This window comes from Sulfurimonas gotlandica GD1, from assembly GCF_000242915.1.
GTDB lineage: Bacteria > Campylobacterota > Campylobacteria > Campylobacterales > Sulfurimonadaceae > Sulfurimonas > Sulfurimonas gotlandica.
On sequence record NZ_AFRZ01000001.1, the window covers coordinates 1,842,594 to 1,957,936 of the forward strand.

Sequence of the window (115,343 nt, forward strand, 5' to 3'; positions counted from 1 at the left end):
GAAAGAAGCCTTAAAGAGAATCGAAAACTACTTGCACAACAAACGAGAATGGCACAAATGGGTGAAATGATAAGTATGATTGCTCATCAGTGGCGACAACCTCTTGGTGCAATTTCATCAGCTTCTATAGATCTACAGATAAAGATGGAACTGGAATCTTTTGATTTGACAAAAGAAGATGGCAGAGAGAAATATAGAGAGTATTTTTTTCATAAAATAAAAGATATAAATGAGTATGTACAAAATCTAACAGCTACTATAGATGATTTTAGAAATTTTTATAAACCAAATAAAGAATCAGTGTGCGTAAAACTAGACGAGGTGATTTCAAAGTCATTAAATATAATCCAAGCCTCACTCCTAAATGACAATATCCAAATAATCAAGAACTATAATTCAAATATTGATATAGAACTTTACAGTAATGAGATGATTCAGGTTATCCTAAATATCTTGAAAAATGCTCAAGATAACTTTAATGAAAAAGATATAGAAAAAAGATATATTAAAATTAGCACTAAAGATAAAACAATCTCAATATGTGATAATGGCGGAGGTATTGCAGAAGAGCTAATGGATAAAATATTTAACCCTTACTTCTCTACCAAAGACGAAAAAAGTGGAACAGGGTTGGGATTATATATGGCTAAGACGATTATTGAAAAGCATCATGCGGGAAATATAAATGCAACAAATACAGATGATGGAGTCTGTTTTAAAATAGAGTTGGGAGATATTTGTATATAATGCCAGTATGAAAATATGGATATTAGATACAAAAGCTCCAAGCCATCGTCTGGTACGTCTTAACTGTGAAGATCATAGCGATTTTTCATACCTAGGTGACTTAGACGATGATGAATTAACTGCCTTCTTTTTAGAACTTCAAAATGATATGAATGTAGAAAAAAACATTAAACTGCTAAAGTATTACGGATACTTACACCTTTTTATTATTACTAAAAAATAGAAATATGCATATTTTACTTTAGTGCAAAGTTGATTTAAGATGGCACAGGACTAGCTCTTTATATACCTAAAACTATAATTGAAGAACATTGTAGAGATAAACTAGACGTAGTCAATACACAGCGTTGAGCAAAATTCATTATCTCCCTCCCATTTAAATGAATTAAGTAAGGTAGTGATAAAATAACTAAAATTGATACCTTAGGGAGTGAGATGAAAATTATAATTGCAGTTTTAAGTTTTTTTATTTTTACTACTTCTCTCTTTGGACTTGATGCTAAAGTAAAGTACGATAAGGTAATCTCAAGTGTAGAAAAATACTACTATATAGCATTTACTAAAGATCAAATAATAAATAAAGGTATAGCTGAGTTTTTAGCATCTACATCCCTTTTAAATGCAGATGCTAAGAAAAAAATCAATACAAAATTTACTTTTTATGATAATAAATATGGCGCTGATTCTAAAGAATGTGCATATGAAAAAATAAAAACAATCATAGAGTTTTTACTACAACAGATGTTTTCAAACGAAGAAGTCTATGACATATTGATACATTCAACTATGAACTCCTTAGACGCGCATTCTAGCTATTTAGATAAAAAACATATGCAAGAGTTGAAGGTTCAAACAGAAGGTGTATTTGGTGGACTTGGAATCACTGTAAGTAAAAAAGAAAAGAAATTAACTGTTGTATCCCCATTGGATAATACGCCTGCGTTTAGAGCAGGTATAAAAGCAGGTGATATTATTCTTAAAATCAATGAGCTTCCTTGTGAAAATATGTCACTAAATAAAGCCGTAAGTTTGATGCGTGGAAAGGTTGACACCTCTATAAATCTTACTATTAGTAGAAAAGGTGAATTGATTCCTATTACTATTGTTCGGGAACTCATAAAAATAAGATCTGTAGATGCCAGAGAACTTCCTAACGATATACTATATTTGAAGATATCAACGTTTGACAAAAAAGTTATAAATGATTTATCTAAAGCGATTAAAAATTATGAAACGAACGGTATGGGTATTATTTTAGACCTTCGTAACAATCCTGGTGGACTGCTTTCTGAAGCAGTAGACGTGGTTGATATGTTTATGAACAGAGGCAATATAATCACTCAGCAAGGTCGCTCAAGTTTTGATAAAGTGTCATATGACACTTCAAAAGAAAAAACTTTAACAGAGGCACCTTTGGTTGTGTTGATTAATGCAGGAAGTGCTTCTGCATCTGAAATTGTAAGTGGTGCCTTGCAAGTTCATCATCGTGCAACTCTAATGGGTGAGAGAAGTTTTGGAAAAGGCTATGTACAAGCTATTCTTCCTATAGATGAAGAAGAGTCAGTGAAGCTTACTGTTGCTGAGTATCTTTTAGCAGACGGCAAGAGTATTCATAATATCGGTATAAAGCCGGATTATGAAATAGATGCAGATATTGTTGATGGATATGACAGAGTTTTAGAAGCAGCCCAAGATTACTTAAACAATAAAGCTATATTTGATGAAAAATATCTAGCAAAGGCTTATGGAATACAAACATTAAGTAAGAGATTTAGAAATAAAAATATTGCACAAAAAGAAGCTAAAGTATATGAAGCAACTTTAAGAGATAGGTTTAAAAAAATACAAAAAGCTCCTGCAGATTCTACTAAGTGGTTGATTTCAATAGGCATAGAAAACTATGAGTACACAGCAGATGTAAAATACTCGAAAAAAAGTGCAGAACTCTTTAGTGAGTTGTTGCAGAAAAAGTACGGCATTGAAGATCACCATAGTTTAGTCTTAGTAGACGGTGAAGCGACTATGGGAAGAATAAAAAACAAGATGAAAAGACTGCTTCGTCAGGTTAAAGCCGGAGATACGATATATTTTTATTATAATGGACATGGCATACCTGTTCCTAGTCAGAAAAATGAGCCATATCTATTACCAAATGATGTGGAACCTGAGTTCGCAAGTGATGATAAGTTTTTTAAAATGCAAAATATATATAACCTTCTTTCTCAAACAGATGCAGATAAGGTAATAGCAATAATAGACAGTTGTTTTAGTGGCGGTAATGATGGCGCACACCTGATAAAAGGTGTAGCAGCTACGAGACTTGTCCCTAAAGAAGTAAGCTTTAATAAGAAAAAAATGGTAATTTTATTTGCAGGAAGAGGGACTCAATACTCCAACATGTATGAGCAAAAAGGACATAGACTCTTTTCATACTATGTGATGGACTCTATCTTAAAAGGCAGAGATGATGTAGAGATGCTATACAATGAAGTCTATGTAAATGTAAAAGATGAATCATTTAAGATGGGAGATATGCATCTACAAGAGCCTACAGTCGTTGGCAATAAAAAACTAAACTTCAGGTAAATCTATATGTTAAAAAGCCTGTTGATATTTCTGTTTTTATTTGTCTGGTCTTTGATAGTAGGTTTTTCATCATGTATAGTATTTATTTTATATATTTTAGCATTTACTACACTTCTAATGATTGCTCTATCAGAGATGCAAGTTATAAAGAAGTATGCAATAGCAGAGACTCTTTTTCATGAAAACACATCTCTCTTTAGCATCGTTAAAAGTGTATGGCTGACTCTTTTCTTATCACTAATAGTAGGCTTTAGTGTATCTGTCATAATTCTTGTTGGTAGTATATATCTTGATGCAGTGATATTTTTGATTTTAGGTCTTGATGTTCTTTTCATTTGGTTGATATATTCCAAGGTGAAAAAGAAGCTCTCTTTAAAAGTAAAAGAGGGATTTTTAGATGCTATTGCCAGAAGATGGGCTGTATGGATAAACACGCTCTTTTTAATTATTACTTTTGTGTTGTATCAGTTCTTTAGCACACCAACCTATGAGATAAAAGTATTTAGTTGTGAAATACTAAACTTTTTATCTTCCACTCTTAGATACAAAGAACTTCTTGAGTGGAAATTTATGAGTGCATCTGTCGGTAATCTTGAGAGTGCTAATGGCATCTATGTTTGGCTGTTATATCTTTTTGTATCTCAGGGAGTATTTGCCTGGGGTTACTCAAAACTTCTTCTGAGTGTCTCCGTGTCAAAGTCAATTATTTACAAAGAAGAGGGTAAGCATAGAAACTATTTCATCTTTGGTTTTATAGCTACGATACTACTACTTTTCATAATCACTATGAGCATAAATCATCTCTATGAGAGACAGCACATGCAAAATGTACAGACTCAAATAAATAGAGCCTACAAGGAAGTTGACAAGGTCTTAAATACAAAACTAAACTCAAGTGAACAGTTGTTAATAGAGCAAATAAATAGTGTAATAGATGCTGAGGTTGACCTTGCCTTTGAACCTGTATATGGTTCTATCCCTGAGCTTAGTGATTATTACTACTCTGTAAAAGGTGAGTACACAAGAATCATTCTAAAGGGCTATAGTCTCTACTGTGGATACAAAAATGACTATTTGGTTCCATACTATAACCAGTACCTTCCAAATGGCTATAAGCTTAAGCAATGTGACTCTCAGATGCTAGATAGTGAGATTCAATCAAAAATAAACTACTTCTTGTTTGATAAAAATGATTTTTCTGCTAGAGTTGATAATGCTTCTAATGTAATCAATGAGAGTATAAAAGAGTCTATGACTAACTTTCAAGATGAGTTAAATGAGAGCCTAAACTCTTTAGAAGCCCAGCACCAAACTGAACTTGGCTTTTTGGAGTCAAATTTTGATGATATATTTCAAGCCAACTCCAGAGATGTGGCAAAAAAAGGTCTAAGTGCTACTGGGACTTTACTGATAAGTGGTGCGATATCTAAGAGTGTAATGTCTAAAATGCTGCTAAAGTTTGGAGCAAAGGGAGCCGCAAAAGCTTCTTCATTTATAGGTGGTTCAGTTGCAGGACTAACTATATGTGCACCGAGTGGTCCTTGGGCTTTGTTATGTGGAGTGGTAACCGGAACTGCAAGTTGGGTCGGTGTAGATGCTGCTATGACTGAAGTAGATCAAGCCTTTAACGAAGATGACTTTCAACTTAGTGTTAAGATGATGATTGACGCTCAAAAAAAATCTCTTAAAGAACTTATGAAAGATTCATATAGAGAGTGGATTCAAAAGATATTTACCGAGCTTAAAAAAGATGCAGGTTCATTGAAATCACCATATGAACAACTCCAATAATTTATGTTAAAATAGTTAAAACATAAATAGGGAGATTTTATGAAATTAGAATATGTAGGTTCTATGCCTAGGGTTTCAAGCAAAGGTGTGAGTTTTGATGATACAAAGCCCGATAAATATATTTTACTCAGTCCTGCTATTGATCTGCTAGAAGCTTTGAGTTATGGTCCCACTGAAGCTACAAAGCATCTTTACAATACAAAAGGTAAAGAGTATAGCAGTAGTGAACTTATGGAAGCTCTAAAAAAACATATAGGGAATCTTAATGAAGTTATAGCATCTAGAGATGAAAAAGCGCATAATTTAGTACAAGAGCTAATGGATAGAGTAGAGACAAACGAGACGCTTAGTGAAGATGAAAAAAAAGCTTGGTTAGCTAACATAGAGCTAATGCGTAATTACTATCTTCAGTTTGTGACAAACGATAGTGCATATGGATGCGCTCTTCAAGCTCTATCTCAGCAGATTCATGACGCTTTAGTAAAAGAGGTTTCTTTTCCTATGTTTAGAAATTATGGTCTTGTTCTTCACGATCTTATTAATGTCTTAGAAAATAGAAAGTCACCCATAGATGCTACGCTTAGTGTTGAAAATATAGATGGTTCATTATTTGGTAAGTTGACTATAAAGCATCGATAAAAAAAGCTTATTTTAATTAATCTCGTTTTTGATTATTTTAGCTAACTCACCACACTGCTTAATTTTATCAGAGTAGCTAAGAGAGTCTTTTAAAAGTATATCAATGAACGCACTTCCAACAATAACTCCATCCGCACCTTCAACTTTCTCTTTAGCAGTTTTTGCATTTACTCCAAAGCCTACATAAACAGGAGTAGGTGAGTACTTTTTTATAGAGCCTAAAAATGGCTGTAGATTTTCAGCTTGACCAGAACCTGTGATTCCTGTGTACGCTACCATATAGATAAACTTCTGAGCATCATTTACAACTTCTTTGATTCTCTCTTCAGAGTCAGTAGGAGCTACAAAACTAATGTTACTCATTGAGTTGGCTTTAAACAGATCGCTGTACGGCAGAGCTTCTTCATGCGGCAAATCTGGTATGATAAGACCATTTACTCCGAGCTTAGATGCTAAAGGAATTAGTTTGTCCATATTTTGCTGGTAAAAGCTGTTGAAGTAACCCATCCATAGAGTGTCAACTTTTGGTGCGACAATTTCTGAGATCTCTAGTAGATCTTTAAATTTAAAGCCTAATTCTAAGGCTTTATGATTTGCTTTTTCAATTAAAGGACCATCTGCAACAGGATCTGAGAAAGGAACACCAAGTTCAAGTGTATCAACACCGCTATCACCAAGTGCTAAGGCTAGGTCTATTGTAAAAGATTTTTCCGGGTAAGCAGAAGTTATATAAGCTACAAGTTTTTTCAAGTTTTTTCCAGTTTTGTTATTTTTCTAAGTATGGTGTTTTTAATAGAGAATACTTGATATGGCTCAAATTATTATCAAGCTTTAAATCATCTTGCCATTGAGAGTACATATCACTTATCGCAAGTAACCAGGTGACAATATCACCGTTAGGAAGTTCATGAGTCTTTCTCAGTTCTTCAAGTACATCTTCTACAAAAGCAGATAGTTTAGCCATCGGTGCAATTTTTAAGTACCCAGATGCAGACTTAATATTGTGAAATACACGAAAAAGTTCATCGATACTTCTGCTGTACTTATTAGGTTTTTCAAGATCTAAAATCATTACTTCCATACTCTCAACCATCATAGAGTAGTGATCCAAAAATTCATCAACGATCTCAAAATCAAAGTTACTATCTAAGTCACTTCTTATGCCCATAAAGTAATTCTCCTATTTAGTGCAATTGTATCAGTTTTTAGTTAAAATACTTTTATGAATAAAAAAATGACAATAACTTCTATACAAAAAACAAAGGGTGTAAGGCCTCTAGTTATGATTACAGCGTATGATGCACTGTTTGCAAAACTATTTGAACCTAGCTCAGATATGATTTTAGTTGGCGATAGTTTAAACATGAGTTTTGCCGGTAAAAATGATACGCTAAGCGCAACAATGGAGCAAATGCTATATCATACCAATGCCGTGTGTAATGGCGCAAAAAATAGCTTTGTAGTATGTGATATGCCTTTTGGGACTTATACAAATAAAGAAGATGCGCTTCGTAATGCAATAAGAGTTTTTCAGAAAACTTCGGCTGATTGTGTAAAGATAGAAGGTGGAGCAGATAAAGCATATATAGTTGAGCATCTTACATCTAACGGCATTGCAGTTTGTGGTCATATCGGATTACTTCCTCAGTCAGTAAGAAGTGAGGGTGGGTACAAGGTTAAAGGTAAGAGTGAGAAAGAGAAACTGAAGCTGATCGAAGATGCTAAAGCTATTGAAAAAGCTGGAGCATTCTGTATGGTTATAGAAGGTGTTAAAACTGATGTAGCTACTGCAATAGCAAAGTGTGTTGAAGTTCCTGTTATAGGAATCGGCGCCGGAGCTGATGTTGATGGTCAAGTTTTAGTATTTTCGGATATGCTTGGACTATTTGAAGAGTTCACTCCTAAATTTGTTAAAAAATATATGGATGGCGCAACTTTGGTTAAAGAAGCAATAAAAAACTACGCAGATGAAGTTAGTAAAAGAGAATTTCCAAAAGAGGAACACACTTATTAATGGCAAAGTTTAATGGATAGATTAGTAGAAATAGAGACTTTTTCCACTGAAGAAGAGAGTGCAGAAGTTACTCTTCGTCCAGATGCTTGGGGTGAATACATTGGACAAGAACAGATAAAGAAAAACCTTGGTGTTTTTATTGAAGCTAGTAAAAAACGGGATGAAGCACTTGATCATGTCCTTTTTTATGGACCTCCAGGGTTAGGTAAAACTACTCTAGCACTTATTATCGCAAATGAGATGAGTGCAAACATTAAAGTAACAGCTGCTCCAATGATAGAAAAAAGCGGAGATTTGGCTGCAATACTTACAAATCTGGAAGAGGGCGATATACTTTTTATAGATGAGATTCACCGTCTTTCACCAGCGGTGGAAGAGATACTTTATTCTTCAATGGAAGACTTTCGAATAGATATTATTATAGGCAGTGGACCAGCTGCACAAACTGTAAAAATCGACCTGCCTCGTTTTACTCTTATTGGTGCTACAACAAGAGCCGGAATGCTCTCGAATCCTCTTAGAGACAGATTTGGTATGAGTTTTAGAATGCAGTTTTACTCTTCTGATGAACTAGCAAAAATTATAGTTCAGGCTTCTGTTAAACTAGACAAAGAGATAATTCATGAAGCATCTGTAGAGATAGCTAAAAGAAGTCGTGGGACTCCACGTATTGCTCTTCGTCTTCTTCGCCGTGTTAGAGACTTCGCTGAGGTTGCAGAAGAGATGAGTATAAATCACTCTCGTACTCAGTATGCTCTGGATCAGCTTGGAATAAACTCTCACGGTTTTGATGAGATGGACATAAGACTTTTAAACCTTTTAGTTGCTGCAAATGGAAGAGCAATGGGGCTTAGTACAATCGCAGCAGCACTTAGTGAAGATGAAGGTACTGTTGAAGATGTACTAGAACCATACCTTATTGCAAACGGCTATTTAGAAAGAACAGCAAAGGGAAGAAAGGCTACAAGAAGTACTTATGAAGTGTTGAATATTTCAATGACACATGAAGATGGGAGTCTTTTTTAATGAAACCGCAGTACTTTGTAGCAATTCTATTTGCAACTTCACTTTATTGGATGTATCTTCTTTATGCTCCATTTTTACTTACTATAACAATAGCTGCGCTACTAGCAGTATCAACTTCAAATATTCAAGAATTACTATCTAAACTTTTTAAATCAAGATTCTCAGCAGCACTTATTTCTAGTTTTCTTATGGCAATTCTGTTTTTTGCTCCACTTGGTTATTTTCTGGCAACATTGACTATAAAACTAAATAGTATTGACCCTCAAGTTTTTGTTGGAATAGAAGTTTATATTAGAGAATTAATAAAAAATCCACCTGAATATCTTATGTTTATAAAGCCATATGCTGTAGATGCTCTTAAAGATTTAAATGTTAATGCACTAACATCGAAGGCTATATCTTTAACTGGAACAATCGGTTCTTTTAGTGCAGGATTTTTGAAAAATGCATTTTTGATTATTATCTTTTATTTTTTCGCTCAATATAATGGAACTAATATAATAGAATTTTTAAAACGTGTAGTTCAGATGTCTGTTGAAGAGACTACAACACTTGCAAAAGAACTCTCTAGTGTTATGAGTGTAGTCTTTTACTCTATCATTGTGACTGCAATGTTAGAAGGTGTACTTTTTGGTGTTGCCGTCTCATTTATGGGTTATAACGGTCTTCTTTTTGGAATCATGTATGGTTTTGCATCTCTTATACCTGTCGTTGGTGGAGTTCTTATGTGGCTTCCGTTTATGCTTTATGAGTTTTCAATCGGGGATTCTTCAAGTGCGATATTTATAGCTCTTTATTCGGTCATTGTAATTTCAATAATCGCTGATACATTTGTAAAGCCTCTAATCATAAAAGAGATCAACAATAGACTTTTAAAAGAGGATGATACGAGAATAAATGAGCTTGTGATTTTCTTTGCTATTATTGCCGGACTTGCAACATTTGGTTTTTGGGGAATGATTTTAGGACCTGCAATTACTGCATTTTTCCTAACGATTTTAAAACTGTTTGAGGCAAGAACAAAAGAGTGTGAAACAAAACAAATCTAATTAGAGGTTTATTTTTTGTAAACCTCTGGATAGTCATCTTTAAATCTTCTATGTAGCCAAAACCAAGGTTGGGGAGCTTTTAAAATCTCTGCACTTAACCAATCAGTCTGCATCTGAGTAGATACTCTGATATCTTCTTCTTCGTTATCTGTTTTTGGCGGTATAATCTCATCGTAAAATTTTATAGTATATGTTTCATCATCGTTAGCATGTATAAGTGCCGGAATCAAAGCAGCATTAAATTTTCTTGCAAAGTAAGCAGTTGTTTTAATTTGGCTTGTAGGTTTACCTAAAAAATCAACAGTGATGGCTTCTTTTTTATTTACATTTGCATCTATTAAAATCGCTATTGCCCCACCGGAGCGGAGTTGTTTTAGTATACCTCTTGTCGCACCATTTCTCTCTACATACTGCATGCGAGATTTTGAGCGAGAACTTAAAAGATAATCTTCAAAATATTTATTTTTCATTCTTTTGTATACAATCATAATCGGTTCTCTTAGGGCACTTAGCATTGCTCCAGCTAGCTCCCAAGAACCATAATGGGAAGTTACAAAGACAATAGGTCTATTTTGCTCTTGCACTTTTTTTAGCACTTCATCATTCTCAAAAGTAATTTTTTTTGATAACTCTTCGATGGAGTAGTATCTTATTTCCATTGTATGAAGAAAATTTAAAAGCAGTTGTCTAAATGAATTTTTAGCAATCTTTTGAACGAACGCTTCATCAACATTATCCCCATAGATAAATTGAAGGTTTTGTCTTATGACTTTGTTGTACCTTTTTGAAAGTTTATAAGCTAAAAAACCAAGGCTAATAAAAAATGCTCTTCTTACTTTTTTAGGTAGAAGCATTAAGAATTTTTCAAGAATTAAAAAAGCGTAAAAACCGATCATTTTAGTAGCTCCTTTGCTTTAGTAACAACTTTTTGAACTTCTATATCTTTTATAGAAAAGTCATTTTTATTTATATGATATATATCTACTTTTGAACTTGATTTTATACCTATATTTATAGGAGTTTCATAAATCATTCTAGTAGTAGTTGGGCCAAATAGAGTGATAGAAGGAATGTTCTGAGCCCAAGCCATATGAGTAGGGCCGGTGTCATTGCCTATGAGTAGGTCAACACTGGAGATAAGAGAGACCAAATCAATTAAAGATAGTTTAGGCGCTATAGTCGCATAAGCAGAGTTTTCACATATCCAAAGGGCATCTTCTTTTTCAGCATCTGAACCCCATAAGATTATAGAGTTTTCTTTCAACTCATTACAAAGTTCAGCAACTCTCTCTTTTGGGTATTTTTTTGATTCCCAAGATGCACCTATTACAATAGCTATATTCTTCTTATCACTATTGTCTAGTGGATATTCAGTTGTCTCAAATATAGGCTTTTTATTAAGCAGCATTTCATCACTAATATTAAATCCAAGACCATCAGATGCAAGAAATGTATTTCTCTTAACGATATTTTCATCATACTCTATATGTGAAGTAGTCTTATAAAAATATGAAGCGATACCTTCTCTTGCAGAGTTCTTGTCAAAACCATGAGTATTACTTCCGATAAGTCTTGCTACTATCGCAGATTTCAAAAGCCCTTGGATGTCTATGATAATATCAAACTCACCAAGTGAACGTAGCTCTAAAAAAGTTTGTTTTAAAAGAGAGAAGCTTTTAGACTTCTTCAACTGTTTTAGGTTTAGTGTATGAACAATAGAAACAAGGGGATGATTTTCTAGCAGTGGAGCAAAAACTTCTTCAGTTATCCACTCTATCTTTGCATCTGGATATTTGTCATGGATAAACTGCAGTGTTACTGCACTATTTACTATGTCTCCAAGAGCAGAGAGTCTTACTATAGCTATACGTTTTATATCTTTTTTCATTGTCGGAATTATACCTAATTTAGCATAGTTGTTTGTTTTTTTAGCTCAACAATAATCTCTTTTTGTCTGTTATAAACGTATTCCATGAGAATAGCTTCATGAACTTGGTCTTCATCTAAATTTACAACAACTTTGCAAAACTCTTCATCACACATAGTAAAAATCACTTCTGCTATTAGTGATAGTTTCATATAACCTTCTTCACTGCTGCTTACGGGAAGAGTGAAGTTTAGAGTAACCTCATTTTGTTTTAATGCTTCCATCTGTGGATATAGTCTTGTCTTTACAGCTATAGAGTTCATAGATATATCTAATATTTCTCCATTTAAGGTGCCTTTGTTATGAACTATTGATATTGGAGTTCTTTGTGAGCAAGTTACTCGAGAGTACTTTCTTGCATTTGCACTTCCTTGAACAAATCGAAAGTTTTTAAGTAGTGCAAGCTTCTTTTTAGTATCTATATATTTTACATCTGCAACTATATCTTTTATGAAATTTGAAGACTGAATTACCGTCTCTTTTTCAAAATGTAATACAGTACCCTGAAGCTGTTCATATGTAACATATATCTCTTGATCAGTTTTTTTCACAATAGTAGAAGCCGTATTTATACATAGACCTTTGTATATATTTAGAAGTTTTATAGGTATCTTATTAGTAAATGTAGCTTGAAGAAGTATATCTATTGCTCTGACATCATCTAGTTCATTATCTATATTTATAACTCTATATAGTTTTTTAGAATCTATATCTTTTATTGATATATTTTCTCTTGATATGTCTGAAACAGTTGTTAAAATATTGTTTAATTCTAAATCATTTATATCTAAAGCATATAGTCCGATGATTGGCTTAATCTTTTGCTTTGAAGTGTAAGATGATATATGATGTTGTATTGAGTTGGCTTTTTGTTTTGTAGATTCAAAGTCTAGTCCTTCAAAAAGTGTTAAATAAAGGTTATTGTCATATTGAGCAAGTAGTGTGTGGGATTCTATTTCAATTTCTACTTGTAAAAGTAGGTCACGAACTGCCATCTCTATTTCATATTCACTCCAGTACTGCTTTAAGTTAGACATGTTTTCAACTTGAATAGTTATTATTGAAATGAAACCTTGTGATATGCTTTTTTCTAAAATTTTTTCTTTTAAAATTTCTATGAAATATATACGATTTTTTATAAAATCAACGCCCGATATATCTTGCGTTTTATCATTTGAAATATCTTCTATATATATGTATTTATCATTGTTAAAACTAGACGTAATACTTTTGATGCTATATAATTTTGGAAATCCGGTAAAAGAAAAACTATTCTTTTCTACCATATCACTGTTTAAAAAATCATCTAGCTTAAATTGCGAACAAACAAAGGACTTAACCATATCTAAATCTTTACAATTGAAATCATTATATAGCTTTTGACTTGCAAATATGAGAGAGTTGGAATTGAAAATCATAAAGCAATAATCATTGACTTGAGTCTTTGCTATAGCATTTTCTAGTTGAGATGTTTTGTTAAGCAGTAGTTCTGTTTGAATATTTGAGATAACTTTGGAAATATCATGTTTTGGAGTAATAATACTTTTTACATTTAATAAAGAAGCTAATTGAAAAAGCATTAAATTATGAGAATCATTTATAAAAAAGTATACTAGACTTTGCGTTTTACTTTGAAGTAGTTTTTTTATATGCAGTAAAAGAGTTTTTTCAATTTTATCTATTTCTACCAGGTAAACTTCATCATCTTCAATACTTTTAACCATACTGATGTCAACCAGCTTACAAGATTCAAATGCATTCGCAGTCTCAGATATCTGTTTTGAAGTAGAAATTTTATAATAAAGATGAATCAAACAGTACCCTTAAAAATGGTTATTAACAGATTATATCATATATTTTTTAGAAGTTATAACGGTATATTTAGTAATTGTATTGCATAATAGTGTAAATCGTAAAAGGTGTATGTATGGGAAATTTTAAATTTAGTATTGCAGTTTTTTTAGGGGCTATTTTTTTAGCTACTTCTATGGATGCAGATATAAGTGGAGTAGGTTATGCACAAACAAATAAAGAAGCAAAAAAAGAGGCACTTGCTGATTTGAGTCAAGTTATAAAGAGTGAAGTTCGTTCCAACTTTGAGTCTACAACAACAGATGAAAGTTCAAAAGCTAAGTCAAATATCAAGATAAGTTCAAACTTGCCTATACTAGGTGCGGACTTTACATTTATAGATAGAGCTTTAGAGGTTGAAGCAAGTGTAAAACTAACTCCATTAAAAGTAAATAAACTCTATATGAAGAAACTCCAAAATCTAAACGCAGAGATAAACTCACTACTAAAAGAGCTTCAGAGTTCAAAATCTTCATCTTTGAAATTAAAACTATATGAAGATATTTTTTCACTTTTAAATGAGTATGACAGATATGAAAGCGTAGCAATTATTTTAGGTGCAGAGCTTGAGAAAAGACCCGCAATCACAAAAGCAAAAGTAAAAGCAGAGCTTGCAAAACTAAACTCAAACATAGACTCCATAACTATAGCATGTGGAATTTTAGAAAAAAATTTCCAAGAAGAAAAAATCTTTGTGTATCCTCCACTACTTCAAAACAACACAACTGTAGCAGAGTTTGGTTCAGTCTTTCATAAAGAGTTAAAGTCAAAACTAAAAACTGCAAAAACACCAAAAGATGCTTTGTACTTGCTAATCGGAGAATACACACTCACAAAAAATGCGATGGTTTTAAACTATGAACTTTTAAGCACTCAAACAAATGAAGTAGTAAAATCAAAAACGATAAATATACATCCAGAAGCCTACAAAGATTTAATTATAAAGCCAAAAGGCGTAGATTTTGATGCACTTCTAAACGCTGGCGTAATCAATTCAAGTGATTTAAAAGTATCACTAAACTCAAACAGAGGAAGTGAAAACCTACTTTTTAACAAAGGTGAAGAGATAGAACTTTTTGTAAAACTAAATAAAATGGGGTACTTCTATATAATTGGTTATACGCAGACAAGAGAAGCGAAATTTTCATATTTATTAGAGCTTGGCGAAGGAAGCGGAAATAGTAAATTTGTAAAGTTCATTAATGCAGACGATGCCTCAAGATGGATAAGTCTGGGCGCATTTACAGTTGAACCGCCATTTGGAGTTGAGAGTATTCAGGTCATAGCCTCAAACCAAAAAATAAGCTCACTTCCGTCAAGCAAGTATGACGAGCAAAGTGGCTATTACATAATCTCAAAGGACATCAACAAAGCCCTTGCAACAACCAGAGGATTAAAAAAGAAAGTGAGTCAAAAAGTTGAAATGAGTGAAGATGTCATGAGTTTTACTACTATAAAAAAATAGAGGTGAAGATAATGTTTTATTTTAATAAAGTAATTGTCTATCATTAGTCTCCTAACATTTTTTTAACATTTTAATTTCCTAATATAATAGAATAAAAGCTAAAAGGATACAAAATGTTTGGAGATGTATTGATTGTACCAGCAGTGGTAATGATAATTGGCGCAAGTTTTTTCTTTTTAATAGCTTCTTTGGTTGGTTTATTAAGTGATGGGTTTGTGAGTGAAAATAAAATTGGTTAATTTTGCTATAATCATATATATGAAAGAATAAAAGGATTTTTATGGAACTAAGCTACTTAGGTATTTTATTGATTATAGCAAGTGTTGTTGTAGGTTATTTTATAAGTTATATAAAGTCTAGATTTGAGGTGAGTGCTTATAAAAAAGAGTTGAAAGACTATAAAGAGCACTTACATAGACAGATGAGAATTACTGAAGAAGGTAGTAAGAATCTTGAAAAAGATTTAGCTCAACTCAAAAAAGATAATGAAAATCTAAGAATTTCAGTAAAGACTTTAGGACAAAAACCAGGTCGTGCGGAACTTAGACTTTTAAATATCTATGATGGGGCTTTGAGAAAAATGATGTTAAAAGCTCCTGGTTTTTCATCCGCATGGGAAGTTTCGTTACAAGAGGCTGAGAGAGAGTATGAAGATAATGAAAAAGGCTTTAAGTCAATTATTAAAAAAGTATTTGGACCTAGTATAGCTCAACATACAGAAGCATCACATATCGATAAACAAAAAGAAGGTTTTAATTAGGCTAACCTCTTTGTTATTTTGCCTTTGCTATAATCACACTAATTTAAAAAAAGGCAAGTAAAAGATGGTTGCATCTGATATTCAAGATTTTTCTGAAGGTCGTACTAAAGCTAGGGCGTATTTCTGTTATCTTTTTTCTAAAAATATTCCAAATAGACTTCCGTCGTTAACAATAGATATGATTATGCCTCGTCTGTTAAAGATCAAGGCAGATTTAGAAAAGTGTGAGGGCATCTATCTTTTAGATAATAGAGGTATTCAGGTAACCGCTACATACTCTGCTTCTAAACAAATAGATTCTGATATCGGCAAAATCAGAGCAGATCGTGCTTACTACTACCGTGCTGTAAGAGAAGAAAGATGTACGATTACAGATCCTTATCCTTCTCTAATAACACAAGAGTTGACGGTTACAGCTTCTCAACCAATTTTTTGTGAAGATGGAAATCTTAAATATGTAGCTTGTCTAGATATGCCTCTTGATGAAGTTATAAAAATTGCTCATATGAACACATCTGATGCGTTCTTTTCTAAGTTATTTAAATATTCATATGCAATGTTTGCCTTTGCACTTATAGCAGTTGCACTACTTCTTTTCTCACATGGAATCAAGAGTTTCTTTGTTAATGAGATAACTGTTTCTCATCTGGTTATTGATGATATGTTTAAAGCAACTATTTTACTAACCCTTTCTCTTGCCATATTTGATTTAGCTAAAACTCTCATAGAAGAAGAGATACTTGGGCGGCATAAAGAACCAAATATTTCAGGGCCGCATAAAACAATGGTCAAGTTCTTAGGTTCTATTATAATTGCATTATCTATTGAAGCTCTGATGTTAGTTTTTAAATTTGCTATTACAGATCCTCAGATGCTACTATATTCGATGTATATAATCGGTGGTGTAGCAATGTTAATAGTTAGTTTAGCTATATATATAAAATTTACAAAAGTGAAAAATGACTCATGATAGCAATAGTTGATTACAATATGGGAAATCTGGCAAGTGTTCAAAATGCATTTGCTAAATTAGGTAAAGATACAGTAATAGAGAGTGATCCAAGTAAGTTTAAAGATTATGACAAACTTATTCTTCCCGGTGTAGGTGCATTCGGAGATGCTATGGAGCATTTAAGAGATAGAAATATGATAGAAGCATTAAGAGAGTATGCAGCAAGTGGAAAGTATATGCTTGGTATCTGTCTTGGAATGCAACTTCTTTTTGAGAGCAGTGAAGAGTTTGGAGAGCATGAAGGTTTAGGACTTATAAAAGGAAGTGTAAAAGCTTTTGACAGCAGTAGGTTTAGTGAACCTTTAAAAGTTCCACATATGGGTTGGAATAGAATGTTTACTACACAGCATCCGTTGTTTGAAAACTTAGATGAGGAACATTATCTGTACTTTGTGCATACATTTCATGTGAATTGTACAAATGAAGAAGACATTATAGGTCGCACTAATTATGGCTATGATTTTACATCAGCAGTATCTCATAAAAATGTAATGGGCATTCAGCCTCATCCGGAAAAAAGCCATAAAAATGGTTTACATATATTAGAAAATTTCATTAACTTATAAGGAAATAATAGTGACGTTATACCCAGCAATTGATTTAAAAGATGGAAAAGCAGTTCGCCTTACAAAAGGTATTATGGATAGTGCAAAGATTTACTCGGATGAGCCTTGGTCTTTAGTGAAAAAATTTGAAGAGATGGGTGCAGAGTGGGTGCATTTGGTCGATTTAAATGGTGCTTTTGCAGGAGAGCCTAAAAATCTAGAGCAGATTATTAAAATCAGACAAAACTGTAATGTTAAGTTAGAACTTGGCGGTGGTATACGTGATGAGGAGACTATACAAAAAATGCTTGAGATAGGTATAGATAGAATTATACTTGGCTCAATTGCAGTAAAAAATCCTCAATTTGTTAGAGACATGGCAGCAAAGTACCCAATAGCTGTTGGAATAGACGCTATAGACGGATTTGTAGCGGTTGAAGGCTGGGGTGAAGTTAGTAGTATGAAAGCTACAGATCTTGCAAAAGAATTTGCAAATGCTGGTGTTGAAGCGATAATCTGTACTGATGTTGGCAAGGATGGAACACTCTCTGGTGTAAATGTTGAGTTTACGCTAGACATTGCAAGAGCAAGCGGTATTAGTACAATTGCTAGTGGTGGAGTAAAAGACGCTAGTGATATTGAAGCTCTTATCGCTACGAAAGAAGTTGATGGTGTTATCATCGGCAAGGCATATTATGAGGGTACATTAGACTTACCAAAGATGTTTAAACTTCTTGATTAATGGTAAAAAAACGAAAATTTAGATATTATTAGATTATAAATTTTGCAAAATATATTTTTTAAAAAGGATTTCAATTGAAATTACTTGTTGTTGATGATAGTTCTACAATGCGTCGTATTATTAAAAATACTTTAGCGCGCTTAGGTTATAAAGATATTCTAGAAGGCGCTGATGGTCTTGAAGGTTGGGCTCAAATGGATTCTAATCCAGATATTGAGATGCTGATTACTGACTGGAATATGCCAGAGATGAATGGATTAGAATTAGTTAAGAAAGTTCGTGCTGATGCTCGTTTTAAAGATACTCCAATTATTATGGTAACAACAGAGGGTGGTAAAGCAGAGGTTATTACTGCACTTAAAGCAGGGGTAAATAACTATATTGTTAAACCGTTTACACCACAAGTATTGAAAGAAAAACTTGGTGCTGTAATGGGTATTTCCGAATAATGCAGGAATACTACTACGAGCTAGTAGTTAAAGTTTCATCTCACAAGGAGTTATTTGCTGACTTTTTGCACGATACTATACCAGTAGGTTTTGAAGAATCAGAATCTGGTTTTATTGTGAGAAGTGAAGATGAACTTGATACTATTATGTGGGGTTTAGAACAATTTTGTGAAGCCCTGCAAAAAGCAATAGGTGAAGTGATAGAGCTTGAATGTATACAGCAAAAACTTCCAAACAGTGACTGGGTTGAACTTTACCAAAAAAGTATCACTCCACTTGCAATAGACAAATTCTATATTCATCCGACTTGGGATGAAGAAAATCCAGATTTAATCAACATAGCGATAGATCCAGCACTAGCTTTTGGCACTGGACATCATCCAACAACTGCTTCGTCATTAAAAGCAATCTCTAAATATGTTAAAGAAGGCGATTCTGTAATAGATGTAGGTTGTGGCAGTGGAATACTAGGTATAGGAGCGATGAAGCTCAATGCAGTTGTAGAAGCTTGTGATACTGATCCTGTATCTGTTGAAAATAGTATTGTAAATGCTAAATTAAACAATTTGAAATTTACAAAAATATGGGAAGGTTCATGCTCTCTAAGCTCTGCAAAATATGATATAGTCGTGGCTAATATAGTAGCGGATGTACTTACTTTTATAGCAAAAGATTTGAAAAATGCTTTAAAGGATAATGGTATATTGATTTTATCAGGTATTTTGGATAAATACGAGAGTAAAGTTTTAGGTTTTTACAAAGATTGTGAAATCATTGAAAGAATAGCAGTAGATGAGTGGGTAACGCTTATTTTAAAAAGAAAATAAAAAAGAGATAAATAATGTCAGATAAGAATTCAAACAATAATGATAATAAAAATAATAATTTTTTTAATAATAACCCATTAATAACTTTTGCAATATTTTCAGTAGTAATAATTTTACTATTTAAAGTACTTGTTGGTGAAGGTACAGATCTAGACAGTGCTAACAATACAGTTAATAGAAAAACAAAACAAGTTAGTTACTCAGAGCTTAAGAGTTTAGTGGAAAGCAAAACTGTATCAAAAGTAAGTATTGGACAGAGCTATATAAAAGCAGTTTCAACAGATGGTTCAGTTTATACTACTAGAATAGTAAGAGGTGATACAAACCTTGTTGAACTATTGGACAAACAAGGAATTGAATATACAGGATTTAGTGAAACAAATTGGTTTACTGAGATGTTTGGATGGCTATTTCCATTTTTAATAATTATTGCTATTTGGATGTTTTTTGCTGGAAGAATGCAAAAAAGTATGGGTGGTGGTATTCTTGGTATGGGTAATTCTAAGAAAATGGTTAACTCAGAGAAACCAAACACGAAGTTTGATGATGTAGCTGGTGTTGAAGAAGCAAAAGAAGAAGTTCAAGAGATTGTTGATTTCTTAAAGTATCCAGCTCGTTATGTAGAAATTGGTGCAAAAATTCCAAAAGGTGTTTTACTTGTAGGTTCTCCAGGTACTGGTAAAACACTTCTAGCAAAAGCAGTTGCAGGTGAAGCAGATGTTCCTTTTTTCTCTGTAAGTGGCTCTAGTTTTATAGAGATGTTTGTTGGAGTTGGTGCCGCTCGTGTTCGTGACTTGTTTGAGCAAGCTAAAAAAGATGCTCCGAGTATTATATTTATAGACGAGATAGATGCTATTGGTAAGAGTCGTGCAGCAGGTGGAATGATGGGCGGAAATGATGAGAGAGAACAAACTTTAAATCAACTCTTAGCTGAAATGGATGGTTTTGGAACTGATACTCCTATAATTATTTTAGCTGCTACAAATAGACCAGAAGTTCTAGACGCTGCACTACTTCGTCCAGGCCGTTTTGATAGACAAGTTCTAGTAGATAAGCCAGATTTTCAAGGTCGTATTAAGATTCTTAAAGTGCATATGAAAAATGTTAAAATGGATGATGATGTAGAAATTGAAGAAATTGCTAGATTAACAGCAGGTCTTGCTGGTGCAGACTTAGCAAATATTATCAATGAAGCTGCTCTCTTAGCGGGTAGAAAAAGTCAGAAAACTGTTAAGCAAAAAGACTTGTTTGAATCAGTAGAGAGAGCTATTGCTGGACTTGCAAAAAAATCTCGTAGGATTAACCCTAAAGAGAAAAAAATTGTAGCATACCATGAAAGTGGGCATGCTCTTCTTGCTGAGACAACTGAAGGGGCTAAAAAAGTTTCAAAAGTTTCTATAGTTCCACGTGGACTTGCTGCTCTTGGTTACACCTTAAATAAACCAGAAGAAGATAAGTTTATGATGCAAAAGCATGAGTTATGGGCAGAAGTAGATGTATTGCTTGGTGGTCGTGCAGCTGAACAAGTTTTCATTGGTGAAATCTCTACTGGTGCAGGAAATGACCTAGAAAGAGCTACAGATATTATAAAGTCTATGGTTCAAACATATGGTATGAGTGATGTTGCAGGGCTTATGGTTTTAGAAAAAAGCAGACAATCTTTCCTAGGTGGAGGACAACAAGCAACTCGTGAATACAGTGATAAGATGGCTGAAAAGATGGATGAATTTATTAAATCATCTTTAGCTGAGAGATATGAATCTGTTCTTGCTCGTCTTGAAGACTATAAGGGTGCTATAGAAAATATGGTAGCTCTTCTTTACGAAAAAGAAAATATTACGGGTGAAGAAGTTAGAGATATTATTATTAATTTTGAAAAAGATAATAATATGGAATCAAAAGTTGCTGCTTCTGTTGATGATATTGAGGCTGAGCTAAAAGAAGACGCTGCAATGTCTAAAAAAGATAGTAAAATAGAAGAAAGTGAAAGCAAAGATGAACAATAATCTTTTACCAATAGCAAAAGAGGGTTTTAGTCGTATAGGTTTTACTATATTAGCGTTTATAATTTTTGCTATTTTAGATTTAAATCTTTTAGAGTTCTTATCATTTTTAACACTTTTGTTTTTTGTATTTGTTTATAGAAATCCGGAGAGAATGTTACCTAACCTTGAGCAGATGAGTGTTGTAAGTCCGGTTGATGGAATTTTACTTTCTATAGAAGAAGTAGAGGGTGAAGAGTATGCATATAAACTAGAAGTAAACAGTAGCTACCTAAATGTTTCTCTTCTTCGTGCACCACTTAGTAGTGCCATTGAGAATATCAATTTTAAACATGGTGCTAGACTATCCCATGCATCACCATTATCAAGAGAAATAAATGAAAGAGTTGAGCTTATATTTAAAGATACTCATGATAATAAAGTAAAAGTATCTCATATCTTAAAACAGAGTTTTGATGAGATTAAACTAGATGTAATAACTAAACAAAACTTGGTTCAAGGTAGTAGATACGGTCTAATGGTAAACGGTATAACTACTATATATTTACCTCAAAATTTCAGAGTAAATGTAAGCGTAGGGCAAGAATTAAATGCATCTCAATCATTAGTAGGATATTTTTCATAAACTATGACAAAAAAACCTGCTAATCTAATATATATCCTTCCAAATCTTTTTACCGCAGCCTCCATATTTTCTGGTGTATTTAGCATTATAAGTGCAGTAAATGGAAATTTTGAAAAAGCTGCATGGCTTATAATGCTCTCTCTTATATTTGATGGTTTAGATGGAAGAGTTGCAAGACTGACGAATACATGTTCTAAGTTTGGTGTAGAGTTTGACTCTCTTGCAGATATGGTTGCTTTTGGTGTAGCCCCTGCACTTTTAATGTATCTATTTGTTGGTTATGAATTTGGGCGTTTTGGTGTTGTTGCATCTGCAATATTTGTAATTTTTGGAGCTATTAGATTAGCTAGATTTAATGTTATGACTGTAACTACTGAACCATCTGTTTTTATTGGAGTACCTATCCCTACTGCAGCAGTTTTTGTTTCTCTTATGGTTTTACTTTTTCAAAAATATGGTTTCAATAATGATTATGGATTAGTAATTATGCTTCTTTCTATTTTGGTTTCAATACTAATGGTAAGCAATATTAGATATCCAAGTTTCAAAAAAATAGATTTTAGCCCAAAACATGCGATGAAGTTTTTTGTTATTATTATATCAGCATTGTTTGTTGTATTCATGTACCCAATAGAAGGTTTTACCCTGATATTTGTACTTTATATTCTTTATGGCTTAGTTCGTGCTGCGATGCTTATGCCTAAGAGTTTAGGCAAAAAATAAGTTCTTTATTTTACTGCTTGTTCTTTTTCAAACAGTAATTTGTCTAAGTCAATATCAAAGTTGAAATATTCAGAACTAAAACCATTATCTCCGATTCTGGCAAACTGAATTCCAGCACCCTGGTTATTTTTAACTTCAAGGTATAACAGACCTAAAGCATAACGACTCTCCAAGAAACTTCCATCTTTCATCTTAGATAGTTCAAGAAGAGCTATAGCATTGGCATGATGATCTGCAGCGGTTGAAGCTACAGCACCTAAAAAAAGTGTATATGCATCCCTTACTTTTAAATCATCAATTAGATTGTTATAGAGAGTATATGACTCTTCATAAGCTTTGTCGTATAAAGACGCAAGAGCTAATGCACTAGTAATCTCATGCGTATTTCTTTTTGTAGTCTCCAGTACTTCTCTTAGTTGTTTTCTAAGGAAAAAGAGTTTACCTGTTATAAGATTTTGTTGAATGTATAGATATCTAGTTATATATGGTCCATAATATAGATCATTGAAATCAAAATTTTGTAATTTTAAATAGTTTAATACTTCCTTCGCATATTCTTTAGGTTTAAGATCTGAGAAATATGAATCTATGTACATCATGTGTGGAAGTATCTCATTTGGAAGTAAAATTGTCAGTTTGTGAGAAGCTTTCTTCGCAGCATTGATATCATTTAATCCTAGAGCAATAATCGTATCGAGCGCTAAGTAAAGAGGTTTTTGCTTATAATCTTTATCTAGCCAGTCTGCTGTGGAAATAATGTTGTTATCACTAATAAATAGAAGTGTTTTGTATAGATCAATCTTTTCGCTTGGATCTTCTAAAGATATAGAGTCTTTAACAATTGTAGCTAATTTCGTGCTGTCTTTATCAATTAGCTGACTTGTCATAATCGCAAAAATACCAGATAAATAATTTTTTGCATCTAGGTGGTATGAAAGAAGAAAATGCTTTTGCGCTTTAGATATATTGCCCATTTGAGCATATGTAAGAGCAAGATTGTAATGTAGAATAGAGTGTTTTGGTTGAAGTTTTACAAGCTCTTGTAAGTCAGTATTTGACTCTCTTAATTTAAAAGATAAGGCTTTTTGAATTGCTTTTACAATGCCCTGATTTACATTAGAAGTTGAAGCACTTTTTGTTAGATACTCTTTTGCAGATGCAAGGTTGTCAATATAAATATTAGCATTTCCTTTTTGAATAGAGCTAATAGTCTGGTCAGCATTAAATACTTTATATGGAGAAAAATAGAATATTTTTTGATAGTTGAACATTCTAGCATGTATAATTTTGTCTCTATATCTAAGTTGTGCTTTTAACGAATCAAAAAGAGACTCTTTCAGTTCTACTTTAACAGGATATGGTTTATATACCTCTTCAGGAAACATATCTGTAACATTTTTTATCTGTTTGCTTGCAGTAGCCACTCTTCCAGCTTTTAAGTTTATTAGTGCTTGTGCAACAGCAGATTTAACAGGTTCAATGTTCTTTACAATCGCTTGGGCTAAATGCTTTTGTGCGAGTGTTAAGTCGCCAACTCTAGCATAGAGTAGAGCGATGCTAAAAGAGTCCGCAACTTCAAAGTGCTCTTCCATAGCTTCTATAGCTTTATAGTCGTTAGAATATAGAGCATTGATCTTTGCCCTGAGATGTTTTTGAGTTACTGGATATTCTTTACTTGTAGGATTTTCCAATGAACTTAGTGCCTCAAGATAGTTATTATTATAGTAATTAATAAGTGTATAGTAGTATGAGTAAAGAGGTGAATCTTTTTCACGTGCTAAATATGCATATGCTAAATCTATGTAGTATCTAAAGTTCTTTTCATCTTTTAAATGTAAAGAACATACAGCTGCATTAATAGCACTAACACAGCGTTTCTCATCATTAACTATAGCTTTTTTAAATGTCTGCAATGCTAAATCGTAAGTTCCGTCTTTTAGCTGCGCTACACCTAGATTGTAAACTGAAATTGCTTCACTATAAACTGCAATTTTTTCATATAAAAAAAGAGCTTCATCTTTTGATCCAGTAGAGTAAAGATAATTTGCTTTTGCAATCATATTTTCTAATTTGCTAGGTTGTATAGGTTGAGTTGTGTTTTGTTCTAGTTTGGTTTCAATAAAATCTAGTGAGGAAGTGTTTTTAGCATCTGGAGTTTTTAAAATGAAAAACAGCACAATTATAATTATTAAAACCAGTAAAAAAGCCACAAGACCGAAAATAATTATTTTTTTCTTTTTTGAAGAATCATCATCTAAAATAGATTCTGATTCATGAGGTGCATAAGATCCAGCTGCGTCACTCTCTTCAATGATAATTATATCTTCTAGTTCTTCAGCCATTACCCACCCTGTTTAGTCTTTTATAAGCAAAAAAAGTACCAAATTTTGTCTTTTAATGTTTTACAATTTATCAATATTATTTAGCTTATGTATATCCATTAGTTTTAATTCTTGACTTGCCGTAAAAACAATTTTAGCATCAGGTGTTAAATCTATTGCGCGACTTTTTCCATCATATTCAATTTGACTTAAAATTAATTTCATTGTTTCTAATCTAGCTTTATGCTTATCACTTGAACGTATTACATACCATGGTGCTTTTTCATGGTTCGTCTGTTTTAACATATTGTACTTAGTTGTTGTAAATTGCTCCCACATACTTTGTGCTTGCAAGTCTATTTCACTTAACTTCCATTGACGTAGCGGGTCTGTACGGCGTTGTTCAAATCTTAAAGCTTGTTTTTCCTTTTTGACACTAAAATAAAGTTTTACAAGTACCGTTCCATGATCAACCATAGACTCTTCAAAGGGAACTACGTGTTTCATAAATATTTCATGTTCTTCTTCTGAGCAAAAATTAAAAACAGGCTCAACCATAGCTCGATTGTACCAACTTCTATCAAAAAGTACTACTTCTCCTCCATGTGGACAGTGTTTAACATATCTTTGAAAGTACCATTGTGTACGTTCTTCTTCGCTAGGACGACCTAAGGCTACAATTCTGTAATGTTTCGGATTTAGATACCTGCTTACACTGCCTATAACGCTCCCTTTACCTGCAGCATCACGACCTTCAAAAACAATGATAAGCTTGAGCTTATAACGTTCTATATGTTGTTGAAGTTTTACTAATTCTGCTTGATATTGCTCTAAAGCTATATTTTCTGAATAGTTTATCAGAGCCTCTTTTTGTTGCTCATTAGTTAAGTTTTCTATTTGCATATTACAGTCCATTGTAGATAAAAATAAATTATATGTGTTTATAATGAAACTATATCCTTTTTTTTAAATATTGTGAAAATATTTTAAAAATTATTTTTCAATTTCATCTATTTTTCAAAAAATAAACTTCTGAAATATGCTATTTAAGGGCATTGAAAAATTGCAACCGCAAAACTAAAAATTAGATGTATGATTCCATTTATATTTGTATTTATAAAGGAAATTTATGGCTAATTTAACAGTAAAAAAACAGACTCTCAAGCCTTTCACACTTGATTCAAAACCTATAATAGAAAAGTATCTTTCTAAGCTGGATGTAGATCTTAGTGACTATACTTTCGCGGCTAATTTTATATGGCTAGCTAACAGCAGCGGATTTTACGCAGTGATAAATAAATGTTTTTGTCTTTTTGTAATGACTGGTGGTGAGTTAACAATGTTATTGCCTCCTCTGGGAAAGAAAAAATATGTTACAGATGCAATGATACGCTGTTTTGAAATCATGAATGCAAATAACAGCTCTCCATATTATGCTCGTATAGATTATGTACAAGAATCTATGGTAGAAGAGTTTGTTCATTCTACTGATGAAGCAGAGAGTATGTTTGTAATGCTTGAACATTACATCGTAGAAAAAAAACTGGTTGATTATATCTACTCTGTTGACAGTTTGATTGAGCTTCGCGGTAACAGTTATCATACAAAGCGTACGGAGATAAATAAATTTACAAAATCTTATCCTGATCATATAATTGAGCCTCTTGATAGTATTAAGCATAAAGATGAGATTATGCACCTATTTAACAAATGGGTATCTGACAGAGTTAAATATATGCCAAAAGAGGAGGCTGAAGTTTTTTTAGAAGGTATTCACCAAGAGAGACATGCTGTTAAGCAGATGTTGAAAAATTATGAAGCTTTATCCCTTGTAGGCCTAGTAATATATATAAATGATGAGTTAAAAGGCTTCACCGTAGGTGAGCGAATCAATGATGATACTGCTACAGTAATTATTGAAAAGACAGACTTTGAAGTTCTTGGATGTGCGCAGTTTATCTTCCGCGAATTTTCTAAGATGCTTAAAGATCATTATGATGTGAAATATATAAATGTTGGTGACGACATGGGGTTTGAAAATCTTCGCAAGGTTAAAATGTCTTATCGTCCATTTAAACTTGTGCCTAAATATACAATTTATCAAAAATGATAATACGCAAGGCTGAGCCTCGTGATGCAGTAAAGCTTTATAAACTTGAGCAAGAACTTTTTGACATAGAGAATTATCCTCTGTCTAAAAGCTCATTTGCATATCATTTGCGCAATAATCTTCTATATATTGCAGAAGTAGAAGGGAATATCGCAGGTTATGTCTTAGTGCTAATAAAACGTGCTAATGCTAAGCTATATTCTATAGGAGTTAGTGAGGATTACAGAGGAAGAAAAATAGCAGTTAAGTTGATGGCAATAATTTCTAAGGAGTTAGTTTCTTTAGGTTTTAAAGTGATACTTCTGGAAGTTCGTGTAGATAATGAGATAGCGATAGCTTTGTATAAGAGACTAGGGTTTAATGTAAAAAAGAGACTTGAAGCCTTTTATCGTGATGGGTGTGATGCCTATCTTATGGAGTTAGAATATGGCACTGAAAAATTACAAGGCGCTCTTTAAAGAGCTTGGAAATAGTAAACTACTCAAGCTTCAAGTAACTGTACTGTTTTTTACTACTTATATAGATTGGGTTCTTATGCCTTTTATAGCAAAACTGGAAGGTCTGTATCTTCCTGTATTTGCAATAAGTTTTTATATGCTTCTTGGTGCTACTGATGGCTTGATTCAGCCGCTGTTTAAGAAGGTAAAAATTTATCGTATATACCTTTTTGTTATACTATTAGATTTAGTACAGATATGCAGTTATATGCTTGCTGAAGTGGATATATTGATATTCACATATATAATAATAACTATTTTCACTCTGCAAGCAATTACATTTGAGATTTCAAGGGTTCATACTATTGATTTTATGCAAGATGAAATAAATCTAAAAGATTACCTTATGCTACGTTCATTTGTTGTATCTAGTGCAATTATTGGTGGAGCTGTGACAGCTATGATACTTGACTATTTTGATGTAGATTTCAAATATGTACTATTGTCACTTGCAATACTTGGTGTCTTTGCAATATTTGTAGAGTATAAGTTATATGCAAAATTTAAAAAGATTGTTCAAACAGAAGAGACAATTATAGAGAGACAAAAAACATTATTAAATGAAAAAATAAACCTTTAAATCACAGGGAGATAAAATGAAATCATCATTGATAGAACTTATTGAAATACTTGAATATAAAGTTCAAAGATATATAGAGGGTTTTGACACAAATGTGCACCCATATGATATTGCTGAAATATTATTAGAGTTACGTGATTATGATGAAAATATTTATCTACAAGAGTTAGAAAAATTTCCTGAAGATCTTAAAGCATCTGTCCTTATTGAACTTCCAAAGCAGTGCCATGAAGAGTTTGTAGAGCATTTTACAACTAATGAACTTGCAGATATTACTAACACTCTTGATACAGATGATGCAGCTGAATTTATTCGTAATATAGAAGAGGTTGATGAGGATGTTGCTGAAGAAGTTTTACAAAATTTACCAAAAGAAGATCGTGATAATTTAGAAACATTAATATCGTTTGGAGAATATGAAGCTGGCTCATATATGCAAACGGAGCTTTTTTCAGCATTTATAGATGAGCAAGTCGGTGATTCTATAAGAAGGCTTAAAAGTTTAAAAGCTGCAAAAGAGTTAGATAGTGTTTATCAGGTCTATGTAATAAACAGAAAAAAAATATTTCTTGGTTCAATACCATTAGAAGACTTGATTCTACTGGGGCCAAATGTATATTATGAAGAGCTTGTTAAAGATGGTGTAAATACAGTAGCAGTAAATGCGTTAGATGATATTCATGATGTTGTTGAGGTGGCTTCAAACTATGATATGGGTGTTATTGCTGTAGTAGATTCAAAAGGTAAACTACTTGGACGTATTACATCTGATGATATTTATGACATAATTGAAGATCGTGCTACAGGGCAGCTTTATAATCTTGCCGGTGTTAGTGATGAGGCAGAACAGGAAGAGAGTCTGCTTAACATTGGTAAGCATCGTGCATTCTGGCTTGGCATAAATCTTCTGACGGCTATTGCTGCATCTGTTGTTATTGGGCTGTTTGATACAACATTACAATCGTTTGTCGCCTTAGCAGTGTTAATGCCAATTGTTGCATCTATGGGTGGTAATGCTGGAACACAAACACTTACAGTAACAGTAAGACAAATGGCACTTGGAGATATTAGTGATGATGACGCGAAAAAGACAATAAAAAAAGAGGTTTATTTGTCGCTAATGAATGGGAGTATCTTTGCAGTTACTATAGGTCTTATTGCATGGGTGTGGTTTTCTATACCATTGCTTGGTGTTGTTATAGCAATTTCAATGGTCGTAAATCTTATAACCGCAGGTTTTTTTGGAGCATTAATACCTTTGCTTCTTAAAAAAGCAGATATTGATCCAGCTGTCGGATCTTCTGTATTACTGACAACAGTTACAGATATAGTTGGTTTTTTTAGTTTTCTAGGACTTGCAACAATAATTTTGCTTTAACATGATAAGATTTCTCAAAAAGTAGTATAGATGCAAAATAGTTATAAGAGGGTAGATGCTCATCTTTCAAGTTTGGGATATTGCTCAAGAAGTGAAGCTAAAAAATTTCTAAAGATATTTCAAGTTCGCGTCAATGGAGAGAGAGTATTTGATACAAACAAAAAGGTATATCATAATGATATAATCATTGATGAAATAGTTCTTGACCCTGAAACATTAACTGTTTTGATGCATAAACCCAGTGGTATAATCTGCTCTCATGATGATGTTGGAGTCCTTATATACTCTCTTTTACCAGAGCGTTGGCAAAAAAGAAATCCTAAGCTATCAACTATAGGAAGGCTTGACGGTGATACAACAGGGGCAATTTTACTTACAGATGATGGAGCTCTAAATCATCGTCTAACAAGTCCAAAAAGTGATATATCAAAATTATATGAAGTTACACTTGCCCAGCCGTTGAAAGGGAATGAAGCAGAAATATTTACAAGCGGAACGCTTATCTTAAGGGGTGAAAAAAAACCGCTTCTTCCTGCAAAAATGAATGTTATCAGTGAATCTGTTGTTCACTTAGAGATTAGTGAAGGAAAATACCACCAAGTTAAACGTATGTTTGCAGCTGTAGGCAACAAAGTAACCGCACTGCATAGAGTAAGTTTTGGAAAATACAGTATAGAAAATCTTGCAATTGGTGAGTATAAAATCCTTTAAATAATTAAATGGTACAATAATTGAATTTAAGTATCTTTAATTTGGAGAATTTATGATTTACGATTTTTGGAAAGATTATGAGGAGTTGCTTTCCTACGAACAAGCATCCCTTCTTGATTACCGACTAGATAATATAGCAATCAAGCTAAATACGTTTCTTCAGCGATTGATCATACAAAATATAAAAAAAAGAGAGATTAAATTTTTTCTAGCAGGTTCCTGCCTGAAAGCTGACACGTTCAGAGATTTGGATATATTTTTCCCATCTAATGAAGATCGAGAACTTGTTAACAGCGCCATGAATCAAGACTATTTTGAGTATGAGAACAACTCATATACATACAGGTATAAAAGTGAGCTTTACCAGCTTGTTTTTCGAGAAAGATTTAAAGACGCTTCTCTAAAAGAACTTGTGGACGGATTTGATTTTGATTCAACCAAGATAGCCTTTGAATGTAACTATGACACAAAAAAAAGACTCTTTACTATTGTAGGGTGCGATATGAGAATAGAGTTTGTTAACTATATTAATACAAGAGTAAATCATCTCTCAAAAGTAAGTATTAACCCTTTCGTATCACTTCAGCGTGCTATTTACTTTTTAAAACGTGGTGATGATGTTCCCTATGATGTCTTTCTCCAGGTGTGTTCAAAAATTGCAGATTTAAAAGTGGAAAAAAGTGAAGATTTATCAGTTTATTTTAAAAATTTGCAGGGAAATCCGAATAAATTAACTAACATTAAAGAAGCAATTACAAATTATATTGAGGATCAAAAAGATAATCATCAATAAAACTTAAGCTTATAAACTTAATTTTAAACTAATAAAGTTATTAGTATCTTTTTAATAAACTATTTAGATAATTTTAATAATTAATATCAATTGATAGGAGGATGTTATGAATAAGATTTTAAAATATGACAATTTAACAGATAGGTTTCCTCACTTACAGGATGGATTATGCAATGCTATTCAAAATGAATTTTTAGAGATTAAAAAGGTTAATTATACATGCCCCACTTATGCAAAAGCATGTAAGAAGTATCCTAAATTAGAATATGCAGATTGTGTTATATACTCTCCATTTATGGATAAAAAAAACCATGACTATGAGACTTTTATTTTTATTGATAGTCAAGGAGGAATTTTAGAGCATATTTGTGATCGTAATTTGAATTTATATGGAATGCTTGAAAATGTAAATAGATTATTTGTTAATACTGAATATGAAATAGATAGGAAAAATGCAGAAGCATAAATTATATAATAATCTTTTTTTAAATAAAATTAAAAAGTGGCTGAAAATAGACAGCCACTTTGCACAATACCCTCTAAAATATTAAATTACATCCCTAAATAAGGTTTTAAAACTTCAGGAATATCTATAGAACCATCTTCGTTTTGGTAATTTTCCATAATAGCTACAAGTGTACGTCCTACAGCTAGAGAAGAGCCGTTTAGTGTATGGACAATAGAATTTTTATTTCCATCTTTAAAACGGATTTTTGCACGTCTTGCTTGAAAATCTCTAGTGTTTGAGATTGAAGAGATTTCTCTGTATTGGTTTTGTCCTGGCAACCAGACCTCAATATCTGTAGTGTGAGCAGCTGAAAAACCTAAATCTCCTGTACAAAGATTAACAATTCTGTGTGGAAGTTCAAGTGCAGTTAAAATATCAGATGCACACTCTACCATCTCATCAAATATAACTTCACTCTCATCAGGTTTTGACAGAGCAACTAACTCAACTTTATGAAACTGGTGCTGTCTGATCATTCCACGTGTGTCACGACCCGCAGCACCTGCTTCTTTTCTAAAACATGATGTATATGCAGTCATCTTTTTAGGTAACTCGTCTGCTGATAAAATCTCATCTTGATAGAGATTTGTTACTGGAACTTCTGCTGTTGGGATTAAGAAAAGTTCTTGACCATCAATCTTGTAAAGATCATCCTCAAACTTAGGAAGCTGACCTGTTCCTTCTAATGCTGTACGGTTAACAAGTGCAGGAACACTAACTTCTTCAAACCCTCTTTTAGAGTTGAAGTTAAGCATGAAGTTAATTAGTGCACGTTCAAGTTTAGCACCCATTCCAAAAGATACACTAAAACGACTTGTAGCTAGTTTTACACCACGTTCAAAGTCTATCCAACCATTTTCCTCAGCTAACTCCCAGTGCTCTTTAGGTGTAAAGCTGAACTCTTTAGGAGTTAGAACTTTTTTTATCTCTATGTTGTCATTTTCATCTTCACCGTCTGGAACGTTATCATCTGGCATATTTGGAATGGACATAGCTATATTTTCTAATTCTTCTTGGCAAGTTCTTTGAATTTCTAGTGCTTCATTTATTACGATTTTATTAGCATCTACTCTCTGTTTGAGTTCGCTTATATCTTTACCTTCTCTTTTGTAAATACCGAACTCTTTACTCATAGAGTTTTGTAGTGCTTGAAGTGTTTCAAAGCTTGATTTTGCTTTTTTTAACTCTTCATTTTTTGTCTTTAATTTTTCAATTAGTGCAGCACCTACACCTTTACGAATTAGCTTAGCACTAACCGTGTCAAAATCTTTTTGTAGTAACTTTAAATCAATCATATATTTCCTAATAAATTTGGCATAAAATAATAGTGTGATTATATCAAAATATAAACCAAAACCTCATATAACGCTTTCCTGGTAATTGTTGTATAATACAATATGAGGACATCTGATGGGGTATAGGGCACATTTTATAAATAAAGTTGTTTATGCTGTTATTCTGGTGTGGACTATTTTAATGTTAAGTGCAGCAGTTGTTTTAATGTATCAAGATTATGCTTATGCAAATGTTTTAGCAAAACATGAAGCTGTTGTCAGTGTTAACAAAGACTTAGCATATAGATCTTGGGTGGCTTCACACGGTGGAGTATATGTGCCAATAACAGATAAAACCCTTCCAAACACATATCTTTCACACATAAAAAATCGTGATGTAAACACGTCAGCATCTCAGCAATTAACTCTTATGAACCCAGCATATACTCTATCTCAAATGATGAAAGACTACTCAGAACTTTATGGAACTAAAGGACATATCACTAGTAGAATTCTTATGAATCCTAAAAATAAGCCAGACTCTTGGGAAGAAAAAGCATTGGAAGATGTTGAAATAACGAGAGAGGCGGTGTATGAAAAAGCGATTATTGACTCAGAGGAGTATTTTCGTTATTTAAGTCCTCTTGTAACGGAGAAATCATGTCTGAAGTGTCATGCATTTCAAGGTTATAAAATTGGTGATATTCGTGGTGGTGTCTCTGTTTCTATCCCAATGAAAAAGTTTTATGAAGAAGCATTTTCACATTCAGTAGTTAATGCGAGTGTAATTATCATAATATATTTATTGGGCTTAGGTGTGATCTTTTATGGAAGAAGAAAAACAAGAGAAATTTTAGAGGATAAGATTAAAGATTATGAACAACATATATTTTCTTTAGTAAATATCATAGAAACGAGAGATAGTTATACGGCTGGGCATACACAAAGAGTGGCAAAATACTCAGTTCTAATTGCAAAAGAGATGGGCTTTAATGAAGAAAAAGTAGATGATATGTATAGAGCTTGTATGCTCCATGATATAGGAAAAATTTCAACGCCTGATTCTATTCTTTTAAAACCAGGCAAGTTAAATGCTCTAGAATATGAAATTATTAAAGAGCACGTTGTTGTTAGTTATGAGCTTTTAAGTAATGTAGATATATATAAAGAAATTGCTGAAATAGTTCGTCATCATCACGAACACTATGACGGTAGCGGTTATCCACAAGGTCTTAAAGGTGATGAGATTCCAATACTCTCTCAAATCATGACAGTTGCAGATGCTTTTGATGCTATGACTACCAACAGAATATATAAACCTAGAAAAAGTGTAAAAGAAGCTATCAAAGAGTTGAATGCATTGTCATCTAAACAGTTCAGCACACAGATAGTCAATGCGGCTACTATAGCACTAGAAGATATTGAAATTGAGATGTCAATAACACAACGACCAAAAAGTAAAATAGAACGAGAGCGATTTGCATACTTTTATAAAGACCAAGTAACTGGTATATATAATAAAGAGTACTTGGAATTTGTTTTAGCGTACAATCATTCAGATGAGTTTGATATGAAGTATGCAAGCGGAGTCTATTTACATAGTTTTAATCAGTACAATAAAAAATATGGCTGGGCTGAGGGTGATAAACTTCTTAAAAAATTTGCAAAAATACTCGATGGTAGTGGTCGTAATGACTTAGTTTTTAGAATTTATGGCGATGATTTTGTAATTTTAAACAAACAACAAATTGAGATTGAAAGTTACATATCAAATTTAGAAGAAGTTTTAATTGATACAGGTATTACAATAACATACAGACATTTTGATATGCGAGAAAAAGATATCAAAAATATCCATGATTTAGAAGAATTACTTTAAAATATCTTTTGCCAGTGTAAATTGGTTTGCAGTCATTAAATGAATCTTTGGATGGTACGCTTTAAGAGAATCGAATAGATTTTTACTAAGCTCAAATCCAACTTTATACTCTTCTTCTACGCCTTTTTCATTAGCGATCCTTAAAGCTTCTATCCAACTATCAGGAACATTGATTCCTGGAACATGTGCGGATAAAAACTGTGCAGTGCGCAGTTTAGTAATAGGAAAGATTCCTAAAATAAGTTCAGCACTCTTATTTTCACTGCCAAATTCACGATTTGCTGCTTCTTTTAGTTCAAGTAACTGTTTTGCATTTTCTAAATCATAAACAGGCTGAGTAATTATTCCTATTGCTCCGTGTTTGATTTTCTTCTGCATCTTTTTTTGTAATGTTTTTGGATTTTTTGCATAAGAATTTACAACAGCAAATGGATAAATCTCTCTTGGCTTAAAAGCGAGAGGTTTTCCAGCATAGTCCATACCTGAGTTAAAAGCACTTATGATATCAAGTAAAAGAGAGCTGTCTGCTTCAAACACACCTTTGGCATGAGGTTGGTCGGAGATTGTCGCAGGATCGCCAGTAAGTGCTAATATAGCTCTAATATCAACTTCATTTGCTCCAAGAAGATCAGACTGAAGTGCGATCTTGTTCCTATCTCTCATGCTCATAGTTGCAATAACTGGTTTGTTAAATCTATCTTGAAGCATTTTTGCTGCAAAAAGAGAGTTGTATTTTAATTTAGCAAGCGGGTTGTCCGTCGTTGAAAAACCATCTACATAATTTTGTAGTTCTAACTCTTCTATTTTGTCTATGATAGGAGAGAAGACCGGTGAATGTCCAGGTGTAGTCTCAAGTGTAATATATGTGTCGTTTTTTAGTTTATTTATCAGTTTATCAAACAAAAAAAATCCTAAGTGGGTATAATTGCGACATTATAACAAAAGTGAGTGATATAGATGCTAAAACTAGCTGTATTTGATTTTGATTCAACTTTAATGGATGGAGAAACAATTGATTTCTTCGCTGAGGAGTTAGGACTAGGTGAAAAAGTTAGCCGTATAACCGAAGAAGCGATGTCCGGAAGACTTGATTTTTTTGAGTCTCTGCAACAAAGAGTTGGACTTTTAAAGGGACTTGACTATAGTGTTGTTGAGAAAATAAGTCAAAATCTACCATATATGCCAGGTGCTATAGAGACTATCGCAGAGCTTAAAAAAAGAGGCATAAAAGTAGTATGTTTTAGTGGTGGTTTTAGAAGTGCAACAGGCTATGCAAAAGATATCTTAGGCTACGATGCAGACTTCTCAAATGTACTGCACCAAAAAGATGGAAAACTTACTGGACTTGTTGGAGGAGATATGATGTTTAACTTCTCTAAAGGTGATATGTTGCAAAGATTACAAGGCATCTTAGGTGTTAGTAAAGAAGAAACATTAGTATGTGGTGATGGAGCAAATGACCTTAGTATGTTTGCACACGCTGGAACAAGAGTCGCTTTTTGTGCAAGAGAAATCTTAGAAAAAGAAGCAAATATAATAATAAAAGAAAAAAATTTAACACTAATATTGGAGAAAATATAATGCTAGAAAGCTCAGTGTGGAGACAGTACAATAACGAAAATAATTTTAGACAGATGATTGCAAGATTTTGTAAAATGGATATTGAAATACTTATTGAAGATGATAAACTCTTATATGGAGTTTTAAAAGCTAAACTTACAAAAAAAGAGTTGAAACTTTTTGCAATGGATAGCGCACAGATAGAAAATGATGAGCTTAAATCTGAACTTTCTTTAAATGATGAAGAGCTTGAAAAGGCAAAATTTAAATTATATAAGAAACTAAAACAAGATAAAGTTCGTTTGAGTTTTAGAGAATCTGCTTTAACATTTGACGCATAAGCGCTTAATAAATAACTAAACTTTTGTTTACGCGCTTTGCGCGTAAAACTACTTCAAAATAATTTTAAATGAGACTCTTCTAGATTTTTCTCTATTCTCATTCTCACTTCTCATAATCTTTTTAGAGTAACTAAGACCACTCCCTTTTAAAATATTTGTAAGCCAAATTTGTTTTTTCAAATCTTGATTTTTAAATATATGACTAAGTGTAGAGTAAGAACGGTTCATAGATAGCTTTTCATTTTTAAGATATCTGCTTGTGAAATTATCACCATTCCATTCACTAGATGTATGCCCATTTATCTCTAAAGTATTAATATACTCTTGTGTCCTATGTAGAAACGGGATTAGTTTAGTTGAAAACTTATCTAAATAGATTTTTTGTTTATCTGTTAGTTCATACTGAGAAACTTTAAAGTAGAGTGCACTATCCATAAACTCTATGCTTAAATCTTCTTTGATTATCATCTTCCCAGATGCTATCTCATCTTTAAAAAGTTTTACAAGTTCTTCGTATATGTTTACGCTATTTATTGATTTTTGGGCGATGGTTGCATCTCTATTTAATTTAACTACCCACATATTAGATTCTTGTGAGTCCTTATATGTATATATTCCAGCCGCTGCAGCTTGGGAGTTATGAAGTATCGTAACGGCATTAAAAATATCATAGTTTTCTTCACCGTAGTGCTCTTGATGAAGCATATCAAGTCCACTGTCTAGCATCATAACTAATGCATCAGTATTGTATGTATCATTTACATAGCCAACTCCGACAAGAGAGCCATCTGAATACTCTTTAATATCTTTGAGGCCACTTGAATATGCCGTATGAATTTTTTGATCTATAAGTACATTCTTTTGCAAGTCAAATTTAATAAGTCTAATCTGCTCTTTTTTCATCTCATCTTTTTGAGTAAGAGAAACTAAAAAATTGTTATCTCTTAGTTTAATAATTTTATATGGAGTAATAACTTCATCTGCCATATAATGCTTAAGCCAAACCTTATTTCCATTTTCAGTTATACGCATAAGAGTAACATTCTTGTTATTCTCATAACTAGTAGTGCTTAAAACTAATATAGAGCCATCAAATGCCTCCACGGCATCAATTCCTCTATCATCATATTGGGTACCATACTTTTTGCTCCAAAGCTTTCTTCCATCTTTTGAAAAGCGTGTTAAGTAGATGTCATTAAGTCCAAGCCCAGTTTCAAATAAACCGTCATGTGTAGAGCGAGAAGTGATTGAAGAACCGATAGCTAAAACACCACCGTCGCTTAGTTTAACTAGATTGTTCATTCTGTCATAATTTTTTGTTCCAAATGACTTGTTAAAAATAATATTGCCATTAGAATCAAGTTTTAATATTATAAGTGAGCCATCAAGTGTATATCCACCAACGAAATATCCATTTGAGGGTGTTTTAATTACAGCAATAGCTTCGCTAAAACTGGACATCTTTGTTGCTTTATTAAGTGTTAGGTTTGCATATTTATCTATCTTCACTAGCTGCATCTGAGGGCCATGTGCATCAGCTACACTAGATAAATAATCAAAAGCATTTGTGTATGTATTAGATTGGTTATTAGAAGATTGTTTGTACTCTCTGGAAAAACCAACAGCACTTATCTGTCTATCATAGTCTTGAGTGATATCAAGCAGAGCATCATTAAATGGCTTGTTTATCACAACTGAAAAATCAGAACCTTTTGAATAGAGGGAAGTTAGTAGTAAAAATAAAATGATAAAAATGCGCATATAACTACTTTTTTACTAAGTATAAGCAAAAAATATTCCTAGTTTTAGTAGAAGTTAGTGTTGATAGATTATTAAAGGAATTTAATTAAAAGTGGTGCAGAAACTGCACCAAAAAAACCTATCTTAGGTTTTCGAATGGTGCAGTTACAACTGCTTTTCTAGTTACAGTATAAGGAACTAATGCTGCTGCACGAGCTCTTTTAATTACTACTGTAATCATGTCTTGGTGACGTTTACAGTTTCCAGTAAGACGACGAGGCATGATTTTATAACGCTCAGAAAGAGAGAAACGTAGTGCTCCTACTTCTTTGTAGTCCATAAAATCAACTTTTGATTCACAATATTTACAATATCTTTTTTTGTATTTTCTTTTTTCAGCCATGTTATTTCCTTTATTATCTATTTTCTAAAATGGAATTTCATCTTCATCGATGTCGATCACAGGAACAGAATCACTACTTGGCATCTGGCGACTTTGAGCATTCGCTTGTTGTTGTCCATAACCATTTCCACCACTCGGTTGCTTATAGCTTTGCGTTTGTTGACTCTGAGGTTCATTATTACCATAGCTTGGTTGCTGTTGGTAACTTTGTGTTTGCTGACCTTGAGGCTGATTATAGCTCTGCGCATCATTATTTTGTGCAGGAGCTTGGTATCCACCACCTTGATTGTCACCTTTCGAGTCTAGCATCTGCATAGTTTCAACTGTTACAGAGTGTTTAGAGCGTTTTTGTCCATTTTGATCTGCCCATTGTTCAAAGTTAAGTCTTCCTTCAACTAGGATTTTACTCCCTTTACGAAGGTATTGGTTAGCAACTTCTGCGCTTCTAGCAAAGAAAGTGATATCTACAAAACATATTTCCTCTTTCTTTTCACCATTTACAGTGAATTTGCGGCTAGTTGCAATAGCAGTTTTTGCTATTCCCATACCACCTTGAGAGTATCTAAGTTCGATATCTCTAGTTAAGTTTCCAACTAATATTACTTTATTAAACATGAGCTTTCCTTAATTTATTAGGCTTTGCTGATTACTCAGCTGCCGCTTCAACTGCTACTGGAGTTTCTTCAACTGCAGTTACTTCTACTGGAGCTTCTTCAGTTACAGGTGCTTCTTCTACTGGAGTTTCCTCTTTAGCTGGTGCTGCTGCTTTTCTCTGAGCTTTTTCAACTAATTTGTTCCATGCAATTATTTCACGGTTTGTGTCATATTTGATAGTTACAAAACGAAGAAGATCTTCATTAATACGGAAACGTCTTTCGATTTCACTAATTGCAGATGGAGCAATAGAGTAATAGATAACATGGTAGTAACCACGCTCGTTTTTATTTATTGGGTATGCTAATTTTCTCATTCCCATTGAATCTGTAGTAGCTATTTCGCCACCGTTAGAAGTTATTACTTCTTCAATAGCTTTGATGCTACTTTGAATTTCTTCAGCTGTAAATGTTGGTTTAACGATAACTAAGTTTTCGTAGTTTCTCATAGAGTATAATCTCCTTTTGGTATTTGACTTAAAGTCATTGTTTCCCTTTCGGATGTGTATATATCACTAGTTTATTAGTAATACAAAGAGAAAGGAACGCGGGATTATACATAATGTATGCTTAAAAAAAGCTCGTTATATTATAAGTATGGCTAATTGTCATATATATGCTATATTTTTATTTTTTTGGATATAGTTATGAAAATTTTGGAGATTATAGATTTATATGGCAAAAAGAAAAAGACAAAAATCAAGCAGTAATAATTTTTTAACATACGTAGCATGGACATTAGCAGTGATTGCACTGGTATTGAGCTCCATTATTGGAGGCTATTATATTGGCTATAAAGATGCTAAAAACGATATAGAAAATCAAACTGCAATTGATAAGAAAAAAAGACTCTCTATGCTTCAAAAACTTGAAATAGCAACTTCTAAAAAAGATAAGTCAAGTGTTAATACAAGGTTAAAAGATGTTCTAAAAAAAGAGAGTAAAATTGACACTGGAGCTGCTGCGCATGAATATGGTGACGGCACTCTTCCTGAACCTCCAGAAGCACCAAAAAGAGATGTTATTAGAACTTCTTCTAAGCCAAAATTAGCAATTATTATAGATGATGTTAGTGTACGTTCACATGTAAACGCAATTAAGAGTTTGGGCATACCTTTGACTATGTCATTTTTACCTCCTAGTAAACTTCGTCCGAACTCTGCAAAACTTGCTGATAAAGAGAATGTTTATATGGTTCACTTACCAATGGAAGCACAGAACTTTAGTGCAGAAGAGCCTATGACACTTAGAATAAGTGATTCAGACTTTAAAATATCTCAAAGAGTTAAAGATATTAAAAAAGAATTTCCAAGAGTTTCATATATTAACAATCATACAGGAAGTAAATTTACATCAAATGAACTAGCAATGAATAGACTGATTTATGCGCTAAAATCAGAAGATATAAATTTTATAGATAGCAGAACAACAGCTGACACAAAAGCACCAACGGTTATGAAAAATTTAGGTCTTAATTATGTTGCAAGGGATGTCTTTTTAGATCATACAATGGATAAAGTTTCAATAATTATTCAGATAAAAAAAGCCATTCAAGTTGCTAAACTTCATGGAACTGCAATAGCTATAGGGCATCCACATGCAAACACACTTTTAGCTCTTCATGAGTCGAAGAAATTATTTAAAGATGTAGAGTTAGTTTATATAGATAGGCTTTATTAGAATGAAAATAGTTCAAGAACATATTTGCGAACTAGAAACTATGAAAAGCTATCCTAAAGAGCTTTTTTTCAGTGGCAATCTTGAACTATTGAAAAAAACTAAAATTTCTATCGTAGGCAGTAGAAAACCATCAAAATACTCTCGCTCACTTACACATCAACTCTCAGCTAAATTGTCAAAAAATGGCATCTGCGTAGTTAGCGGTGGTGCAATGGGCATCGATGCAATAGCACACAAAGGAGCAGGTGAGTCAAATACAATCTCTGTCCTTCCATGCGGAATAAATATAAAATATCCAACTATAAATAAAAATTTATTAAGCACAATTGAAAATGATGGACTTTTGCTTAGTCAGTTTGAAGAAAATTTCCGTGCTACTCCTTGGAGTTTTGTAGTTAGAAATGAGCTTGTAGTTGCCCTTGGTGATGTTTTGGTTGTAGCGGAAGCTGAGCTAAATAGTGGAAGTATGAGAAGTATAGAATTTGCTCTAAAGATGAATAAAGAGATATATGTATTTGCCCATAGAATAGGGGAGAGTAGTGCGACGAATGAGCTTTTAAAAACAGGTAATGCAAAAGCTATATATGACATAGATGAGTTTGTATCTAAATATGCAAATCATGAAATTAATGCATCAGTAATGATAGATGATTTTAAAAATTATTGTCAAACAAATCCTACCTATGATGATGCTCTTAAAAAGTATCCAAACAAAATATTTGAAGCAGAACTAAGTGGTGAGATAATTATAGAAAACGGAAGAGTTATTTCTAGCTTATAGTATCAACATTGCGTCGCCATAAGAGTAGAATCTATAGTTGTTTTTTATTGCATTTGCATAAAGCTGCTGCGCTTTTTCAACGCCTACAAAAGAAGCCACCAACATTAAAAGAGTTGATTTTGGCAGGTGAAAATTTGTAAGAAGGTAATTAACTCTTATTGGTTTATTGTTTGGATGCAAAAAAAGGTTTGCTTCTCCTCTTTGCATTTCTTTGTGTCTGGCATAAAACTCAACAGTTCTTGTTGATGTTGTACCGATGCTAAGTATTGGTTTGTCAGAATCAAGCAATTCTTTAGCTTTATTAGAGATTTCATAATACTCTGAATGCATTGGATGATCTGTAATTGTTTGGGCCTCAACAGGCTTAAATGTACCACTTCCAACATGAAGAGTTATAAATGCATGATCATGGTTTTTACAGACTCTTTCATGTTGTTCCTCGGTAAAGTGTAGTGATGCTGTTGGTGCTGCTACAGCTCCCTCTTGGCGTGCAAAAACACTTTGGTACTCCGAAGCATCTTCGGCATTATCTTCTCTTTGAATGTATGGAGGAAGTGGTATATGACCGATTCTATCAATGATTGGTAAAATATCTTCAAATCTTAGAAGTTTATTTTTCTGAAAAAAGTTTACAACTCTGCTTCCATCATCGTTTAATTTTAGAACAACAGCTTCTAAATCTTCATCAAACAAGATTTTCGTCTCATCTTTTACTTTGCCTCTTATATATACATTTATATTATTAGCATCTAGGGGTTTGTTAATTAAAAGTTCGATTTTACCACCGCTAAGTTTATGTCCGTAAAGTCTTGCTTTAATAACTTTTGTGTCATTAAAAATAAGTGCACAATCTTTGGGGATATATTTTTCAAAATCGTAAAAATGGCAATGTTTAATTTCATTTGTTCTGCGGTTATAAACTAAAAGTTTTGCATGGTCTCTAGGAGAGGCTGGATGGGTTGCTATGAGTTCATCTGGAAGAATGAAGTCATAGCTAGATGTAAGTAACTCTGGGTTATTCACTCTTTTTCTCTAGTGCAATAACTACTTCATCTTCATCTTCGTCCTCATCTTCGTCCTCATCCTCAAGTGGAGGAGCAGGGTTAACAAGTCTAACAATTATAATTGAAAATCCGTAAAGTATGATTAGCGGTCCTGCCATAAGCATCTGAGTAAGCACATCAGGTGGAGTTAAAAGTGCTGCAACGATAAATATGATAACAACAGCATATTTAAAAAAGTCTCTCATCATTCTGTCATCGATCATGCCAAGTAGTGCCAAGAAATATGCGAATATAGGCAGCTCAAAAGCTAGTCCAAATCCAAACATGATTTTTGTAAAGAATCCTACATAATCTTCTATATTTATAAGCGGTGTAAACTTGAAACTACCAAAGGTGATGAGAAAATCAAACCCAAAAGGTGTAACGATATAATAGGCGAACAAAACACCAATTAAAAACATTACTGTTCCACCAACTATAAAAGGAATGATCATCTTTTTTTCGTTGGCATATAAACCTGGTGCTACAAATAGCCATATCTGAGCTAAAATTATAGGAAGAGCGCCTACAATAGCTGCAAAAAATGAAACTTTTAATGCAACGAAGAACGCTCCACCAACCTGAGAAGTTGTAATCATACCTTCTGCAGCATGAACAGATTTTTTTCCAACTTCTAAAAGTGCAACATTTAGAGGTTCTACCATCCATTCTAAGATTGGTTCGTGAAAGTAAAACATAACAAAAAACATAACTATCAGGCTGCCTGCGGATATCCCTAATCTTTTTCTTAGTTCAACTAAGTGTGGTTTTAAATCATCAAACATCAGCAGCATCTTCTTTTTCTATTTTTGTACTTTTTTTCTCAAAAGTTACTTTTTCAGGTTTAACAGGCTCTTTTTTCTCTTTTTTTGTTTTCGACTCAATCTCATCATCTAAAAAATCATCACTTAAGTTTGTAAGAGAAGCTCCTATCTGAGAAACATCAGTTACACGTTTGAGTTCACCACTTGCACTAAGCAGCTCTTTTTTGTAAGCTAATGCCTCTTCTTTTATATCTGCTACATTTAACTCTTCTTCTAAAGAATCTTTAACTGTAACGATAGTCTTTTTAACGCTTCTAAAAAATTTAGCTACTTCTACCATGGTACTAGGAAGTTTATCTGGACCTAGAAACAAGATGGCAATAACAGCAATAATGAGTATCTCTGTAAACCCCATACCAAACATATTGAACCTTCAAAATTATAATTTAAGAGCATGAGTTTAGCTAAACAATGATTAAATTTTCTTCAAGAAGTCAAGAAAAGTGCAATCTCATCTGCTAAAAGGTAGTCATAGTTGTAAAATGTAGCATTTTCAAAGTAAAGTTTATTTTCATCTACTAGAATATCAGCTCTTTTTTGTTCTTTAGAGTTTAAAATGCTAGTCTCTACACCAATGAATGAGCGAAGACCTAGAAATATTTGCTCTATTTTTTTATCTTCAATAGTTAAATCTTCGACTTTTATGTCAAAAGGATTTTTTATATAATCTTCTACAACGCTAGTTGGATAAAATCTTTGTAGTCCAAGTTTTCCAACTGCTCCACTTCCTAAGCCTATATAGTCTTTATATTCCCAATATCCAGTATTGTGAGTACTTTTGTATGTTCCAAAATTACTTATCTCATATTGTTTAAACCCTGATGTTATTATTGTCTCAAAAATCCAATTTGTAAGTTCTAATGTTTCTTTGGACATATAAGGCTTTGACTCAAACGGTGTGCCTTCTTCTATGGTCAGAGCATAAGCGCTAAGATGGTTTATGGGTAGTGAAAAAGCTGTTTTTAGGTCGTTTTGTAAAAGTTCTTTAGTATCTCCAAGAGTTGCATATATCAAATCTAAGGAAAGATTTTTATAACCTATATTATGTGCGTTTAATATTGCTTTTTTTGCATCTTGGACATTGTGAGCACGATTTAGGAGTTTTAATTTTTTGTCGTTGAAGCTCTGAACTCCAAAACTGATGCGGTTTACACCTAAGTCAAACATCCCCTGCAGCCAAGTTTTTGTCGCACTGTTTGGATTCGCCTCACTTGTTATTTCTATATGATTTTGAAGATATGGTTTTATCAGTTCAAATATAGGTTTATATAGTTGTGGTGAAACTGTTGAGGGGGTACCTCCACCTATAAAGACAGATTCTATTGATTTAGAACTTGCATCAAATCTCTTAAGCTCAAAATCTAATTGAGCTAAGAGAGCATCCATGTATTGCTCTTTAAGATGAAACTTGTCTACATAAGAGTTAAAAGCACAGTATGAACACTTAGAATCACAAAATGGAATATGAATATATAGTAGCATTCTTTATTGTCCTTATTTAGCATGAAAGTATAGCAAAGTTTAATATTACTAAAAGAATAAAGATATATAATTGGTCATTAAATATTATTATAATATAACTAAAAAAGTATGGTTTATGAATCAAGATACAAAATTATTAAAGAACATCAAACTTTTATATGTTGAAGATAACGATGATGTAAGAGAGTCAACTCTAGAAATTTTAGAATATTATTTTAAAGATATCACGATTGCAAGAGATGGAGAAGAGGGGTTTGAGCTTTACGAAAAGTCTTATCAAGCAACAAACTCATACTTTCATATAGTTGTTAGTGATATAGAGATGCCAAAAATGAATGGCGTCGATATGTGTAAAAAAATTAAAGAGATAAATACAGATCAACTGCTAGTGCTACTGACAGCACATGATAGCCAAGAGTACTTGATGGAAGCAATCAATACCGGGATTGATAGGTTTATCACTAAACCTGTAATAAGTGTAGATGACTTAATAAATCCATTGATAGATTTGTCTAAGAAAATCATGCTAGAAGCTGAATTCAATAAACGAGATTTTCTATTAAAGCAAAAAAATAGAATTATTGATGAAAATATTTTTATGACCGTTTCTGATTTAAACGGAAAAATTATAGATATATCTCAGGCATACATGAATTTTACAGGGTACACTAGAGATGAAGTGATTGGAAAAAATCATAGTATCTTTAGGAATGAGGGAGCAAATCCAGATATTATAAAAAATCTTTGGGCAACAATCTTGGCAGATAAAGAGTGGACAGGAAAGCTAAAAAATAATAAATACACAGGTGAAGAGTATTGGATTAGTTCAACAATAAGTCCACTTTATGATATCAACCATAAAAAAATAGGTTATACAGCTATTGTGCAAGATATTACTAACACTAAAAGACTAGAATCTCTGTCAATTACTGACGCTCTGACAGAAATCCATAACAGACGATATTTTGATTACTCTTTAAAAAGAGAATTTAAGAGTGCAATATGGAGAAAAGAGAAGTTTGGACTTCTTATAATAGATGTAGATTTTTTTAAAGATTATAACGATTTTTACGGACATGTAAAAGGCGATAAAGTCTTAAAAATGGTAGCTACAGAAATTAAAAAAAATATAAGTGATTCAGTAGAAGATGTTTTTAGAATTGGTGGGGAAGAGTTTGCTGTTTTTATCTCAGACGCTACAGATAAAGAAGTAGAGAAAATAGCATTAGAACTAATCACAAATGTTGAACTATTAGAAATAGAACATGAAAAGAGCTCAGTCTCAAAATTTATAACTATCTCTATCGGTGCTGTAAATATTGATGGCTCTGAAAATATTATGTCAAATGAAGATTTATATAATTTAGCAGACAACAACCTTTATAAAGCAAAAGAAGGTGGACGAAACAGAGTGGTTTATAATGTAAATACATCTTCAATAAACACACTTAAGAACTTAGATGTTATTACAAAATTACCTAATAGACAATCTCTCATTCATGACCTCTCGCTAATTCAAGAAGAAGCTATGTTAGTTCTTCTTCATATAAATCAGATTAACTCTATTAAAGATTTATATGGAATTGAAGCAGTTGGTGATATGGTCTCTCAAAAGGCAAAACAGTTAAGTCAGATTATCATAGATGATAATGTGACTCTCTATAGTTTAAATATGCAAGAGTTTGCGATCTTAGTAACTTCAAGAATTCTTTTCGATAAATATTTGGCACTTCTTAAGTACTCTATTTTAACAAATAGTGATGAAAATATTTACTATGCAGATGATGAGAATTATTTGGTCCCAGATTTTACAGCCGGTGTATCTTATGGAATGTTGAACATATTTAATCAAGCAGATATAGTCTTGCAAGAAGCTATTATGGCTAAAAAGAATCTAATAATATATAAGAATAACCAGACTACTTTAGAGCTTCAGAAGTCAACATTAAATAGGCTTCGAGTTTACAAAAAAGCACTACATAGCGGAAATATAATCCCTTATTTTCAACCTATTATAGATGTAAGAGATAACTCGATATTAAAATATGAAGCATTGGCTAGACTACTCACTGACACAGGAGAGATAGTAACTCCATACTACTTTTTGGACTCTGCAAAACAAGACAATACTTTTGAGTTTTTTACAAGACAAATGATGCAAAAAGTATTTAATATTTATGCTAAAAAGAAAACAGATATCTCTATAAATATTACATACGAAAATATCAACTCAGAAAGTATGCAGGCATATATAAAAAATAGACTTGAAAAATATGGTGGAGATGGAATAACATTTGAAATTGTAGAGTCAGAAGATATAGAAGATTATGAGCTCATAGAAGATTTTATACTAATGCTAAAAGAGTATAACTGCAAGGTTTCCATAGATGATTTTGGCTCAGGGTACTCAAACTTTACCAATATAATAAAGCTTAACATTGATTATATAAAACTGGATGGTTCTCTAATAGAAAAATTAAACATAGATAAAAATGTTGAACATATGATAACAGCACTTTTATCTTTTGCAAAAAATGCAGGTATTAAGACAATAGCTGAGTTTGTAAGTACAAAAGAATTAGACAAAAAAGTTAGAGAGCTTGGAGTGGACTACATACAGGGTTATTTATATGGTGAGCCAAAGAGTGCAGAAAGCTACGATATAGTTTAACTTCTTTTAATAGCTACTTTAGTATAATCGCGTTTATTATAAATTTAGGTGTTTAAATGAACGAAAAAGATTTATATCGTCCTAATGTTGCGATGATTATTGTTTCAAACAATTATCCTCAAAAAAAAGAGATTTTTATAGCGCAAAGAAATGATTTAACTGATATATGGCAGTTTCCTCAAGGTGGTATAGATGAAGGTGAAGAAGTACATGAAGCACTTTTTCGTGAGCTAGAAGAAGAGATAGGTACTGATAAAGTCAAGATTATCGCTGAATATCCTACCTGGATATCATATGATTTTCCTCCTAAGATAGCTAAGAATATGAAACCCTATAAGGGACAAAAGCAGAAATATTTTTTAGTAAAATTAAAAAAGAGTGCGAAGATAGATATAAATACTGCTCATCCTGAATTTAGTGATTATAAATTTGTTAGTGTAGATGTAGCTTTAAACTTAAGTGCATCTTTTAAGCAGGCAGTCTATAAGACTGTGATTAAACATTTCAAAAATGAAGGTTATCTTTAGATGTTAATAGTTCAAAAATTTGGTGGAACAAGTGTCGGTGATTTAGAACGCATTCAAAATGTGGCAAATCGTGTAGCGGAGACTAAAAAAGCTGGTAATGATGTGATTGTAGTTGTATCTGCGATGAGTGGAGAGACAAATAAACTAGTTGAATATGCGGAACATTTTTCATCTAATCCAGCAAGAGCTGAGATGGATATGTTACTTAGTTCTGGAGAAAGAGTAACAGCTTCTCTTTTATCTATTGCTTTAAATGAAATGGGGCATAATACTGTTTCTATGACTGGCAGAAAAGCTGGAATTATTACAGATAATCTTCATACTAAAGCACGTATAGAGGAGATAGATCCTACAACTATGAACAATGCTCTGAAAGAGGGCAAGATTATTGTTGTTGCTGGTTTTCAGGGAGTCTCGCTTGAAGGTAATGTTACTACACTTGGTCGTGGAGGCAGTGATTTAAGTGCTGTTGCGATTGCTGGGGCTGTAAAAGCAGACCTTTGTGAGATATATACGGACGTTAGTGGCATCTACACAACTGATCCTCGTATAGAACCAAAGGCTAGAAAACTAGACCTTATATCTTATGATGAGATGCTGGAATTAGCATCTTTAGGTGCAAAAGTACTTCAAAATCGCTCAGTAGAGTTAGCAAAAAAATTAAATGTAAATCTAGTAACAAGAACAAGTTTCTCAAATGAAGAGGGAACACTAATAACAAAGGAAGAAAATATCATGGAAAAACCATTAGTAAGCGGAATAGCATTAGATAAAAATCAGGCTCGTATCTCTTTAATGGGTGTAACAGATCGACCAGGAATAGCATCAGATATATTTGGTAAATTAGCTGCAAGCGATGTAAACATTGATATGATTATTCAAAATAAAGCTCATGATGGCACAACAAATATTGACTTTACAGTTGCTAAAGGTGACCTATATGATGCTAAAAATGTTGTAGATGGCTTCGTAAAAAGTGGTGAAATTAAGGCTGATTCTTACAATGAACAAATTTGTAAAGTCTCTATTGTTGGTGTAGGCATGAAATCACATACTGGTGTTGCTGCAAAAGCTTTCTTAACAATGGCAAATGATAATATAAACATAAATATGATCTCAACTTCAGAAATAAAAGTTTCTATGGTAATAGATGAAAAATATGCGGAGCTTGCTGTTAGAAGTCTGCATAATGCGTATGAGCTGGACAAGTAATAGTTAATGCAGGATTTTGCACAGTGGAGTTTGGATGTTATTCGAGAAGATGGAGCATCCCTTAGTTGGTTAGAAGAGCAAAGATTTGACTGGACTAACCCTCTATCCTTAGCTCTAGAGCAGATTTTAAACGGTAAAACTATTATTCTTATAACTGATGAAAAAAGAAAATGGTTGGAGACGTATATCTTATCTTCAATCAATGCTATGAATCTTGATAGACCGCTATTACCAATTGTAAGCATGGATAGCCTTTACCAACACTATAAACACGTTAGTGGTGGAGAGATGATAGACGTAGTTGAAGATATGATTTCACTCTCTTACAAAGATGATTACTTCTTTTGGTATATAGGAAAGGGTGATGACAAAAGAGCTGACATTGCTAAAAGGAAAGATAACAGCTATTTTTGGATTTTTGATGAAGAGTTTCACAATGGTTTTACATTGAAATCTTACGACCCAATTATAGATATCAAACTTTTACAACTTTATAAACTTTTTGACGCGTCGCTTAATGCTACAATATTTGGAGAAGTGGATGTTGGATCCTGATACTATAAAAGGGCATATTTTAATCTCCAGTGATATTGAAGCTGAGGTTGAAAAGCTAAAACTGTTGCTAAAATCAAACAGAGTTGTTGCTTTTGTGCAAGAGAAGTTTCTTATTGAACATGCAAAAGCTGTTGTAGCAGAAGCTTACATAAGTGAATCTAAAACTAAGTATATTATTTTAGGCGCTTTAGAGTTTAATGCAGTCTCTCAAAACTCTCTTTTAAAAGTTTTAGAAGAGCCGCCAAGAAATATAGAATTTATAATAATCTCCCCAACAAAATCAAATCTTCTTCCAACAGTTCGCTCTAGACTTCCAATAATAAAAGGTCAATTGTCACAAATTGAGAAAGAGTGTGAACTTAACCTTGCCAGATTGGATTATGATGCTGTATTTTCATTTTTAAAAACAAATTCTAGAATTACAAGAAATGAAGCGAAGGCAACAGTTGAAGCTCTTTACAATAGAGCAACAGTCGTGGATATGTTAATCCTTTCTCAAAAGCAACTGGATAACTTTGATATGGCATATAGACTTTTAGAGTTGAACTCAAGACCGCAGAGTGTTTTAGCACTTATTCTTATGGGATTTATAGATGCAAATTGAGAAACTATCAAATAACATAGAGACGAAAAAATATTTAACAGAGTTAGGTGTAGATGGTGCTGGAGTTAACATATTAGCTTCAAAAATGACTAATCACATTATCTATATTAGAGACTTACATGTTGGTGCTGCAAATATATTAAAGCAAGATGCTCTCTCTATCGGTGCTGATTTAGCTGTTCCAAAAGGAACAATAGTAGCCGAGACACCTCTTGTTGATTGTATTTTGATAGCTACAACTGCACAGTTAAAGACTCTGAGTAAAAAAGAGTTGGCACAGCCATTTGGATTAAAAATCCTAGCAAAAAAACTAGATGAATTTATTAAAATAAAAAAAGCAAAAAAAATAGAGATTATGGGTGTTATAAATGCAAATGATGATAGTTTTTTCTCTTCAAGCAGATTTGTAGATAGTGATGCTATTTTCTCAATAGAGAAGATGATAGAAGATGGTGCAGATATTATAGATATAGGCGGAGTATCTTCAGCACCAAATTCAAAACTAGTAGATGCAAAAGAAGAGTTGCGTAGAGTTAAACCAATACTTCAGGCAATAAAAGAACAAAAGTTATATGAAAGAGTTAACTTTAGCATCGATAGTTACGAGCCATTAGTTGTAGAACAAGCGCTGGATAGTGGTTTTAAAATAGTTAACGATATAACTGGACTAGCAAATGATGAGATTTGTAAGTTAGTTGCAAACTATAATGCAAGAGCTATAATCATGCATATGCAAGGAACGCCACAAACAATGCAGATAGCACCTAAATATGAAAATATTATTAGTGATATGTATACTTTTTTTGAGCAGAGAATAGAAAAAGCTGAGAGTTTTGGTGTTAAAGATATAAGTTTAGATGTTGGCATAGGTTTTGGAAAAACATTAGAGCAAAACCTGCAGCTCATAAAGCATCTGGAGCATTTTTTAACTCTAAATAAGCCAATTTTAGTTGGTGCTTCGAGAAAATCTATGATAGATCAAATATCAAAGTCATTACCTAAAGATAGACTTGCTGGTACTCTGGCTTTGCATCTAGAAGCAATCAGAAATGGCGCTTCAATAATTCGTGTTCATGATGTGGCAGAACATATTCAAGCTATTAAAATTAAGCAGGCCCTAGACGCAATATAAAGGAGTTTTATGAAGTTTCCAAATATAGGCGACATTGCTACCAAATCAGTAGTCTCTATTGATATGAAAAGTACATTTAACGAAGCTATGAGTAAGATGCTAGAAAATGAACATAGGAATATAATAGTAAAAGATATAAATGATTTTTATATAATGAGTATTATTGATGTGTTAAATATACAAACCAAAGAGGTTAACACAGATATACCTCTATGCGATTTACAGCTATTTAAAATTCCAACAATAAATAAAGATAAAAATATTTTAGACACTTTAGAATATTTGAATAATTCTATAGAATATATCTGCGTAATTAATGATGATAATTCTCTTTATGGATTAGTTACACATACGGATATCACTAGCAACATAGATCCAGACACGCTAATGGACAATTATCGTTTGCAGGACTTTTTAAAGCTTGGGCGTAGAATGAAGTGGGTTCATAAAGATGAAAAAATAGTATTTCTACTTAAGGATATGGTTAATAATTTTTATGATAATGTAGTTGTAGTTGAAGATTTAAAGCCAATAGGTATTTTTACTACAAAAGATATAATGAGTCTAATTAAAAATAAAATTGATTTGGATGTTGCAATAAAAGAGTATATGTCATCTCCTGTTGATTCTATCAATAAAAACTCATCAGTTAGAGAAGCACTTGCTTTTATTAAAGAGAGACACTATAAAAGAGTTATAGTTATAGATGATGAAGGAAGTCTATCTGGTATTATTTCACAAAAAGAGCTGATTTCTTTAACCTACTCTAAATGGGCTATGTTGATGAAAGAGTATCAGGATGAATTAAGTGAAATAAACTTGATGCTTCAAAATAAAAATATAGAGTATGAGAATATTGCATCTACGGACGCTCTAACGGGACTCTATACTAGACATAAGTTTTTTCAGCTATATCTATCATCATATACATCTATGGTTCAAAGACATAATTATATGTCTTTAATACTAGTAGATATAGACTACTTTAAAAAAGTTAATGATGTTTATGGACATAATGCAGGAGATAAAACTCTTGTGCAAGTTGCACATACACTTTTAAAAATACTTAGAAATGTTGATGTTGTTTGCAGATGGGGTGGGGAAGAGTTTCTTATAATGCTACCAACTGCTGATATGGAACATGCTATATTTATTGCTCAAAAGTTAAGAGTATCAATAGAAGAGTTATCTATAGATGTGGTTGGAAACGTAACAGCCAGTTTTGGAGTTTCTCAAGTTAGAGAAGGCGAAGAGATGCAAGACGCTATAGATAGAGCTGATAAAGCTCTATATCTTGCAAAAGACTCAGGTCGTAATTGTGTTAAATGCGAGATGGATTAAATCATAATCCCTTTAATCATATAAAATAATATTGCAGCGAGAGTAGCTGTAGCTGGCACTGTAACAACCCATGCAGTGACAATTTTCTTAATAGCGTCTCTTTTTACAAACTCCACTTTTTTAGCATGTTTAATGCTCTTTTTAGCAGATTTAATCTGCTTTTCTTCATATGCGATTTGTTTGTAAAGTTCAACAACTCTCTCATAGTCAGCTTGAGATTTTGAATTTTTTGCTTCTAAAGTTTTAAGCTCAGCACTAAAGGCGTGAAGATTTTCTCTTTCATCAATAATAGACTGCTTATCATCTTCTAGAGTTCTTCCCATATCATTTAAGTGCAGCCACTCTCTTAAAAAACCAACACCAAAAACACCACCAATAGCAATGTGTGTAGAACTAACAGGAAGACCAAGTTGAGATGCTATGATAACTGTGATAGATGCAGCCATAGCGATTGAGAATGCTCTTATTTGGTCTAGTTCAGTGATTTCACTACCAACTGTCTTAATTAGTGTTGGGCCATATAGAGCAAGACCTAGAGCGATACCAAGAGCACCAACTCCCATTACCCATAGAGGAATAGCAGCTTTTGAAGATACCCCACCATTTACTACAGCATCGTTAATAGCTGCTAAGGGTCCAATTGCATTTGCAACATCGTTTGCCCCGTGAGCAAAACTTAGTAGTGCAGCTGCAAAGATAAGAGGAATTGTAAATAGTGTATTTACCGAAGCTTTAGTATTCTCAAGTTTTGTTGTGTTTGAGCTGACTTTAGCTTTAACAAAAAAGTAAACCATTACAGCAATAACAAATCCAAGAGTAAGTGCAGTAGAAAGAGATGGCTTGTTAGTCATTTCAATTGCTACAAAAGGAATCATATTTAATAATTCAACAACTTGTGGCCAGATTTTTTTAAGACCTTTTAGTGTTATGTATGTTACAAATGCCCATGACATTATTGCTACAAAGATAGGCACATACCTCTTGGCAGCTTTTACTTTGTCATCTTTAAATACAATAGATTTTTTAATAGAAAAAAGAAAGGCTGCTGCGATAACTCCACCTAAAACAGGAGATATTACCCATGAAGCTGCAATTTTACCCATTGTACTCCATGATACAATACTAAACCCCGCTGCTGCAATACCTGCACCCATTACACCACCAACAATAGAGTGAGTTGTTGAAACAGGAGCTCTCACCATAGTTGCAAAGTTAAGCCATAGAGCTGCTGCTAAAAGTGCAGCCATCATTGCCCATATAAAAGGATCTGCATTACCACCAAAAGCAGAAATATCAATGATACCTTTTTTGATAGTTTTAACAACTTCACCACCAGCAATAATAGCCCCTGCAGCTTCAAAAATTGCAGCAATTATAATGGCAGTTGTTAGTGTCATAGCTTTTGAGCCAACAGCAGGTCCGACATTGTTAGCAACATCGTTCGCACCAATATTCATTGCCATATAAGCGCCAATTAGTGCAGCAACAGCTAGGAACATATTATTTGAAATCCCACCATTACTTAAAAAACTAAATGTCAAAACACCTATCATAAAAAATAGTGCAAAACCTAATCTTGTAAAGTCTGTTCCACTCTTTTTCAGTGCTTCTTTCTCAAGTTTATTCATAGTTTGAATTTCCATAATTTTCCTCTTGTAACCATTTTGTAATATTTTTTGGAATTATATCGAGATAAAGGTTACGAGAATATTACAAAGCTTTATAATACCCTTCTATCCCAGTCCAATTACCATTCATAAGTCCTACTATTTGATATATGCTTTTATTATTTCTTGTCTATCTTGTGGTCTATCTGCACCACTTCTGCCAAAAGTATCTACATTATTCAGCTTCATAATTGTTTCCATAGAAGATTCTTTTACTTGGCCAAAAATAGTATGTCTGCCGTTTAACCAAGGAGTTTTAGCAGTTGTTATGAAAAATTGGCTTCCATTAGTATGTGGTCCTGCGTTTGCCATTGCAAGGATTCCTGCTTTGTCAAATGTTTTATTTTTATATTCATCTTTGAATGATTTATCCCAGATACTCTTACCACCCCTACCACTCTCAGTTGGATCTCCGCCTTGAATCATAAAGTTTTTAATAATTCTATGAAAAGCTATACCATTATAGTAACCGTTTTTTATATGTGTTTTAAAGTTTTCAACTGCTAATGGTGCTATATCAGGATATAAATCTATCTCAATTTTGCCTTGAGTAGTTTCTAGAACAATTGTGTTACTTTCACTGGCTGCTTTTTCTGTGTATGAATCAAGTTTTATTGGTGCAATTAGTGATTTTTCTAAAGCTGCAAATTTATCATCTGATTTAGTAGGAAGTTTAAAGTAAAAATCACCAATTATGTCATCATGTGTCCAAGGTCTTTGTTTTTGATTTGTTTTTTCATATACATCTTTTTTTACTCTTTTAAACATTCGACCTATTGGAATTCCTTCCGTGTCTATATGTTTTATAATTTGTTCTGTAAAAACACCGTTATTTTTATTTCCATCGCTTGCAACTTCTCCTGGACTTGTTGCATATGCTATGAACATACCTTTAGCATTCTGGACTTTTGCTAGACCACCTCCACTAGAGCGAGAAAATGGATTATTTCTACATGCATCAAGTAAAACGATGTTTAATCGATTGCCTGATTTGTTCATTTTATTTATAACCCTACTAAGTTCAAGTGTTTCATCTTCTATCTCATCTTCTGAAATAAGGTTTGAGTCTTTGCCGATAAGGTAATTTTGTCCTTGAGATTCAATTCCGTGACCAGCAAAAAAGAAAAGACCAACACCACCTTTTTGAAGTTCTTCCCCAAAATCACGGAGCTTTTTGCGCATTTCGCGTACTGTTAGATTTTCACCATAGTATACTTTAAAGCCAAGGTCCTTTAATTTATCTTTCATAGCTCTTGAATCATTTATTGGGTTCTGTAATTTTCCAAGACGATTACTGTCATATTGGTTGTTACCTATAACTAAAGCTACTCTTTGCTCAATCTTCATCATCTTAAATGATCTATCGATATCCTTAGCAGCAAAAATTGTTAGTGGGATTAATAGTAGTAGAATAAAGCGTTTTATCATGTAATTACCTTGAATAATGTCCGGAAATTATATCATAGTATGACTAAGTTTTTTTAAAGCCTCTACATTTTCACAATCATCTTCATAAAGAACAAAAGCTTTGTCCTCAGCTAAATTAACAGCATGTTCTACTTCATTAAGTGAGGCATCTGCTACATCCATAAGTATGATAAATTTTGAGTTCATAGAACTAATCTGAGAGTAAGAACATAAAAGTAAATTATCTAAGTCTTGGGATATTAAATTATTGGAACTATCTAATAAAACTGCTTTATCTTTTATAAAATACTCTAAGTCGTCTTTTAATTTTCTTTTACTTAAGTTGTCGCTTACTACCAATATATCCTGTGATTTATTTTCTTCTAGTAGGCTTGAAATTATCTGTAGAGCTTTAGCGTGCTGATTTGCTCGTTTAAAAACTACTTCTAACTCTTTAGTTTTAAAACTTTTATTAAATCTGAATGTTGATTCTTCATCACTGTGTTCATTTACTAAAAGAAGAGAAGATTTTTTTTGTATATGTTTTAAGTAATATATAAATTCAAAAGATAGTAGATTAGAGTCATCGCAGATTATTAAATCTGCAACATTGAAATTTTTATTCATTAGTTTGTCATCAATGTTTAGTATAACTTCTAGCTGTGGTTTATTGAGTTTAGCCAGATGCTTGTTAACTAAATCTATTGGTGTAATTATCTCTATTAAGGTGATATCCACTTCAATGATTGCATACTCAATGATGTTAAGCAGTTTTTGCTTTAGTATATCGCAGGCTAGTGTTGTTGGTTCAATTATAATGATTTTAAGTTCAGGGTTACGTAAACTTTCCAAAATAGCTTTTAAAAGAATAGAACTTGTTTTACCTGAGTATGCATTGCCGCTTAATGTTTCTTGTCCAGTAGTTGCAGACTCTATAAACCTTATCTGCTCCTGTGTTGCAATATGCATAGTTTTATCTTTTGAAAATATAAGATACTGAACAAGCAAGTTCCCTATAATATTAACTTCATCAGGCATAGGTAAAGATGGGAATGGTATTTCTTGTAATTTATGCAATATTTCTGATTCTAAAGAGTCATTAAACATGATTTTTTTATAAGGAAGCAATTCTTTAAAAGAGTTGTCTAGATGCTTATATTCATCACTGTTTAGATTTTCCATCAGCAGATAGTTGTAGATTGGCACACCATCGTGATGTGTGAGTTCATTAAACTTCTGTTTTATGAACTCATGAGTTTTTTCATAAGCAAGACTTTTATTACTTGAGTCTTGGTTTGTAGCTTTTGATACTGTTGCATTTTTAAGATCATCATATGACCACTCTTTATATTCAAACAGATAGATACCTCTAGCTGGATCTAATATAAGTAGAGGGATATAAAAGCTTTGGGTATGATGATATATTGTTATATTTTCGTAAACGCTTAGATTATTTCTTTTACTAACTTCTTTTAATTTTTTGATTAATAGTGAATCTGGAAGTTTTAGAGTTTTCTGTTTTGTTTTAAATAGAGAGAAAAATGAAGATATATTCATAAAATATAAAAAAACTCATTGCCTTGGGCGCAATGAGTTTCTAGCAATTATTTGCCAGCTGCCACGCGATCTTTTAGACCCTTACCAGCTTTAAATTTAGGAACCATTTTATCCTGAGTAGTATAAGTCTTATCTGTACCTGGAACTTTACCACTTTTGCCTTTTTGAAGGTTTGCAGCAAAACTACCAAAACCTACTAAAGAAACATCTTCTTTTTTAACTAGAGCAGCTGTCACAGCCTCAGTAAATGCTTTAATCGCAAGTTCTGCTTCAACTTTAGTTTTGTAACCACCATTTGCCTGTACTAATTCAACGAATTGAGCTTTGTTCATATATTGACCCTTAGATTCATAAAGATTTCCGAAATTATTAAGCATAAGCACCAGAAAGCCTTGTGCCTAAAATAATTCAGCTATGGATACTTTATAGTTTATTTGCTTAAATTTTTCTTCTTTTTTATGAAAAGTGTGATAAATTGCGATAATTTTGACTCTTTGAGTCCTGTTTTAGCCATTTCCAAGAACTGTGATGTGTTTAGGCTTATGTTCTTAGACAAAATTAAAGATGAAAAATCTTTTAATTTTGAATACTTATCACTATTCTTGCCAATGGACAAAAAAATATCTTCTAATCCATCTCTCTCTTGTTTAGTTAGTGTGCTCATTTACTATACCTCTTCAAGTCTATTGATTTTTCTAACAGCTCTAATAATCTCATCATCATCTAACTTTCCTAACATTTTCATAACTACTGAAGCAGCCTGAGGTTTAGCTCTGCCTAACTTCCAGTCCTGATATGTACGCATAGAAATCCCAAGTGAATCAGCCATATCTTTGAGAGATACTTTTTTCCCATTGTTTTTTGACTCTAGCGAGTTATGAAGAATATTAAATAGATCATCAATTTGCATAAAGAGAAGTATACGGATTAAATACTTAAATATACATTTAATTTAACAAAAGGTATTATATAAATATGTTTATATGCAATTGAAGATATTTAATACACAATATATAAGATTAAAAACACTATTTATATATTTATTTACACGGAAAACCGTATTCTAATTACATAGAAATATCCTCATATAGGAGGATATAAAAAAATTATTGAATTTTGATTTTTGCTTTTAAAGGAAGATGGATTTTTTAACTGGTTGTAGGGTGATTTTTTCTTCAGATATTTCTAGATAAAAAGGCTCGTAGCTCTGTGCATCAGTCTTGTAAACAATCTCTTCATCATTATCAAGAACAAAGATAATGTTATTTAGACCTTTTAGAGGTTTTTCTATAGTGATTGTGGCTCTTGAAGCAGAGTCTTTTATAGTTTGTATCTCACTTTTTAATTTTTTTATTTCATCTTGGATACTCTCAACCTCTGACTTATTATGCCTGTTAGCTTCCTCAAGAGAAAATTTTAACTCTTCAATATCTTCATTTATAAGATCTATTTTAGAACATAAAATAGGAATATTTTTATAGTTGATTTTAAAAATGTTATCCTCACCACTTACAAGTTTTATGCTTATAGATTCAGAGGCATAAACTTTTAAGTTGCTTTTTACATGTCCTATCTTTACATTCTGAGCATATATTACTCCACCAAGAGAGGCTTCAATCTCAACATTAGTTGCATGGACAATTCCACCTTCTAAAAGCGCTATCTTGGCATCGTGGCATCTCAGAGTTCCTTTATGTCTATTTATCTTAGCAACCCTTGCAAATTGTAATGAATCCTTGTGAGTAGCTCCATCTATCTGCATGTTTACAGCTTCCAATATACTGTTGGCACCTATGTGACCATTTACGTGTATGGTTTCACTTGTAAGTTCAACACCTTCTCCAATACTGTCTTTTGTAGTGTCATTTTGAGAGATGTGTACTTCTATATTATTTGCTTCTTCTTTTGCAAGAGAATCTTGTACTCTTGATAATTTTGACATTCTTACTTTATTATCAATACTAAGCAGTGTTTCACTAAAGTGAACAAAACCTTTTACTCTACTTTTATATAATTTTTTATCATCACTCTCTTCAATGTAGATACTTTTGTCATCTACTGGTGTTTGAAGATCGTCTGCATTATGCAGGTAGTCTTTGTCTATCTGTTTGCCATGAGAGTTGAATCCGCTCTTTCCATATACTGGTTTTTTAAACTCTACAAGCACTTCATCTTTTTCAACTTCTATTATCTGATGTTTCTGCTCTGATTCTTTGTGTTTAAACCAAAGTATTAGTTTACCAGCTCTAGTTATTTGAGGTTCTATCCCTTCAAAGAGAGGAATTCTTATTTTCTTTATAAACTTACCTTCATATAAGTATTTTGTAAAAGCTTTTAGATTTTTCATCATTTTTTCATCATATATATTGATTAGAATTCCATTTTTAGCTTTTATCTTATTTATCTCTTTAAGTAGAAGTTTAAAAGTCTCTATAGGCTTATGGGTTTTATATAAAATATGTGAATCTGGGTGTAAAACAAGTTTTGGCATACATTCGTGCTCGTCAAGTTCCAAAGTGTAGTTCAGCTTCATCTCTATCTCTTTTGTCTGAATGGCCACAATAGTATAGAGCTGTTGGAATTCTACACGTTGATTTAGAAGGTTTTTTTCATCTTTATAATGTTCATTTATATTTTCATTAAAAAGTCTGAAATCATCATCGAAGCTTGTTTTAATATATGTAGCAACATTTTGTATATTAAAATCACATTCATTAAGAGGTATAAAATTATCAGATGCGAATGTTGTCATCGAGTTTTTAATATTTTTTGTTTTTATTATTGTATTTTGTATTTCACTCATGAAGTTACCTTGTTATATTAATACGAAAGAAGATCACTATAGTCATACTTTGAAAAGTCTAGGTATAGCTTGCCATCTTTCTGAACTACTCTAATATCATTATCATAAACGGAAAGAAATCTTCTTTTGATTACTTTTCTTTGATAAGATCTCAAGTTTAATGTTTTAAGATACTCTTTTAGTTCAACAATACCTGGTTCAGTCTCTGGAATTTCTTCTTCTTTTTCTAAAGTCTCAACTTCATGAATAGTCTGGTCCTGATGCTCAAGCATCATTTTTGTATTTACAAGTTCTAAAATATTTTTTAATTGCTCATCTTTTTTACTATATAACTGCTCAATTTTATCACGTTCATCACGAAGCATCTGCTCTTTGTCATCTATTAACTTGTCTATTTTGTTCTCAAGCTGCATGATTTTTTCTTTGAGTTGAGTGTTTTCTCTTTGGTAAAGTGCTATAACGGTTGCAACAGTTGTTTTTGGTTTAGTTAAGGCTCTTTTTTCTTGAACAGGTTCACTTTTTTCTTCTTTTTGCACTGGAATATCATCAACTTGAATGTATGTCACAGAGTCATCTATAATATAGTTTAGTTTTTTTGCTCTTAGTTTTGAGTTTATCATCTCTTTTGACATTTTAAATTGTTTTGAATATTCGTCTATCGTTAGTTGCATTTCATGTCCTTGTAAGCATAGAATTAAAATTTGTATTTGGCGGGTTAATTATACCAGCCTTTCGTAGCCACACTAAGCGACCCTCTTTTTTATTGCCGTGTTTATCTTCAAAAGTGTATGGAGATGAATATTTAAATTCTCTCTCAATTAATAGTGCATTAAAATTTTTATATCTGTCTAAAAAAGCTTTTAAACTTTCATAAGCAGTATCTGAAACCATTATAGTAGAGATTTTATAATCTTTTATCTCCAAATATCTAGCACAGTCATTTAATCCATCACCTATATAGTTTTTATTTCCAAGTATATCTGTAAATTCATAGATTTTACCTGTATGTACCGCAATTCTAAGGCCTTCAAAATATGAATATTTTGATGATATTTGCTCAGAAAAATAGTTAAAACTTAGACCTAAGATAATTCCATAACCCTTTAGTTTAGGGTTTAAAATACAGTAAAAGCCATCACCGGTAGAGATATAGCCAAGTATAAGATTCTTAAGCGACATGTTTGAATTTTCTAACATCTTTTCTATCATCTTGGTGTAGCTTTTAGTTAAAAAGTTAATAATCTCTAACTGATGCTTTGCATCTAATTTAGAAAAATTGATGATATCAATGAGAACGATATCTGTTATCCACTCATTATTACTTTTAATAGGCATAGCAAACTCTATGTTTTTTAACCATTTTAACATAAAAAGTTTACAAAAAAAGTTATTTCAAATAAAGCTTATAATATAATCACAAATATAATAAAAAAAGTAGGAAGCGTAATGAGCAAAGGCATATTAGATATTGTAAAACCGGGTGTCCTTTTTGGAGATGACGTGCAAAAAGTTTACAACATGGCAAAGGAGGTAGGGTTTGCTATTCCTGCTGTAAATGTTGTATCAAATGATTCTATCAATGCTGTGTTAGAAGCAGCAGCAAAAGTTAAATCTCCTGTGATTATTCAATTTAGTAATGGCGGTGCATCTTATTTTGCTGGTAAAGGTTTAAGCAATGAGAATGAAAAAGCTGCGATTGTAGGCGCAGTAGCTGGTGCTAAATATGTTCATTTGATGGCGGAAGCTTACGGCATTCCTGTAATACTTCATACTGATCATGCTGCTAAAAAACTTCTTCCTTGGATAGATGCTCTTCTAGATGCTGGAGAGAAACATTTTAAGCATACTGGCCGTGCACTTTACTCTTCACATATGTTAGATTTATCAGAAGAACCTTTAGAAGAGAATATTTCAATTTGTAAATCATACTTAGAGCGAATGAGTAAGATTGGAATGAGTATTGAAATAGAGCTTGGTGTAACTGGTGGAGAAGAAGATGGTGTTGATAATACTAACATCGACAATGCTCTTCTGTATACTCAACCTGAGGAAGTTGCATATGCATATGAAGAGTTAAGTAAAGTGTCACCTGACTTTACAATTGCAGCTTCATTTGGAAATGTTCATGGTGTTTATAAGCCGGGTAATGTTCAACTAACTCCAACTATTTTAGATAACTCACAAAAATATATTCAAGATAAGTTTGGAACATCTGCTAAACCTGTAAATTTTGTTTTTCATGGTGGCTCAGGTTCAGCTCCTTCAGAAATCACTGAAGCTATCGAATATGGTGTTATCAAAATGAACATAGATACTGACACTCAGTGGGCTACTTGGCTTGGTACAAAGCAATATGTTGAAAAATACAATGAGTACCTACAAGGTCAGATAGGTAACCCAGAAGGTGAAGATAAGCCAAATAAAAAATATTATGATCCTAGAAAATGGTTAAGAGCAGGACAAGAAACTTTAGTAGCTAGAGTCGAAGAAGCATTTGCCGATTTAAATGCATTGAATAAAAACTAATATTTAAAGGCTCTTAAGCCTTTAAATCATGGTAAATATCTTTAATAGAGCTAGTATGAGAGTTTTCTAAATGATAGTAGTTTAATAGTTGGTTTAGTTTGTTTTGATTAAACCTCCAAAATCTTTCTTTATTGAATGTATCATCATCTTGTACTTTCATAAAAAGCTCACTGTGGCTTAATTCTCCATCACTTTCTTTTATTACTTTAAGAATTACTTTTAAAAGATCTTCTTGTGACTCTTTTGTAGTGTCATCATCTGCTAATGGTTTATTTGGCAAAAAAACATAAATTTTCCAGATACTAACTACTAATAATATTATAAAAAATATCAGCATCCACGTCGAAGTGTTTATTTCCATACGATTCTCTCATTATTTATTTTTTGAATTATAAACATTTTAGCTAAAATACGATTATGAATGATAAAGTATTTACAAAACCAATAGAAAAACAGTTTGAGTTTAATGAAGAAGTAGCAGTAGTTTTTGATGATATGCTAAACCGCAGTGTGCCTTTTTATAAAGAGTCTCAAAAGATTACAGAGTTCTTTGCACTAAAGCAGCTTAAAGATGGCGGACTTATTTATGACTTGGGCTGTTCAACTGCATCTCTGCTTATAAGCATCTCAAAGCAGTTAAAAATAGAAGCAATTTTAATCGGACTTGATAATTCAGATGCAATGTTAGAGCAAGCTAGAAAAAAATGTCAAGCACTTGGGGCTACAATAGATCTTCAAAATGCAGATATATTAGAATATGATTATAAGCAAGCAGATGTCTTTGTAAGTAACTATACGCTGCAGTTTATTCGTCCTCTAGTTCGTGAAGAGCTAGTAAAAAAGATAGCAGATTCTCTTAAAAAAGAAGGTATCTTTATTTTTAGTGAAAAAGTAATTTCACACCATTCAAAATTAAATAAAGATCTTATAGAGTGTTATTATGATTTTAAAAAAGAGCAGGGTTACTCAGAATATGAGATCATGCAAAAAAGAGAAGCTTTAGAAAATGTTTTAGTTCCATATAGTGAAGATGAAAATATTAAGATGGCTAAAAACTGTGGTTTTTCACACTGTGAAGTAGTATTTCGCTGGGCAAACTTCGCCACATTTATTGCTATAAAGTAAACTTGTTTCATATTTCGTCGTTAGTTGATTTCAATTGGCATTAGCCAATCCTCAATCAACTGCCTAGAACTATTTTACAATTTTAATTTCTAGCAACAAATGGCACTTCCTTTACCAGACATTACCTTTTGGCTTAGGTTTATTACCTGTCCATGTATCAATAACTTTTCCACCGGCTTCACCTATCTCTTTGTATGTAACTATATCGTCTTCTCCACACTCTTTATGGTAGTAACCTTGCAGGTCGTAGTATTCTTTACAGTCGCTATAGTATTTTGCAGATATTCCGTGCTTATTTACGCATCCGCTAAAAAAAAGTGTTGCTAAAATTAGTAATGTTATTTTAATCATGTCTAGATGCAAGCATTTGTTATACCAAGTTACTAAACTTTGAAAGTATCAGTTGTCTTACAATACTCAGTTAAAAAACACTCATCACATTTTGGATTTTTTGCCGTGCAAATATAACGGCCAAACAAAACCATTCCCTGATGAAGAGCATGAAGGTTATTTTTAAACTTTTTAACGAGTGTTGCTTCTGTCTTTAACGCAGTTTTATCATCACTTAGACCTAGTCTATGAGAAACTCTAAAAACGTGAGTATCAACGGCCATAAGGTTTGCTCCAGTATATTCTATCATTACAACATTAGCTGTTTTTTGTCCTACACCGCCAAGAGTTATTAAATCTTTTTCTCTCATAGGAATCTCTCCTTCATAAACATCTACAACTCTTCGCGCCATTGCAATAATATTTTTAGCTTTATTATTAAAGAATGAGCAACTGTTTATTAGTCCCTTTACATCATCTATGTTTGCATCTGCCAACTCTTTTGGGCTAGGATAGATCTCAAATAGCTTTGGCGTTATAATATTTACTCTTTTATCGGTGCATTGTGCTGACAGTGCAACAGCTACAACAAGCTCATAAGCATTCTTATATTCAAGCTCGGTTACAGCGTCACTGTACCTTTGGATAAACAGTTCGTGAATTTCTAAAATCTCTTTTTTAGTTGCTTTTTTCATAATGACATTTTATCAAAGTTATATGATATAATCAAAATAACAATTTTAGAGGTATGCGATATGGGGATATTTTCATTTTTTAAAAATACAAAACAAGAGTCAGAAGAGAAGTACCACTACAGTGACTATTTTACAAAAGAATTGATTTGGGATATAGTTGATTCCAACAGCTCAATGATGCTATTTTTTACAAAAAAAGATGGATGGATAGGGGCTAATAAGCTTTTTTTTAGAACATTTGGTTTTAAAAATATCGAAGAATTCCGTGGTAAATATGAAAGCGTAAGAGAGCTTTTTTTAAATGAAAGTGAAGAGATATTTACTGAAGATGATAAAAGTTGGCTTGATTACATAAAAAAATATAAACAAGATGGTTACCACATAACTGTCTCAACATATAATGATGAGATGCAAACTATAAATGCTAAGTGTCACTCCGTACCAAGAATGAAGGGTTTTTATATATTAGAGCTAGAAGATATTACTAAACTTCATCAAGCAGAGTTAAAAATTAAAGAAGTTGAAAATTTAAAATCCAAATTCCTATCAAATATTGGGCATGAATTTAGAACTCCAATGAATGGAATACTAGGCTTTATAGAGCTACTTCAGCAGACAAATTTGGATAAGAATCAGAGTGAATATCTTCAAATGATCAATCGTTCTTCAAAAAGTCTAATGTCAAATATAGAGACTTTACTAGACTTGTCTCAGATGCAAGGCGGCAGACTAAAACTAAATCCATCACTTTTTTCAATATCTCAAGAAATGGAGAAGATCGCCTATAACTACGGCGTTGTCGGAAGAGATAAAGGGGTAAGTGTTTTTTCATTTATAGATCCCAAGCTTCCAAGTGAAATAAATGCAGATTTTAGAAAAATTAAACAGGTAATGAACTCCCTTATTCAAAATGCTATAAAATTCACGCCAAGGGGCGGTAGAATAGTTGTAGAAGTTAAACTACTAAAAAAACAGATAAATGGTGATTGCAGTGTAAGTTTTAGTGTTAAAGATAATGGTAAAGGCATTGCTAATGAACAAATAGCAATGATTACAGAGCCATTTATCGCAGGTAGTCAAGCGGATGAAAGACTAGGTGTTGGACTTAGTCTTTCTCATGGTCTTGTAAGTTTGCTTGGTTCAGAGTTGAAGATTCAAAGTGAAGAGGGTTATGGAAGTTACTTTAACTTCACCATTAATTTTAAAGCTTCAAAAGGACAATCATATAAAATGATGCCTAAAAGAAAAGTCAAGGTATTACTTCTTGACCCATCTAGAGTCGATGAAGCAAACTTTTTAACTATATATCTGCGCTCTTTTGCTATTGATGTTGTTAAATCAAACACATTAGATGCTACTATTTATAATGGGGTTGAGACTCTCTATATAATAGCCGATCAAAAAGACTCTTCATGGATGCTAAAACTTGGCACTTACTCTAAAAAAATTCCTGTAATTCTTCTTATTGATGAGAGTGAAAAACTTCAAACAAAACTTACTCACATAGTTGATGGTGTATTTAGAAAACCACTTCTTCCTAGTTTGGTAGCGAAACAGCTAAATGAGATATACAGCAAAGATTTAGAAATAAAACAAGAAGAAAAACATGGACTAAGAGAACATTTGTCTGCATTGGTTGTTGAGGATAATCTAATCAATCAAAGACTTATACAGATACTTCTCCAAGAGTACAGAATAATCGTATCAACTGCTTTAAATGGTAATGAGGCTGTAAGTATGTGTGAGAAAAATAGGTATGACATTGTTTTTATGGATATAGATATGCCTGAAAAAAATGGAATAATAGCGACAAAAGAGATAAAAGAGAAAATCAACTTAAATGGTAAAACACCAATCGTAGCTTTAACTGCAATGGCTATGCAGGGAGATAAAGAAATGCTTTTAAGTGAAGGTCTTGATGACTACATGTCTAAGCCTTTAACACGAGAAAAACTTGAAAATGTATTGGATAAATATCTCAAAGTGACTTCTGTTTAATAATGGTTAGTATAAAAGCACTAAAATTTTTGAATTAAAAAAGGAATATATATGATGAAAATGACTAAAATCGTTGCTACACTTCTATTGACAAGCACACTAGTTAGTGCTACAACACTAATAACGGTGAATGGTACACAAATTACTCAACAAGATGTTGATACGGCACTTATGAATGCAACACAAGGCAGATTCAATCAAGTTCCAGCTGAAAAGCAAGCAGAATTTAGAAAACAAGTTCTTGAACAACTAATAGCTAAAGAGCTAGTTTTTGGAGATGCTCAAAAAACTGGTGTCTTAAACTCTAAAGATTTCAAAGATGAGTTTGTACAAGTTCAAGAAAGAGTGAAAAAAGAGTTAGCTATTCAAGTTTGGCAAAAACAACAACTTGATAAAGTTGAAGTTTCAGACAAAGAATTGAAAAACTATTATGATAAGAACAAAGATGAGTTTAATGAAAAAGAGACTGTACATGCTCGTCACATTCTTGTAAAAACAGAAGAAGAAGCAAAAAATATTGTTAAAAGTTTAAAATCTTTAAAAGGCGAAGCTCTTAAAGCTAAGTTCATAGAAGAAGCAAAAGCAAAATCTACAGGACCTAGTGGACCAAAAGGTGGAGATCTAGGTTACTTCGCTCAAGGTCAGATGGTTCCAGAGTTTAATGACAAAGTATTTGGCATGAAAGTTGGAACTGTATCAGAGCCAGTTAAAACTCAGTTTGGATATCACGTAATTTACTTAGAAGACAAAAAAGCTAAAAAGACACTAGCATTTACTGAAGTTAAATCTTTTATCGAACAGAGACTAAAAATGGAAAAATTTAAAGTTGTAATGCAAGATAAGATGTTAGAACTTAAAAACAAAGCAACAATCAAATAAATATATATGAATAACTCTCCTATCTCTAAGATCTCATTAGAGGGGAGAGACTTTTATGTTAAAAGAGATGATTTAATAGATCCTTTTTTAGCAGGAAATAAATACAGAAAACTCTATACACTTCTAAAAACTCCCTCAAATAAACTTCATAAAATAATCTCTTACGGTGGAACGCAATCTAATGCTATGCTCGCAATTGCAGCAATGTGTAAAAGTAAAGGCTGGGAGTTTGATTACTACACCAAACCTTTAAGTCAAACGCAAAAGAGTTTTTCTCATGGAAACTATTTTCATTCCATAAACCTTGGCATGAATCATATAGAAATAGCTGAAGTACTATATAAAGATTTTATCGCTTCAATATCTATAACAGTAGATGCTACAACATTCATAATAGATCAGGGTGGAGCAGTTGAAGAAGCAAAAAAAGGCTTGGAAGTTTTAGCACAGGAAATAAGAGAAGCTAATTTGGAGATTAAATCTCTGGCAACTCCATCTGGAACAGGGACAACAGCTCTTTTTTTAGCTTTGTCGCTTCCAGAGTTTAAAGTTTATACTACACCTTGTGTTGGAAATACTGAGTATTTGAGAGAACAGATGCAAGCTTTACATGAATTACCAGATAATTTAGTAATACTAGAACCTTTAAAAAAGCATCATTTTGCAAAGCCTTATCCAGAGTTTTTAGATATATACAAAAAACTTTTAGAGGCAGGGGTAGAATTTGATCTGCTTTATGCACCTGGAATGTGGGAAGCTCTTTTAAATCAAACAAATGAAGAGATTTTGTATATACATAGTGGCGGAGTAAGTGGAAATGAGAGTATGCTCAAAAGATATGAGCAAAAGGGTTTCTATTGATTTGTTCGTAAAAGGAGCAAGTCCCTTTCACTTCGCTTGAGGCGTTAAGCCTACTAAAGATTAAATAAAAGTGACATTATCCTCTAAAGATACTCTAGTTGGCTGATAAGCGTTTATCTTAGCGTCTTCATCAGCATAACCTAAAACAACACTATATAAAAGTGCCAGATTATCTGGAGTGTTTAAAACCTCTGCAACAACTTTACCAAACTCAGTTGTTGAGCCTTGAGGGCATGTGTCAAGTTCAAACTCTTTAGCAGCAAGCATGATACTTTGCATATATGCACCACAATCTATTAGCGCACCTTGAGCATTATCTATTAAAGCTTTATCAGTAAATACAAAAAATACTGTTGAAGCACCAAACCATCTAAAGTTATCATGCCACATCTCAGTTCTTTTTTTTATATCTTTTCTATCTACTTCCATAAGAGTATAGAGACCAACACCGGTTTCGATGCGACGTTTCTTGTATGGATTTGTCCACTTTACTGGATAATACTGTATAAACTGATCATGTTCAACACCGGAGTTCATCTTTTGAATAATGGAATCACCAATATTTTCTAGTACTTCTTTGTTGCTAATAGCATAAACAATCCAAGGCTGCATATTGGCACCACTCGGCGTCATGCTAGCAGCTCTTAAAATTTTTTCTTGAATCTCTTTTGAGACTGGCTTTGGAAGATATGATCTTTTTGAAGAGCGATTTGTGATAGCTTCTAAGATTGTTGGCAAATTAAGTCCTTAGTGAAATATAATGCTAAAGTTTTAATGATTATATTATAAATTAACTAAATTTAGATATAAAGCTACTCCTGATGATGATTAACTAAGATGACTTGACATGCATACACTCAACTTGCTATAATAACTACATATAAATATAAAGGAATTTGAGATGAATAATAATATTTTTGAAAAATTAACACATAACATGACGGAAGCTATAGAGTCTTCTATATCGTTAGCACTACATAATAAAAATCAAGAGGTTGGAAGTATACATTTTTTGTGGGCTTTACTTACAAACTCTAATTCAGTACTCAATCAGATGTTTAATAAAATGAACATTGATAAAGTGGCAATCGAGCTAGATGTTAAAAGTTTAAGCGAGAAGCTTCCAAAATCTTCAACAGTATCAAAGGAGAATATAAAATTATCAAGAGATTTTGTTCATACATTGGAAAATGGTGCTGGACTTATGACAAAGAACGGGGATTCTTTTTTAGCAGTAGACACTTATATATTGGCAAATTTAAAAGACGAGCCGTACTCTAGTATATTGAAAAAATACATCGATGTATTGGAGTTAGCTAAAAATTTAGAAGCAGCTCGTGCGGGGGCAAAAATACAAACGCAGAGTTCTGATGAGACCTTAGAATCTTTAGATAAATATGGTATAGATTTGACTGCAGAGGCAAGGGAAGGTAAGCTTTCACCAGTAATTGGACGCGATGAAGAGATTACTAGGATGATGCAAATATTAATCCGTAAAACAAAAAACAACCCTATGCTTTTAGGTGAACCAGGAGTTGGTAAAACAGCTTTAGTTGAAGGATTGGCACAACGTATTAGCGATAATAAAGTTCCTACTTCACTTAAAAATAAAAGATTAGTCGCACTTGATATGAGTGCATTAATTGCAGGGGCTAAATACAGAGGTGAGTTTGAAGATAGACTAAAAGCTGTAATAGATGAAGTAAAGAAGAGTGGAAATATTATTTTATTTATAGATGAGATTCATACTATTGTTGGAGCAGGGGCAAGTGAGGGCAGTATGGATGCCGCAAATATATTAAAGCCGGCATTAGCACGTGGAGAACTTCACACAATTGGTGCTACAACTTTAAAAGAGTATAGAAAATACTTTGAAAAAGATATGGCACTTCAAAGAAGATTTTTACCTATTAATCTTGATGAGCCAACTGTAAACCAATCACTTCAGATTTTACGTGGAATAAAAGGGCGTTTGGAGACACACCATAATGTGACGATTACAGACAGTGCACTTGTCGCAGCAGCAAAATTATCAGATAGATATATCGCAGATAGATTCTTGCCGGATAAAGCTATAGACCTTATAGATGAAGCAGCAGCGGAGCTTAAGATGCAGATAGAGTCAGAGCCAAATGTACTTGGTTCGGCAAAAAGAAAAAGCTCAGAACTCCAAGTTGAAAAAGAAGCTCTTAAGATGGAAAAAACTCCTGCTAATGAGAAAAGACTTGGGGAGATTGAAAAAGAGTTAGCTAATGTAGAAGAAGAAGTTAGAAGCTTAGAAGCACAGTTTGCTTCAGAAAAAGAGGTGTTTGAGAGAATCTCAGGCATCAAAAATGATATTGAGAAAAAGAGAAAAGAGGCACATGCCGCTAAGTCAAACTCAGAGTTTAATCGTGCCGCAGAGATAGAATATGGTGAAATACCGGCTCTTTTAGAAGAAGAGAAAAGTATAAATGCCAACTGGGAAAAACTACAACTTGCAGGAACACTTCTGAAAAATAGTGTTGATGAAGAAGCGATAGCATCTATCGTATCTAGATGGACAAATATTCCTGTAACTAAAATGCTTCAAGGTGATAAGGACAAGATTTTAAATGTAGAAGCGGAACTTAACCGTGATGTAATTGGACAGGCAAAAGCTACTCATGCAGTATCTCGTGCTATAAAAAGAAACAAAGCAGGACTGTCAGATGCCAACACTCCTATCGGTAGTTTTCTGTTTTTAGGGCCTACCGGTGTTGGTAAGACACAAACGGCTAAAACATTAGCTAAGTTTTTGTTTGACAGTGAAGATTCGATGATTCGTATAGATATGAGTGAGTATATGGAGAAACATGCTGTGTCACGTTTGGTCGGTGCAGCTCCGGGATATGTTGGTTATGAAGAGGGCGGACAACTTACAGAAGCAGTTAGAAGAAAACCATATAGTGTAATACTTTTTGACGAAGTTGAAAAAGCACATCCAGATGTTTTTAATATTTTACTTCAAGTTTTAGATGATGGAAGGCTAACGGATAACAAAGGTGTTACAGTTGATTTTAGTAATACTATTATTATCTTAACTTCAAACATAGCTAGTGATAAAATTATAAATAATCCTGCATCTGATGAGCTTGATAATATGGTCTTAAGTGAGTTAAAGCAGGCATTTAAACCTGAATTTTTAAATAGACTAGATGATATAGTTATATTTAATGCTCTTGGTCGTGAACAGATTATAGATATTGTAGATATCTTCTTTAGTGATATTAGCAGAAAAGTTGAGCAAAGAGACATAGAGCTTACTCTTAGTGATAGTGCTAAAGCTTACATAGCAGAGGCAGGGTTTGACCCAGTTTATGGTGCTAGACCACTTAAGCGTGCTCTATATGAAATAGTAGAAGATAGATTAGCTGAGTTGATTCTTGAGGGTAAAGTTATGGAAGGCTCAAAAGTTTTATTTGATATCGAAAACGGTGAAATAAAAGTAAGTGTGAAGTAAATAAAACAGAGGTTATAATTTTATTATGAAATATATAACGCTAATACTACTTTTTACATATTTACTATTAGCTTGCACGGGTGACTGTTTAACATGTCATCCAAAGCTAGTTCCTACGATTAACGAAGACCTGAGACATAAGCCAATGCTTGGCTGTATAAAATGTCATTCAGCTGAGCCAAATAGTATGGCAGAATGTGGTGATGACTGTTTCTCCTGTCATCCTATGGCAAAGATAAATAAAGCAAATGTTAGAGAGCATGATGTCATACAAAGCTGTGTAGATTGCCATGTAGGAGCAAATGAGAAAATTTTTGATAACTCAATAAAATATGATCAATCACAAAGTGAATCACTGAAAGATTTTTTAACTAAATAGATAGGGAATGTGCTTTTCTATCTCTTCTGGTTTACCGATATAGTAACCTTGAGCGTAGTCAATATTTAGCCTTTTCACAACATCTAAAATCTCCTTTGATGAAACAAACTCCGCGATGGTCTGTATATTTAGTTTATGTGCCAGTCCTACAATAGTCTCTACCATTATTTGAGAGTTCATATCTCTGTCAATATTAGAAATCAGTGAAGCATCTATCTTTATGTAATCAATAGGAAGATTTAGTGCATGTGAGAAGTTTGAATATCCTGCTCCAAAATCATCAAGAGCTACTTTGATACCGTAAGATCTAACCTTTAAACAAAAGTCATAAACTCTTTTATAATCTTTAAACTCTTCTGTTTCTAGAAGCTCAATACTTAGGTGATGATTGTACTCAAATTCATCAAATTTTGCATATAGCATCTGTATTGTTTTATCGTTTTCAATATCTTCCATTGATATATTAATAGAACATGGAATATCGTATTTAGAGATGACTTCAAAAGTATTGTTTATAATAGCTTGTGTAAGTTTGTGATAGACACGATTTTGTTTTGCAACATCTATAAATCTAAATGGAGCAATGATATTTCCATCATCTTCTCTTATTCTAACAAGAGATTCATACTTAATATCCAGAGAAGCATCTTGAATCGGAGCGATTGGCTGAAAGAAAGAGATGATGTTGTTCGTATCAATAGCATGTATTAGTTTTTTATGACACTCAATATCCTCTTTATGCAACTTTTCTAACGCTTTATCATCATTAAAGATAGATATTTGAACATTTCTTTTTTTAGCATCTTTAAGTGCCATGTCAGCATAAGCTAACATTTTTCTAGATCCGCTAAATGCTAACCCTGCACTCATCATAAAAGTAAATCTTTTATCTTCATAGATAAAATTTTCTCTTCTATATTGTTTTAGAATATCTTCTACTTTCTCTATAAAGTGAGTATTATTTAATTTTGTAGAGTCTTTAACAGCAAAAACAAACTCATCTCCCCCTATATGGTAAAGAAGAGTATTGTTATCATCAACATGTAATGTTAAAAAATCTGCAGTTAGTTTTAATGCAATATTTCCCACTTCTTCTCCATAAACATCATTGAATTTTTGAAATTTGTCTATGTTTAAAAGTGCCATCTGTTTGAATTTGTAAATGTAAGAGTCTTCTAAAAGTTTATTTCTATTTGGCAAACCGCTTAAAAAGTGTGTATAAATTTTTTGATGTAATTCTGCTGTCTTTTTAGATATTTCTTCTTCTAAGTCATCATTATATTTTAGCAGCTGAGACTGTAATTTTTTTTGTTCAATCTCTGCTAATTCTCCAAGTATCAGTTCCTTTTCTGTTGCAGAATGACGCTTAGATAGTTTATAAACAGCAAATAGTATTAATAAAACTGCAAGAATAAATGTATATAGTGTCTCTTTTTGAGTCTCGCTGTTCGTACTTTTAAGTATTTGTATTTTTTCTTTTGACATGATGTCTACTAGTCTTATCATTTCATCAGTATTTGAAGAAAACTCAAGCGTGATAGTTTTAAAGTCTATCAGAGAATTATGTACCTTATTGTGGCTATTAGCTTTAATTGCTTTAATCAGAGATTCCTCAAAAGCTTTATATTCTATAACCCTATTTTTAATAGTATGGATTGTTTCATCAATGTCATGGAAGCTATTTTTATTTACAAAATTCTCTATTGATTTTAGCGTGTCATTAAGATTATCAAATGAAGTATAGAATTTTTCTGTAGAATGTATGTCGTCTAAAATTATGGATTGAAGAATATCTGATTGATAATTAGCTATATCTTGATTAAATTTAAAAATCATTTTGGAGAGTTTTATCTGTTTTGTTTCAATATGATCAATCATATTGCTGGTTGCATTTATACTTTTAGAATTAATATATAGAGAATAAGATAAAAGGATAAAACTGACCAATATAGTAAAGTACAGCTTAGCTTTAAAATTCATTCACACTTCCAATAGCAATATGTTATTTGAGTATATACTCTTTATCGGTTGATTATAAGATTTTAAGTGTTAAATTATCGTTAAATCATTTCACTGTGAACCTTAACCACGCTTTAAGTAATTTTTCTGTAACATTGCGGACTTAATTTTAAATAAGGATATGTCGTGAAAAGAACATACCAGCCTCATAGTACACCAAGAAAAAGAACTCACGGTTTTAGACTTCGTATGTCTACTAAAAATGGTCGTAGAATCATAAACAGACGCCGTGCCAAAGGTCGTAAAAGATTGTCAGTTTAAGCGGCTTCTTTACACTGAAGCAACATAAAGAGTTTCAGTACATATACAAAAAAGGAAAAAATATTCACTCCTCGAGTGTAGTACTTTTTCATCTCCCACAACAAGATATTCACAAAGTTGGATTTACAGCGACTAAGAAAATTGGTAATGCGGTAAAAAGAAATAGGGCTAAAAGAAGACTTAGAGCTCTATTTTGTGAATACTCAACTTCACTTCAAAATGGTACATACATTTTTGTAGCAAAACATGCAATAAATGAAGCATCACATCAAGAATTAGACAACGATTTTAAAAAGATTCTAAATAAGTCTAAAAGTTTTAAAGCAGATTCCCAATGATAAAAAAGATTTTGCTTAAGCTTTTATGGCTATATCAGAAGTTTTTTACCCTTATTGGCTACGGAAGTTGTAGATATTACCCAACATGTAGTGAATTCGCAAGAATTAACTTTGAAAATAATTCCATTTCAAGTGCTTTTTACCACACTTTGATTAGAATACTTCGTTGTAATCAATTATTCGACGGTGGAATAGAGTATCCACTACTAGATAAACTGTCTATAAAGCCCACAATACTAGGGGTTGATTCTATAAAATATTGGTTGGTTCCAAATAAAAAAAACCGTTTTCATATAATAAAAAATTTTTCATTTAAAGGGTAATCGTGTTAGACAAATTGACACCTAATCAAAGACTTATGCTAGCAGTGGCAATGTCAGTAATTTTTTTCGTAGCTTATACAGCTATTTTTCCACCAGCGGAGCCAGAGAATTTAGCGGCTAATAAAAAAGTAGAACAAGTAAAAAATGTTGGATCAAATCAGGACGCTTCATTACAAGTTTCTTCAAATTTAGAACAAACAACTGGACATTCTATCTCTGAAGTAGAGAAGTATGGTTCAAGTGACGCAAATACAATTTTAACTGTTACGAATAAAGATTTTATTTTAAAAGTTGATACTTTAGGTCGTATATCTTCAAAAGAGTTACTTCAAGATAAATTTAAAACAAAAGAAGATAAGCATGCTCAGCTAATCCCTTCTACAGGAATGAAACCACTATTTATTAGATTTTTAGACGAAATATTAAACAATGAATCTACAAGAGTAGCATACAGCGCAAGTATAAATAATATTGCATTAGATGGTACACCTCAAAAAGTAACACTAACTCAAAAGTTATCTTCATTAGTAGTGACAAAAGAACTTACTTTTTATGCTGATGGACATTACGATGCAAAAATCTCACTTTCACAAGATAAGAGATATTTCATATATCTAGGTCAAAGACCAAAAGTAAATGAAACAGAACAGATGATGACTGTTACAGGTGCTATGGTTTATACTGATGATGAATTGGTAACAATTGTAGAAGATGGAGATGCTGAGGGTAGAAAAACTTTCAGCGGAGTTGAACTCATTTCAGCATTTGATCAATATTCTGCAACAATGATGTACGGGTTCCCTAAAGAAGCAAATATTATAATTGAGAGAGACAGAGATGACAATCCTGTATTGTATTTTGATGCAACTCAAAATATGACATTTAATGGTTATGTAGGTCAAAAAGAGTATAAAGTACTTAAAAATATCAATCCTGTTTTAACTAATGCTATAGAATATGGCTGGTTTACATTTGCTTCTAAGCCACTGTTCCAACTGTTATCTTGGTTGCATGGTATTTTTGGTAACTGGGGTTGGTCAATTATTGCGCTTACTATTATGATCAGAGCTGTTCTTTACCCGTTGACGTACAAGGGTATGATGTCTATGCAGAGAATGAAAGATATCTCACCAAAAATTAAAGAGCTTCAAGCAAAATATAAAAGTGATCCACAACGTATGAATGCAGCGGTAATGGATATGTATAAAAAACATAATGCTAATCCACTTGGCGGATGTTTACCGATGATATTACAAATTCCAGTATTTTTTGCAATTTATCGTGTACTTCTAAACGCAGTTGAACTTCAAGGTGCTCCATGGATGTTATGGGTAACTGATCTTTCTCGTATGGATGATTACTATATCCTACCTATTCTTATGGGTGCTTCAATGTTTTATCAGCAGAGACTTACACCAAACAACTTTACTGATCCTATGCAAGAGAAGGTATTTAAATATTTACCAGTTATCTTTACATTTTTCTTTTTAACTTTCCCATCAGGTTTGGTTCTTTACTGGTTCGTAAATAATCTTTTCTCAATAGGGCAACAGTTTATTGTTAATGCACAGTTTAAAAATGCTAAAGATGCAGAAATAGCACTGCATGAGCATGCTAAAAAAATAGAGAAAAAAGAAAAAATGGAAAAGAAAGATGATTAAGATTGAGTCAACAACGTTAGAGGGAGCATACAAAGATGCTGCTGCTACGTTGGACTGTTCTGTTACACAACTTAAAATAGAAGTTGTTCAGTACCCAAGTAGTGGCTTTTTAGGACTCTTTAAAAAGAGTGCAATTATTGTTGCTGTTATTGATGCCAATATAGATTTACAACCAAAAGTCGAAGAAGAATCGACAGAAGTAAAAGTTAAAGAAAAACCAAAAGCTAAAATATCTCCTAAACCTCAAAAACAAAAAAAACAAGATAAACCTGCTGTTAAAGCAGATGTTCAAAAAGAAGAAGTACAAAAAGAGATAAAACATTCTCACACTATGTTAAATGATACTATCATGCCTCAATCATTTGTAAGTACACAAGATGAAGAAGATGAAGAAGATGATGTGACATCTTATCTTGCTGATTATGATGATGAGTTCGACAACATAGATGGTGAAGATTTAAAATCAACTGCAGATATCGCAAAAATGGTTCAAGTTGATATAAATAAACTCTTTGACTCAATCTGTTTTGAGATAGATAATATAGAGGTAAGTGTTTATGATGAAAATACACTTTTAATAGAGTTTAAAGGTGAAGATGCTGCACTTCTTATAGGTAAAGAAGGTTATAGATATAAAGCACTCTCATATATGATATTTAATTGGATTAATACTAAGTATCAACTACAGCTTCGCCTTGAAATTGCAGAATTTTTGAAAAATCAAGAAGAATCAGTTTCTAGATACCTAACTGGTGTTAAAGAGAGTGTAGATAGAGATGGAAGGGCACAAACTAAAGTCTTGGATGGTGTTCTTGTTCAAATCGCTTTAAGAGAACTACGTGAAATCTACCCAGATAAATATGTTGCAATCCGCTCAACTCGTGATGGGCTAAAATACATCATTATAAATGATTACCACTCGAATTAAATAAATGGATAATGACACAATAAGCGCCATTGCCACTGCAAACGGAATCGGCTCTATCGCTATCATCCGCATAAGCGGAGATAGAGCTTTAGAAATTGCAAAAAAACTTACACACAAAAAAGATTTTTCTCCAAGATACGCAACATTAACAACGGTACATAATAAAAAAAACGAACTCATAGATGAATCTATTGTTATTTATTTTAAAGCTCCATATTCATTTACTGCTGAAGATGTAGTAGAGATTCAGTGTCACGGTGGTTTTATAGTTGCACAAAGTATACTCAAAGCTACTCTTGAATTAGGGGCTAGACTTGCAAATGCCGGAGAATTTTCTAAACGTGCATTTTTTAATGGCCGTATAGATTTGAGTGAAGCCGAAGCAATAGCTCAACTTATAGAAGCTAAAAGTGAAGATGCAGCTAAGATCTTAGCTCAGCAGATGAAAGGTTCTCTAAAAGAGTATATAGAAGACATCAGGGATGAAATCATACATATACTTGCATTTTCTGAAGTTAGTATAGATTATGCGGAAGAGGATTTACCAGAAGATTTGGTTAAGCAAATTGAATCTAAGTTAAGTGATTTAAAAAGCTCACTAGAATCAACTCTTCTTGCTTCTAGAGCAAGAGAAGGTTTGATGCAAGGCTTTAAAGTTGCAATTGTCGGAAAACCGAATGTTGGTAAAAGTTCACTTCTTAACTCTCTGCTTAATTATAATCGTGCAATCGTTAGTGAGATAGCTGGAACTACAAGAGACACAATTGAAGAGCAGGTTAAAATCGGAACGCATCTTATTCGTATTGTTGATACTGCAGGTATAAGAGAGGCTAATGATGAGATAGAACGCATTGGAATTGAACGCTCTTTAGAGGCGATTCAAGAGTCTGATATTGTTGTTGCACTATTTGATGGCTCTAGAGTCTTAGATGCTGAAGATGAGCAAATATTAGCTCTTGTAGATAAGCATACTAAAAATAAGCATGTGATATTTGTTAAAAATAAAATAGACTTAGAAAATAAGTTCTCAACTGAAGATATAAACTTTGATTTAGAACTAAACTCTAAAGATAGTGTCACTTCTCTTATAGAGAGTTTGAAAAATATTATGGATGTGAATAATAATTCTGACGAAATTATGTTGATATCTCAAAGACAAATAATGGCTGTACAAAACACTCTAAATAATATAGAAGAGTCCTTTTATCCATTGCAAGATCAAGAACTTGAAATATTTTCTTTTCATCTAAATGAAGCAGTTAAAGAGATGGCATCTATTACCAGACCTTTCGAGAATGATGAGATGCTAGACAAAATGTTTGGCTCTTTTTGTTTAGGAAAATAATTTGAAGTATATAGCCATTGACTTAGGTCTTAAACGAATCGGACTTGCATATTCTGCACATAAAGATTTAGTTACTCCACTACCGGCTATTATGAGAAAAAATAGAAATCAAGCTTCTGCAGAAGTTAAAAAAGCTTTAAAAGAGTGGGAAGTAGATGCTGTTGTAATCGGTGTTCCTCTTGGTGGCAGCAGTGAAGATGAGATGAGGAGACGAATAGCTCATTTTATGAATTTAGTTAACTTTGAAGGTGAGATATTATATCAAGATGAAGCAGGTTCTTCTCTTGAAGCTGAAAATATGATGAAAGGCGAGATTAAGTACATTCGTGATGGACGAATTGACTCAATCTCTGCTATGATTATCTTGCAGAGATATCTATACTCTATTAAAAAATAGGTAACTTACACAATCTTAAAAAATTGTGCAGCGTCTTCCTCATCATCAGTTAACTCTTCTCTCTTAAAGTGAGGATCGTTTTCTATTTTATTTTTTACTATATTTTGACAGAAATCAAAGAGGACTTTTTTAGCTTCTTCATCATCGTTTAAAAAACCAAGACCGCTAAACTGGTAAGGATCTTTTTGTTCAATACAAAGAATTGTACCATCACATTTTTCTTCTAAAACTTCAACCAAAGTTCTGTAGTCAATATTAAACTCAGTTGCATGCCAGCCAATGTCTTCTAGACCTTTGTCTGAAAATTCAGCTACACCATCTGCTGTTGTATCGTCATAAGAAGCTCTTGGCGTATTAACTCCTATTAATTCTTGCCAGTTAGAAAAAGCCTTTATCAAAACTCTGTCTTCATCTTCAACAAGCTGATAGTTTTTACCTAAAACTTTTTCAAAATTATCTATAATTGTTGGTTTCCCTTGGTAGATTAGAACTTCTTTGTCTTCAAATGGTTCATATTTTACTTCACCTTTTATATTGATGCCAAAAAGTTTAGAAGAGTTTATAGCTTGTAGTAAAGTAGGTTTGTCAGTTATGATAATTTCGTTAAATAGATTGAATTTCTTCATGTTTTACTCTCTTATGTATAAATATTTCCCACATTATAAAAGTTTTTGCTTTATTTTAGTATAATGCGAAAAATTTTTTAAGCACTTAAGCTTAATATTATGCAAGGAATAAATAATGGCATTAAACGTTTACTATGACAAAGACTGTAATATCGACTTAATCAAAAGCAAAAAAGTAGCAATGATTGGTTTTGGTTCTCAAGGACACGCTCACGCTGAAAACTTAAGAGACAGCGGTGTTGAAGTTTGTATTGGTCTTCGTAAGGATGGTTCTTCATGGGCTAAAGCAGAAGCTAAGAACTTTGAAGTATTAACAGTTGCAGAAGCTACTGCTAAGTCAGATGTTATAATGATTCTTCTTCCAGATGAAAATCAAGCTGAAATATATGCAAATGAAATCGCTCCAAACCTAAAAGATGGTGCTACTATAGCATTCGGCCACGGTTTTAACATTCACTATGGTCGTATTCACCCAGCTGCTAACATCAACGTAACAATGATCGCTCCAAAAGCACCTGGACATACTGTTCGTTCTGAGTTTGTTCGTGGTGGTGGTATTCCAGATTTAATCGCTGTGGGTCAAAACCCAAGTGGTGAAACTAAAGATTTAGCACTTTCTTATGCATCTGCAATTGGTGGTGGTAGAACTGCTATTATCGAAACAACTTTCAAAGATGAAACAGAAACTGATCTTTTTGGAGAGCAAGCTGTATTATGTGGTGGTGCAACTGCACTTGTACAAGCTGGATTTGAGACATTAACTGAAGCTGGTTATGCTCCTGAACTTGCATACTTCGAGTGTTTACACGAACTTAAACTAATTGTTGACTTAATGTTCGAGGGTGGTATCGCTGATATGAGATATTCTATCTCTAACACAGCTGAGTACGGTGACTATGTTTCTGGTAAACGTGTTATTAATGCTGAGAGTAAACAAGCGATGAGAGATATCTTAACTGAGATTCAAGATGGTAGATTTGCAAAAGACTTTATCCTTGAAGGTCAAGCAGGTTACCCTCGTATGAATGCTGAGCGCAATAACGACAAAACAAAACTAATTACTAAAACTGGTAACAAACTTCGTGAAATGATGCCATGGATTGGTAGTAACAAAATCGTAGACTTAGATAAAAACTAAAATAACGACGCATTTACTGCGTCGTTACACTCTCGTTACGCATTGGTGCGTTTTCTCTTAGATATCTCCGAAATATAGCTCAATATGAGCACGGAATATATAATTAGCATTATAATCATATTGTTGGGCAAACTCAACTAGTGGCTGTAGTTCATAAAAGAGATACTTTTTAAAAAACTGCTCTTTCCATATAATACCGCTAGAGTAATTATATATTCCTACTTTAGGTGTAATATTGTATTTTGTATTTGCTGGCTCAGTAGTGTTTAGCCCTGTTCTTCCTTGAAAACCTGTATAAACTTGAATTCCAACACCATGTTTAATTGTGCTTAGGTAAGATAATTGTGCGGAGTAGTTCATGCCCTCAAGACTAGTCTGAGTATAACGACTTAGAGCAAGGCGGACTAGGTCCTTTTTACTAGCTAAAAGATGATCAAAGTAAAATTGTGTCTCTTCTTTAAACTCGTCTTCCAAAGCGTATTCCACATATTGAACTGGTCTAAAGAGTAGATATCTAAATGCAATTGGATATTGCACACGTAACTTTATAAAAGGGTTAGTTATACCTCTAAACCCTCCAAATATACTGGCATTGAGTATATCTAGATTGCTTAATACATATTTCACACCAATACTTGTAGGTTTGTCTTGGGTGTCTTTATTTATAGTTTTTGTCTGCTCATCTTCATCATCACCAATAAAAAGGTAGAGTGCGTCTTCTGTTTGTGGGAGTCTTAGATTCACACGAATATTGTTTAAAAAACTAAATCCTTCTTCTTGATTTTGTTCAATTCCCCATCTAAGTCTAATATAGCTATTATTTGAAGTACTTAAATAAGTCTCATCTTTAAAAAAATCATCGTATAGATTAACTATAGAGTAAAGTTGATAGGCATCTTTTTCTTCTTTTATAGATTTTATGACTTCTTTTGATGTAGTATTTGTGTCATCTTCTACCCATCCTTTTACAGTATGATCAAGGTTGCTGGAAAAAACAAGAATTTTATGAGAAATGTTACTATGAATATAATCTAAGGATAATAATTTTTCATAAATAGAAGGTTCTTTATTTAATGAAGCTTCTAGTGTATCTATTTTGTTTGTAAGATTTTGGTCAATGGAACTATTGTTATCTAGTGATTGAGAGAAAAGATTTGGTGCTAGCAGGAGAAGAAGTATAAAAAAACTTTTCATAGTAGCGACTCCTTCTTTTTATAATTAATTTTTATTTTACAATAATTTTTGCACCCTAATGAGAGTTGAGAGTAATATAGCACTTTTATCAACGCCAGCACTTTTCATTTTTAGCTCACTCTCTAACAGCAGTTCATGTAATTTATAGTATGTATTTGGTTTAAATTTTAAAGATAGTGCAGCTTTTTCATCAACTACAAATTTTGGAGCAGGGTAACCAAGTATCTCAAGAGCATTAGGCGCTCCATTTACCCTTATATAGATGTTGAACATGTAAAGCTGTGTTAGGTATGCTGTGAGTGCTGTAGCTACTCTAATCTCATCCTCACCATGTTCTAGTATATTAATTAAATCTTTAGTAAAGTCTTTTTTAGAAAGTATCTTTTTAAGCAAGTCATCCATGCTTATTTCTCCAAGACCTGATACTAGATGCTCTATATCTTTTGTAGTAATTACTTTATCATAAACCCTGAATTTTTCTATCTCATTATATGCAAGTGCTACATCACCATTGTGTATATTCAATAGATGAGCTATAGAATATTTATCCATATTTACATTTTTTTCTTTTACAACATCGGCTATGATATTTATTGATTCATGGTGGTTTGGGCTGAAAAATCTAACACTCATAGTATTGTTTTTACTAAATGCTTTACTATAAGTTTTATGATCACTCCCATAATATGCGTAGATAAAAAAGTTGTCTTGATTTTTTTCACATAAATCTATAAGGTCATCTAACTCTTTTTTAGGAACTTTCTTTTCACTTTTTATTACTAGAACATTTTGTCCACCAAACAGTGAAGCTTGTGATAAATGCGCTTTAGCACTTTTAAAATCATATTCATCATAGTAAAATGTGAGGGCTGAAGCATCTTCTATATTACTAAGTTTTTTAGTATATGTGTCTATTAGAAAGCTACTCTCACCAAAAAATACAAAACTGTTAGAGATAGAATCGTTTTGTATATGTTTATCTAGCTCACCCTTGTACATCGCTACCCTTTACAACGTGGGCAAATATTTTAGCTTTAGCAATATCAACTTTATCGATGCAAACATTTACATCTTGAAAAAGTACAGCATTTTCTGCTGATGTTATAAAAAGTCTTGCCCCCATTATCTCATCATGAATCTCAGCTTTGTATTCAGGTTCAGTTGTAGTGATTCTTGCTTTAAACTCTTTGTTTAGATTTTCGTTTGCCCAGCGAGCAAATTTTCTCTGTTGAAATTCAACTTCGATTGTACTGGCTTCTCTCTCTTTCTCACTTATTGTCATGCTTAGGGCTTCTATATTTCTAAGCACATAAGAACCTTCTTCTGTATCATTATTGTTTATGGCTTTTAAAAGTCTATGAACGATAAGATCAGAATATCTTCTAATTGGTGAAGTAAAGTGTGTGTATGCTTCAAAACCAAGCCCAAAGTGTCCAGAATTTAAAGGAGCATATTTAGCTTGCATCTGTGAACGTATGATTAGAGTATCAACCTCTGCTTCTAAGTCCATCTCTTTAGCTTGATTTTGAATATCTGTTATAGTCTCTTTAATAGAGTTTTTAATATCTATACTCATACCAATACCTGCTAACTCTTGATAGAGTAATTGAAGTTTTGTTTGACTTGGTGGTTCATGGATCCTAAATATTCCTCTGCTGTATTGAGCTGCTGCTTGCTTATTTGCTAAGAGCATACAATCTTCTATTAGAGCATGAGATGGAGTTTCCTCAGCAAAAGTTGTCGAGACTATATTTGAATTTTTATCTATTTCCATCTCCAACTCATTTGAGCGAAAGTCATAACCAATTTTTAATCTTTTAATTTTAAGTGCATCTGTGATTGGACGAAGTTTTTTTATCCAAGCAAATACCTCTCTCTCAGAACTATTTTTAGCTTTAAGCTTACCTTCAAAAAATTCATCTATTTCTTCATAGTTAAATCTTCTTTGAGAGTGAATAATCGCTTCATATACTTTAGATTCAGTTACTTCCAGAGATACTAAATCAAGCTTCATCTCAAAGACATAAGCGAGTCTGTCTACATGAGGCTGAAGTGAACACAGGGTCTCACTAAGTTGGCGTGGAAGCATAGGAATAGAGCGATGAGGCAGGTAAATAGAAAAACTTCTGTATATTGCTTCATTGTCAATCGTTCCAAACGGAGTAACATATTCACTTACATCAGCGATAGCCACAAAGAGAGTTGTATTTTTATCATCCCAATAGATAGCATCATCATAATCTTTTGCAGTTACAGGATCTATTGTGCAAAATGCTAATTTTCTTAAGTCAACTCTTTTAGGATACTTAGAAGCATCCACAGCTTCAAATGAAGTAGCTATCTTTAGTACTTCTTCATCAAATTCGTCATGCTTGTTAAACTGTGCAAGAACAATCTTCTCATCAACTAGAGGATCTTTTAGGTTCCCAAGTTTCTCCATAATAGAATTTTCTTGATTATTTATTTTTAATACATCATCAAAATCATAAGCATTTATTTCTTCTTGAGTTAGTTCAACTCCGGTGGGATAGTCTGTTTTTAAATCTACTAAAGCTTTTCTTCCATCTTTAGAGATAATGTATGCAACGCTATAGCTCTGTGCACGTCCTACAATTTCTGCTATTTTAGCACTTGGTGTGCCACGTTTACCTAGGAGTCTTTGAGCTATTATAAGGTCTCCCTCTTTAGCATTTCCGAGATCACCTTCATCAATAAACAGATCACGAATATTTTCACCAATAACATTCAGGTACGCAGTGCCTTTTTGAACAAGTCCAAGAGTTCCTGCTCGGTATTTTGAGTTAAACTTATATATGTTATCTTTTTTAGTGATGTATTTTTTTGCTAAGAAGTTTGTTATATGTATTTGTTCATCTGGGGTTATATCTCGCTCACTCAAACCTAGAGTGAGTCGAATTAGTAGAGATTTCAAAGGAGACTTATCTAGCGTTTTCTAAGGCTTTGTCGAAGCTTTCCATATCCAGAGCATATTTGTTGATTAGCACTTTTGCTGCTTCAACACTAGCGTCTGTAATTACACCGTTAATAGGAACTGTGACACGTACTACATGTAAGATTTGTGCTGCTCTTTGGTCTTCCGGTTCTGCTTGTTCTGGATTTTGGCAGTTAGCGATTACATCAACTAACCCTTCCTCAAATCTCCAGTGTTTGAATATTGTAGCACTTACTTCTGGAGTGTCAACACCTACTACTTTTCTCTCAGCTGCTTCAACATCTTGAAGTTCAGTAAGAGCATCTCTAAAGGCTTCCTGAGAAGATTCTGACATAATTGTTTGAGCAATAAGAACTTTACCTATTTCAACAAGAAAGGCTGCTGGAGATAAAATACCTAATAATTTATTTTCTTTTCTAAGACACCATGCAGTCATAAGTCCATGCTGCTTTTTTGATAGTGCAGAGAACATATCATTATTTATTCCATATGGAGATAAATCAAGAGGAAAACTTTTCTTAACAATACTTGCAAGCGCAAAACCACGAACAGTACCCATACCAAAAAGACCTACAGCTTGAGAGATGGCATTTATTTCACGAGAAAAACCATAAAGTGGAGAGTTTGCAGCTTTTAAAATGTCAGCAGTTAAAAGAGGATCTTTTTCTAAAATTTTAACCATATCATTAAAGCTGCTATCTGGATCTTGATACACAGCTTCAATCTGCATAGCAGATTCAGGAAGTGGTGGAAGTTGCTTAATCTTTTTTAATATTTCATCAGTCATAATACTCTCTTTATTTAATATTGAGTTGTTTACATAATTATAGCGTAGATGTAAATAAATTAATACTGAATATTTACAAAAACCTGATATTATTTTCTTATAATATAAAAAAGGACTAAATATGCGAAGAGATGCAATGCTTACACAACTAGGTTATGCACCAAATAGTGCTCTGTTGAATCAACTAGAGAGAATCGAGAATAACACATCAGGATATGAGAAAATACAAAAACATATAATGGACTTGCATGATCACTTAAAAGTGGATGGCTCGTATGTAGCATTGTCAAATACAAAAGATTGTTTTAAAATTAAAGTAGAAGCCCCAAGTGTAGAGATTGCAGAAGAGGCACATGAAAAAATTAAACATTTTAGTGACAAATTTAAAGTTACTTTGGATAAATTAGAAAATAAAGAGACATATTATATTTTAGGTTTTCATCATTAAGGTTTTTTCTTGAAAGAGCCTATGAGCATCGAAGGTTATGATCTTTTAGTAGAAGAGTTTAAATTTTTACTTGAAGTAGAAAAACCGAAAACTGCAGAAGAAAAGCTCGTCGCAGCAGCGCAGGGTGATAGAAGTGAAAATGCTGATTATCACGCTGCGAAAGAAAAACTTCGTTTTATAGATAAGAGACTTTTTTATTTAAATTCTATGATACAAAAATCACAAATTATAGACCCATCATCTTATGAACATAATAAGGTCAGTTTTGGAAGTACAGTTAAAATTCTAAATATTGATACAGATGAAGAAGAGACATATACTCTTTGTGGTGTTCTAGAGAGTGAACCTGAGCATGGGTTGATATCAGTACACTCACCAATTGCAAAAGCTTTAATCGGGAAAGAGGTAGAAGATGAGTTTAAAATAAACCTTCCAATGGGCAAAAAAGAGTATGAAATTTTGGAAATTGAGTATAAAAATATTTTTACTTTAAAGAAAAAAATTCGAACAAAAGAAGACTTTGCTTTTCATTAAAATTCTTATTAGAACAAATTAGATATAATCCCCTTTTAAAAACCAAAAATTAAATTTTTAGGATTCATCCGTGAGCCAACAACTAGAAAACATCGAAGAACAATTAGCTAACCATAAGCTTTCTCAAGAAGATTATACGCATATCAAACAGATATTAAACCGTGAACCAAATCTAGTAGAACTAGGTATTTTTTCTGCAATGTGGAGTGAACACTGTTCTTATAAATCTTCAAAAGTGCACTTAAAAGGTTTTCCAACTAAAGCTCCTTGGGTTATTCAAGGTCCAGGTGAGAATGCTGGTGTAATTGATATTGGTGGTGGTTATGCAGCTGTATTTAAGATGGAATCACACAATCATCCAAGTTTTATAGAGCCTTATCAAGGCGCTGCGACAGGTGTTGGTGGAATAATGCGTGATGTGTTTACTATGGGTGCTCGCCCAGTAGCTTCACTAAATGCTCTTAGATTTGGAAACATCTTAAATGATGACAAGACTTCAGCTCACCAACGTTACTTAGTTCGTGGTGTAACTGAAGGTATCGGCGGATACGGTAACTGTATGGGCGTACCGACTATCGGTGGTGAAGTTAGTTTTGATGAGTGTTACAATGGAAATATCCTTGTTAATGCTTTTAACCTTGGTATCGCAAAATCAGATGAGATTTTTCTAGGTCGTGCTGAAGGTATCGGTAACCCTGTAATGTATGTTGGTGCAAAAACAGGTCGTGATGGTCTTGGTGGAGCCGTAATGAGTTCTGATAGTTTTACTGAAGAGTCTAAATCTCTTCGTCCTACAGTTCAAGTTGGTGACCCGTTTACTGAAAAACTTTTACTTGAAGCTTGTATGGAGCTTTTTAAAACTGACCATGTTGTAGGTATTCAAGATATGGGTGCTGCTGGTCTGACATCTTCATCTTTTGAGATGGCTGGACGAACTGGAAGTGGTATGACTATGCATCTTGACAAAGTTCCTGCTCGTGAAGAGAACATGACTCCTTATGACTTTATGCTTTCAGAGTCTCAAGAGCGTATGCTTTTATGTGCTAAAAAAGGTTCAGAGCAAGCAATTATTGATATTTTTGAAAAATGGGACTTAGATGCTGCGGTAATCGGTGAAGTTACTGATACTGGAAATATGGAACTTTTCTGGCATGGTGAAAAATGTGCTGAGGTTCCAGTCGATCCTGTTAGTGAAGAAGCACCTGAACTTAACCGTCCAATGTCTCGTCCTGTTTATTTAGACTCAATAGCTAATGTAACTATCAATGATTTTGGCAAAGTATCTAATCAAGATGCATTTGAGAAGCTTATAAAATCTATGGAAGTTGTAGATAAATCATGGATTTATACTCAGTATGATTCAATGGTACAGACTAATACCATCAAAAAAGGCGGTATGCTTGACGCTTCCGTTATCCGTGTAAAAGAAAATGGTAAAGCTCTTGCTATGTCTGCTGACTGTAATGTTCGTTACTGTTATATAGACCCTAAAGGCGGAGCTGCGGCAGCTGTTATTGAGAGTGGTAGAAATGTAGCTATGAGTGGTGCTAGACCATTGGCTATTACAGATTGTCTTAACTACGGTAACCCTGAAAACCCAGAGGTTATGTGGCAGTTTGCTCAAGGTTGTTTAGGAATTAAAGAAGCATGTGCAGAACTTACAACTCCTGTAATAGGAGGTAACGTTTCACTTTATAACGAAACAAACGGTATATCAGTTTTTCCAACTCCATCAATTGCTACTGTTGGTGTAAATGATGACCAAAATAATGTTTTAATGTCTAGCTTTCAAAGTGAGGGTAATGCACTTTATTTAGTTGGTGGATCTATGAGTGAGTTTGGTGGATCTCTTTACATGAAAGAAATATGTGGCATTGTTGCTGGAACTCTTCCTGAAATAGACTACAAAAAAGAGTTGGCTCTTTGGGACTTAGTAATTGAGGGCAATAAAAAACACTTACTAGAGTGTGCAAAAGATGCAAGTTCTGGCGGTGTTGCTATTGCCTTAGCTAAAATGTCTGCAACTTCAGGTCTTGGGTGTGATGTAGAGATGAGCGTAGAAGATGAGAGAGATATTTTTGCAGAGTCTATGAGTAGAGCTATCATCGAAGTTAAGCCAGAAAACTGTGAAGCTTTTGAAGCTATGCTAGATGAATCTTTTGCTGTAGAGAAAATAGGAACTGTTGGTGGAGACTCTATCAAAGTTAACGATGTAACTATGAGCATGGATATATTAAAAGACAACTACTTCAATACATTTAAAAGAGTTATTGAGAGAGATTTATAAAGAGTTACACAACTCTTTGTAAATTGACATACCAATCGTCATTAAAGTATCTTTGATTAGCAGTTAGTTTTATATCTACATAGTTATCATATACTTCTAGTGACTTTATACAATCTTGTGGCACTTCTAAATCTTCAATAACATACTCTTCAATCAAGTTCATATTTAAATTATCGTCATAATCTAAGTTTAGATAATCTATGTGTATTTTGAATTCTCTACTTTTCATTTAGGAAAGTTCCTTCTTTTTGATAGTGTAATAATAATATTTAAATATAACAAAACGATTACAAAAACTAATATTAATCAATATATCTTTTTCTTTGCAAGTGCTTGATCTTAGAGATATCTACAACTATTAAACTGTCAATACAGTTTGAAAAATCCGGGTCAATATTGTAAGCACAAAAATTTATGCCACCTTCATCACATAAATCACTATACTGCTTGTATAGAGTTGGGACACTTGTACCCATAACTGCTAGTGCTCTTTTCAAGTTCTTGAAGTTTTCTTTATACTCTAAATCACTAAATTCATTTCTTAGATTTCTAATCAAGTCTGCATCTGTTTTATAGTTGTAAGGGCTCTTCGCACTTGCTAGATTGTCTTTATCTCTGAAATTTTTATCGTAGAAGTAGAGAATAGTATCTTTTGCTATTTTTGGATAAGTGGCGCTAAGTGATACTGGTCCATAGAGATATTTTATTTCAGGGTTATTTCTAATATATGCTCCTATCCCGTACCATAGATAATCAAGAGCTCTGCTTCCCCAGTACTTTGGTTGAACGAAACTTCTTCCAAGTTCAATTGAGTTGTCAAAATATTTGTCAAAGCTTTCATTAAAGTTAAAAAGTGTGCTTGTGTAGAGTGCAGCTTTACCAAGTTTTTTAATTATATCTTTACATTCTGCTATTCTATATGCTCCTACTATTTCTAAATCTTCATCATCCCAAAGAATGATATGCTTATAGTATCTATCATACTTATCTATGTCTCGTTTTTGATTTATTCCTTCACCAACTTTTCGAAAAGATAACTCTCTAAGACGGCCGATTTCATTTAGAAGGCTGGAGTTAGGATTTATACTACTGTATAGATAAATCTTTTTGTTATCTTTGGTGTTTCCAAGCAGTTGAGCATTTTTGAGCTCTTTTTTTAAATCACGTCTATCTTCTGGATGAGCGATGGCCTTTTGTGTTAAAAAAAAGCTTTTAGAGTTTTTTAGATTGTAAACTTGTTTTTTGTAAAGTTCTAAAATTTTGTCTTGTTTTAACCCTTTTGGAATTATGTTTTCATTAGGGATAATTTCACCAACAGTGATATCAATAGTTTTATTTTTTTGCTTAAACATCTCATTTGGTAAAAGCAGAGTAGAAAGTTTTTTGTTAATTGTAGATATTGAGTAGAATGCTTTAGAATTCTTTCCTCCTATAAATACCGGAATTATCGGAGAGTTACTTCTATATGCAAACTTTAAAAAGCCTTTTTTCCATGTTTTGTCTTTTACACCTGTTGAACTTGCGCGACTTACTTCTCCAGATGGAAATATTATAAGAGCCATATCATTATCAAGTGAGTCATATATCTCTTGTATAGCTTCTTTTTTTTGTCTGGCTGTGAAATTATTTACATGTATAAAAAGAGAATCCAAAACTTTAAATTCTTTTAAAAAATCATTTACAACTATTTTTATATCTTTACGTACCCTACTTAGTAATTTAATAAGTGCAAAGGCGTCAAGTGCACCTAGCGGGTGGTTTGCAATGATGACAACTCTGCCGGATGAGGGAATATTTTCTATATCCTTATCAGATGCTAAAAAGTTAAAATCAAAGTAATCTAAAACATTGTCTATAAATTCAAAGCTTCCAAGATGAGCATTTTTATGTACAAATTCATTGATCTCATCCTGATGAACAATAGAGTCGGAAAATTTTGTAATAGTACTTTTTAAAATCTTACTGTTTTTAAGTTTTGGATATTTATCTGTAATCATTTTTTCTACGCTAATCATGATACTCCCTGTATTCTGGTTTGCAAAAATTATAATGCAGAGATATTTCAAGATGGTTACATCAAAAAATATGACTAAAAAATCTACAAATTTTTATTTATTCCAATTTAAAGATTTTAAAGTAAACTAGAGTATATGAAAAATTGTTTTATAACGTAAAGGTTGGGGTATGTTTTTTTTAGTACAAGAGAGTTTGAAAAAAGTTTTTTTTAAATTGATACTCCTTTCAGTTGTAGGTATCATTAGTTCTTTAAACGCAGTTGATTACAGTGGTGAGAAGTCATATAGTATAAAACTTCCTTACAAGGCTTGTACTGTCTCTCCGATTCCACGTGAAGCTTTAGAAGCTGGAATTATTCCTATAAATACTGCAAAAGCAAAAAAGTTTTTTATAGAAGGGGCGCTATTTTATGATGCCAGAAAAAAGAGCGACTACAGTAAAGCACATATAAAAGATGCTAAACCCATCATATTTGATGATTCAAAAGCAAAACATACTCTTATTAGTCTTCCAAAATCTCTTGAGAGAAATATGATCTTTTATTGTTACGGAGATAGCTGTGCTAGTTCTTATGAAGCAGCATTATCGGTACTAAAACATGGTTATAAAAATGTTTTTTGGTATGTCAACGGATTTGATGATTGGAAGAAAAAAGGTTATCCCGTTGAATCAAGTAAGTTAAACGATTAAAACCCTTCAATTTTAAGAACTTCATATGCAACTTCTTCATATGGATGTACTTCTTTTAAAGTTTTTACAGCTTTTTTTATAAGTCTATCTTCGCAGATCATTTCTATTTTGTACTCTTGTACGATTTCGAGTTCGTTTAGCTTTCCAATATGTGGATTTGCACTCTCTATTGGTTTGAATTGACCATTTCCTAAAGTCTCAAACGAGCAACATTCATAATTTTGATATCTTCCAACTCCAATATCAAAAAGGGCTTGTTTAGTCCTCTCTTTAGCATCTGAGGGTACGAAATAATTTAGCTTGTACATATCTATGGCTTATCTAAGTAAGATAGTAGTTCAGCATCTAGCTCTTTAGTTTTACTTGTTACTTCTTCTATACTATTAAATTCAAATCCACTTTTTGTGTAGCATATTACACTTTCATCTCTGCCTGCAAGTAAACCATCAACGGCGTGAGTTATAAACTTATAAGCCATAAGTCTGTCATATATAGTTGGGTTTCCACCTCTTTGTATATGACCTAATATGCTCACTCTAGACTCCATACCAATTTTGTTTTCAAACCACTGGGCTATTTCTGAAGAATCTTGTTTAATACCCTCAGATACTATAGCTATGAAATACTTTCGTCCATTTTTAATCTGCTTTTTAAAATCATCTTCGAAAGATTTTAAGTCATACTCTTTTTCAGGAATAAGACATAATTCAGAACCTGAGGTTAGATGTGAAACCAAAGCCAAGTAGCCACAGTCTCTACCCATAGTCTCAATAACAAAAGCTCTTTTAAATGATGAAGCTGTATCTCTTATAGCATCTATGGAAGTCTTAATGATGTTTAGAGCAGTATCAACACCGAGCGAATAGTCAGTTGCATTTATATCGTTATCAATAGTTGCAGGGATACCGCAAAACTTTATGCCAGTCTCTTTATAAAATATATCTAGTCCTCTAAATGAACCGTCACCGCCAAGAACTACCAGCATCTCAATACCTAGCGTATCTAAGTTCTGTTTAGCTATATCTCTATACTTTTTTTGCATGAATCTTTGGCTTCTGGCACTTCCTATTTTTGTTCCACCACGATTGATGATTCCAGATACATCACAGTAGCTTGCCTGCTCTATTTTATTGTCAATTAGACCTTCATATCCATCATAAACAAAGTATGGAGTCAAGTTCTTTTGTAGTGTATATTCTACGAAGTGTTTTAGTGCAGGATTCATTCCAGAGACATCACCGCCAGAACATAAAATAGCAATATTTTGCATAGGAGACCTTTTTTGTTTGTAGATTAAAAATAGAATATTGAAAAATCTCTTTAATAGAGTTTAATTTGATAAATGGTTTTTTAATATTCTTTGTAGTAGTATTATTTCTTTAATTAAATAGTTAAAGGTTTCAGATAGATGTTATATTGTGATAACTATGAGCAAGCTATTGAAAATTCCTCATATGAGATATTGATTGTAGAAGACTCAGAATTTGTTAATAACAGTATTAACAAAATATTAGGGGACATGGGTTATGTCTGTGAACAGGCATTTGACTACGCAACAGCATCTCATAAATTAGTAAATGCCAAATATGATTTTGTAATTTTAGACCTGAATCTACCGGATGCTTATGGTGAAGAACTTGTTAGAGAAGTCAAGCGCTTAACTAAAGCAAAAATTATCATACTTACAGCAGAAACAGATATACAAGCAAGAGAAGGACTATTTAAAAACGGCATCTTGGATTATCTTGTTAAAGATAAATACTTTAATAACTCTATAGTTGCTATTGATCAAGTTATTCACTCCATAGAAAAAAACTATATCAGCAATGTTTTAGTTGTTGATGATTCTAAGTTAGTAAGAAAGCATATTGAGACAATACTAAAGGTAAGAAATTACAATGTTATAGAGGCTGAAAATGCTGAAGAAGCTCTGGAACTATTAAAAACTAAAATAATAAACCTGATTGTACTTGATATGGAGCTCCCAGATAAGCATGGTCTTGATGTTATTAGAGAAATAAAATCAATTCCTGATCTATGTCCACTTCCTATTATAGTTATATCCGGAAAAGGTGATCCTGAACTCGTACGTAGCTCACTAAAACTAGGATCTTCTGATTTTATAAAAAAACCATTCAATATAGAAGAATTCGTACTTAAAGTTGATTCTGCAATTGAGTTAAATCGTAAGGACAGAGAGATACTTTGTAGACAACAACTTTTAAATGAATATAAAGATGCAGTTGATAGAAGTACGATAGTCTCTAAAACAGATTTAAAGGGAAGTATTACCTATGCAAACGATAAGTTTTGTGAACTATCAGGATATGCTAGAGAAGAATTAATTGGAAAACCTCATAATATTATTCGTCACAAAGATATGCCCTCAAAAATATTTAAAGAATTATGGGAAACTATTCAAAAGAAAGAATCTTGGCATGGAATTATTAAAAATATAACAAAAGATGGTCAAGCTTACTATGTAGATACAGTAGTAAGCCCGATAGTTGATTACGATGGCAATATCGTGGAATATATAGGTATAAGATCCGATATAACTGCTATAGAGACGATGAAAGAACATTTAGAAAGTGAACTGAATATTTCAGAAGATAATTTTCAAGTGATGTTAAAACGTTCTTCAGAATATGAAAAAGCAATTGATGTGAGTAATATCCTGTCTCGCTCAGATGTTGATGGAACTATAACTTATGTAAATCAAGCTTTCTGTGATGTGTCCGGATATACAAAAGAAGAACTAATAGGCAAATCTCATGTAATGTTACGTCATCCTAAGAATTCACCAAGTCTATATAAAAATATTTGGAACACAATCCTGAATGGTGATAGTTGGAATGGAGAAATAAGACACATAGCAAAAGACGGAAGTTCTTATTATGTTAACAGTACAATTGTTCCAATCATGGATGCTGATGATAATGTTATAGAGCATATGTCTATTAGCCATAATATGACAGAGTTTGTAAAACTTCATACTGAACTTGAAGATACACAAAAAGAGGTCATACATCGTATGGGTGAAGTTGGTGAAACTCGTTCTAAAGAGACAGGTTATCATGTTAAGAGAGTTGCTGAATATTCAAAACTACTTGCTCTTTTATCAGGGCTTGGAGATAAGAACTCAGAACTGCTCTATAGTGCTTCACCGATGCATGATATTGGAAAGGTTGGAATACCAGATAGTATATTGCTTAAACCTGGGAAGCTAGACGAGTATGAATGGAATATCATGAAAACTCACTCTAAACTCGGATACAATATTTTGAAAAAATCAAAAAGAAAAATATTAAAAGCAGCAGCAATAGTGGCATATTCTCATCATGAAAAATGGAATGGCAATGGATATCCAAATAAGTTGGTCGGTGAAAAAATACATATTTTTGGAAGAATTACAGCAGTTGCAGATGTATTTGATGCTCTTGGAAGTGATAGATGCTATAAAAAGGCTTGGGAGTTAGATAAAATTTTAGAACTCTTTAAAGAAGAGAGAGGTAAACATTTTGATCCAAAGCTTGTAGATCTATTTTTAGAAAACCTAGATAAATTCTTAGAAATACGTGATAAATTTCAAGACAAAGTTTAATGCTATAGCTCTTAACCTTCATAAAATCATAATCTTATTTTAGATAGAATTCCGTAATTAAAATTTTGTTTAATCAAAAGGATTTTCTTTGGCAAAAAGAGCATTGGTAAGTGTTAGTGATAAAGCAGGCGTAGTAGAGTTTTGTAACTCTTTAGTAAAAAATGGTTATGAGATTATTTCAACTGGTGGAACTTATAAAAAGTTAGTTGAATCTGGTATAAAAGCTATTGAGATTGATGAGGTAACAAAATTCCCAGAGTGTTTTGAAGGTAGAGTAAAAACTCTTAACCCTTATGTACATGGTGGAATTCTACACCGTCGTGATAAACAATCACACCTTGACCAAGCAAAAGAGTTAGGCGTTGAGTCTATAGATTTAGTTTGTGTAAACCTTTACCCTTTTAAAGAGACTATAGAGAGAACTGATGACTTCGATGATATCATTGAGAACATCGACATCGGTGGACCTGCTATGGTTCGCTCAGCTGCAAAAAACTTTGATTCTGTAATCATCGTTACTAATGTTGCTGATTATGATGAAGTTATAGATGCTATTGAAAATGAAAAAAATACAAAAGAGTTCCGTCGTGGTTATATGATAAAAGCATATGAGCATACAGCGGCATATGATTCTATGATTGCTAACTACATGAACGAGCGTTTCAACGGAGGTTTCGGTGAAAAGCAGTTTGTAGTTGGAAACAAAGTTATGGATACTCGTTATGGTGAGAACCCTCATCAAAAAGGTGCTTTATATGAGTTTGATAAGCACTACTCAAACAACTTTACAACACTAAAAGGAGAGGCGAGTTTTAACAACTTAAATGACCTAAGTGGTGCTGTTAAGATTGCATCTGCATTTGGTGATGAGAATGCTGTATGTATTACAAAACACGGTAATCCATGTGGATTTGCTATAAAAGATACTCTTTTAGAAGCTTATGAAGAAGCTCTTAAATGTGATCCTGTATCTGCATTTGGCGGTGTTGTATCAGTTAACGGTATAGTAAATAAAGAACTAGCTGAGAAGATGAACGAGATTTTCTTAGAAGTTGTAATCGCTGGTCGTATCACTCTTGAAGCTCAAGAAGTATTCGCTAAGAAAAAACGTATCAAGTTATTTGAGATGGGAAGTGATAAGTTAGTTCTTGCAAATGACAAAAAAGACTTTAAACACATCGATGGTGGTTTTGTATATCAAGATGCTGACAAAGTTGGCGCGGACGAAGTTAAAAATGCAAAACTAGTTTCTAAGATTGCTGCTCAGGCACAAGATATGAAAGATTTAGAGATAGCATACAAAGTAGCATCTCTTACAAAATCTAACTGTGTTGTTTATGTTAAAAACTCTGCAATGGTAGCAGTTGGTATGGGTATGACTTCTCGTGTAGATGCTTCTCAATGTGCACTTAAAAAAGCTAAAGAGATGGGCCTTGATGTTACTGGTGCAGCTCTTGCATCTGAAGCATTCTTTCCATTCCGTGACTCTATAGATGCAGCGGCAGCAGCTGGTGTTAAAAATGTAATCGAGCCTGGTGGAAGTATTCGTGATGAAGAGATAATAGATGCAGCTAACGAGTTTGGAATGTCTTTATATTTCTCAGAAGTACGCCACTTCTTACACTAATCTACCTCTTTTAAAATAAAATCAAGGTTTCTAACCTTGATTGACTTCCACTCAACTCTTGTGATATAATTACACTTAGATAATTAACTATTATAATATATAAACTTTAGGATAAAAAAACAATGGCTAAATCATTATACGAAACACTTGAAATTACAGATAGTGCGAGTGAAGCGGAAATTAAAAAAGCATATAGAAAATTAGCAAGACAGTATCATCCGGATGTAAATAAAGATAAGGGTGCTGAAGATAAGTTTAAAGAGATTAACTCTGCTTATGAAATTTTAAGTGACAAAGAGAAAAAACAACAATATGATAGACATGGTGACAATATGTTTGGCGGACAAAATTTCCATGATTTTTCACGTTCACATGGACGTGGTGGTCAAGGTGATTTAGATGATATCTTGAGACAAATGTTCTCAGGTGGAGGTGGCGGTTTCGGTGGAAATGGTGGCTTTGGCGGATTCGGCGGAGGATTTGGTGGACAACAGCAACAACCAAACCTTGATATTGAGACAAGTGTGACAATTCCATTTAGTGTATCAATCCTTGGTGGTTCACATTCTGTTTCAGTAAATGGAGAAAGATTTGATATCAAAATTCCTGCCGGTGTTAAAAGCGGTGAGAAGATGCGTGTTAAAGGAAAGGGTCATGCTCAAGGTGGACGTGCAGGCGATCTTTTTTTAAAGATAACTGTTGCAGCTAATCCAGAATATATAAGAGAAGATGATGATCTAATAAAAACTTTTGATGTTCCCCTTTATGCGGCACTTTTTGGTGAGAAGATATCTATTAAAACTTTAGAAAAAGAGATAAAACTAAAAGTTCCAAGTAACACTAAAAATGGACAAAGATTTCGTGTGAAAGAGATGGGTGTAATGAACCGTAAAACGAAGGTTCGCGGAAACTTATATCTTGAAGCAAATATAGTTTTACCAAAAGTTGATGAACTAGATGCAGATTTGGTTGAGCTTATGCAAGAAAAATTACCTAAAGAGTAAAAGGAGTTCTGATGATACACCAATATGATGAGCCAGTATACCTAATTAGTATAGTTTCAAAGATTTTAGAGATTCACCCTCAAACTTTACGACAGTATGAGCGTGAAAACCTTGTATGCCCATCTCGTTCAAATGGCCGCATAAGGCTATACTCACAAAGAGATATAGACAGAATTAAACTTATACTTAGACTGACTCGTGAGCTTGGTGTTAATTTGGCTGGTGTTGATATAATTTTGAGACTTAAAGAGAATGTAGATGGTATGGAAACAGAGATTGCAGAACTTCGTCATCAGGTTTCTCGTGCCCAGAATAGTCACTCAGTGTCTCCAGATAAGGCTCTAGTGACTAAAAAGAGCCTCTACGAGATGATAATTTTTGAGTAGAAGTTTTCTACTCTTTTAACCTTCTAACATCTGCCCCAACTGCTTCAAGCTTCTTTTCCAATGCATCATAACCGCGATCTAAGTGGTATATTCTATGTACATTTGTTGTGCCATCTGCAACAAGCCCAGCTAATACTAGAGCACTAGAAGCTCTTAAATCTGTTGCCATAACATCTGTTCCACTAAGCTTAGTCCCACCGGTAATAGTTGCAACATGCCCATTTAAAGAGATGTCAGCTCCCATTCTTTGAAGTTCACTTACATGCATAAATCTATTTTCAAATAGTCTTTCTTCAATAATAGAAGTTCCATTTGCTTGAGTAGCAAGTGCAAGGAATTGAGCTTGCATATCTGTTGGAAATGCTGGGTACTCCTGAGTTACGATCTTTATTGGTTTTATTACATCTGATGGATGAATAGTAATAGTGCTCTCTGTAATAGTAAATTTGCTACCCATCTCTTCAAGTTTTGCTAGTACAGAACCTAAATGTTTTGGCTCTACACTGCTAAGAGTAAGTTCAGAGCGACTAATCGCTCCAGCACAAAGGTATGTACCAGCTTCTATACGATCTGGTATAACCGCAAACTCTTCGATATTTATTAATTTACCATTTGTTCCATGGACAGTTAATATTGCAGTTCCAATACCATCTATTTGGACTCCGCTAGCATTAAGAATTTCACAAAGCTGAACTACTTCAGGTTCTCTTGCTGCATTGGTTATGGTTGTGTTTCCAGAAGCCAAAGCTGCAGCCATTACAATATTTGCAGTTCCTGTTACTGTGATTTTATCAAAAATGATATCACAGCCTTTTAGACCATTTGGTGCAGTTGCTTGAATATAACCAGCTTCTATGCTAATCTTTGCACCCATATGTTCTAAAGCTTTTAAGTGAAGATCAACTGGTCTTTGACCAATAGCACAACCACCAGGAAGAGATACTTCACAGTGGCCAAATCTAGCTAAAATCGGTCCTAGAACAAGTATAGAAGCTCTCATGGTTTTTACAATATCATAAGTTGCTTTTGTTTGAGTAAGAGTAGAAGTGTCTACTACAACTTTGTCATCACGGAAGTCGCACTGAGCACCAAGATTAGATAAAAGTTTTAAAAGAGTCTTTATGTCTGCCACTTGAGGTAAATTTTTTATATGAACACTATTGATTGCAAGTATAGTCATAGCAATTAGTGGAAGGGATGCGTTTTTAGCACCAGAGATTTTTATATTTCCATTTAGAGAATTAACTCTTTTTATCTGTAAGTAGTCCATCAGCATCTTTTATATTTTAATAATGAAATTATATCTGAATATGTTATTTATTTGGCATATAATCTTGTATAAATTTTGTAAACTCATCTTTAGGTATCGGCTTAGAAAAGTAGTACCCTTGAAGTTGGTCACAGCCCATTGTTTTTAGTAGCGCTACGTGTTCTAAAGTCTCTACTCCCTCAGCAACTGTATTGAAGCCAAGGGAGTGAGCCATAGATACTATAGTCTGAACTATAGTCTTGTCATCATCATCTTCTATAATGTCTAGCACAAACGATCTGTCTATTTTTAATGTGTTTATTGGAAATTTTTTAAGATAAGCCAAAGATGAGTGACCTGTACCAAAGTCATCAATGGCAATCGAAACTCCAATAGCTTTTAACTCTGTAAGAATTCTAAGAGTGTTTGTCATATTTGTCATGGAGAGAGTCTCTGTAATCTCAAACTCAACTTGAGACGGACTAACTTGATAGTTATGCAACATAGATGAGATAAATGAGACTAAATTAGGGTCTTGAAACTGTCTAGCAGAAAGATTTATGGCAATTTTCAGACCTACGAGTCCTAGCTTATTCCACTCTTGGAGTTGAAAAATAGACTCTTCAATAATAATATTACCAAGCTCTATCATCAGACCTGTACTCTCTGCAATGTGAATGAATTGATCTGGAAATATTAGGCCATTTGTCGGATGTCTCCACCTTGCTAAGGCTTCTGCTCCAGATATGAAGTTATTTTCAGAATCAATTTTTGCTTGGTAAAAGACTTCAATTCCGGCTTTGTGTTTAACTGCTTGAATTAGGTCTTGTTCTAGATGCAACTGCTGGTCAACATAGTTGCCCATACTTTGTGAGTAAATTCTGTAGTTGTTTCTGCCACTATTTTTGGCTTCATACATTGCTGTATCGGCATTTCTAATTAGCTCTTCAGAATTATCTCCATGATCTGGATATAGTGAGACGCCTATACTTGATGTAATATAGAGTTGATGATCACCAATGTCGTGTTTACTTTGAAGAGTATGTTGAATCTTAGATGCAATGTTTTGTGCATCAAAAATTGATTTTACAGATGGCAGAAGTATTACAAATTCATCTCCACCTAGTCTTGATAAAGTATCTGATTCTCTGATATGAATTTTTAATATCTCTGCAATATGTATAAGCATATCATCACCGACACTATGACCAAGAGTATCATTGATTAGTTTAAAGTGGTCTAGATCTAAAAACATTACTGCCAAGTTTGTTTGTTCTCTTTTTGCATACTGAATTGCTTTATGCATTCTATCTTTTAAAAGTGTTCTGTTAGCAAGACCTGTAAGAGAATCATAGTAAGCAAGTTTTTCAATCGTTTTTTTGTTTTTGATATCGTTTGTTATATCCATACTTACAGCAGTTATTCTTACCATGCCTCCTGCTTTTTTACGAACTTTGCCTCTTGTTTGCACATAGATTTCATTTTTACTTTTAAGAATTAGTGCGTACTTTATATTGAATTTTGAACCATGTTTTATGGCATCTTCAATAACTTTTACAACATTGTCATAATCATCTTTTGATATAAAATCTAAAAAATCTTTCCATGTGATAGCTGTACCAAACTTAACCCCTAAAATGCGGTAAACTTCATCACTAAGGAGTAGGCTTCCATCTATAACATTGTACTCCCAGCTTCCAACTTTAGCAATTCTCTGTGCTTCCTTTAGGTGCGCCTCTTTTTGTAAAATAGTATCGTTTAGCTTTTGTGTATTGTCGATATATTTAGTCAATTTTTGAACCATAATATTAGCAGATCTGTTAATAGTCCCTATCTCGTCATTTGTTTGTACATTAAAGTGAAAATCTTTTGGCCTATTTGGGTTAAATCTCTCAAACGATGATGCTAAGACACTTAATCGCTTTAGTGAGTTATATAGAAGAAAACCAAGTAAAGCAATTGCAAGCCCAAAGATAGATACACCACCAATGAACCATTTATAGAAGTTTTGCATGTATGTCTTGTATGACTCATTTGAGTATATTATTGTAGTCTTTCCAAGTTCATTTTTAGTAGCTGGGTCGTAGATAACTTTTGTAGATACAAAGTGACCTTCATCTTTTAGTTCTTGAATAGATTTATTCTTTTTAGAAAACAGCATAGGTTTTTCAAGAGTAACTGAGTCTATCTTTAAAAGTAGAATTTTTTTATGTTTGAGTTGAGCAGTAGCAATTCTTTTTAAATCGCTTGTAAGTCCATAACTTAGGTTCATCGCAATATCTGGAGAAATCTTCTCTTCTATAGAACTAAGATCTTCTTTGATTAGATAAGTGTAACCTTGAAAGAAGGACTCTTTAGCAATAACTACGATAAAAATTATGAAAATAATCGATGACATAAAAAGTAAAGAAAGTGTTTTGAATGTCAAAGAAGTAAAAGATATTTTCATGATTGATAACCTAAATTTAATATAAAGATTATACTCTTTAATAGATAAAGGAATGCTTTTTTGATATACTTTTGCAATTACCTGACACAATAGGAAACACGATGAGTTCAGCTCTTGATAGACTAAAAAATCTAACAAATAAAATATCTTCTTATGAGACTGCAAGAAAAGAAAATTTAAACATTTTAAAAAAACTATATACTCAAACTGGCATAGACAAAAAAGTTGAAAACTTTTCAGATTTGTTTGATTTTAAAGCTATAAATCTCTCAGGAGCTTCACTTTTAAGTGAAAGCTTAGGCGAGATAAAAAAGGGAAAATATCTTCAAGTTCTAGCAATAAGTTATGATAAGAATGCTGCACAAAAAAGTAAAAACACATCTTTAGCATACTTTGGAAAAGTTGAAAATGTAGACAGTGCTTTAAAAGATATAGTTGTTGAGTTTATTATTAGATACAGATTTGAGAAAAGTTTTATAACTCTGGAGAACTACTACGATATGATAGGCACATTTTCAACGAATGAGTAAATTTTATTTTTTCTTATGGCTTAGATGGTCTGTAAGACTTACCCTATGCAGTACTATCTTGGCATCTGTACTTTCACTTCTTGCTACCTTCTATACATATCTTAGTCAGGGTATGGTGACTCTAAACAGTGAAGTAGTAAAAGCATTAGTGGATGTATTTGTGTTTTGGTTCCCAGTTCTTTGGAGTTTTACGCTTCTTCTGGCACTTTTCAGAGATCTGAAATATATTTTCAATAGTTGCGTCTACGGATATGAGCTTAAATTATATTCTTGTGATGGCAAAGAACTCTTAGAGCAGGTTGGTTATGGTGACTTGGTAAAAGTTTGGAGAAAATGGTTTATGCTAATCATTTGGCTTGTTGGTTCTTTAATGGTTTTATCTTTAATATATACATACTTTTTTACTACATACAGTGGCGTTTTCGATTGGTTTAATATCTACTGGTTATTTTCTTTTTTACTTATTAGCGGTTACTTCTCATTTATACTCATGTCAGCTAGATGCAAAAGAGTAAAAGTAGAAAAATGTTAATTTTTTTAGATGTTGAGACTACAGGTTTAGAAGAAATAGACAGGGTCTGTTCTATCGGTATTGTCTGGTCTGAAGATGGAGAAAACAGAACTATATATGAGTTGGTGAATGAAGGTAAAAAAATACCCTCACTAGCATCTAGTATCAATCACATAACAAACGAGATGCTAAAAGGTAAACCAAAGTTTCAGGAAAGTGAAGCATATAAATTACTTACTCAACACAATAATGAAGATACAACTATTGTAGGTCACAATATAAAGTTTGATTTGGCGATGTTAAAAAAATCTGGCTTTAATTTTATTGGCGAGATTATAGATACACTAAGGGTGACAAAGCATCTTGTGAGTGAATGTGAACAGTTTTCTCTGCAGTTTTTGAGGTATGAGTTAAAACTATATAAAGAGGAAAAAGAACTTCTTCAAGCTCACCATGCACTGAGTGATGCGACAATTGCTAAAAACCTTTACGAGTATCTTTTAGAGATACAACCAAAAGAAAAACTTGCTAAGTTAAGCTTTGAAAATGTTCTGCTTTCAAAGTTTGGATTTGGAAAGTATAATGGTCGTTATATTGAGGAAATTTGTATGTGTGATAGAGGATATTTGGATTGGATGCTAGCTAATATTCTGGATTTAGATGAAGATTTGCGCTATAGTATCGAATATTATTTAAGGGAAGTCTCATGAAAATTGCAGTTGAGTGCAAGTCGCCATTATTACAAAAATCATTAGAGATATTTTTATCTTCACATTTAAGTTCTTTAAAGCAGTGCGACATCGTTGTTCGTGACTTTAAAGCTCTTGATGACGATAGAACTTTTTATATTTCAAAAGATAGTGGTTCAGATCTGATAAAACCATTTTCAAAATCAGCACTTATTCTTGCACTTGAAAAGAGATATGAGACTCTTTCTCCTCAACCAAAAGAAGCGTTCAATTCTTTTACTGATGGGACTGCTGACTTTAGCATCTTAGAGAAGCGAATTGATATTCTTACCCAAGAGTATAAAGAAAATATTTTAAAGGCAGTAAGAGCATTTTATGAAGAATAGTGATAAAAGTAAATCATTAACAAAAAAAATAATATCTGGAAAATTTAAAAACAAAGTTTTAAAACTCCCATCCAAAACAACTACGCGCTCATCTAAGTCAATAGTTTTAGAATCTTTTTTTAACACTATACAGTTTGACATCATAGATGCTACTTTCGTTGAAGTCTTCTCTGGAAGCGGTTCTATAGGTCTTGAAGCTCTTAGCCGTGGTGCAAACAACATACTTTTTATGGAACAAGACAGAGATGCAATAAAAGTCTTAAAAGAAAACATCTCTCTTACTGACCCATCTGCATGTGAAGTATTTAGTGGAGACAGTTTTTCAAATATAAACACTGTTATATCTACACTCAAGAGAAATAAACAGAGTGCATACTTTTACATCGATCCACCTTTTAGCATCAGAGAGGGCATGGAAGATATTTATGACAAGATGATTACTATGATAGCATCTATACCTCCAGAGCTTACAGAGCTAATAATCATCGAGCACATGACAGGTTTAGAGATACCTGAGACTATAGGTGCATTTAAGATGAAAAAATTTAAAAAGTTTGGGAATACTTCATTAACTTATCTAGAAGAAAATATGGAATAGGAATTGCTGAGTAATAGCTAGTTACAAGGACTCGTTATGAAAACAATTATTTTACTCTTACTTACTATTTCTACAATTTACGCTACTAAAATCAATGATGTTGCTAACATCGTAGGTGTACGCGAGAATCAGATTATAGGTTACTCACTTGTTGTCGGTCTAAAAAAGACTGGTGATGGTACTACCTCAAAATTTACACTTCAATCAATCTCAAACATGTTAAAAGCCATGAATATAGATATGAACCCAATCGATATAAAATCAAAAAATGTTGCAGCCGTTGTTGTAACTGCCAATCTTGGAGCATTTGCAAAACAAGGTGACAAGTTTGATATCACTGTCTCTTCTATTGGAGATGCAAAATCTTTAGAGGGTGGAACACTTTTGATGACACCACTAAAAGGGGTTGATGGCAAGATATATGCTTTGGCACAAGGTCACATCAGTATTGGCGGTAAAAACTCAAGAGGTGCAGGAAGTGAGTCTCATCCAACTGTAGGTATTGTTTTTGAGGGTGGATTTGTAGAGCGTGAGATTAGCATCGACTTGTACAATCAAGAGTACGCAACACTATCACTAAAAGAATCAAATATGAAAAATAGTGTAGCAATACAAACAGCTATAAATGATTTTTATAACACGCAAGTTGCAGTAGCAATGGATCCAAGAACAATCAAACTAAAATGTCCACAAAACAGAAGTATGATAGAGTTTCTAGCTGAAGTTCAAGATATTGACATGGAATATAAACCAAGTAATAAAATTATTATTAATGAGAGAACAGGAACTATAATTGCTGGAGTAAATATAGAAGTAAAACCAATAGTAATAACTCATGGAGACATAACTATAAAAATCCTATCACAGGACACTCTATCTCAACCTGAAGGTTCAATGGCGGTAGATAATGATTTAGTAATTGGGCTAAATCAAAATGAGATATACACTAAAAATGGAACTACAACTGTAGCAAATATAGTTCGTTCTCTAAAAAAGCTTGGAGCGTCTCCTAAAGATATTATATCTATCTTGGAAGCTATGAAAAGTGCTGGTAGTATCTCAGCTCAACTAAAAATCATCTAAGAAAAAGGAGACATTATGTATGGTTCTAACTCTATTAATATGCAAGCTCAGATGATGTCACAAAATCAGAGTGTTCCAAAAATAGATACAAATACTAATGATGCTAAACTCAGAGAACAAACAGATGCTTTTGAGTCTGTAATACTAAAGATGCTTATGGATAATGCTATGAAAGATGAGAAAAATCTTTTTTCACAGCAGAATGATCCAGGAGATAAAATATACAAATCAATGTATAGAGAGGAACTTGCAAAAGCAAGTGCAGGAGGCTTTGGGTTTTCTCAGATGCTTTATGACTTTTTAAGTCAAAAAAGTTGAAGTTTTTTCTTTTATTGTCGATATAGCTGTATATTATAAAGTCTATATGGACAATAAAAGGATAAGTTATGATTTCGCAAATAAATAGTTCTGCGGTTCGTGGTGCTTACGCTAGTAACTTTGGAGAATCTAAAGAAACTAGTAAAGCCTCGACGAATATTACAAAACAAGGTGATACTAGCAAGGTGGAGAGAATAAAAGAAGCTCTTGAATCTGGCGAGTATAAAATTAACCTAGAGGCTCTTTCACAGAAGATAGCTGAAGAGTTGTTGTAGGTTTAAATACAAGATAGGGGTTGAAGATGTTGTCTCATCATTTACAGGGTGCCTTAATTGATTTAAGGGATTTAATAAAAATTACTGAGTCTGATATAGCAGATATAAAAGAAGCTAAGAATGATCCGCAATTTGACAGATTATCACTAAAAGAAGAAAAGCTTAAAAGCTTCGAGCAAAAAAAAGCTATGATTGATCATGAAATATCATCTTTAATGACTAAAAATCCTGATATGGATTTACCAGAACTTCTTAGTAAAGAACAACATTTACAACTAGATGAATTAAAAAAAGAACTAAATAATCTTAGAGATGTGAACAAACACTACGCAAGACTTGTCTTGGTTGTTAGTAATTTATATAATACATTTTTAGAAAGAGTTGTTCCTACCGAGATGCAAGGTTACAATAAGGTTGCATCTAAAAACCCATCTATCTTGGAAGTGAGAGTGTAATATGGCTTCTATATTTAATGCACTTCATATTGGATACTCCGGGCTTAATGTAGCTCAGATTGGTATCAATACGACAGGTCATAATATTTCAAATGCTGAGGTGGATGGCTATACAAGACAAAGAGTTATTACCGCTGCTGCAACACCTCTTCAAACATATCCTGGTAATGTCGGTAACGGTGCGCAAGTTATGGATATTAAAAGAGTATTTGACAACTTTGTTTTTGATAGATACACTGATATTTCTGAAACTAAAGAGTATAGTGATTTTGAGACCAAGACACTGGAAGAGCTTTCGACATACTTTCCTGAAATTGATGGTGTTGGTATAAAAGCTGACTTAACTGAGTACTATAATATGTGGCAAACTTTTGCTGACAACCCAGATAATGATGCTATAAAATTAGCCTTAGCAACTCAAACAAAAACTCTTACGCAACATATTGCCTATACACAAACTCAAGTAAAAAGTTTGCAATCTCAACTTAATGATCAACTAGCAGTTAATATAAATGAAGTTAACTCTATAGCGAAGCAGTTAGCTGATTTAAATAAATCTATAGAGATTGCAGAAGCTGGAAAAACATATACTGCAAATGATTTAAGAGATAAAAGAAATGTGATGGAACGCAGTTTGGCAAGACTAATCGGTGCTGTTACTAATGCAGGACAAATTGAGTCAAATATACAAGTAGATAGTTCTTCAAATACTAAAACTGGAAGTTATAGTGTTAGTGTTAATGGTTTTAATATTGTTGATGGTAATTCATTTCATCCAATTTATTTATCTAGAGAGAATAATTCAAATGGCTTTTATGAAGTTTCATATGAGAGACAAGATGGTACTCTTATCCAGATTGCAGAAAAAATAAGTGGTGGTGTAGTAGGGTCTATATTAAATCTTCGTGGAGCTTCTCTTGACACCACAAGCGGTATGCCAACAGACGGTGTAGTCCAAAATGTTGTTGCACAAATGGATGCTTTTGCAAAAGGTCTGATAGAGTCTACAAATAATGTTTACGCAAACAGCGCTACAAAAAGAATGGAATCAAATAAATTAGATTTAAATCCAACCAACTCTCTTGTTAATTCAACTTTGAATGTACAAACTGGATCTTTTGAGATGATTGTATATGATATTGATGGCAACGTTACCACTAAAAGAGAAATAGTAATAAATCAGGCAACTACCATGACTGGTGTAGCAGGTTCAAATTCTATTCAAGGGCAGATAGAAGCACAGATCGATGATAATGGCGATGGTAATGCAAACAATGATATAAATAACTTTATACAGTTTAATTGGGCTACATTTGCTGGTGGGGGGAATGCACTTGAATTGACATTAGATCCGCTTGCTGAATCTAGAGGCTATACTTTTTCAATGCAAGATATTTTAAAAGATACATCATATTCATCTGGAAGTAATTTTGCAGGTGCACTTGGTATGAGTAGATATTTTGACGGTGATAGTGCCCAAAGCATCAGTCTTAATTATACACTAGCTAACAATCCTACTCTAATAACGCCTGGAGCTACACCAGTAGCAGGGGACAATGTTGTTGCGCTTAATATGGTTCAGCACCAGTATGAAAAATTTGATTTTTATGTTGGCAATCAAGATTTTAACACTACTACATATGCTATGTTTGACATCATCGCAACAGAAGTGGGTACTCAAACAAATGCCGCAATACTTAAAAATGAAACTATAACAACACAGTATAATGCAACTGAGCTAGAGTATAATTCAGTATCAAAAGTAAGTCTAGATGAAGAGATGACAAACTTGATTAAATATCAAACATCATATGGTGCTGCTGCAAAAATTATAACTACAATTGACCAGATGATGCAGACACTTCTTGGAATAAAACAGTAAAGCAGATGCCAAAATTCAGTATTACTGTATTAGTTTCTGTTTTTCTATTTTCTTTTGTAGGCTCTTTCTTTTATAGCATAGATGCTTACTCCCTAGATAGTAATTCTATACTTCTCCCTCCATCACTAGATCATTTACTTGGAACAGATAGGTTAGGACGTGATATCCTTGCTAGACTTATTGAAGGTGGAAAAATATCTTTGATCATTGGTGTAGGAAGTGCCTTTATAGCATCTGTAATAGGCCTTATTTTAGGTTCTATGGCTGGATACTTTAGAGGAAATGTAGATAAAGCTTTTGTTATTATGGTTGATCTGTTTTTAACATTCCCAACTTTCTTCTTACTTTTAGCACTTGTTAGTTATGTAAATGCATCTGCATGGGTTTTAATAGTCATAATATCAATTACTGGCTGGATGACAACAGCAAGGCTGATTCGTTCAGAGAGTTTTAGAGTCACATCTGAGCCGTTTGTAAAGATTTTGAATATTGCTAAGGTAAGTAAGATAAAAATTCTTTTTAAATATTACGCTCCAATATTAGCACCGATTTACTTTGTAAGTTTTACTTTTGGTGTTGGTGGAGCTATACTTGCAGAATCAGGGTTGAGCTTTTTGGGACTAGGAATTGTGGCTCCACAAATGAGCTGGGGAACAATTTTAAGTGGGGGAAAAGAGGTTATAGAAATTGCGTGGTGGGTTAGTTTCTTCCCTGGGCTTATGATTTTTCTAGTTACATTTTCTCTTATAAATATTTCAAACTATTTACAGCAATTAACAAACCAAAAACAGATTCAAAACTAAAGGCTATCAGATGCAAGATAGAAATATAGGATATTTTTTCATAGTATTTGCAAGTGTAATAATTGTTCTTGCAGGTATTAAGAGTGCGACAGCGATAGTTATACCTTTTTTACTTGCTCTCTTTATTGCAATAATTCTTTCACCATCATATAATTACTTTAATAAAAAAGGCTTACCAAATGGTTTATCATTAGTGTTAGTTATAACTATATTTGTAATATTTTTAGCATCTGTAGCAAAACTAATAGGGACATCTGCTCAAGAATTTAGTTCCAATATAGGTTCCTATGAACAGCAACTCTCCGGAAGTTTTCATAAAATTACTGAGATGGCTGTGAGTTTAGGAATAGAATTACCTGAAGAAGAGATTACTAGTATTATAAACCCTAAGCAGATTATGCAACTTACTAGTGGAATAGTTCAAGGTATAGGTTCAATGTTTACAAACGGTTTTGTAATTCTTTTGAGTGTTGTTTTTATGCTTTTAGAATCTGGGCATTTTGTAAGTAAGATTACCCATGCAACAAATGATAATAGAGCAATATCAAATATACAAGAGATAATTAGTAAAATAAAAAGATATATGGTCTTAAAGGCACTAATATCAATATTTACAGGTTTTGTTATATGGATTGCTCTTTTATTTGTGGGTACTGATTACGCTTTTCTTTGGGCTGTTTTAGCTTTTATGCTAAATTTTATTCCAAATATTGGTTCTATTATAGCCGCAGTTCCAGCAGTGCTACTCACCTTGATTCAATTAGGTTCTGTTAGTGCATTAATAGTAAGTGCAATATATGTTGGAGTAAATATAATTATAGGCTCTGTAATTGAGCCAAAAATTATGGGTAGAGGCTTGGGGTTATCTACATTAGTTGTATTTTTATCATTACTGTTTTGGGGATGGTTACTTGGAATAGTAGGGATGCTACTTTCAATTCCACTTACAATGATGGCTAAAATAGTTTTAGATGAAAATGAAAATACAAGATGGATAGCTGTTCTTTTGGGTACAGGAGAGAACCTTGAAGAAGTCAAGTAAGTAAAATAAAAGAGCAAAATGGATATACTTGCCCTTTAAAATTCTTCAAGGTTTATGATGTCAAATAATAATATGAAAATTAGAAAATGTCTTTTTCCAGCAGCTGGATATGGTACAAGATTTTTACCTGCAACTAAAGCTATCCCAAAAGAGATGCTGCCAGTTTTAACAAAACCATTACTGCAATATGGTGTAGAAGAAGCAATAAGTGCTCAAGTCGAGACGATGGCTATTGTAACGGGTCGTGGTAAAAGAGCCATTGAAGACCATTTTGACATATCTTATGAACTCGAACATCAGATTAAAGGCACTTCAAAAGAGCACTATTTAACTGAAATAAGAGAAGTAATCACAAACTGTACATTTTCATATACAAGACAGATTGAGATGAAAGGTTTAGGCCATGCAATTGCTTGTGGTGAAACACTTATTGGTAATGAACCCTTCGCTGTAATCTTAGCAGATGACTTATGTGACAACGAAGATGGAGACTCAGTTTTATCTCAAATGATTAGCTTATATGAAAAGTATAAATGTAGCATTGTTGCAGTTGAAGAGATTCCGATAAAAGATTCAAACAAATATGGTGTAATTGCCGGTGAAACAATAGAAGAAAATGTTATAAGAGTTACAAATATGGTAGAAAAACCTGAGCCAGAGGATGCGCCATCAAATTTAGCAATCATTGGTAGATATATACTTACACCTGATATATTTGAGATTATCAAAGATACAAAAGCCGGTCGTGGTGGAGAGATACAGATAACAGATGCCCTTCTTACACAAGCAAAACAAGGTAAGGTTATAGCATATAAATTTAAAGGTAAAAGATTTGATTGTGGTAGCGTTGATGGCTTCGTTGAAGCGACAAACTACTTTTATAACAAACAGAAATAACGGAAAAAATTATGATATTAATGATAGATAATTACGATAGCTTTACTTACAATATAGTTCAGTATTGCAGAGAATTAGGCGCGGATTTAAAAATAATTAGAAATGATGAGATGAATGTAAGTGAAATAGAAGCGCTTAGCCCAGAAAAGATAATTATCTCACCCGGTCCTGCATCTCCAGACGAAGCTGGTGTGACTTTAGAAGTAATAGATTATTTTAAAGACAAACTTCCAATTCTTGGCATTTGTTTAGGACATCAGAGTATAGCTCAAGTTTTTGGAGCAGATGTAGTTCGTGCAAAAAATATGATGCATGGTAAAACTTCAACTATGAAACGAGTAGGTGAATGTGAGATTTTTAAAAATTTGCCACAAGAATTTATTGCAACTAGATATCACTCCCTAATAGTAGATAAAGAATCTCTTCCAGAAATAGTAGAAGCTACAGCATATAGCACAGATGATGATGAAATAATGGCTCTCAAGATTAAAGATAAAGATATTTATGGAGTTCAATTCCATCCTGAGTCTATTATGAGTGAGTATGGACATGAAATTATTGGGAATTTCTTAAAACTATGAGTCATAGATTCGTCTTATTCTCAATACTGGGAATAGATGCATTTATACTTTTTTTTCAAACATCTTCACTCTCAATTTCTCATGCAGAATCTATGATTCTTTATGGAGATTTCTCTTTTTTACAACTAATTATAAAAACCTCTCTATATTTTTTTGGTTCGAATGATTTTGCACTAAGATTTCCTATGATTATATTGCATCTCTTAAGTGGAGTGTTACTATATAAGATTTCAAAAGCTTATCTCCAAAATAGAAAAAATCGACTATGGCTACTTCTTATATTTGTTCTTTTACCTGGAGTAATAAGTTCTGCAATTATTGTAGAGAGTGCAGGCTTGATAATCTTTGGATTACTATTTTTTGTATATGCCTATGAGAATTTTTCAAGAAAATATATATATTTAATTCTTAGTACTTATGTGCTAATAAGTGGAGAATTTGTATATTTATTTTTAGCACTATCTATTTTTTCGATATATACAAAGCAGAGAACTTTTTTTATATATAATATGTTTGCTTTTTTTATATCACTGTTTATATACGGTGTAGATACTAAGGGGATCCCACAAGGGCATTTTTTAGATTCAATAGCTGTATATACCGCAATATTTACTCCAATTATCTTTATTTATATTTTTTATATTTTATACAGAAGGTATTTGACTAAACAAATAGATATTTTATGGTTTATATCATCAGTTGCATTTGTATTTTCACTACTTTTGTCTTTTAGACAAAGAATAGAGTTAGAACATTTCGCTCCATATCTTATTTTAGCTCTTCCATTAGCGGCACAAACATTTTACCATTCTTATAGAGTTAGGCTTAAAATATTTAGAACAAAATATAGAGTTGCTTTTGTAGTATCACTTGTGTTGCTGATGTTAAATTCATTAGTAGTATTTTTTAATAAAGAGATTTACATATTTATAGATAACCCCCAAAATCATTTTGCATACAATATGCATGTAGCAAAAGAGTTGGCTGATGAACTAAAAAGCAGAGGCATCGAGTGTGTAGATACAGATTATAAGATGTCTAGTCGATTAAAGTTTTATGGTGTAACTAATTGCAACACTAATGTACTTGTTGAAATTAGTAAAAAAGAAGAAAATAGAAATAATGTAACAATAAGTTACAGTAATAGACCTGTATATTTTGCTATTGTTACAAAAGTAAACACTAATTAAATCTATTGAGCGCTAACTCTTAACTAAAGAGAGTAATTTAATAACATGTGATAAAATTGCTATCAAATAATAAAACAGGGAGTTGCAAATGGCTCAAAAAGCGATTAGAGAATATGATGCAAAGTCGATTTTAGCAAAACATTGGGATAAGTATTTTCCAGACTTTACTTATGCTTATGAAACTGTAATGGTTCAAAATGGATCAGAATTAAAGAAAGCTTCAAAAGATAAAGCTTGGTTAAAAGATAAAGCATTAGTTGCTAAACCGGATATGCTATTTGGTAAAAGAGGTAAAAATGATTTAGTACTCTTTAGAGATGCTAAACCAGGTGATGTTTCTCTAGCTAAAGCTACATCTTGGATTGATGAAAAATCATCAACAGAGCAATCTGTATATTTTTCATTTGATGGAGAGACTCCTACAGGTGAAGCAAAAGTTGATATGCTAACTCAATTTATTGTTGAGCCGTTTACTCCACACAAACAAGAAGAAGAATATTACATCTCTGCAACAGTAGTTGGTGATTATGATATGCTTTACATGTCTGCTGAAGGTGGAATGGAAGTAGAAGAGGGTTGGGATGAAAAAGTTACAGAAGTAGCGTTCGCAATTACTGATACTGAAGAAGAAATAGCTAAAAAAATTAAAGCTAACATTCCTGCTGACGTTGCAAAAGCTGATAAAGCCGCATTTGCTGAATTTGCAATAGGTTTTTTCAAAGCGTATAGAGAGTTGAATTTTGCTTATCT

General features: G+C 32.9%; 119 protein-coding genes (2 of these 119 cut by a window edge). 77 read left to right on the forward strand and 42 right to left on the reverse strand.

The annotated features are described in order from the left end of the window. The 5 genes from SMGD1_RS09125 to SMGD1_RS09145 form a co-directional block, all read left to right on the forward strand. On the forward strand, positions 1-747 hold the 3' portion of the coding sequence (locus SMGD1_RS09125; RefSeq protein WP_008336005.1) for a PAS domain-containing sensor histidine kinase. The gene continues 366 nt to the left of window position 1, outside the view; the window shows 747 of its 1,113 coding nt (coding positions 367-1,113); its start codon lies beyond the left edge, outside the window; it ends in the stop codon at positions 745-747. Positions 748-754: 7 nt separating this feature from the next. Beyond that, positions 755-970 carry a hypothetical protein gene (locus tag SMGD1_RS09130; RefSeq protein WP_008335590.1) on the forward strand — a complete coding sequence of 72 codons (216 nt, stop codon included), beginning with the start codon at positions 755-757 and terminating at the stop codon, positions 968-970. A 212-nt stretch (positions 971-1,182) separates the two neighbouring features. After that, entirely contained in the window at positions 1,183-3,333 is a 2,151-nt protein-coding gene (locus tag SMGD1_RS09135) for a S41 family peptidase (protein WP_008336994.1), read from the forward strand. A gap of 6 nt (positions 3,334-3,339) precedes the next feature. Further along, positions 3,340-5,124, forward strand: a complete 1,785-nt coding sequence (locus SMGD1_RS09140) for a hypothetical protein (protein ID WP_139064133.1) — start codon at positions 3,340-3,342, stop codon at positions 5,122-5,124. A gap of 39 nt (positions 5,125-5,163) precedes the next feature. Continuing rightward, positions 5,164-5,763, forward strand: coding sequence for a ubiquitin family protein (locus SMGD1_RS09145; RefSeq protein ID WP_008335538.1), 600 nt, complete (start codon positions 5,164-5,166; stop codon positions 5,761-5,763). Positions 5,764-5,775: 12 nt separating this feature from the next. On the opposite strand, the gene trpA is transcribed toward SMGD1_RS09145, so the two are convergent. Together trpA and SMGD1_RS09155 are read right to left on the reverse strand one after the other, a co-directional pair. Continuing rightward, on the reverse strand, positions 5,776-6,513 hold the full coding sequence (trpA, locus tag SMGD1_RS09150; protein ID WP_008336597.1) for a tryptophan synthase subunit alpha: 738 nt from the start codon (positions 6,511-6,513) through the stop codon (positions 5,776-5,778). A 16-nt stretch (positions 6,514-6,529) separates the two neighbouring features. Continuing rightward, entirely contained in the window at positions 6,530-6,931 is a 402-nt protein-coding gene (locus tag SMGD1_RS09155; RefSeq protein ID WP_008336004.1) for an Hpt domain-containing protein, read from the reverse strand. 54 nt (positions 6,932-6,985) lie between these two features. Here SMGD1_RS09155 and panB point away from each other — a divergent pair, with 54 nt between their 5' ends. Genes panB through SMGD1_RS09170 form a run of 3 tightly spaced genes read left to right on the forward strand, consistent with a single transcriptional unit; the run spans position 6,986 to position 9,852 of the window. Next, positions 6,986-7,777, forward strand: a complete 792-nt coding sequence (gene panB, locus SMGD1_RS09160) for a 3-methyl-2-oxobutanoate hydroxymethyltransferase (protein ID WP_008341177.1) — start codon at positions 6,986-6,988, stop codon at positions 7,775-7,777. A gap of 12 nt (positions 7,778-7,789) precedes the next feature. Then, positions 7,790-8,803, forward strand: coding sequence for a Holliday junction branch migration DNA helicase RuvB (ruvB, locus tag SMGD1_RS09165; RefSeq protein ID WP_008335611.1), 1,014 nt, complete (start codon positions 7,790-7,792; stop codon positions 8,801-8,803). Beyond that, positions 8,803-9,852: an AI-2E family transporter gene (locus SMGD1_RS09170; RefSeq protein ID WP_008335765.1), complete on the forward strand. Its 1,050-nt coding sequence runs from the start codon at positions 8,803-8,805 to the stop codon at positions 9,850-9,852. Before ruvB ends, SMGD1_RS09170 begins: the two co-directional genes overlap by 1 nt. Positions 9,853-9,860: 8 nt before the next feature. On the opposite strand, the gene SMGD1_RS09175 is transcribed toward SMGD1_RS09170, so the two are convergent. From SMGD1_RS09175 to SMGD1_RS09185, 3 genes are read right to left on the reverse strand one after another with little or no spacing between them, the layout of a single operon-like run. After that, positions 9,861-10,748, reverse strand: a complete 888-nt coding sequence (locus tag SMGD1_RS09175; protein ID WP_008336564.1) for a lipid A biosynthesis lauroyl acyltransferase — start codon at positions 10,746-10,748, stop codon at positions 9,861-9,863. Continuing rightward, a complete protein-coding gene (waaC, locus tag SMGD1_RS09180; RefSeq protein WP_008335699.1) occupies positions 10,745-11,740 on the reverse strand; it encodes a lipopolysaccharide heptosyltransferase I in 996 nt (331 codons plus the stop codon). The genes SMGD1_RS09175 and waaC overlap by 4 nt, the downstream gene beginning before the upstream one ends. 14 nt (positions 11,741-11,754) lie before the next feature. Continuing rightward, the gene (locus SMGD1_RS09185) at positions 11,755-13,593 is read right to left on the reverse strand and encodes a PilZ domain-containing protein (protein ID WP_008336236.1); all 1,839 of its coding nucleotides are present in this window, start codon (positions 13,591-13,593) and stop codon (positions 11,755-11,757) included. A 113-nt stretch (positions 13,594-13,706) separates the two neighbouring features. Between SMGD1_RS09185 and SMGD1_RS09190 the strand changes: the two genes are divergently transcribed. The 11 genes from SMGD1_RS09190 to pssA all read left to right on the forward strand — a co-directional run bounded on the left by SMGD1_RS09190 (position 13,707) and on the right by pssA (position 22,781). Continuing rightward, entirely contained in the window at positions 13,707-15,095 is a 1,389-nt protein-coding gene (locus SMGD1_RS09190; RefSeq protein WP_008337019.1) for a DUF4384 domain-containing protein, read from the forward strand. Between the two features lie 113 nt (positions 15,096-15,208). Continuing rightward, a complete protein-coding gene (locus tag SMGD1_RS15045) occupies positions 15,209-15,334 on the forward strand; it encodes a hypothetical protein (RefSeq protein ID WP_008335523.1) in 126 nt (41 codons plus the stop codon). 41 nt (positions 15,335-15,375) lie between these two features. Continuing rightward, complete coding sequence (locus SMGD1_RS09195; protein WP_008336669.1) at positions 15,376-15,855, forward strand: hypothetical protein; 480 nt, start codon at positions 15,376-15,378, stop codon at positions 15,853-15,855. A 64-nt stretch (positions 15,856-15,919) separates the two neighbouring features. Continuing rightward, positions 15,920-16,825: a PDC sensor domain-containing protein gene (locus SMGD1_RS09200; RefSeq protein WP_008336675.1), complete on the forward strand. Its 906-nt coding sequence runs from the start codon at positions 15,920-15,922 to the stop codon at positions 16,823-16,825. After that, positions 16,822-17,433 (forward strand): imidazole glycerol phosphate synthase subunit HisH, encoded by a 612-nt coding sequence (hisH, locus tag SMGD1_RS09205; RefSeq protein WP_008335854.1) that lies wholly within the window; start codon positions 16,822-16,824, stop codon positions 17,431-17,433. The genes SMGD1_RS09200 and hisH overlap by 4 nt, the downstream gene beginning before the upstream one ends. Positions 17,434-17,443: 10 nt before the next feature. Next, positions 17,444-18,154 (forward strand): 1-(5-phosphoribosyl)-5-[(5-phosphoribosylamino)methylideneamino]imidazole-4-carboxamide isomerase, encoded by a 711-nt coding sequence (hisA, locus tag SMGD1_RS09210; protein ID WP_008336695.1) that lies wholly within the window; start codon positions 17,444-17,446, stop codon positions 18,152-18,154. Between the two features lie 74 nt (positions 18,155-18,228). Next, on the forward strand, positions 18,229-18,603 hold the full coding sequence (locus tag SMGD1_RS09215; RefSeq protein WP_008336051.1) for a chemotaxis response regulator CheY: 375 nt from the start codon (positions 18,229-18,231) through the stop codon (positions 18,601-18,603). Next, positions 18,603-19,430, forward strand: coding sequence for a 50S ribosomal protein L11 methyltransferase (locus SMGD1_RS09220; RefSeq protein WP_008336625.1), 828 nt, complete (start codon positions 18,603-18,605; stop codon positions 19,428-19,430). Before SMGD1_RS09215 ends, SMGD1_RS09220 begins: the two co-directional genes overlap by 1 nt. A gap of 14 nt (positions 19,431-19,444) precedes the next feature. Beyond that, a complete protein-coding gene (gene ftsH / locus SMGD1_RS09225) occupies positions 19,445-21,436 on the forward strand; it encodes an ATP-dependent zinc metalloprotease FtsH (protein WP_008335513.1) in 1,992 nt (663 codons plus the stop codon). Beyond that, entirely contained in the window at positions 21,414-22,058 is a 645-nt protein-coding gene (locus SMGD1_RS09230) for a phosphatidylserine decarboxylase (RefSeq protein WP_241761466.1), read from the forward strand. Before ftsH ends, SMGD1_RS09230 begins: the two co-directional genes overlap by 23 nt. 3 nt (positions 22,059-22,061) lie before the next feature. After that, the gene (gene pssA, locus SMGD1_RS09235; protein ID WP_008334978.1) at positions 22,062-22,781 is read left to right on the forward strand and encodes a CDP-diacylglycerol--serine O-phosphatidyltransferase; all 720 of its coding nucleotides are present in this window, start codon (positions 22,062-22,064) and stop codon (positions 22,779-22,781) included. Positions 22,782-22,786: 5 nt separating this feature from the next. Here pssA and SMGD1_RS09240 read toward each other — a convergent pair whose 3' ends face one another. Both SMGD1_RS09240 and ppk2 read right to left on the reverse strand, forming a co-directional pair. After that, positions 22,787-25,123 carry a tetratricopeptide repeat protein gene (locus SMGD1_RS09240; RefSeq protein WP_008335248.1) on the reverse strand — a complete coding sequence of 779 codons (2,337 nt, stop codon included), beginning with the start codon at positions 25,121-25,123 and terminating at the stop codon, positions 22,787-22,789. A gap of 60 nt (positions 25,124-25,183) precedes the next feature. Then, positions 25,184-26,005: a polyphosphate kinase 2 gene (ppk2, locus tag SMGD1_RS09245; protein WP_008336887.1), complete on the reverse strand. Its 822-nt coding sequence runs from the start codon at positions 26,003-26,005 to the stop codon at positions 25,184-25,186. A gap of 226 nt (positions 26,006-26,231) precedes the next feature. Between ppk2 and SMGD1_RS09250 the strand changes: the two genes are divergently transcribed. The 7 genes from SMGD1_RS09250 (at position 26,232) to SMGD1_RS09280 (ending at position 31,637) form a co-directional block, all read left to right on the forward strand. Next, the gene (locus SMGD1_RS09250) at positions 26,232-27,212 is read left to right on the forward strand and encodes a DUF2156 domain-containing protein (RefSeq protein ID WP_008336348.1); all 981 of its coding nucleotides are present in this window, start codon (positions 26,232-26,234) and stop codon (positions 27,210-27,212) included. Further along, positions 27,209-27,670: a ribosomal protein S18-alanine N-acetyltransferase gene (gene rimI, locus SMGD1_RS09255; protein ID WP_008336119.1), complete on the forward strand. Its 462-nt coding sequence runs from the start codon at positions 27,209-27,211 to the stop codon at positions 27,668-27,670. Before SMGD1_RS09250 ends, rimI begins: the two co-directional genes overlap by 4 nt. Next, positions 27,639-28,289: a hypothetical protein gene (locus SMGD1_RS09260; RefSeq protein WP_008335830.1), complete on the forward strand. Its 651-nt coding sequence runs from the start codon at positions 27,639-27,641 to the stop codon at positions 28,287-28,289. Before rimI ends, SMGD1_RS09260 begins: the two co-directional genes overlap by 32 nt. 16 nt (positions 28,290-28,305) lie before the next feature. Beyond that, positions 28,306-29,667 (forward strand): magnesium transporter, encoded by a 1,362-nt coding sequence (gene mgtE, locus SMGD1_RS09265; protein ID WP_008336892.1) that lies wholly within the window; start codon positions 28,306-28,308, stop codon positions 29,665-29,667. A 30-nt stretch (positions 29,668-29,697) separates the two neighbouring features. Continuing rightward, positions 29,698-30,378: a pseudouridine synthase gene (locus SMGD1_RS09270; RefSeq protein ID WP_008336231.1), complete on the forward strand. Its 681-nt coding sequence runs from the start codon at positions 29,698-29,700 to the stop codon at positions 30,376-30,378. Positions 30,379-30,430: 52 nt separating this feature from the next. Beyond that, a complete protein-coding gene (locus tag SMGD1_RS09275; RefSeq protein WP_008335953.1) occupies positions 30,431-31,171 on the forward strand; it encodes a Gabija anti-defense Gad2 family protein in 741 nt (246 codons plus the stop codon). 106 nt (positions 31,172-31,277) lie between these two features. Beyond that, a complete protein-coding gene (locus SMGD1_RS09280; RefSeq protein WP_008336673.1) occupies positions 31,278-31,637 on the forward strand; it encodes a hypothetical protein in 360 nt (119 codons plus the stop codon). 86 nt (positions 31,638-31,723) lie between these two features. On the opposite strand, the gene serS is transcribed toward SMGD1_RS09280, so the two are convergent. Continuing rightward, a complete protein-coding gene (gene serS / locus SMGD1_RS09285; RefSeq protein WP_008335837.1) occupies positions 31,724-32,974 on the reverse strand; it encodes a serine--tRNA ligase in 1,251 nt (416 codons plus the stop codon). 115 nt (positions 32,975-33,089) lie between these two features. Here serS and SMGD1_RS09290 point away from each other — a divergent pair, with 115 nt between their 5' ends. Beyond that, positions 33,090-34,832 carry an HD domain-containing phosphohydrolase gene (locus SMGD1_RS09290; protein WP_008335570.1) on the forward strand — a complete coding sequence of 581 codons (1,743 nt, stop codon included), beginning with the start codon at positions 33,090-33,092 and terminating at the stop codon, positions 34,830-34,832. Here SMGD1_RS09290 and SMGD1_RS09295 read toward each other — a convergent pair. Further along, on the reverse strand, positions 34,824-35,735 hold the full coding sequence (locus SMGD1_RS09295; protein WP_008341180.1) for a methylenetetrahydrofolate reductase: 912 nt from the start codon (positions 35,733-35,735) through the stop codon (positions 34,824-34,826). The two genes, SMGD1_RS09290 and SMGD1_RS09295, sit on opposite strands and share 9 nt — an antisense overlap. A gap of 54 nt (positions 35,736-35,789) precedes the next feature. On the opposite strand from SMGD1_RS09295, the gene serB reads away from it, so the two are divergent. Continuing rightward, on the forward strand, positions 35,790-36,413 hold the full coding sequence (gene serB / locus SMGD1_RS09300; protein WP_008335642.1) for a phosphoserine phosphatase SerB: 624 nt from the start codon (positions 35,790-35,792) through the stop codon (positions 36,411-36,413). Then, positions 36,413-36,733, forward strand: coding sequence for a hypothetical protein (locus tag SMGD1_RS09305; RefSeq protein ID WP_008337030.1), 321 nt, complete (start codon positions 36,413-36,415; stop codon positions 36,731-36,733). Before serB ends, SMGD1_RS09305 begins: the two co-directional genes overlap by 1 nt. A 48-nt stretch (positions 36,734-36,781) precedes the next feature. Here SMGD1_RS09305 and SMGD1_RS09310 read toward each other — a convergent pair whose 3' ends face one another. The 4 genes from SMGD1_RS09310 to rpsF form a co-directional block, all read right to left on the reverse strand. Continuing rightward, on the reverse strand, positions 36,782-38,494 hold the full coding sequence (locus SMGD1_RS09310; protein ID WP_008335266.1) for an OmpA family protein: 1,713 nt from the start codon (positions 38,492-38,494) through the stop codon (positions 36,782-36,784). A 118-nt stretch (positions 38,495-38,612) separates the two neighbouring features. Further along, positions 38,613-38,876, reverse strand: coding sequence for a 30S ribosomal protein S18 (gene rpsR, locus SMGD1_RS09315; protein ID WP_008336893.1), 264 nt, complete (start codon positions 38,874-38,876; stop codon positions 38,613-38,615). Positions 38,877-38,900: 24 nt separating this feature from the next. Further along, complete coding sequence (locus SMGD1_RS09320; RefSeq protein ID WP_008337020.1) at positions 38,901-39,491, reverse strand: single-stranded DNA-binding protein; 591 nt, start codon at positions 39,489-39,491, stop codon at positions 38,901-38,903. A 31-nt stretch (positions 39,492-39,522) separates the two neighbouring features. Then, on the reverse strand, positions 39,523-39,978 hold the full coding sequence (rpsF, locus tag SMGD1_RS09325; protein ID WP_008336807.1) for a 30S ribosomal protein S6: 456 nt from the start codon (positions 39,976-39,978) through the stop codon (positions 39,523-39,525). Positions 39,979-40,204: 226 nt separating this feature from the next. On the opposite strand from rpsF, the gene SMGD1_RS09330 reads away from it, so the two are divergent. Continuing rightward, the gene (locus SMGD1_RS09330) at positions 40,205-41,209 is read left to right on the forward strand and encodes a divergent polysaccharide deacetylase family protein (protein WP_008336069.1); all 1,005 of its coding nucleotides are present in this window, start codon (positions 40,205-40,207) and stop codon (positions 41,207-41,209) included. A gap of 1 nt (position 41,210) precedes the next feature. Further along, a complete protein-coding gene (locus SMGD1_RS09335; protein WP_008341186.1) occupies positions 41,211-41,990 on the forward strand; it encodes a DNA-processing protein DprA in 780 nt (259 codons plus the stop codon). Here the strand turns inward: SMGD1_RS09335 and queA are convergent. The 4 genes from queA to hemW form a co-directional block, all read right to left on the reverse strand. Then, on the reverse strand, positions 41,985-43,013 hold the full coding sequence (gene queA / locus SMGD1_RS09340) for a tRNA preQ1(34) S-adenosylmethionine ribosyltransferase-isomerase QueA (RefSeq protein WP_008336129.1): 1,029 nt from the start codon (positions 43,011-43,013) through the stop codon (positions 41,985-41,987). The two genes, SMGD1_RS09335 and queA, sit on opposite strands and share 6 nt — an antisense overlap. Next, positions 43,006-43,818 (reverse strand): twin-arginine translocase subunit TatC, encoded by an 813-nt coding sequence (gene tatC, locus SMGD1_RS09345; RefSeq protein ID WP_008336543.1) that lies wholly within the window; start codon positions 43,816-43,818, stop codon positions 43,006-43,008. Before tatC ends, queA begins: the two co-directional genes overlap by 8 nt. After that, positions 43,811-44,221 carry a Sec-independent protein translocase protein TatB gene (gene tatB / locus SMGD1_RS09350; RefSeq protein WP_008341188.1) on the reverse strand — a complete coding sequence of 137 codons (411 nt, stop codon included), beginning with the start codon at positions 44,219-44,221 and terminating at the stop codon, positions 43,811-43,813. The genes tatC and tatB overlap by 8 nt, the downstream gene beginning before the upstream one ends. Positions 44,222-44,283: 62 nt before the next feature. Then, positions 44,284-45,339, reverse strand: coding sequence for a radical SAM family heme chaperone HemW (gene hemW, locus SMGD1_RS09355; RefSeq protein ID WP_008336955.1), 1,056 nt, complete (start codon positions 45,337-45,339; stop codon positions 44,284-44,286). 115 nt (positions 45,340-45,454) lie between these two features. On the opposite strand from hemW, the gene SMGD1_RS09360 reads away from it, so the two are divergent. The 7 genes from SMGD1_RS09360 to SMGD1_RS09390 are packed head-to-tail and all read left to right on the forward strand — an operon-like array spanning position 45,455 to position 53,381. Beyond that, entirely contained in the window at positions 45,455-48,010 is a 2,556-nt protein-coding gene (locus tag SMGD1_RS09360) for an EAL domain-containing protein (RefSeq protein WP_008335755.1), read from the forward strand. Positions 48,011-48,066: 56 nt separating this feature from the next. Beyond that, a complete protein-coding gene (locus SMGD1_RS09365; protein WP_008341204.1) occupies positions 48,067-48,537 on the forward strand; it encodes an RNA pyrophosphohydrolase in 471 nt (156 codons plus the stop codon). Next, positions 48,538-49,749 carry an aspartate kinase gene (locus SMGD1_RS09370; protein WP_008335299.1) on the forward strand — a complete coding sequence of 404 codons (1,212 nt, stop codon included), beginning with the start codon at positions 48,538-48,540 and terminating at the stop codon, positions 49,747-49,749. Between the two features lie 6 nt (positions 49,750-49,755). Then, on the forward strand, positions 49,756-50,304 hold the full coding sequence (locus tag SMGD1_RS09375; protein ID WP_008337029.1) for a HobA family DNA replication regulator: 549 nt from the start codon (positions 49,756-49,758) through the stop codon (positions 50,302-50,304). Beyond that, entirely contained in the window at positions 50,291-50,908 is a 618-nt protein-coding gene (locus SMGD1_RS09380) for a DNA polymerase III subunit delta' (RefSeq protein ID WP_008341205.1), read from the forward strand. Before SMGD1_RS09375 ends, SMGD1_RS09380 begins: the two co-directional genes overlap by 14 nt. Next, positions 50,898-52,040, forward strand: coding sequence for a dihydropteroate synthase (folP, locus tag SMGD1_RS09385; RefSeq protein WP_008336052.1), 1,143 nt, complete (start codon positions 50,898-50,900; stop codon positions 52,038-52,040). The genes SMGD1_RS09380 and folP overlap by 11 nt, the downstream gene beginning before the upstream one ends. 9 nt (positions 52,041-52,049) lie before the next feature. Then, positions 52,050-53,381 carry a diguanylate cyclase gene (locus SMGD1_RS09390; RefSeq protein WP_008335447.1) on the forward strand — a complete coding sequence of 444 codons (1,332 nt, stop codon included), beginning with the start codon at positions 52,050-52,052 and terminating at the stop codon, positions 53,379-53,381. Here SMGD1_RS09390 and SMGD1_RS09395 read toward each other — a convergent pair. From SMGD1_RS09395 to SMGD1_RS09435, 9 genes are all read right to left on the reverse strand, one after another. Beyond that, positions 53,378-55,024 carry an inorganic phosphate transporter gene (locus SMGD1_RS09395; protein ID WP_008336199.1) on the reverse strand — a complete coding sequence of 549 codons (1,647 nt, stop codon included), beginning with the start codon at positions 55,022-55,024 and terminating at the stop codon, positions 53,378-53,380. The genes SMGD1_RS09390 and SMGD1_RS09395 overlap by 4 nt on opposite strands. 123 nt (positions 55,025-55,147) lie before the next feature. Continuing rightward, complete coding sequence (locus SMGD1_RS15095) at positions 55,148-56,476, reverse strand: peptidylprolyl isomerase (RefSeq protein ID WP_008336562.1); 1,329 nt, start codon at positions 56,474-56,476, stop codon at positions 55,148-55,150. A 27-nt stretch (positions 56,477-56,503) separates the two neighbouring features. Then, entirely contained in the window at positions 56,504-58,012 is a 1,509-nt protein-coding gene (locus SMGD1_RS09405; protein ID WP_008336349.1) for a hypothetical protein, read from the reverse strand. Positions 58,013-58,059: 47 nt separating this feature from the next. Further along, positions 58,060-58,344 carry an HU family DNA-binding protein gene (locus SMGD1_RS09410; RefSeq protein WP_008336023.1) on the reverse strand — a complete coding sequence of 95 codons (285 nt, stop codon included), beginning with the start codon at positions 58,342-58,344 and terminating at the stop codon, positions 58,060-58,062. A gap of 98 nt (positions 58,345-58,442) precedes the next feature. After that, positions 58,443-58,676 (reverse strand): hypothetical protein, encoded by a 234-nt coding sequence (locus SMGD1_RS09415; RefSeq protein ID WP_008336100.1) that lies wholly within the window; start codon positions 58,674-58,676, stop codon positions 58,443-58,445. Positions 58,677-58,679: 3 nt separating this feature from the next. Next, complete coding sequence (locus SMGD1_RS09420; RefSeq protein WP_008335858.1) at positions 58,680-58,922, reverse strand: helix-turn-helix domain-containing protein; 243 nt, start codon at positions 58,920-58,922, stop codon at positions 58,680-58,682. A gap of 219 nt (positions 58,923-59,141) precedes the next feature. After that, positions 59,142-60,815 carry a flagellar assembly protein A gene (locus tag SMGD1_RS09425; protein WP_008336505.1) on the reverse strand — a complete coding sequence of 558 codons (1,674 nt, stop codon included), beginning with the start codon at positions 60,813-60,815 and terminating at the stop codon, positions 59,142-59,144. A gap of 17 nt (positions 60,816-60,832) precedes the next feature. Then, on the reverse strand, positions 60,833-61,486 hold the full coding sequence (locus SMGD1_RS09430; protein ID WP_008335268.1) for a hypothetical protein: 654 nt from the start codon (positions 61,484-61,486) through the stop codon (positions 60,833-60,835). A 1-nt stretch (position 61,487) separates the two neighbouring features. After that, a complete protein-coding gene (locus SMGD1_RS09435) occupies positions 61,488-62,183 on the reverse strand; it encodes a hypothetical protein (RefSeq protein ID WP_008334964.1) in 696 nt (231 codons plus the stop codon). Positions 62,184-62,261: 78 nt separating this feature from the next. Here SMGD1_RS09435 and fbaA point away from each other — a divergent pair, with 78 nt between their 5' ends. After that, positions 62,262-63,341 (forward strand): class II fructose-bisphosphate aldolase, encoded by a 1,080-nt coding sequence (gene fbaA, locus SMGD1_RS09440; protein ID WP_008336512.1) that lies wholly within the window; start codon positions 62,262-62,264, stop codon positions 63,339-63,341. Between the two features lie 13 nt (positions 63,342-63,354). On the opposite strand, the gene SMGD1_RS09445 is transcribed toward fbaA, so the two are convergent. Further along, on the reverse strand, positions 63,355-63,702 hold the full coding sequence (locus tag SMGD1_RS09445; RefSeq protein WP_008336929.1) for a hypothetical protein: 348 nt from the start codon (positions 63,700-63,702) through the stop codon (positions 63,355-63,357). Between the two features lie 56 nt (positions 63,703-63,758). On the opposite strand from SMGD1_RS09445, the gene cmoA reads away from it, so the two are divergent. Continuing rightward, entirely contained in the window at positions 63,759-64,466 is a 708-nt protein-coding gene (gene cmoA / locus SMGD1_RS09450) for a carboxy-S-adenosyl-L-methionine synthase CmoA (protein ID WP_008336826.1), read from the forward strand. A 111-nt stretch (positions 64,467-64,577) separates the two neighbouring features. On the opposite strand, the gene SMGD1_RS09455 is transcribed toward cmoA, so the two are convergent. Both SMGD1_RS09455 and nth read right to left on the reverse strand, forming a co-directional pair. Further along, on the reverse strand, positions 64,578-64,817 hold the full coding sequence (locus SMGD1_RS09455) for a hypothetical protein (protein ID WP_008335696.1): 240 nt from the start codon (positions 64,815-64,817) through the stop codon (positions 64,578-64,580). Positions 64,818-64,849: 32 nt separating this feature from the next. Further along, on the reverse strand, positions 64,850-65,491 hold the full coding sequence (gene nth / locus SMGD1_RS09460; RefSeq protein ID WP_008335494.1) for an endonuclease III: 642 nt from the start codon (positions 65,489-65,491) through the stop codon (positions 64,850-64,852). A gap of 60 nt (positions 65,492-65,551) precedes the next feature. Here nth and SMGD1_RS09465 point away from each other — a divergent pair, with 60 nt between their 5' ends. From SMGD1_RS09465 to SMGD1_RS09475, 3 genes are read left to right on the forward strand one after another with little or no spacing between them, the layout of a single operon-like run. Further along, complete coding sequence (locus tag SMGD1_RS09465) at positions 65,552-67,489, forward strand: response regulator (RefSeq protein ID WP_008336411.1); 1,938 nt, start codon at positions 65,552-65,554, stop codon at positions 67,487-67,489. Positions 67,490-67,540: 51 nt separating this feature from the next. Then, positions 67,541-68,368, forward strand: coding sequence for a peptidylprolyl isomerase (locus SMGD1_RS09470; protein ID WP_008336731.1), 828 nt, complete (start codon positions 67,541-67,543; stop codon positions 68,366-68,368). 6 nt (positions 68,369-68,374) lie between these two features. Further along, positions 68,375-69,229: a 1-aminocyclopropane-1-carboxylate deaminase gene (locus SMGD1_RS09475; protein WP_008336871.1), complete on the forward strand. Its 855-nt coding sequence runs from the start codon at positions 68,375-68,377 to the stop codon at positions 69,227-69,229. A gap of 60 nt (positions 69,230-69,289) precedes the next feature. Here the strand turns inward: SMGD1_RS09475 and SMGD1_RS09480 are convergent, their stop codons facing one another. Then, positions 69,290-69,967: a nitroreductase gene (locus SMGD1_RS09480; RefSeq protein ID WP_008336737.1), complete on the reverse strand. Its 678-nt coding sequence runs from the start codon at positions 69,965-69,967 to the stop codon at positions 69,290-69,292. A 163-nt stretch (positions 69,968-70,130) separates the two neighbouring features. Here SMGD1_RS09480 and SMGD1_RS09485 point away from each other — a divergent pair, with 163 nt between their 5' ends. Together SMGD1_RS09485 and SMGD1_RS09490 are read left to right on the forward strand one after the other, a co-directional pair. Beyond that, the gene (locus SMGD1_RS09485) at positions 70,131-72,710 is read left to right on the forward strand and encodes an ATP-dependent Clp protease ATP-binding subunit (RefSeq protein ID WP_008335124.1); all 2,580 of its coding nucleotides are present in this window, start codon (positions 70,131-70,133) and stop codon (positions 72,708-72,710) included. A gap of 25 nt (positions 72,711-72,735) precedes the next feature. Beyond that, a complete protein-coding gene (locus tag SMGD1_RS09490) occupies positions 72,736-73,089 on the forward strand; it encodes a hypothetical protein (RefSeq protein ID WP_008341215.1) in 354 nt (117 codons plus the stop codon). Here the strand turns inward: SMGD1_RS09490 and SMGD1_RS09495 are convergent. Continuing rightward, positions 73,078-74,967: an EAL domain-containing protein gene (locus tag SMGD1_RS09495; protein WP_008335717.1), complete on the reverse strand. Its 1,890-nt coding sequence runs from the start codon at positions 74,965-74,967 to the stop codon at positions 73,078-73,080. The two genes, SMGD1_RS09490 and SMGD1_RS09495, sit on opposite strands and share 12 nt — an antisense overlap. Before the next feature lie 267 nt (positions 74,968-75,234). On the opposite strand from SMGD1_RS09495, the gene rpmH reads away from it, so the two are divergent. Genes rpmH through ruvX form a run of 7 tightly spaced genes read left to right on the forward strand, consistent with a single transcriptional unit; the run spans position 75,235 to position 80,361 of the window. Next, positions 75,235-75,369 (forward strand): 50S ribosomal protein L34, encoded by a 135-nt coding sequence (gene rpmH / locus SMGD1_RS09500; RefSeq protein ID WP_008335456.1) that lies wholly within the window; start codon positions 75,235-75,237, stop codon positions 75,367-75,369. A gap of 14 nt (positions 75,370-75,383) precedes the next feature. Continuing rightward, positions 75,384-75,707, forward strand: a complete 324-nt coding sequence (gene rnpA / locus SMGD1_RS14580; protein ID WP_081444045.1) for a ribonuclease P protein component — start codon at positions 75,384-75,386, stop codon at positions 75,705-75,707. Beyond that, a complete protein-coding gene (gene yidD, locus SMGD1_RS09505; RefSeq protein WP_008341216.1) occupies positions 75,704-76,030 on the forward strand; it encodes a membrane protein insertion efficiency factor YidD in 327 nt (108 codons plus the stop codon). Before rnpA ends, yidD begins: the two co-directional genes overlap by 4 nt. Positions 76,031-76,032: 2 nt before the next feature. Next, positions 76,033-77,691: a membrane protein insertase YidC gene (gene yidC, locus SMGD1_RS09510; RefSeq protein ID WP_039919937.1), complete on the forward strand. Its 1,659-nt coding sequence runs from the start codon at positions 76,033-76,035 to the stop codon at positions 77,689-77,691. Next, complete coding sequence (locus SMGD1_RS09515; protein ID WP_008336666.1) at positions 77,684-78,619, forward strand: Jag N-terminal domain-containing protein; 936 nt, start codon at positions 77,684-77,686, stop codon at positions 78,617-78,619. Before yidC ends, SMGD1_RS09515 begins: the two co-directional genes overlap by 8 nt. 4 nt (positions 78,620-78,623) lie before the next feature. Continuing rightward, a complete protein-coding gene (gene mnmE, locus SMGD1_RS09520) occupies positions 78,624-79,964 on the forward strand; it encodes a tRNA uridine-5-carboxymethylaminomethyl(34) synthesis GTPase MnmE (protein WP_008335110.1) in 1,341 nt (446 codons plus the stop codon). A gap of 1 nt (position 79,965) precedes the next feature. Continuing rightward, complete coding sequence (gene ruvX / locus SMGD1_RS09525; RefSeq protein WP_008335100.1) at positions 79,966-80,361, forward strand: Holliday junction resolvase RuvX; 396 nt, start codon at positions 79,966-79,968, stop codon at positions 80,359-80,361. A gap of 5 nt (positions 80,362-80,366) precedes the next feature. On the opposite strand, the gene SMGD1_RS09530 is transcribed toward ruvX, so the two are convergent. Next, positions 80,367-80,987: a hypothetical protein gene (locus SMGD1_RS09530; protein WP_008335437.1), complete on the reverse strand. Its 621-nt coding sequence runs from the start codon at positions 80,985-80,987 to the stop codon at positions 80,367-80,369. A gap of 115 nt (positions 80,988-81,102) precedes the next feature. Here SMGD1_RS09530 and ilvC point away from each other — a divergent pair, with 115 nt between their 5' ends. Next, positions 81,103-82,125, forward strand: coding sequence for a ketol-acid reductoisomerase (ilvC, locus tag SMGD1_RS09535; RefSeq protein WP_008336102.1), 1,023 nt, complete (start codon positions 81,103-81,105; stop codon positions 82,123-82,125). A gap of 57 nt (positions 82,126-82,182) precedes the next feature. Here the strand turns inward: ilvC and SMGD1_RS09540 are convergent, their stop codons facing one another. Genes SMGD1_RS09540 through SMGD1_RS09555 form a run of 4 tightly spaced genes read right to left on the reverse strand, consistent with a single transcriptional unit; the run spans position 82,183 to position 87,059 of the window. Continuing rightward, entirely contained in the window at positions 82,183-83,319 is a 1,137-nt protein-coding gene (locus SMGD1_RS09540) for a hypothetical protein (RefSeq protein ID WP_008336137.1), read from the reverse strand. 36 nt (positions 83,320-83,355) lie between these two features. After that, complete coding sequence (holA, locus tag SMGD1_RS09545; RefSeq protein WP_008337028.1) at positions 83,356-84,318, reverse strand: DNA polymerase III subunit delta; 963 nt, start codon at positions 84,316-84,318, stop codon at positions 83,356-83,358. Continuing rightward, positions 84,305-86,251 carry an RNB domain-containing ribonuclease gene (locus SMGD1_RS09550; RefSeq protein ID WP_008335716.1) on the reverse strand — a complete coding sequence of 649 codons (1,947 nt, stop codon included), beginning with the start codon at positions 86,249-86,251 and terminating at the stop codon, positions 84,305-84,307. Before SMGD1_RS09550 ends, holA begins: the two co-directional genes overlap by 14 nt. Positions 86,252-86,258: 7 nt before the next feature. After that, the gene (locus tag SMGD1_RS09555) at positions 86,259-87,059 is read right to left on the reverse strand and encodes an HDOD domain-containing protein (protein WP_008337009.1); all 801 of its coding nucleotides are present in this window, start codon (positions 87,057-87,059) and stop codon (positions 86,259-86,261) included. A gap of 121 nt (positions 87,060-87,180) precedes the next feature. Between SMGD1_RS09555 and SMGD1_RS09560 the strand changes: the two genes are divergently transcribed. From SMGD1_RS09560 to purL, 3 genes are all read left to right on the forward strand, one after another. Then, on the forward strand, positions 87,181-87,507 hold the full coding sequence (locus SMGD1_RS09560) for a hypothetical protein (RefSeq protein WP_008335536.1): 327 nt from the start codon (positions 87,181-87,183) through the stop codon (positions 87,505-87,507). A 21-nt stretch (positions 87,508-87,528) separates the two neighbouring features. After that, on the forward strand, positions 87,529-88,041 hold the full coding sequence (gene greA, locus SMGD1_RS09565; protein WP_171801017.1) for a transcription elongation factor GreA: 513 nt from the start codon (positions 87,529-87,531) through the stop codon (positions 88,039-88,041). 70 nt (positions 88,042-88,111) lie between these two features. Next, on the forward strand, positions 88,112-90,328 hold the full coding sequence (gene purL, locus SMGD1_RS09570; protein WP_008335961.1) for a phosphoribosylformylglycinamidine synthase subunit PurL: 2,217 nt from the start codon (positions 88,112-88,114) through the stop codon (positions 90,326-90,328). Positions 90,329-90,332: 4 nt separating this feature from the next. Here the strand turns inward: purL and SMGD1_RS09575 are convergent, their stop codons facing one another. Beyond that, a complete protein-coding gene (locus tag SMGD1_RS09575) occupies positions 90,333-90,557 on the reverse strand; it encodes a hypothetical protein (protein WP_008336215.1) in 225 nt (74 codons plus the stop codon). 73 nt (positions 90,558-90,630) lie between these two features. Next, positions 90,631-92,343 carry a bifunctional ornithine lipid synthase OlsF gene (gene olsF, locus SMGD1_RS09580; protein WP_008336962.1) on the reverse strand — a complete coding sequence of 571 codons (1,713 nt, stop codon included), beginning with the start codon at positions 92,341-92,343 and terminating at the stop codon, positions 90,631-90,633. 169 nt (positions 92,344-92,512) lie between these two features. On the opposite strand from olsF, the gene SMGD1_RS09585 reads away from it, so the two are divergent. Further along, positions 92,513-93,034, forward strand: a complete 522-nt coding sequence (locus SMGD1_RS09585; RefSeq protein ID WP_008335446.1) for a rhodanese-like domain-containing protein — start codon at positions 92,513-92,515, stop codon at positions 93,032-93,034. Here SMGD1_RS09585 and SMGD1_RS09590 read toward each other — a convergent pair. Then, positions 93,031-93,342, reverse strand: a complete 312-nt coding sequence (locus SMGD1_RS09590) for a YqfO family protein (RefSeq protein WP_008336183.1) — start codon at positions 93,340-93,342, stop codon at positions 93,031-93,033. The genes SMGD1_RS09585 and SMGD1_RS09590 overlap by 4 nt on opposite strands. 2 nt (positions 93,343-93,344) lie before the next feature. After that, positions 93,345-94,304, reverse strand: a complete 960-nt coding sequence (locus SMGD1_RS09595) for a 6-phosphofructokinase (protein ID WP_008335180.1) — start codon at positions 94,302-94,304, stop codon at positions 93,345-93,347. 138 nt (positions 94,305-94,442) lie between these two features. Here SMGD1_RS09595 and SMGD1_RS09600 point away from each other — a divergent pair, with 138 nt between their 5' ends. The 4 genes from SMGD1_RS09600 to SMGD1_RS09615 all read left to right on the forward strand — a co-directional run bounded on the left by SMGD1_RS09600 (position 94,443) and on the right by SMGD1_RS09615 (position 99,655). Beyond that, positions 94,443-96,638, forward strand: a complete 2,196-nt coding sequence (locus SMGD1_RS09600) for a response regulator (protein ID WP_008335614.1) — start codon at positions 94,443-94,445, stop codon at positions 96,636-96,638. Between the two features lie 88 nt (positions 96,639-96,726). Continuing rightward, entirely contained in the window at positions 96,727-98,265 is a 1,539-nt protein-coding gene (purH, locus tag SMGD1_RS09605) for a bifunctional phosphoribosylaminoimidazolecarboxamide formyltransferase/IMP cyclohydrolase (RefSeq protein ID WP_008336832.1), read from the forward strand. A gap of 122 nt (positions 98,266-98,387) precedes the next feature. Next, on the forward strand, positions 98,388-99,269 hold the full coding sequence (locus SMGD1_RS09610) for a DnaJ family protein (protein ID WP_008335609.1): 882 nt from the start codon (positions 98,388-98,390) through the stop codon (positions 99,267-99,269). Positions 99,270-99,280: 11 nt separating this feature from the next. Next, positions 99,281-99,655 (forward strand): heat shock protein transcriptional repressor HspR, encoded by a 375-nt coding sequence (locus tag SMGD1_RS09615; RefSeq protein ID WP_008335850.1) that lies wholly within the window; start codon positions 99,281-99,283, stop codon positions 99,653-99,655. 7 nt (positions 99,656-99,662) lie between these two features. Here SMGD1_RS09615 and murA read toward each other — a convergent pair whose 3' ends face one another. Together murA and SMGD1_RS09625 are read right to left on the reverse strand one after the other, a co-directional pair. Then, positions 99,663-100,925, reverse strand: a complete 1,263-nt coding sequence (murA, locus tag SMGD1_RS09620; protein ID WP_008335866.1) for a UDP-N-acetylglucosamine 1-carboxyvinyltransferase — start codon at positions 100,923-100,925, stop codon at positions 99,663-99,665. Positions 100,926-100,968: 43 nt separating this feature from the next. Beyond that, a complete protein-coding gene (locus tag SMGD1_RS09625) occupies positions 100,969-103,353 on the reverse strand; it encodes a GGDEF domain-containing phosphodiesterase (protein ID WP_008336499.1) in 2,385 nt (794 codons plus the stop codon). 101 nt (positions 103,354-103,454) lie between these two features. Here SMGD1_RS09625 and SMGD1_RS09630 point away from each other — a divergent pair, with 101 nt between their 5' ends. The 16 genes from SMGD1_RS09630 to SMGD1_RS09705 form a co-directional block, all read left to right on the forward strand. After that, complete coding sequence (locus SMGD1_RS09630) at positions 103,455-103,883, forward strand: hypothetical protein (RefSeq protein ID WP_008335653.1); 429 nt, start codon at positions 103,455-103,457, stop codon at positions 103,881-103,883. Beyond that, positions 103,876-104,415, forward strand: a complete 540-nt coding sequence (locus SMGD1_RS09635; RefSeq protein WP_008341240.1) for a hypothetical protein — start codon at positions 103,876-103,878, stop codon at positions 104,413-104,415. The genes SMGD1_RS09630 and SMGD1_RS09635 overlap by 8 nt, the downstream gene beginning before the upstream one ends. Next, the gene (locus SMGD1_RS09640; RefSeq protein ID WP_008336763.1) at positions 104,409-105,104 is read left to right on the forward strand and encodes an exonuclease domain-containing protein; all 696 of its coding nucleotides are present in this window, start codon (positions 104,409-104,411) and stop codon (positions 105,102-105,104) included. Before SMGD1_RS09635 ends, SMGD1_RS09640 begins: the two co-directional genes overlap by 7 nt. Beyond that, positions 105,101-105,469: a hypothetical protein gene (locus SMGD1_RS09645; RefSeq protein WP_008335870.1), complete on the forward strand. Its 369-nt coding sequence runs from the start codon at positions 105,101-105,103 to the stop codon at positions 105,467-105,469. The genes SMGD1_RS09640 and SMGD1_RS09645 overlap by 4 nt, the downstream gene beginning before the upstream one ends. After that, positions 105,459-106,067, forward strand: coding sequence for a 16S rRNA (guanine(966)-N(2))-methyltransferase RsmD (gene rsmD, locus SMGD1_RS09650; RefSeq protein WP_008335191.1), 609 nt, complete (start codon positions 105,459-105,461; stop codon positions 106,065-106,067). The genes SMGD1_RS09645 and rsmD overlap by 11 nt, the downstream gene beginning before the upstream one ends. A gap of 36 nt (positions 106,068-106,103) precedes the next feature. Continuing rightward, on the forward strand, positions 106,104-107,150 hold the full coding sequence (locus SMGD1_RS09655; protein ID WP_008335047.1) for a flagellar basal body P-ring protein FlgI: 1,047 nt from the start codon (positions 106,104-106,106) through the stop codon (positions 107,148-107,150). Positions 107,151-107,165: 15 nt separating this feature from the next. Continuing rightward, a complete protein-coding gene (locus SMGD1_RS09660; protein ID WP_008336009.1) occupies positions 107,166-107,468 on the forward strand; it encodes a rod-binding protein in 303 nt (100 codons plus the stop codon). 68 nt (positions 107,469-107,536) lie between these two features. Next, on the forward strand, positions 107,537-107,743 hold the full coding sequence (locus SMGD1_RS09665) for a flagellar biosynthesis anti-sigma factor FlgM (protein WP_008335567.1): 207 nt from the start codon (positions 107,537-107,539) through the stop codon (positions 107,741-107,743). A 26-nt stretch (positions 107,744-107,769) separates the two neighbouring features. Then, positions 107,770-108,198 (forward strand): hypothetical protein, encoded by a 429-nt coding sequence (locus SMGD1_RS09670; protein ID WP_008335601.1) that lies wholly within the window; start codon positions 107,770-107,772, stop codon positions 108,196-108,198. 1 nt (position 108,199) lies between these two features. Beyond that, the gene (gene flgK / locus SMGD1_RS09675) at positions 108,200-110,080 is read left to right on the forward strand and encodes a flagellar hook-associated protein FlgK (protein WP_008336387.1); all 1,881 of its coding nucleotides are present in this window, start codon (positions 108,200-108,202) and stop codon (positions 110,078-110,080) included. 5 nt (positions 110,081-110,085) lie between these two features. Beyond that, the gene (locus tag SMGD1_RS09680; RefSeq protein WP_008334942.1) at positions 110,086-110,883 is read left to right on the forward strand and encodes an ABC transporter permease; all 798 of its coding nucleotides are present in this window, start codon (positions 110,086-110,088) and stop codon (positions 110,881-110,883) included. Positions 110,884-110,893: 10 nt separating this feature from the next. Then, positions 110,894-111,925, forward strand: coding sequence for an AI-2E family transporter (locus SMGD1_RS09685; RefSeq protein ID WP_008335289.1), 1,032 nt, complete (start codon positions 110,894-110,896; stop codon positions 111,923-111,925). A gap of 57 nt (positions 111,926-111,982) precedes the next feature. After that, on the forward strand, positions 111,983-112,822 hold the full coding sequence (galU, locus tag SMGD1_RS09690) for a UTP--glucose-1-phosphate uridylyltransferase GalU (RefSeq protein WP_008336907.1): 840 nt from the start codon (positions 111,983-111,985) through the stop codon (positions 112,820-112,822). Between the two features lie 11 nt (positions 112,823-112,833). After that, a complete protein-coding gene (locus tag SMGD1_RS09695) occupies positions 112,834-113,403 on the forward strand; it encodes an anthranilate synthase component II (protein ID WP_008341241.1) in 570 nt (189 codons plus the stop codon). Beyond that, positions 113,400-114,593 (forward strand): hypothetical protein, encoded by a 1,194-nt coding sequence (locus SMGD1_RS09700; RefSeq protein WP_008335381.1) that lies wholly within the window; start codon positions 113,400-113,402, stop codon positions 114,591-114,593. Before SMGD1_RS09695 ends, SMGD1_RS09700 begins: the two co-directional genes overlap by 4 nt. Positions 114,594-114,681: 88 nt before the next feature. After that, a protein-coding gene (locus SMGD1_RS09705; protein ID WP_008336361.1) for an ATP citrate lyase citrate-binding domain-containing protein crosses the window boundary here: on the forward strand, positions 114,682-115,343 show its 5' end (the start). 676 nt of this gene lie beyond the right edge of the window; 662 of the gene's 1,338 nt are visible here — the first part of the coding sequence; the start codon lies at positions 114,682-114,684; the stop codon falls past the right edge of the window.

Bases quoted from the DNA above. Each gene is read 5' to 3' on its own strand.
- rimI (WP_008336119.1), top strand. From the start codon at position 27,209: ATGATAATACGCAAGGCTGAGCCTCGTGATGCAGTAAAGCTTTATAAA.
- SMGD1_RS09430 (WP_008335268.1), bottom strand. From the start codon at position 61,486: ATGCAACTAACGATAGACGAATATTCAAAACAATTTAAAATGTCAAAA.
- SMGD1_RS09145 (WP_008335538.1), top strand. From the start codon at position 5,164: ATGAAATTAGAATATGTAGGTTCTATGCCTAGGGTTTCAAGCAAAGGT.
- SMGD1_RS09490 (WP_008341215.1), top strand. From the start codon at position 72,736: ATGAAATATATAACGCTAATACTACTTTTTACATATTTACTATTAGCT.
- SMGD1_RS09695 (WP_008341241.1), top strand. From the start codon at position 112,834: ATGATATTAATGATAGATAATTACGATAGCTTTACTTACAATATAGTT.
- SMGD1_RS09175 (WP_008336564.1), bottom strand. From the start codon at position 10,748: ATGATCGGTTTTTACGCTTTTTTAATTCTTGAAAAATTCTTAATGCTT.
- waaC (WP_008335699.1), bottom strand. From the start codon at position 11,740: ATGAAAAAAGATATAAAACGTATAGCTATAGTAAGACTCTCTGCTCTT.
- SMGD1_RS09610 (WP_008335609.1), top strand. From the start codon at position 98,388: ATGGCTAAATCATTATACGAAACACTTGAAATTACAGATAGTGCGAGT.
- SMGD1_RS09640 (WP_008336763.1), top strand. From the start codon at position 104,409: ATGTTAATTTTTTTAGATGTTGAGACTACAGGTTTAGAAGAAATAGAC.
- SMGD1_RS09375 (WP_008337029.1), top strand. From the start codon at position 49,756: ATGCAGGATTTTGCACAGTGGAGTTTGGATGTTATTCGAGAAGATGGA.
- SMGD1_RS09470 (WP_008336731.1), top strand. From the start codon at position 67,541: ATGATGAAAATGACTAAAATCGTTGCTACACTTCTATTGACAAGCACA.
- SMGD1_RS09630 (WP_008335653.1), top strand. From the start codon at position 103,455: ATGAGTTCAGCTCTTGATAGACTAAAAAATCTAACAAATAAAATATCT.
- ppk2 (WP_008336887.1), bottom strand. From the start codon at position 26,005: ATGCAAATAGAAAACTTAACTAATGAGCAACAAAAAGAGGCTCTGATA.
- cmoA (WP_008336826.1), top strand. From the start codon at position 63,759: ATGAATGATAAAGTATTTACAAAACCAATAGAAAAACAGTTTGAGTTT.
- SMGD1_RS09455 (WP_008335696.1), bottom strand. From the start codon at position 64,817: ATGATTAAAATAACATTACTAATTTTAGCAACACTTTTTTTTAGCGGA.
- SMGD1_RS09590 (WP_008336183.1), bottom strand. From the start codon at position 93,342: ATGTACAAGCTAAATTATTTCGTACCCTCAGATGCTAAAGAGAGGACT.
- SMGD1_RS15095 (WP_008336562.1), bottom strand. From the start codon at position 56,476: ATGATAAAACGCTTTATTCTACTACTATTAATCCCACTAACAATTTTT.
- SMGD1_RS09665 (WP_008335567.1), top strand. From the start codon at position 107,537: ATGATTTCGCAAATAAATAGTTCTGCGGTTCGTGGTGCTTACGCTAGT.
- SMGD1_RS09195 (WP_008336669.1), top strand. From the start codon at position 15,376: ATGGAACTAAGCTACTTAGGTATTTTATTGATTATAGCAAGTGTTGTT.
- pssA (WP_008334978.1), top strand. From the start codon at position 22,062: ATGACAAAAAAACCTGCTAATCTAATATATATCCTTCCAAATCTTTTT.
- SMGD1_RS09700 (WP_008335381.1), top strand. From the start codon at position 113,400: ATGAGTCATAGATTCGTCTTATTCTCAATACTGGGAATAGATGCATTT.
- SMGD1_RS09130 (WP_008335590.1), top strand. From the start codon at position 755: ATGAAAATATGGATATTAGATACAAAAGCTCCAAGCCATCGTCTGGTA.
- galU (WP_008336907.1), top strand. From the start codon at position 111,983: ATGTCAAATAATAATATGAAAATTAGAAAATGTCTTTTTCCAGCAGCT.
- SMGD1_RS09465 (WP_008336411.1), top strand. From the start codon at position 65,552: ATGGGGATATTTTCATTTTTTAAAAATACAAAACAAGAGTCAGAAGAG.
- tatC (WP_008336543.1), bottom strand. From the start codon at position 43,818: ATGTTTGATGATTTAAAACCACACTTAGTTGAACTAAGAAAAAGATTA.
- SMGD1_RS09395 (WP_008336199.1), bottom strand. From the start codon at position 55,024: ATGGAAATTCAAACTATGAATAAACTTGAGAAAGAAGCACTGAAAAAG.
- SMGD1_RS09365 (WP_008341204.1), top strand. From the start codon at position 48,067: ATGAACGAAAAAGATTTATATCGTCCTAATGTTGCGATGATTATTGTT.
- SMGD1_RS09645 (WP_008335870.1), top strand. From the start codon at position 105,101: ATGAAAATTGCAGTTGAGTGCAAGTCGCCATTATTACAAAAATCATTA.
- SMGD1_RS09625 (WP_008336499.1), bottom strand. From the start codon at position 103,353: ATGAAAATATCTTTTACTTCTTTGACATTCAAAACACTTTCTTTACTT.
- mgtE (WP_008336892.1), top strand. From the start codon at position 28,306: ATGAAATCATCATTGATAGAACTTATTGAAATACTTGAATATAAAGTT.
- SMGD1_RS09540 (WP_008336137.1), bottom strand. From the start codon at position 83,319: ATGAAAAGTTTTTTTATACTTCTTCTCCTGCTAGCACCAAATCTTTTC.
- rsmD (WP_008335191.1), top strand. From the start codon at position 105,459: ATGAAGAATAGTGATAAAAGTAAATCATTAACAAAAAAAATAATATCT.
- SMGD1_RS09475 (WP_008336871.1), top strand. From the start codon at position 68,375: ATGAATAACTCTCCTATCTCTAAGATCTCATTAGAGGGGAGAGACTTT.
- murA (WP_008335866.1), bottom strand. From the start codon at position 100,925: ATGGACTACTTACAGATAAAAAGAGTTAATTCTCTAAATGGAAATATA.
- SMGD1_RS09170 (WP_008335765.1), top strand. From the start codon at position 8,803: ATGAAACCGCAGTACTTTGTAGCAATTCTATTTGCAACTTCACTTTAT.
- SMGD1_RS09190 (WP_008337019.1), top strand. From the start codon at position 13,707: ATGGGAAATTTTAAATTTAGTATTGCAGTTTTTTTAGGGGCTATTTTT.
- SMGD1_RS09220 (WP_008336625.1), top strand. From the start codon at position 18,603: ATGCAGGAATACTACTACGAGCTAGTAGTTAAAGTTTCATCTCACAAG.
- SMGD1_RS09435 (WP_008334964.1), bottom strand. From the start codon at position 62,183: ATGTTAAAATGGTTAAAAAACATAGAGTTTGCTATGCCTATTAAAAGT.
- SMGD1_RS09560 (WP_008335536.1), top strand. From the start codon at position 87,181: ATGCGAAGAGATGCAATGCTTACACAACTAGGTTATGCACCAAATAGT.
- SMGD1_RS09280 (WP_008336673.1), top strand. From the start codon at position 31,278: ATGAATAAGATTTTAAAATATGACAATTTAACAGATAGGTTTCCTCAC.
- SMGD1_RS09680 (WP_008334942.1), top strand. From the start codon at position 110,086: ATGCCAAAATTCAGTATTACTGTATTAGTTTCTGTTTTTCTATTTTCT.
- SMGD1_RS09380 (WP_008341205.1), top strand. From the start codon at position 50,291: ATGTTGGATCCTGATACTATAAAAGGGCATATTTTAATCTCCAGTGAT.
- flgK (WP_008336387.1), top strand. From the start codon at position 108,200: ATGGCTTCTATATTTAATGCACTTCATATTGGATACTCCGGGCTTAAT.
- folP (WP_008336052.1), top strand. From the start codon at position 50,898: ATGCAAATTGAGAAACTATCAAATAACATAGAGACGAAAAAATATTTA.
- SMGD1_RS09390 (WP_008335447.1), top strand. From the start codon at position 52,050: ATGAAGTTTCCAAATATAGGCGACATTGCTACCAAATCAGTAGTCTCT.
- SMGD1_RS09290 (WP_008335570.1), top strand. From the start codon at position 33,090: ATGGGGTATAGGGCACATTTTATAAATAAAGTTGTTTATGCTGTTATT.
- SMGD1_RS09320 (WP_008337020.1), bottom strand. From the start codon at position 39,491: ATGTTTAATAAAGTAATATTAGTTGGAAACTTAACTAGAGATATCGAA.
- SMGD1_RS09635 (WP_008341240.1), top strand. From the start codon at position 103,876: ATGAGTAAATTTTATTTTTTCTTATGGCTTAGATGGTCTGTAAGACTT.
- SMGD1_RS09515 (WP_008336666.1), top strand. From the start codon at position 77,684: ATGATTAAGATTGAGTCAACAACGTTAGAGGGAGCATACAAAGATGCT.
- SMGD1_RS09260 (WP_008335830.1), top strand. From the start codon at position 27,639: ATGGCACTGAAAAATTACAAGGCGCTCTTTAAAGAGCTTGGAAATAGT.
- greA (WP_171801017.1), top strand. From the start codon at position 87,529: ATGAGCATCGAAGGTTATGATCTTTTAGTAGAAGAGTTTAAATTTTTA.
- ftsH (WP_008335513.1), top strand. From the start codon at position 19,445: ATGTCAGATAAGAATTCAAACAATAATGATAATAAAAATAATAATTTT.
- SMGD1_RS09415 (WP_008336100.1), bottom strand. From the start codon at position 58,676: ATGAGCACACTAACTAAACAAGAGAGAGATGGATTAGAAGATATTTTT.
- SMGD1_RS09495 (WP_008335717.1), bottom strand. From the start codon at position 74,967: ATGATTGATCATATTGAAACAAAACAGATAAAACTCTCCAAAATGATT.
- SMGD1_RS09200 (WP_008336675.1), top strand. From the start codon at position 15,920: ATGGTTGCATCTGATATTCAAGATTTTTCTGAAGGTCGTACTAAAGCT.
- SMGD1_RS09240 (WP_008335248.1), bottom strand. From the start codon at position 25,123: ATGGCTGAAGAACTAGAAGATATAATTATCATTGAAGAGAGTGACGCA.
- mnmE (WP_008335110.1), top strand. From the start codon at position 78,624: ATGGATAATGACACAATAAGCGCCATTGCCACTGCAAACGGAATCGGC.
- SMGD1_RS09615 (WP_008335850.1), top strand. From the start codon at position 99,281: ATGATACACCAATATGATGAGCCAGTATACCTAATTAGTATAGTTTCA.
- SMGD1_RS09485 (WP_008335124.1), top strand. From the start codon at position 70,131: ATGAATAATAATATTTTTGAAAAATTAACACATAACATGACGGAAGCT.
- SMGD1_RS09425 (WP_008336505.1), bottom strand. From the start codon at position 60,815: ATGAGTGAAATACAAAATACAATAATAAAAACAAAAAATATTAAAAAC.
- SMGD1_RS09585 (WP_008335446.1), top strand. From the start codon at position 92,513: ATGTTTTTTTTAGTACAAGAGAGTTTGAAAAAAGTTTTTTTTAAATTG.
- ilvC (WP_008336102.1), top strand. From the start codon at position 81,103: ATGGCATTAAACGTTTACTATGACAAAGACTGTAATATCGACTTAATC.
- SMGD1_RS09155 (WP_008336004.1), bottom strand. From the start codon at position 6,931: ATGGGCATAAGAAGTGACTTAGATAGTAACTTTGATTTTGAGATCGTT.
- SMGD1_RS09135 (WP_008336994.1), top strand. From the start codon at position 1,183: ATGAAAATTATAATTGCAGTTTTAAGTTTTTTTATTTTTACTACTTCT.
- SMGD1_RS09445 (WP_008336929.1), bottom strand. From the start codon at position 63,702: ATGGAAATAAACACTTCGACGTGGATGCTGATATTTTTTATAATATTA.
- hisH (WP_008335854.1), top strand. From the start codon at position 16,822: ATGATAGCAATAGTTGATTACAATATGGGAAATCTGGCAAGTGTTCAA.
- ruvB (WP_008335611.1), top strand. From the start codon at position 7,790: ATGGATAGATTAGTAGAAATAGAGACTTTTTCCACTGAAGAAGAGAGT.
- SMGD1_RS15045 (WP_008335523.1), top strand. From the start codon at position 15,209: ATGTTTGGAGATGTATTGATTGTACCAGCAGTGGTAATGATAATTGGC.
- SMGD1_RS09655 (WP_008335047.1), top strand. From the start codon at position 106,104: ATGAAAACAATTATTTTACTCTTACTTACTATTTCTACAATTTACGCT.
- SMGD1_RS09305 (WP_008337030.1), top strand. From the start codon at position 36,413: ATGCTAGAAAGCTCAGTGTGGAGACAGTACAATAACGAAAATAATTTT.
- yidD (WP_008341216.1), top strand. From the start codon at position 75,704: ATGATAAAAAAGATTTTGCTTAAGCTTTTATGGCTATATCAGAAGTTT.
- nth (WP_008335494.1), bottom strand. From the start codon at position 65,491: ATGAAAAAAGCAACTAAAAAAGAGATTTTAGAAATTCACGAACTGTTT.
- fbaA (WP_008336512.1), top strand. From the start codon at position 62,262: ATGAGCAAAGGCATATTAGATATTGTAAAACCGGGTGTCCTTTTTGGA.
- SMGD1_RS09310 (WP_008335266.1), bottom strand. From the start codon at position 38,494: ATGCGCATTTTTATCATTTTATTTTTACTACTAACTTCCCTCTATTCA.
- SMGD1_RS09595 (WP_008335180.1), bottom strand. From the start codon at position 94,304: ATGCAAAATATTGCTATTTTATGTTCTGGCGGTGATGTCTCTGGAATG.
- holA (WP_008337028.1), bottom strand. From the start codon at position 84,318: ATGTACAAGGGTGAGCTAGATAAACATATACAAAACGATTCTATCTCT.
- SMGD1_RS09420 (WP_008335858.1), bottom strand. From the start codon at position 58,922: ATGCAAATTGATGATCTATTTAATATTCTTCATAACTCGCTAGAGTCA.
- tatB (WP_008341188.1), bottom strand. From the start codon at position 44,221: ATGTTTGGTATGGGGTTTACAGAGATACTCATTATTGCTGTTATTGCC.
- SMGD1_RS09670 (WP_008335601.1), top strand. From the start codon at position 107,770: ATGTTGTCTCATCATTTACAGGGTGCCTTAATTGATTTAAGGGATTTA.
- SMGD1_RS09405 (WP_008336349.1), bottom strand. From the start codon at position 58,012: ATGAATATATCTTCATTTTTCTCTCTATTTAAAACAAAACAGAAAACT.
- SMGD1_RS09600 (WP_008335614.1), top strand. From the start codon at position 94,443: ATGTTATATTGTGATAACTATGAGCAAGCTATTGAAAATTCCTCATAT.
- rpsF (WP_008336807.1), bottom strand. From the start codon at position 39,978: ATGAGAAACTACGAAAACTTAGTTATCGTTAAACCAACATTTACAGCT.
- SMGD1_RS09555 (WP_008337009.1), bottom strand. From the start codon at position 87,059: ATGACTGATGAAATATTAAAAAAGATTAAGCAACTTCCACCACTTCCT.
- SMGD1_RS09270 (WP_008336231.1), top strand. From the start codon at position 29,698: ATGCAAAATAGTTATAAGAGGGTAGATGCTCATCTTTCAAGTTTGGGA.
- SMGD1_RS09330 (WP_008336069.1), top strand. From the start codon at position 40,205: ATGGCAAAAAGAAAAAGACAAAAATCAAGCAGTAATAATTTTTTAACA.
- hemW (WP_008336955.1), bottom strand. From the start codon at position 45,339: ATGCTACTATATATTCATATTCCATTTTGTGATTCTAAGTGTTCATAC.
- SMGD1_RS09360 (WP_008335755.1), top strand. From the start codon at position 45,455: ATGAATCAAGATACAAAATTATTAAAGAACATCAAACTTTTATATGTT.
- SMGD1_RS09370 (WP_008335299.1), top strand. From the start codon at position 48,538: ATGTTAATAGTTCAAAAATTTGGTGGAACAAGTGTCGGTGATTTAGAA.
- SMGD1_RS09140 (WP_139064133.1), top strand. From the start codon at position 3,340: ATGTTAAAAAGCCTGTTGATATTTCTGTTTTTATTTGTCTGGTCTTTG.
- panB (WP_008341177.1), top strand. From the start codon at position 6,986: ATGAATAAAAAAATGACAATAACTTCTATACAAAAAACAAAGGGTGTA.
- SMGD1_RS09685 (WP_008335289.1), top strand. From the start codon at position 110,894: ATGCAAGATAGAAATATAGGATATTTTTTCATAGTATTTGCAAGTGTA.
- SMGD1_RS09335 (WP_008341186.1), top strand. From the start codon at position 41,211: ATGAAAATAGTTCAAGAACATATTTGCGAACTAGAAACTATGAAAAGC.
- SMGD1_RS09530 (WP_008335437.1), bottom strand. From the start codon at position 80,987: ATGAAGAAATTCAATCTATTTAACGAAATTATCATAACTGACAAACCT.
- serB (WP_008335642.1), top strand. From the start codon at position 35,790: ATGCTAAAACTAGCTGTATTTGATTTTGATTCAACTTTAATGGATGGA.
- SMGD1_RS09575 (WP_008336215.1), bottom strand. From the start codon at position 90,557: ATGAAAAGTAGAGAATTCAAAATACACATAGATTATCTAAACTTAGAT.
- SMGD1_RS09410 (WP_008336023.1), bottom strand. From the start codon at position 58,344: ATGAACAAAGCTCAATTCGTTGAATTAGTACAGGCAAATGGTGGTTAC.
- SMGD1_RS09250 (WP_008336348.1), top strand. From the start codon at position 26,232: ATGGCTAATTTAACAGTAAAAAAACAGACTCTCAAGCCTTTCACACTT.
- olsF (WP_008336962.1), bottom strand. From the start codon at position 92,343: ATGATTAGCGTAGAAAAAATGATTACAGATAAATATCCAAAACTTAAA.
- SMGD1_RS09275 (WP_008335953.1), top strand. From the start codon at position 30,431: ATGATTTACGATTTTTGGAAAGATTATGAGGAGTTGCTTTCCTACGAA.
- serS (WP_008335837.1), bottom strand. From the start codon at position 32,974: ATGATTGATTTAAAGTTACTACAAAAAGATTTTGACACGGTTAGTGCT.
- SMGD1_RS09660 (WP_008336009.1), top strand. From the start codon at position 107,166: ATGTATGGTTCTAACTCTATTAATATGCAAGCTCAGATGATGTCACAA.
- rpsR (WP_008336893.1), bottom strand. From the start codon at position 38,876: ATGGCTGAAAAAAGAAAATACAAAAAAAGATATTGTAAATATTGTGAA.